The organism is Microbulbifer elongatus, assembly GCF_020524885.1.
In the GTDB taxonomy this organism is placed as follows: domain Bacteria; phylum Pseudomonadota; class Gammaproteobacteria; order Pseudomonadales; family Cellvibrionaceae; genus Microbulbifer; species Microbulbifer elongatus_A.
Genome location: NZ_JAIVKJ010000003.1, coordinates 107,501 through 222,843, shown reverse-complemented (window position 1 = coordinate 222,843; position 115,343 = coordinate 107,501). Strand labels below are relative to the sequence as shown.

Below are 115,343 nucleotides of genomic sequence, written 5' to 3'. Positions count from 1 at the left end.
GCAGGAATTTGGCAATATCATCGTGCGACAGACCGCCGATGGCGGCACGATTCGCGTCGCTGATGTGGCCAATGTGGTGGACGGGTTTGAAGACAATGAAATCCTGGCGACCCTGAACGGGGAGCCGGCGGTGCTGCTGCAGGTAATGAGCACCGAGACCATGGACATTCTCACGGCCTCCGATTCTATCCGTAACTGGATCGCCAAGCGGAATGACACACTGCCTGCCGGGGCCAAGCTCACCCTGTGGACCGACAATGCCGAGGACTTCAAAGGTCGCCTCGAGACCATTGGTTCCTCAGCATTTTTGGGCCTGTTTCTGGTACTCCTGGTACTGGTATTCAGTCTCCGTCCCAAAGTCGCTTTCTGGGTTGCCTTCGGTATTGCCACAGCTTACGCGGGCGCATTTGTCCTGCTGCCTAGCGTGGGTGTATCACTCAACATGCTATCCACCTTCGCGTTTCTGCTGGTGCTCGGAATCGTGGTGGATGACGCGATTGTGGTGGGTGAAAGCATTCATTCGGAATCCCACAACCCGGAGCACGGTCTTGACGAGAAGGGCCGTCTCGGTGCGGCAGTACTCGGTACCCAGCTGGTTGCCAAGCCGGTAATCTTTGCCGTGGTCACCACCATCTTCGCGTTCCTGCCATGGATTTTCATTAGTGGCTCTACCAGCGAATTCACCCGTCATATCACCTGGGTGGTGATTCTCGCGCTGTTGTTTTCGCTGGTCGAATCCCTGTTTATCCTTCCGGCGCACCTGCGCAACCTGAAACCGCGCAACGAATCCGAAAATACTCTTGGCCGTTTTGGCCGCATCCAGAAAGGCATTGCCGACCGCATTGTCTATTTTGCCCAGAAACACTACCGCCGGATCGGCCAGTGGGCGGTGGATCGCCGCTATCTGACCCTGAGTATCTTTATCGCGGTGATGATGATTGGCTTCGGCATGTTCGGTAGCGGCTGGGTGAAAAAAGGCTTTATGCCGGAAATCGAATCCGACGAGGTAATCGTCAACGTGGTTATGCCCGAAGGCGCGCCCTACAGCCGTGCGCTGGAGGTACTGGCACAGCTTCAGGACGCGGAGAAACGTCTCGAGGAAGAAGTGAACCAGCGCACCGAGGGCAAAGGCGTACTGATCGAAAACTGGTATACCCGCTCCCGTCGCGACAGCGTGATGGCCATTGTCAAACTGGCGCCACCGGAACTGCGTGACATGTCTGCCAAGGACGCCGCGCTGCGACTGCGCGAGCTGCTCGGGGATATCCCGGACGCGAAAGAAGTATCGGTGCAGTACTCGTTCAATAATAGCGGCCCCGGTTTCGAACTTTCCATTCGCCACCCCGACCTCGACGTGCTGCGGGCAGCTACGGCGAACCTGGAAGAGAAATTGCGCTCCTACGAAAGCCTGTACGACGTACGCAACAACCTGGAGGGTGCCTCGGAGGAAATCCGTATCGAACTGAAACCCGGTGCGACAAAGCTTGGGCTTACCCTGGCCGATGTAAACCGTCAGGTGCGCCAGGCGTATTTTGGTGAAGAAGTGCAGCGGTTGCCCCGCGCAGGCCAGGACGTGAAGGTCATGGTGCGCTACCCGCTGGAGTCACGCCGCTCCATCGAAAGCCTGAAAGACTTCCGCGTTCGCACCGCCGACGGCCGCGAAGTGCCGCTGCTGGCCGTAGCGGACCTGCACTATGCCCCGGGTATCAAACGCATCCAGCGCTGGAACGGCAACCGCGCAGCACGGGTGATGGCTGACCTGAAGGACGATGTGCGCGGCGAGATCATGAAGGACCTGGATGAAAACTTCTTCCCGAACTGGGAAAAGCGCTACCCGGGTATTGTTCGCGGCGCCGTGGGCCAAGCTGAAGGTGAAAAGCGTTTTATCCAGGAAGTACTCGGTTTGTACATCATGGCCTTCTTCGGTATGTACAGTCTGCTGGCAATCGCCTTCCGCAGCTACTCACAACCGATCCTGATTCTGATCGCCATCCCCTTTGCCTTCGTCGGTGCAATCTTTGGCCACGCGGTAACGGGCATGACCATGGCGATCTTCAGCTACTTTGGCATTGCCGCAGCGGCGGGTGTGGTGGTTAACGACAACCTGGTATTGATGGATCACTGCAACCGCCTGCGGGCAAAAGGTATAGAGCCTTTGAAAGCCGTGGTCGAAGCTGGCGTTGCACGCTTCCGCCCCATCCTCCTGACCACCGTAACCACCATTGTGGGGCTGCTGCCAATGATGATGGAGCGGAGCATTCAGGCCGCATTCCTTCAGCCGATTGTCGTCGCGCTGGCTTTCGGGGTGCTGATTGCGTTTTTTGTAACCCTGCTGCTGGTTCCGGCGCTATACAGTATCGGGGTTGATATCCGTAATCTCGCTGCCCGCACAGTGTCTGGAGCGAAGAAAGGCCTTGGCAGCGAAGCTGAGCCGGTAGTGCAGCCAAGCCAGGTCAATTAACAATACCGACCCTACAAACAAACTGCGCAAACAAAAAAAGGTCCGGACTCATGTCCGGACCTTTTTTATTGAAAGGTGTTTTTCAAAAACACGAATACGTCAAAAGTTAGCAGTGGTGTTTTTGAAAACCTCACCATCTTTCATCACAAACTGGACCCGCTCCAATACGGAAATATCTTCCAAGGGATTACCTGGCACCGCCACAAGATCTGCGATCTTGCCGGGTTCAATGCTGCCCAGTTCACCCTGCTTACCCAGCAGCTGTGCTGCATTGATGGTGGATGCCTGCAATGCCTGCAGGGGCGTCATACCAAATGTCACCATGCGGGAAAATTGCCTCGCATTCTGGCCGTGGGGATAAACTGCCGCATCAGAGCCAAACACCATTTTCACACCCGCCTCGACCGCCTCGCGGAAACTTTCGCGTTGCTTGCCACCGACGCGACGCTCCTTTTCCAGGCTTTCCGGCAGAATGCCCGCCTTCTCTCCCTCGGATAGGATGTACTCGGTTACATAGATATCCATGGACAAAACGGTTCCGTGTTTTTTCGCCAGCCGAATGGTCTCTTTATCCAGAAAACTCGCATGCTCCACAGAGTCAACGCCCGCACGGATCGCGGCCTTGATCCCCTCGGTCCCGTGGGCATGGGCCGCCACAATCGCGCCGCGGTTGTGAGCCTCAGTAACCGCAGCCTGCATTTCCTCTAACGCCAGCTGCTGAGCCCCAGGTTCTGTCCCCTTGGACATAACACCACCAGTGGCACACAACTTGATCAGGTCTGCACCGTATTTGAAATTGTTGCGCACTTTGGCGCGCACTCCCCAGGGGCCATCGGCAACGCCATCCCCGGCGACTTCGTACTCCGCGGGTAACAGGTTGTTGTCGCAGTGCCCACCGGTGATCCCGATTGCGGGCCCGGAAACAAACAGCCGCGGGCCGGGGATATCCCCGTCGTTGATCGCGTCTCTCAATGCGACATCCGCGTACCCGCCCGCACCAAGGTTGCGCATGGTGGTGAAACCGGAGTCCAGGGAAATACGTGCGTTTTTCGCACCGGTCAGCGCGGAGCGGACGGTGGAAACCGCCAGTCCACGGTAGCCGTGATTATCCGCATCGCCCGTGAGATGCACATGCATATCCATCAGTCCCGGGATCAGAGTAGCCCCGGGAAGCCGGATTGCATCATCAGGGACGTCACCATTGGCTGTGACCGATGTAATCCGGTTCCCGTCTACGGCGATTACCGGTGCGTCAATCACCTTGCCCGATGCCACATCGATCATCCGATCCGCAGTGATGTGCGTGACGGCGAGGGTATGTGTTGAAATCAGGCCTAAACACAAGGCAGATCGACAGATATAAGCTTTTAAAGACATGCTTGCCCCAAGATAGGTTTATTGAAAAATAGGTTTATTGAAAGATACGTTTATTGAATGTTTGTAATTCGGGTTTTACCCCGATTTAAACGGAGTGTCACCTGTGCGGTTATAGCAACCGCTGCAATTTCCTCGCCACAAAGTTATTAGCCGACGCCAGCTATACTGTTTAGAATCCGCGCCCTTTCCACTAGCGCAGCAACCTCAAAGTGCCCTCGCTAGCCCTCCAGAATATGCGGTCACAGCGGTATCCATGACTCACCAATCCCCTGCCACGGCTTCAGCCACGTCCCCCACGCCATCAGCACTTGCCCTGCTGCCCCTACTGCTATTTCTCTCACTATTTGTAGGTGCAGGCCTTTGGTATCAGGCCCAGGGCACAGACATGGCGTTTTATCAGGTCTCCGCCCCGGTGGCGATTCTGCCGGCAATCGCGCTGGGGATCCTGCTGGCACAAGGGTCGCTGAGCCGACGTATCGACACTTTTATTCACGGTGTTGGTGACCCGACCATCATCACCATGGTGCTGATCTACCTGCTCGCCGGTGCATTCGCAAGTGTTGCCAAGGCCGTCGGCGGTGTGGATGCCACGGTGAATATCGGTTTGAGCGTAATTCCCCCGACACTTGTCCTGCCCGGGTTGTTTCTGATCACCGCATTTGTCGCCACCGCCATGGGCACGTCCATGGGTACTATCGCCGCTATCGCCCCTATCGCGGTAGGCGTCAGCGATGCGACGGAACTGTCGATGCTACTTACCATCGGCACCGTGGTGGGCGGGGCCATGTTTGGCGACAACCTGTCCATCATTTCCGATACGACCATCGCCGCCACCCGTACCCAGGGGGTAAAAATGCGGGACAAGTTCCGCATGAACCTGCTAATCGCCCTGCCCGCAGCCATGATCGCATTAATCTGGCTATATTTTGCCGGCACCACCGCACAGGTTACCGCGCCTGGTGACTACGAGATGATAAGGGTGCTGCCCTATATTCTGGTGCTGGTCCTGGCGGTCAGCGGCGTGAATGTACTGCTGGTGCTATTTATCGGGATTATTCTGGCCGGCGCGATCGGCTTGGGGTTGCAGTCAGGCTATTCCATCGCGTCCTTTTCCAAAGACATTTATGCCGGCTACACGGGCATGCAGGAGATTCTGATTTTGTCGCTGATGATCGGTGGGCTAGGTGCCTTGATGCGCGCCGGTGGCGGACTTGCCTGGCTGGGCCAAAAAATCGATCAGGTCAGCCGGTTCGGCAGCCGCGGAAAACCCGGTCGCAAAACCGGTGAGCTGGGAATCAGTACCGCCGTGGCGCTGACGAATGTCTGCACCGCGAACAATACCGTTGCTATTTTACTGACGGGCCAGCTGGCCAAAGACATGGCCGAACGTTACGGCGTCGACCCCCGTCGCAGCGCCAGCCTGCTGGATATCTACTCCTGCACGGTGCAGGGATTACTGCCTTATGGCGCGCAGGTTTTACTCGCATCGTCCCTGGCAAAAGTTTCACCACTCGCCCTGGCAGGGAGCATTCACTATTGCTGGTTACTGGGAATCAGCGCGCTCATTTCCATTGTCACCGGACTCTACAGCGGAAAACAAAGGCAGGGTAAAGCCAAACTACAGTACCGCTAATCCGCAAATGGGGCTGCTCACTGGCGCAACGCAGTGATTGGGATAGCGAAAGTGGGATGAGGCGAGAATTAGAAAAACCGGGGGCACCAGGGCCCCCGAAGCCAATTCAAACAAAGAGGAAACCAGAATTGGAATACAAGGTGAACTGCCTCCAACCGCCACGAAAGGTCCCGAAGCGGTCGAGACAATGATTCGCAGCGCAGGACACTCGCTCTCTCGAAAAAACGAATAATCACAAACTCCGCGAATAAACGGAATATATTATTCCTAAAAAGACAAATCAACCCTCTTCGGGAAAGCGTGGCAAATTTATTGGGTTCGCTATCTAACTTTGCTGCCGCAGTACTTTTACGGCCTGGCGGCTGCGTTCGAAGAGCTCGTTGGCTTGATTGTCTTTTTGCGAGATAAGAATAAACAGAAGATCCGTGATCATAAATTGTGCAGTTCGCGCGAGAATGGAGGAACTGCGTGCCTCTGACTCATTGGCAACACAGTACAGGCTGAAGGTGCTCAACTCGGTCAACGGGTTTCGGGTAAAGCGCGTCAGCGTCAATACATCGGCCCCCTGAGCCGCACCGGCCTGCGCAACCCGCACCACCTCCTGAGTAACGCCGGACTCAGAAATAGCAAATACCAGGTCTCCCGGCCCCAAAGTCGCCGCATTGGCCACCTGCACATGGGTGTCGCTCTCGATCAAAACCGATTTCCCCAGCTTCATCAGCTTGTAGGCAACGTCTCGCGCGACCAATGACGAGGCCCCTACCCCGAACAGTAAAATACGCTTGGCGTTGCGCAGTGCATCTGCTGACTGGACCAATGACTGTTCAGAGTTCGCCATTACCGTTTCGTTCAGGGCAATGTTTTTCCGGCTGATCAACTTCTGGGCGACCGTCGCCAGGTCGTCATCGGATGCAATGTCGCCATGAATCGCCTGCGGTAGCATGGCGGAACGCGCCACGGACTCACTCAGCGATAACTTGAAGTCAGAGTACCCCCGATAGCCAAGCTTCTGGCTGAACTTCACCACGCTCGACTGCGAAACGCCAACCTGCTCGGCCAGTGACTTGGAAGAGTGCGAGCGCACTATTTCCACGTTCTCCAGAAGAAAGTCGGCAATCCGCCGCTCGTGGTTTGACATCGAGTCGCGCATAGCGCGGATTTTAGCCAGGGATCCCATAACTGCGGCCTTTTTTGACGTAGCGAGTTTCAATGCGAGAAAAGTGAAAAGCGCCCTCAAACCGGGCCCATGATCGAACGCTTGGAATAGCAATCAGGTTAACACTATCGGTGCCACCGATGGAAAATGCTTTGCACCTCATAAGAATAAATGATAACAATTGTGCAGAATAACTGGAATAAATAATTATCCAGCACCGAAAGCGGCTGGGGAATCAATTGGGTGTTAACGGATGGAACTGCAGTTTACCGGCTTGGACTGGGGAATTTTCGCGCTTTACCTGGCAATTTTGGTCGTATCCGCGTGGTTCTTCAGCCAAAGCCGCTCAAAAGATAGCCGCGACTACTTTCTCGCGCATAACAGCATGCCGATGTGGATGGTCGCCATTTCCACCCTCGCCACCACCCAGTCCGCGGCCACTTTCCTCGGCGGACCCGACCTGGGATACCGCGGAGATCTCACCTATCTGTTCACTAATGTGGGCGCGATCATCGCCGCCATCATTGTTGCGCGGCTATTGATTCCCCGCTTTTACTCCAGCCGCGTAACCACCGTTTATGAATTACTGCAATCTCGCTACGGCGGAAAAGCAAAGCGTCGAGCAGGAAGTATCTATCTTCTCGGCCGTGTCTTTGCCAGTGGTGCTCGCCTGTACATGGCCGCAATCGCGGTGTCGATGATCCTGTTTAACGACATCGCCGCCGACCATGTTATCACCGCCGTGGTGCTGCTGACCGCCGCAGGTTTGCTGCAAACACTGATCGGTGGCGTGCGCTCGGTGATCCAGAGCGATGTGATCCAGTGCATGGTATATGTCAGTGCGGCCCTTGCAGTTGTGGCGGTATTACTCGCGCAGATTCCCGCCGATATGGGGCAAATTCTGTCCGCACTGAGTACACCACAAGATGGCGGCACTTCCAAACTCGCACTGGTGGATACCAGCTGGAATCTCAGCGACCCATTCAACTTGTGGGCAACACTCACAGGCTTCGTGCTGCTGAACATCGCCGCTTTCGGCCTCGATCAGGACGTGACCCAGCGTATTCTCACCTGTAAAACGGCCCGTGATGGCGCGCGTGCAGTGCTCTATTCCGTGATGATGGTGGTGCCGGTAATGGCCGTTTTTATGGGCATCGGGCTGCTGCTGCATATCTTTTACCAGAATCCGCAATTGATGGCCGGAGCCGCCGTATCCGAACCAACAGGTGGGGATATCACTGTTTTCATGCACTACGTCCTGCATGAAATGCCTGCAGGCCTCCGTGGCCTCGTCACTATCGGCGTTATCGCAGCTGCGCTTTCTACCCTGAATTCCAGCCTGAATTCCATGGCCAGTGTTCTCACCGAGGATATTTACCGGCACTGGTTGCGGGAGCGCAACATCAACAAGTCCGACGCCCACTTTGTGCGTGCAGGACGCTGGGGCATGGCGATCGTGGCCAGTGCACTGGGCGGCATGGCAATCCTGTGCTTTTTCTGGCAGCAGATCAGCGATCTGCCCTTGATTACGTTTGCACTGTCGGTAATGGTCTTCGCCTACTCCGGCTTGCTGGGTGTATTTTTCACCGCACTGTTTACCGCTCGCGGAAATGCCCGGAGTGTGGGCTGGGCCCTGGCAATGGGATTCCTCGTCACTCTGTTGCAGCAACCCTGGATGATCACCATGCTCACGGGGAACGAGCAGCCCCTGGTAATTGCATTCCCCTGGCAGCTTTGCCTCGGCACCCTGGTTTCATTCGCCGTGTGTAACCTCGGCAAGCCGATCCCCGAAGAAGCAACACAGGAACTGGCGAAAGCGAGGGCCGAAAACCCGACTGACTCCAAACAAATTCAACCCGATGCTGGCTAAGGAATAGCAAGGCAGGCAAATGATGAGTGCATATTTTCTAGGGATAGACGGTGGTGGCACCAAGACACTGGCACGGCTGGAGAGCCCGGATGGCAATGCCATCACGTTGAAATCCGGTGCCAGTTCCCTCACTCAGGATCTGGACGGTGCCATCAACAATATCGTTGGGATCACACGACAAATCCTCGCACGACGGAATATCCAGCCAAATTGTGTGCACCTGGCTTGCGGTGTGGCGGGAGCCGGGAACCCGAGCTCCGCCAAACAGCTGCAGCAGCGCCTGAGTGCGCTGGGGTTTCTGAATGTAGAGATCACCTCCGATGCCCGGACTTCGCTGCTGGGCGCAGGTGCCGGCACCCCCATAGTCATGGTCGCGATCGGTACCGGCTCCGTCGCCATGCGTCTCGGAAGAGATGGAAGGATTCGCCAATTTGGTGGCTGGGGGCTCGCAGTGGGCGACGAAGGCAGTGGTGCCGCCATCGGCAAAAGCCTGGTACGCGCACTGTTGTGGGAACTGGATAGTTACGGTCAGGCAAAGAGCGCACTGTGCCAGCAAATCATGCGCGAAGTGGGTGAGGATCGCTCTCGCATTCTTCCCTGGCTGCAGCACGCAGGATCAAGAGAGTATGCGGCACTGGCCCCGACCGTGTTTTCGCACCTTCCCAATTGCCATATTGCCCGGGAAATAATCGCGAAAACCGCCGCTGAGGTAGACCGTTTAATCGAGATGGCAAGCGATGGCGACGCCCTGCCCCTGGCGATTCTCGGAGGCCTTGCGGACAAACTGGGGCCGCATTTGCACCCCGATCACCAGCAACGACAAATACCACCGCTGGGCACCGCCCTGGATGGTGCCTGCATGCTGGCAAGGCAGTCGGCCACGCAGCCCAGCCTCTCGGAGCCTTAAAAAGCCACTCCGAGGCACCTAGCCTCTATTACCTGGCCCCTATAAGAAGTTGCATAACAAAACAACGCTATACCACATTGCGGCGAAGACACTGGAGTCCAATCAAGCCATGAACAAACAACTTATCAATGAGCTGGCCACCTTAGCCAGTGAGGCTCGCAATCCAGACACGCTGGATATCGACCTGTTATCCAGTGAAGAAATTCTGCAAAAAATAAACGCCGCAGACAGAGAAGTACCCGAAGCCGTGAGTCAGGAACTGCCACATATCGCTCGCGCGGTGGACGCTATTGCCGAGGCATTCAAAGTCGGCGCCCGCCTGATCTATATGGGCGCGGGGACCAGTGGCCGACTGGGAATTCTGGATGCCGTAGAGTGCCCGCCCACGTATGGTGTGAGTGAGGATATGGTGGTGGCGTTAATCGCCGGTGGCGAAGAAGCGGTTTACCGGGCACAAGAAGGAGCCGAAGACAGCTTTACCCTCGGCGGGGAAGACTTGCGCGGTATCAATCTCAGCAAGGATGACGTAGTCGTGGGGATTGCAGCAAGCGGACGCACACCTTATGTGATCGGCGGCCTGCGATACGCCCGCGCGCTGGGCTGCACCACCGTTGCGCTGTCGTGCAATAAAACCGCGGCCATCGCCGCTGAGGCGGAAATCGCCATCCTCCCGGAAGTCGGCCCGGAAATTCTCACCGGCTCCACCCGCATGAAAGCCGGCACCGCGCAGAAGCTGGTACTGAACATGCTGACGACCGCCAGTATGATCCGCATCGGCAAGAGCTTCTACAACCTGATGGTCGATGTGAAAGCAACCAACGAAAAACTGGTGAGCCGCACACGTCGTATTGTTATGGAGGCCACCGGAGTAGACCTTGAGGAGGCCGATCGCGTCTTAAGCAAATGCGATCACAACGCCAAGCTCGCCATTATGATGATTCTAAGTGGTCTGGAACGAGGGCCAGCCGAGACCGCCCTGTCTCAGGCCAGCGGATTCCTGCGGCGGGCCATCGAAAATGTGCGCCAGACCAAAGCCAGCCAAAGCGTCTCGAGTGTTGTGCAGACCGACGAAGAACTGGCAGTATAGTCCGGCAACCAATTTTACCGGCACGACATTCCGGTGGTCGCTTCACGAACAATAATATCCGGCAGGGAATCGCTTGATCACATTACGAAATCTCACCAGACATTACGGTGATGGCGATGTGCGCGTCACCGCGCTTGCCGGTGTGTCGCTCGATATAGAACGTAATGAGTTTGTTGCGATCATGGGCGCCTCCGGCTCGGGCAAGTCGACCCTGATGAACATTCTCGGCTGTCTCGATCAGCAGAGTAGTGGTGATTACCTGCTGGATGGACGCGCCATTGGCAGCTTCAGTGACGATGACCTATCGTCACTGCGCAATCAACATATCGGGTTTATCTTCCAGACCTTCCACCTACTACCGCGGCTCAGTGCCATGCGCAATGTGATGCTGCCCCTGCGTTACGGTCAGGTGGACGAGGTGATCGCAAAAGAGCGCGCCCGCACCATGCTGGAACGTGTTGGACTGGGACACCGCCTTGAACACAAGCCATTTGAAATGTCTGGAGGTCAGCGCCAGAGGGTTGCCATAGCCCGTGCACTGATCAATAACCCCAAGGTAATTTTCGCCGACGAGCCCACCGGCAACCTCGATAGTAAAACGTCCCTCGAAATTCTCGAGCTGCTCAAGGAACTCCACCGCGAGGGCCAGACCATCGTCATGGTCACCCACGAAGCGGAAATCGCCGAGCACGCACAGCGGGTTATCCGTATGAGCGACGGCGTCGTGGTGGAGGATTCACGATGCACCGTCTGACCCACACCCTACTCCCCTTGGCCGCCGCTTTTTGCATGGTGTCAGCGACAGTGCTAGCCAATAGCAGCCCGCTGCTTCTTTCCGGCGAAGTCCGTGCCCGCAACAGCCAACAGTTCATCGCCCCCATGACTGACAACTGGCGTGTGGAGCTACAGTGGTTGATGCCGGAGGGTCAGGTAGCAAATCCTGGCGATATCGTCGCGGTATTTGATGGCGCTGCCCTGCAGGGGCAGATCAACAGCGAGAACGTCGCGTTGATTACCGCAGAAGAGAAACTCCAGCAGGAGACCAGCAAGCATGCGCAAACGGTACTCGAGGCGGAATACGCGCTGGAGCGCGAGCAGCTGCTGCTGGAGAAAGCACAGATCGATGCAGGTATACCGCGCCAGTATCTGAGCCAGTTCGAACACGAGTCCTACCAGGTCAAGGTTATCGAGGCTAAAGCCAGCGTCGAGAAAGCCGCCGAGACACTGGCGCAGGCAAAGCTCGCGCGGGATGTCGCGCTGCGTAAACAACGTATTCAGATCGAGCGCTCCAAAGACCGAGTGTCTTTGTTGGAGCAGCGCCTCGCGGCCATGAGCCTGCAAGCAGAACGGAAAGGCCCGGTTATTTACGGCAAGCATCCCTGGAATGGTGAGCGGGTATTTGTGGGCATGACCGCGCAACCTTCGTGGGTAATCGCAGAAATTCCTTCCCTGCAGGACCTCTACATAGAATCCTGGCTACACGAGGTAGATGCGGATCGAGTGCAACCAGAGATGCGCGGACAGCTTGTTTTCGATGCGTACCAGCGACATCCACTCAAAGTTAGCCTCAGTCATATCGCCACACAGCCCCAGAAATTGCACGACTGGGGTCCGGGACTGTTCTATCAGATGGAATTCACTCTCGATCAACCCGCACCGTTTCAACTGTTACCGGGGATGGGCGCTCGTATTGAACTGGAGTCTCCAGAATGATTTCCAGCGCACATGCACTAATTCTATTCCCCTGCTCACGCCGGTTACTGCTGTCCGCAATGGTGGCATTGATTGCGGTTGGTTGCGCAGATTCCTCGCCACAGGCCACCGCTCCTGCTTCGGGGCAGCGCACCGCAGCGCTCACGATCACCGGCGAGCTTGAGGCCAGTCGCGCAGTCAAAGTGGCACCACCGTCAATTACCCGTATGTGGAATTACAACATCAAGACGATGGTCGCGGAGAACACCCATGTGGCCGAAGGTGATCTTGTGGTTGCCTTTGATGACAAACCGGTACGTGACAACCTTCGAGACAAGCAGGCAGAGCTACAGCAAGCGCGCAGCGAGCTGGAAAATGTCCAGCTGCAAGAGAGTCGCACCCAGCGGGATGATACGCTGGCGGTTGAGGAAAAACGCGCTGAGTTTGAAAAGGCACGGCGCAAGGCGGAAATCCTCGACCAGTCCATGTCACGCAATGAGCGTCGTAAAGCGCAAATTGATTTTAAAGTGGCTGAAAATGATCTTGCTCTTGCCCGCGCCTTGGCAAAACTACATCGCAAGACCGGTGCCCTGAACATTTCACTCGCCGAGCGCAAGGTGGAGCGGCTGGAGCAGGAAACTCAGGCACTGCAGGCGGAAGTCGACAAGCTCAAGGTCCACGCCAGTATCGCCGGCCTGGTGCAATACATCCCCAACTGGGAGGGAGAAAAACCCTCCGAAGGTGACTCCATTCGATTCGGCCAACCGGTGCTGGAAATATCCGATCTCAGTCAGATGCAACTACGCGCGCAAATTGACGAAGCGGACAAAACACGCTTCGCTCAAGGTGTAGCGGTCGACGTCGTCCTGGATGGCATTGCAGGCAACAGCCTTGTCGGTACCGTCGCCGAACTCGGGATCGTAGTGCGCGACCGTGCCCGCGGGGATCGCCGCAGAGTAATCGACATGCTGGTTACCGTTGAGACTGATGGAGAGACACTGAGACCAGGGATGACTGCGGCCATCAACCTCCCGGACAGTCTTGTAGCAGAGCGGGATGAAACCACGCAGAATCCGGCACTCGCGGAGGCAAGCCAGTGACTCCACGTTTAGGATCCCCGATTATTACACAACTCATGCTGGCCGCCCTTGCGATGACCGTGGGTGTTCATACCGGCTGCAGTAAACCCGCGCAGTCACAGCTGCTACACACGGTGTCGGTAAGAGAGCAGGCGGTTTTTGTGCCTGCCCATGGCGAGCTTGAAGCGACCCAGTCTACCGTCATCACTGCGCCCGTCTCCGGCCCGCCCAAATTTATCGCCTGGCTCGCGCCAGAGTTCTCCAGGGTAAAGAAGGGCGAGGTAATCGTGCGGTTTGGCGGTGAGCGTATGCAGGTAGACAAGCGCGAGGCCGAGGGTGAACTGGCATTATCACTGCAGGACCTGCGCGAGAAGAAAGGCGCACTGGATTCCGATCAGAACAAGGTGCTGCAAGATATTCAGCAAGTGGCAGCTGAAAAAGGCTTTGCCGAGCGTTTTACCGTAGATGATGAGCGCATCAAGTCTCGCCTGGAGATTCTCGACGACCAGTTGGACACCCGCTACCTCGGTGAAAAGCTGGATTTCCTCAGTTGGCAAAAAGGCCGTTTTGTGGAGACCGCCAAGGGCGAAATCGATGTGCTCTCCAGTCAGGAAAGCAAGCACCGGGAAAAACTACAGCGGCTGAACGAAGGGTTATCCGCGCTGGAAATCCAGGCCCCCCACGACGGGCTCCTGACCTACGAAGCGAACTGGCGCGGCGATAAACCCCAAGTAGGGACGCAAATCTGGCCGGGCCGCAAGGTCGGCGACCTGCCGGATATTCGCCAAATGCAGGCCCGCCTGTACGTCGCCGATCGCGAAGCCACCGGCCTGTCCGCCGGGCAACCCGCTACGCTATGGCTGGATTCGCTGCCGGAACAGCATTTCGAGGCAACCGTCGCGGAAGTGAGCCAAGCCCCCTCCACAATCGAACGCGGTAACCCACTGAAGTACTACGAGGTTTTACTGCAACTCGCTGAGCAGCAACCGGCACTCTTCAAACTTGGCCGCAGTGTCAGCGCACGTATTCAGGTGAGTTCAGCCGCGAAACGGCTCGAAATACCCGCTCAAAGCCTGTTCCAGGATCGCATCGGCAACTTCGTGCAGCGCTTTAGTGATGGTGAATTCCGCCGACAGGCAGTCACGGTAGGCACTCGCACATCGACACACGTAGAAATTACCGATGGGCTCTCCAGTGGTGATCAGATTGCACTGTTTGAGGTGAATACCACACTGGCGCCATAAACAGAGCCCGGAGCGGGCCCTAGAAAGGTGACCAGGGCCACACAGATTCCCACATCGCAACACGCGCAACATTCAATCAGCACAGCGAAAACCATGCGAACTACGACAGAACCTGCCCGCGCCATATCCTCAATGGCAGGGAAGCATCACCTCTCCGTACTGCGAAGTGATCTGCGCGCATTACTGGTCACGTTTCGCGAAGCGCTCGCCGAGCTCTCCCAGCACAAACTGCGCACGCTGTTGACCCTGCTAGGTATGATTTTTGGTGTGGGTGCCGTTATCGCCATGCTGAATATCGGCAAGGGTGCGGAGCAGGAAGCCCTGAGAATGATCGAAACCATGGGGCTGAATAACCTCATCGTCAAAAGCACAGACCTAGACAATGAGGACCTGTACGAGCAACGCAAGCAGACCAGCGGTCTCAGCCTGCGGGATGCTGAAGCCGCCCTTAGCACCCTGCCCTTCATAAAATCAGTAGCCGCACAGCGGGCCATTGATACCTACGCCGTATTCAGCGCTACCGGTAAAAGTACCGCGACTGCCACCGGGGTGACCCCGGAATATTTTCAATTGACGCCATTCCAGCTCGCCGGAGGCAGGCTGTTCGAAGATCAGGACACACAGAATCTTACTCAGGTGGCAGTACTAGGCGAAGAAGTCGCTCGACAACTATTCCCCGCGGGTAATGCCCTCGGTAACCAGATCAAAATTAACCACCTCTGGTTCGAAGTCGTCGGTGTTCTGGATTCGCCATTTGTTCAGGATTCCAATTTCGAGGGGGTGCAACTGGGCAGCGAGCGCGAGCAGATATTTATCCCCTTCGCTACAGCAACCCAGCGCTTTTCCCAAAAGAAACTGGCACCGGAAGTTACTGAACTCAAGTTCGAACTCATACCGGAAAGCGATGCACAACAGGCTGCCCGGGCCATCGCACATCTTCTCGACCGGCGGCACAATAATGTCGACGATTATGAGCTAGTCGTACCAGCAGCACTGATGGCACAGAAAATGGAAACCCAGACCATCTTCAATATCGTCATGTCTTGTGTCGCCGGCATCTCACTGCTGGTGGGCGGAATCGGCATCATGAATATCATGCTGGCAACCGTACTGGAACGCACCCGAGAGATCGGCCTGCTGCGTGCCGTAGGCGCAACGCAAAAGGACATCCGAAACCAGTACTTGGTCGAAAGTTTCACTATTGCCATTCTGGGCGGCCTGCTGGGCATTATCTTCGGCGTGATCCTGTCAGAGATCATTGCGCTTTATGCCGGCTGGGCGATTTCCTGGTCGCTGCAGGCCATACTGCTGTCATTCACTGTGTGCGCAGTGATTGGGCTTTTGTTTGGGGTTTATCCCGCGGTGAAGGCATCGCGCCTCAATCCAATTGAGGCGCTGCAAAGTGATTAGAGTGAATTCAGCTGCTCAGGATAATGTCTTACTTCCGGACAAACGGGGTTGAACCACCACCCTGGTGGAGCGTGAAATGATCTTTATCTGTGACCTCTAATACGATACCCGCGGGAGCGAACTCAAATTCACTGGCGGAACTGGCCGTCAGTGGAAACTTGCTTTGCCCAGTTGCCTGGCCAAACAACTGCCCCTCTTCAACAAAAAGCGCTATCTCCAAAGGCATATAGTCACTGCGATAAAGTCCAGAGATTTCCTCGGCAAGTGCAGCAGTTTGCTCGACGCTCGGAGCCAGTGTGAAATTCGGAATCTTAATGGGATCACCATAGGCTGCTGCCAGCAGCGCAATATTGATATCGTTATTGCTCACTCGGCTACCATTAGAGAAGACTGCAAATGCCACGTCGCCGTCGGGGAAATAACCCGCTACTGATGCATACTCGTCAATCTTGCCATTGTGCCCATAGCCCTTCCGCTCGTAATACGGAAACTCAAGGATTCCGGCGCCCAATTTCCCCTCTAGAGGCATAAGAACCTTGAGTGATGATTCGCCCAGGACATTGCCCCGCATGAGCGAGCGAAAATAGCTTGCCACTTCACTGGGTGTGGACACCATGGCTCCAGCGCCGCCAGGAACAGATGGGTCCGTGTAGGGTGCGGTTTCCCAGGCACCCTGCCAGCGGTACGAAGGAAAGAGAGAGGAATGTATTTTTCCTTGGCTTTCGCTACCTCGGTCAACGGGGTAAAACGTGAAAGCCATGTCCAGAGGTGCCGCAATGCGCTCTTGCAACATCACTGAGAACGGCTTGCCGGTAACCTCTTCGGCAATCATTCCCAGCAGCATATAGCCAGTGTTGCTGTACTTCTGTTGATCACCTGGCTCGAATTCTTTCGATAAAGATTCCAGTAACGCTAGCCGGCGCGCCTTATCCATAGACTCCGTATAATACGAAAAGTAATCTTCCCGATCGGTAAAGTTTTCCAAGCCGTTGCGATGAGTTAGCAAATACTCGATGGTAATTTTGGGAGCGTTCGCTATACCCGGGTACCAGCGATCGACCGTGTCTTGGAGAGAGATTTTGCCCTCTTCCACCAGCTGCATGACCAATGTGCTGGTGAAGGACTTGGTGATGGAACCAATATGATAAACCGGATGCTGCGGTTCACCCTGTACAGCTTCTGTTGTATCCGGTGCCTGTAGAGTACGCTGGTAAACGACTTCGCCGCCCACCATCAAAACGACAGACCCCAACCAGCGCTGATGTTGCTCGAGCGCATCGAAATAGCTGTCGAGCTGCTCGGTTTGTACATCAAGGGATGACTTTGATTCCAATGTTTCACTCAAAGTCGTCGCACTATCCGCAACGGAAACATCTGTCGAAGATTCTGAACCCGGTGGCGAGCAACCACCAAACAATAACGCGCTGGTCACCAGGAAACCGGCACTCACCGAACGTATTGACCGATGCGGTAGCCTGTTGAAAACGGATTCCCCATTCAAACTAGACATAATGTATTTCCCTGTCCTTTCATTGTCCTTTCATTGTCCCTTCAACGTCAAAACCGGAGCAGCGAACGCTACCCCGGTGTAGAAATGTACAATGATTTTATGGTAAACCGTTACTCAAAGATATGAATCCAAAGGTCATCTCCGGTGCCATTGTCATTGATCGCATACTCAAACGCGTCTTTCGGGTAGCGCTGCCCCTCCCCGGACACACTGGTGTCGTAGCTGCCCCATTTCTGCAGGTTCCAGCGTCCAAACGGGTCATTCACAGTGTAGTACTCGCCGTCGAACCCAGTCACCACCATGATGTGCCCGGGTTGGGTAAACCAGCCGTGGATAATCGTGGGGATTCCCTGTGATGCCAGACTGCGAAGTTCGGCAATAGTGCCGTTTTCCTTCCCTACATTGCGAATCGGACTACCCGCTTCTTGCGCGAGGGTATTAAACCCATTTTTCAATGCTGCCACTGTTTGCAGCACGCCATTGAAGCGCTCATAGATATAGTCCGGAGAGCGACCGTTATCGTCGGGGTCTGTAATACCAAAATAGTCGGTGATCATGGCCAGAGAAGTGACAGAGCAGGTGCCATACGGATCGTAGTTGTTATTAAGCTGATTCCAGTAGGGGATGGATACCTGTTGCGGCGGTGGCGGCGGGTCACCGGCGCCGTCTAACCGATCGGTGAGGTCGTTGTTACCAGCACTGCAATTGCCGGGCGTAAAGTTTGTGCGCGCCCAGTTCACATTTCCCCAATCGCTCCACACCGCCTGGGGTACAGAGCCGCCCGGCACACGCCAGATACTGGTGTTGGGGCCTGCGGCAGACATAAAGGCCTCGATCTGTGCCGGCGTGATCTGGTCGTATTCGGTGGAGACGATATGCCAAATGGGCTTCTGTGCCCCCAGCTGGCGATACTCGCAATCACCGACTTCAATCCAGTACGCGGGGTCTGCCATATAACTGGAGCCCCAGACCTCCACATAGGTTTGCGGCATATGGAAGTCCACGTACTGATCAATGATCCCCACATTCATACCCTGATCAGCCGGGTTGCCCCAGGTCGTCGCACCAATAGCAAAGCTGCTATCCGCGAATCCGGCCCCCTGCGCTTCTGTGCGCGCATCGGTGAATGCCTGGAACAGGTTGTGTAACGCCGTGGTGGTGTTATTGAACTCCACTTCCACATCGGAAACAAAACCCACATAACCATGCTGCGCCGCATAATAGAGCGCGTCCGCCTGCGCGGTGTAATTATTCGGATAGTTATACGCCCAGGCCCAGGGCTCTATGCCGCGGCTCTTATAGATGTTCGTGGTGGCAGACGAACAGGCATCCGCAAATAAATTACAGTTCTGGGTACCGTCAGCGATTTTGATAAAAATACGCTTTACCCCCAGCGCTGCCAATTCATCTGCCAACTGGGTATGGGTACGATTAAGCCCCTGCTCATCGATATACCACAACCAGGCACCAAACTTGTTGGTCAGCACACCGGGAGGCTGCTGATTCATCTCATCCTTTACCGAAAGGTAGAAACTGGCAGACCAGCGATTGGTAAAGCAGGCGGTGCCGCCGTTCAGGCTCTGGCATGCGCCAACTTCCGCTTGGGAGAAATTTCCATAGACATTGTTTTCTGCACCGGATACCTGCTCAAAGCAATGATTGCCATACGTTGTAGAGCGCACAGAGCCTACCGGGCAGTCAGCAGTGCCGCGCAGGTTCTGTGCAAAGGAGCGCGACCAGCGCAATACCTGAATATCGGTACCCTGCACCGGGTAGATGTAGGTATTGGTGCAGGCGCTCCCCCCACCGTAACTGACACAGCCATCCACCATCTGCCCGGTGAAAGGACCAAATACATCCACTTCATTGGCACAGAAGTCGAGTTCGGGGTCAAAACTGCTACTGTCGGGACATAACGCAGCCGCCTGCATTGACCCCAGGGCCAAGACAGGAAGCAAGAGTAATTTTCGCAAGGACATGTGATTACCTGTTAAACATTATTGTTAGACGGGGTAATGCACTCTCAAGAAATCGAATGAGGAAATCGCATCACAACTCCATAACACCGCCTGGGAATATCCCCGACCAGTTGGCTGCTATCGGTCAGGGCTATAGCGGGGTAAGAAAGTGCGAAGTTTCCGGGAACCCGGGGATGTAATGTGACGAAGTGCTCAGGAAGCCGGTAGTGCATCCGCCAGAATTTCTAGCCAATGACGCACCGGCTTTTCCGTTCCGCCTTGCAAATGAAGCTGACAACCGATATTCGCGGTGACAATGGTTTCCGGATTGCTCGCCTGCAGGTGCTGCAGTTTTTCGTTGCGCAGACGCTTGGACATACCGGGTTGCAAGATCGAGTAAGTGCCTGCGGAGCCGCAGCATAGATGACTGTCGACCACCGGCGGCAGCGTCACCCCCAGCTTGGCCAGGAGCGCTTCCACACGTCCGGGAAGCGCCTGCCCATGTTGCAGCGTACAGGGGCAATGGAATACCAGTTTTTGCGCTTGCAGCGAATTGCCAAAGTCAGGCAAAGATTCGCTAAATACTGCCTCCAGTAGCTCTACCGGGTCACGCATCAACGAGACCAGGGTCTCTGCTTTTTGTCGATACTCTACGTCGTCTGCGAGTAAGTGCGGGTAGTCTTTCAGGTGAACGCCGCACCCGGACGCCGTGGAGACAATGGCGCGCAGCGGCGCACTCTCGCCCTGCTGGCGCTCATAAAGCCGCCACCATGCATCGATATTGCTGCGCGCCAGGTCCCGCGCCTGCTCTTCGCCACTGGTATGAAAACTCGCGGCACCACAGCAGCTGGCCACAGCGCTCGTGCATACCGGTACGTCGCAGTGCCGCAATATTGTTTTCAGCGCAGCATCGGTCTCCGGCCGCAGTGAGGGCTGCACACAACCGCGCACGAGCAGCACCATGCCGGCCTGGAGGACTGAGGGTGTGCCAGTGGCAGTCAGCACGGGAGTTGATGTATGCACCGCAGGTTTTTGTGGCGGATAGTACACTCGCTTGATCCGCGCCGGCAGCAATGCAGAGAACCATCGGCCCAAGCAGATTAGGCCCGAGAAGAGTCCTCGGGTCACCAGCAGGTTGCGCAGTCCCCAGCGCACTAGTTTTTGCCCAGGACCTCGGGGAGCGAGGCGCTCACTGGTGCTGCGACCGATCGCCACCAGCTTGTGATACTCCACTCCGGACGGACAGGTGGTCTCGCAACTGAGGCAGGTCACGCAACGATCCAGGTGCATGCGCGTGGCCGCTGTCGCCGTGCCCTGCTCCAGCATCTCCTTGATCAGGTAGATGCGCCCACGGGGACTGTCCAGCTCGTTACCGCCCTGCAAATAGGTAGGGCAAGTGGCAGTACAAAATCCGCAGTGCACACAGGCATTCAGCACCTGCTCCGCACGCTGCTTTTCACGCCCTTCCAGAAGCCCTTCTATAAGATTGACCTGCATTAACGGCCCGCCCCCGTATACTCTCGTCCCGTTTCGCCTTCACTGGTGCAAAACCGCGAATGGAATAGCCCCGGATTGAACAGCCCCCGCGGATCGAGCGCGTTGCGCAGGGCGCGGTGCCAGCCGGGCGCGTCGACCTGAGATGGAACAGCTGGCCCACGCAAAACCTGCACAAACCCACCCAGGCGGGCGGCCTCACGAGAGAGAGCATGATGATCACCCTCGCGCACCCAGACCCGCGCACCTTCCCATTCAACAAGCGCCTGCCCTGCACCCACAGGTAGTTCTGCGTACCGGGGCAAATGCACACACGCGAGCCGCTCACTGCAAAAAAATGGCAGCTGCAAATTCGCCAGAGCTGACCAGTCGAAACCAGTAATGTCTCCACCCAATTGCGCGAGCAAGTCCTGCACGGCAACGGCGCGACCACTGATACGCAAGTACAGCCGCCCATCCAGATAACAGGTTCCGGAAATCAACGGGCGCAAGGAGCGCGTGCGCTGCCACCACTGCGACAATGCGCCCGCATTCACACTGAAGCTGACCGAAGCCGTGTCCTCAACACGGGGCTGCAAACGCAAGGTCACATCCAGAATCGCACCCAGGGTACCCAGTGCACCCACTTGCAGGCGTGCCAGGTCATAGCCCGCCACGTTTTTCATCACCTGCCCGCCAAAGTTAATAATTTCGCCGCGCCCATTGATCAACCGGCAGCCCAGTACGCTGTCACGCAGAGACATACCAAATGCACGCCCGGGTCCATCCCAGCCGGTGGCGATGGCGCCGCCAAGAGTGCTCTGTGTAGTAGGCTGCGGCATTTCTGCGGCAAAACTCTGATTATGCTGCGCAAGTAACACTTCCAGTTCACTCAGTGGCGTACCGGCGCGGGCGCGCAAGGTAAGCTCTTCTGGCTGGTAATCGACGACACCGCGGTGTTCGCCAAGCGCGAGGGAGAGATCAGCGGGCAACCCGAATGCAACACGGCTGCCATTGCCACCGATAGCGAGGTGTGGTTGCTCCGCACCACGGGCGGTATAGAGCTCCTGCACCCGCGCCGCGAAATGCTCGGAACAGTCGTTACCCAAAGAGGCATGATCCATAGAAAAATGTGTCACTTCAGCCACCGCTCTGCCTGAGCGCCCGATATTCCTGGCAGCGTGCGAGGGTGGGAATCTGTTTATCGGGGTTTAACAATTCGAAGGGGTCCAGGTTGCGCTTGATGGCTCGAAACTGTTCCAGTTCGGCATCACTGAACTGCACCGCCATCTGGTTGATTTTTTCAAGCCCGACACCGTGCTCGCCGGTGATGGTGCCACCCACGGCGATACAATATTCAAGGATATCCGCCGCGAGTTTCTCGGTACGCTCCAGGGCATCCGGTTCAATGCCATCGAACATGATGATCGGATGAAGGTTACCGTCACCGGCATGGAACACGTTGGCAACACGCAGGCTATATTTTTCGGCAAAGCGCGCGGTCGCTTCCAGTACCTCGCCAATCCGGTGCCTGGGAACAGTCCCATCGATACAGTAGTAGTCCGGGCTGAGGCGGCCAATGGCCGGGAACGCACTCTTGCGCCCTTTCCACCAGCGCGCCCTCTGCAGCTCATCCGCCGCACGCCGCACCTGCGCGGCACCGGATTCGCTCAGCACCTGTTCGACAACCGCCAGCTCCGCCTGAACCTCCAGTGGGTGTCCGTCAAGATCGATCAGCACAATTGCTGCGGCTTCCAGGTTATAGCCTGCGTGGCAGAACGCTTCGGTGGCGGAGATGGCGAGCTTGTCCATCATCTCCAGGGCGGCGGGAATCACCCCTGCCCGCACAATGGCGGATACCGCGTCTGCAGCTGTGCGCACACAATCAAAATCCGCCATAAGCGTGCGTGTCTGTTCCGGCACCGGCGTCAGTTTCACTGTCACTTCGGTAATGACACCCAGGCCACCTTCACTGCCGTGCACTAGCGCCAGCAAATCGTACCCTGGCTGGCTCAGGCAATCGCCACCGAGAGTCAGCACCTCGCCGATATTGTCGGCAGTGGCCGACACCAGCCGTACCGAAAGTACATTTTGCACGGTGACGCCATATTTAAGACAGTGCACACCGCCGGCGTTTTCTGCCACATTTCCGCCAATGGAGCAGGCAATCTGGGAAGATGGGTCCGGCGCGTAATACAGTCCGTGGGGGGCGGCGGCAGTGGAAATCTGCTGGTTGATCACACCGGGTTGCACCCGCGCGGTCATTGCCTGCGGATCCAGGTCGAGGATCCTGTTCATAGGGGCAGTGACCAGCAGCAAGCCACGCGCGATGGGCTTGGCGCCAGCGGAAAGACCGGTACCAGCGCCACGGGATACGAGCGGCACGCCAAACTCATGACACAGGCGGACCGCCGCGACCACATCCTGCTCGCTATGGGCAAGCGCCACCGCGAGGGGGGCTTCACAGTAGACCGGCAAGGCATCACATTCGAATGGCGCCGTGTCCTCGCGCTTGACCATGAGGCGTTCACCTGGAAACACCCTGCCAAGCGCTGAAAGAAACGCCTGACTGGAAGATTCAGAAACCTGACTCACGTCAATCACCTTCTTCGTGAAGAAATAAATGTGGCCTCAGACGGCCAATCAAACCTTCCAGATAATTCGGCGACGGTACATCTGCCACATAACCAGATAAAACACCGCCAGGCTGCTCACCGCAAATGCCAACGAGCCACCGTAGCTACCAAAGACTGGCTGGAACACAGTATGGAACAACCACCCCTTCAATGTGGTGTCTCCCACTGGCAACATAATCAGCAGTCGCCCGACCAAACCGGCCAGCATAAACAGGGCAATAGCGTTTACGCCAAATACCAGCAGCGGTGCGAGAGCACGGCGGCGTTCCCGAATATCAACCAGATAGTAAAGCCCGGCCAGTAACAGCGCAGATACACCCGCGGTCACCAGAACAAAACTCGGCGACCAGAGCGCCTTGTTGATCGGCACCAGCGGATGGAGAACCTGACCTGCGATCAACATTGCGCCCCCGCCAATCGCCCAGTTACGGCACAAACGCAGCTGTGCTTTTGGCTCCTCTCCCGAGCTTTTCCAGGCAAGGCCTGCCAACACACCCAGCAGACACGTAGAAACCGCTGAAACAGTCGTCAGTACCCCTTCAGGGTCAAACGCAAAGGGCGATGCACTGCGGTAATACAAATGATCGACACCGAGGAGCCACTGATCGAGCCACGCAGAAAAATGGTTGCCAAATACCAGTTGCCCCTGAAAGGTTTCTCCCGCGGCGTTCTGGTAGGGCACGAACAACATCAGTAGCCAGGGCACCAGACTACAAAGAATGGTCGCCACGACCAGCCCGCGCACCGGGAGCCAGCGCACCAAATAACAGCAGAGTATGTAGACCAGCGCGATGCGCTGCAGCACTCCCATCCAGCGGATTCCCTCTAAACGGTCTGCTACCCAGTTGTAGGAATCATCGCGAAAATTGTAGAAAAAAACGGCAAGAAACAGCCCCAGTGCAAAGAGCTTGAGCGCCCTGCTCCACTGCACCCAGCCAACCACTGGAAACGGCTTGTGACGACCGCAGGAAAGCACCATGGATAAACCCACCACAAACAGAAACAGCGGGAAGATAACATCGGTCGGCGTCCAGCCGTGCCACTCCGCATGGGCCATGGGCGCGTAGACATAGGACCAGCTACCGGGATTATTCACCAGGACCATCGCCGCGATGGCTAACCCACGCAGCAGGTCTACCGACATCAATCTACCGCTGGGCACCTGCTGCAGAATATCGTTGATATGACTTTGCACCATGCGCTTTCCCATCAGTCAATCCTCGCAATTAATACTCGCCGTTAATGCTCGGGGTACAGCAGGTATGGTTGCCGCTGTTCGCGGAATGTAGCCAGGTCCGTCTGCCAGGAGGAGCGTATCTCTTCGGCACTGGTCCCGGCCATGATGGCTTTACGCAGCCGATCCGTGCCCGCGAGCTTGTCGAAAAAACTGGCGCGGGAAAAAAAGGCCTCGGGCGACTCGCCGGTACGCCTGGACCAGGAAAGTAAAGGCTGCAGTGTAAAGCGCGTGTCGAGCCGCACATTGCGCAAATCATCGCCAGTTAGCGGTGTACCCTTGTGCTTCGGATTTTCACTGGCTCCGGGTACCGGCTGTGGCGTAAAGGAAAAGCGACCAGCACTATCCGCCGGGTGCCCCAGAGCCTGAAACGGGAATTCGGTTCCGCGGCCAACGCTCACCGTCGTACCCTCAAACAGCCCCAGCGACGGGTACAGTCGAATGGACAGATCGTTGGGCAAGTTCGGGGACGGACGCACCGGCAGGCTGTAGGCCATGCTCTTGCGATAATCCCCCACAGGGATGACAGTCAGCGCACATTGCGCATTGCCTTCAAGCCATCCTTCGCCGTTGATCATCTGCGCCAGCTCGCCCACGGTCATGCCGTGCACCAGGGGAATGGGGTGCATACCCACAAAGCTCTGGAATTTTTCCTCAAGCAATGGCCCGTCAACGTAATCACCGTTTGGGTTTGGACGATCCAGCACCATTAGCGGCACATCGTGATCGGCGCACGCCTGCATCAGATAGTGCAGCGAGCTGATATAGGTGTAAAAGCGCACCCCTACGTCCTGGATATCAAACACCAACCAATCCAGGTCCGCGAGATTTTCAGCGCTCGGTGAATAATTACCCCCGTAGAGGGAAACGATGGGCAGCCCGCTGGGGCCATCAATCCCATCGTCGACCTTGCCGCCGTTTTCCACATCGCCACGCACACCGTGCTCGAGTGCGAAGATTTTCTGCAGGCCCACTTGCCGCTCGCGCAAAAAGTCGATCAGGTGCGACTCGCCGACGCGGGAAGTCTGGTTCACCACCAGTCCCACATTCTGATCCCGCAGCAAGGGAAGATACTGCTCGGGCTGCTCTGCACCTGTTCGCAGCGTCGATGGGACGGGGACACCGTCTTTTACAGACGCTCTCGCCACCGGCACATTAAAATAGCTCTCCGGGTAGGGTTCCGGTTTAAAGGTATAGTGCCACCACTCCTGCGTATAATTGACAAACCCTTCTGCCGACATCGCTTCGCGCAGGCGCAGGCGATTCGCTCGAGCGGCGGCATCTTCCAGCGGATACTCCGTCGCCGAGCGCTCATCCATAAAATCAAACCCGGTGCCCATGTCCAGCGCCTCGCCACTATCCATACGGTAGAGGGTTAGATCTACGGTAGCACCGCGGCTGTGTCCGGAGCGCTCGGCTATATAGCCACGCTCGAACATCTGGGACTTTTCTTCACGGGGATAGAAATCGGCTTTGGTGCTGTGATCTTCGGGTGCGGCCGCCCAGCGAACAAAATGATTAACGGCCTGTTGCGGGCGGTAACAGTCAAACAACTCGAGGCCAAGACCGTCTTGCGCCAGGCGGCCAGCGACTTTTTCAAGTGCCCGGGCCGCCGCGGGAGCCAGCAGGCATAGATTATCCCGGTAGCCATCCAACGGTTCACCGACCAGGTTGTCCGCCGTCACATAACGCATGGCGACCTTAATGTTGGCGGGACTACTGCCATCCCCCACAGCAACAAACTTCGGCTCGAAAGAGGTTTCAGCAACGATTTCTGGTAGCTTGGTACCTTCATCCTGTGACTGCGATGCAGTGAGTGCGACACCGCCGATAACCAGAATGCCTGCCACAGCAAGCAATGCGCCCTGCTTCCACTCAAATTTCATACTACCTCCCGCGATTGTCCGACGGGCGCCGCGACAGAATCCTGCGACGGCGCGGTATTTTTCGATGTGAATAATTCCTGATATTCCGCCTTCGCCCCAGCCGCCTCACTCTCAGTCAGCACGCGCAGCGCGGGAGTACCCTCTACGCGACGCAGCCCATGCATTTCCAGATCTGTGCGCTCAGTGGTGAAGGCAATGATCGCATCCAGAATCTCGGCCGTGATTTCCTGCCCGGGCACCAGCAAGGGGATACCCGGGGGATATGGAACAACCTCGTCGCAGGCAACACGACCGAGCAACTCAGTGCGCCCCCTGCCGTCCCAGACAAGCTTTTCACCGCGGGCAAAATACGCCGTGCGCGGCAAAGCAACGATCGCGCTCAAGTCCGGCAAGTCTTGCCCGCGCACAAGTTCCTCATCACGATGAGAAGTGGTAACAGCGCGGACGCGCGCTGTACGGGCGTCGTCCGACAGCCGGCGCAGAGCTTGTTTCAGTCGCAGCACCTTGCTTTCGGTAGTGCCAATGGTGACGAGAAATGACAGGGTATTGTGGGTGTTCTTTTCTACCTGGATCCCAAAGTCCGTAAAGAGCTTCGCCTGTGCATTCGGCGCACTCACACCGGCGCATCCAACATCGATGGTGACCTTTGTCGGGTCGAGTCGAATTCCATCTTGTGCCAATTCCGGGCCACAAAGGTCCTCCGCATTCAGGCTGCGAAACACCGTATTCTCATCGACAAACTGGCGAATTTCCCCGGCAAAACCCAGTGTGCGATCGAGAACCTGGTAGCCCTCGATACTCATCTGCTTACGCGCTACATCCAGGCTCGCAATCATGCCGTACTGGGGGCTGGTGGAGGTGTGCATATTGATATCTTCACGGAATCCCGCCGCGTCGAATACCTCACTTGCCTCTCTGACCGCACTCGCCTCATCTGAGCGCGCCGACTGCCAGGAAAAATCTCCCACATGAATCATGCTCGCCTGGGAAAAGGCCGACAGTATTTTATGTGTGGACTGGGTTACAAAGTCAGCCCCGCATTCCAGTGCCGTCGGGCGCAGCTCGGGATGGAATCGGCCATGGGCATACCAGGCTTCATCAATCAGAACACACAGGCCGGCCTCGTGTGCGTAGTCGATGATGGGGCGCAAATCGTAGCGCAAACCGTCATAGGTGCATGAGGTAAGTACCAGCAAGCGGGCACCGGGATTGGCATCGATGGCGGTAAAGATTTCCCGCTGCGGCACCGGGCCATAAATACCGTAATGCTGGTTGACCGCAGACTCCAGGTAAACCGGGATGGCACCACTCATGATCATCGCGTGGTGCACCGACTTGTGGCAGTTGCGGTCCACAATCACCCGGTCGCCACTGCGTAGCAGATGTTGCAGCACGATTTTATTTGAGGTGGAAGTGCCGTTGGTAACGAAGTAACTCTGGTGCGCACCAAAGGCTTTCGCCGTAAGTTGTTGAGCCTGGCGAATCACACTGATCGGGTCCATCAGCGAATCCAGCATTTTCACGCTGACCGAGAGATCGGTATTAAAGATGTGCTCGCCCATAAAGCGATAGAAATCGGCAATCCAGGGGCTGGTGCTGAGGCTGTCGCCACTGGAGTGACCCGGTGTATGCCAGGAATCCCGAGCCGCGTACACATATTCGCGCAGCGCATCGGCAAAAGGCGTGGCGATTCGCTCCAGCAGAATACGCCGCAAAGTACGGTACACAACACCGTAGTTGGATTCGCCACGGGAGATAACGCATTCGAAGCCCTCACCTGAGGCTTCATCGGCACCAGTCAGCAATACACAGTCGATTTCAGCCCTGTGCCGGCGTACCCGCATTAGGGTTGCTACCAGTCCGTCTTCGCTGAAGCCCGCATCGTCCACCACCAGAATCTGCACCGCACCGCGCGCGAGCGCCGGCTCCAGTGCTTTTTCATTGGCGTGTGTGAACGCCAATGCGATTGGTGCATCAGTATCGTGCTCGGCGAGCGGTGTCAGCTCCTCAATCCAGCGCGCGGCAAACTCTGCGTCACTGGTGAACAGCACTATCTCACAGGGGTTGTTTTTCATTGTGGTTCCCTTAATTCCCTACCTTTAAACCCCTGCATTTTCGATTACGCATGGTCAGCCAAACGGCTTACAGCATCAGGTAGCCGAGTGCAATAAATCCAAATGCACTGACCACCCCCGCGCGCAGTGCATAGGGTATTTGCGTTCGCACATGCTCTATGTGCTCTGTGCCCGAAGCGAGAGATGACACGATTGTGGTATCGGATATGGGTGAACTGTGGTCACCAAAAATACCGCCGGAGAGCACCGCCGCTACAAACAGCGTTGGATCTGCGCCAAGAGCACTGGCAACCGGAATGGCGATCGGCAGCATGATGGAGAAGGTTCCCCAGCTGGAACCCACGGAAAAGGCAATCACTGCAGACACCAGGAAAATCACCACCGGCAGCAGGCCAATTGGAATGGCGTCGCCCACCAGCCCCGCGACATACTGCCCGGTGCCAAGGGTTTTGGAGATGGCACCGAGGGCGAGCGCCAACACCAGAATAATCGCCAGTGGCAACATGCGCCCGGCCCCCTCCATCCAGGTGTGGCTGAGTTCATCCAGTGACATACTGCGCTGCAATAAAACCATAACCGATATCGTGGTCAATGCGGTCAGCGAGGCCCAGAGTACGGAAGTAGAGCCAGAGCCCTCAAAAATCTTGCCATCACCAGTGATCCAGAGACACACAGGCATCGCCAGAATCAGTACCGCGACCGGCAAAAACATATTGATCGCGCGCGGCTTGATATGGCTCTTTTCCCCGGTGCTCTCACTGATGTCGATACCATCCAGCTCGCCGCCATTGGTGCGCGCCTGTGCCTGGGCCATGGGGCCGGGATTATAGTCACGCGCAATCGTGTAAGCTGTCAGCGCCACCGCGGCTATGGCGTAAAGATTCAACGGAATCGTCGCCAGCAGAACTTTCAATGGGTCATCGACACCAAGACCGTCCAGCAGGCCCAGATTGAATGCACCCCAGGCATTTAGCGGGATCAACATACAGATCGGCGCAGAGGTGGAATCAATAATGTACGCAAGTTTTTCTCGCGCCACCCGGAACCGGTCGAACAGGGGCCGCGAAACGGTGCCCGCCACCAGCACCGTAATATTGGACTCGATAAAGATGACAATACCCACCAGCCACGCCATCCATTGTGCGCGCTTACCATTGGTAACCCAGCGACTACGCTCCAGAAAGCGCACAAAACCACTCACAGCACCAGAGCGCTCCAGTGTAATAATGAAAGCCCCGATCACCAGGGTAAAGGTTACTACCTTCGCATCGCCCGGGTTTGCCAGCACCGCCAGCACCCCATCCAATGCCTGCGCCAATGACGGGAAAAAGCCATCGTGATTGAGCAGGAAAAAGCCTAACCATATCCCCGCGAACAGGGCCAGATAGACCTGGCGCGTCAGGAGTGCCAGGCCGATGGCAATAAATGGGGGGAGCAGCGTTAGCCAGGAGAGTTCAGTCATAAGTGAAAATACTATTCTTATATTTTTGGTTGCTTGGCTGCTAACTACAGATAACGGTTGATAGTTCCCTGCATGCTATCAGCTGGCGGCGATTGAGAAATGGTGGCAGTTATCGTTGAGACCGATAGCTGCCAAAAATCTTCCTTTATATTATCCGTGCGGTCAGGATACCACTGCGTCGCGCAACACCAGCGTACCTGCATCGCCGTCGAGTTCAGCCATCGCCCCCACAGGCACGGTGGTCTGGTCTTTCACATGACCAATCATCAGTCCACGCACCACCGGCACCCCGAGATCCGCGGTGCGTTCACGCAGCACATGCTCCATACTGAACGTGTTGCCGCTGGAATCCGCATCGGTAAATTTGCCAAAAACGATTCCGGCCACCTGCTGCAGCTTTCCCGCTAACCACAGTTGCGTCAGCATGCGGTCAACGCGATACGGTGCCTCGCTCACATCTTCCAGGAACAGGATTTTGCCGCGATAATCCGGCTCAAACGGCGTGCCCACCAGCGTTGCCATCAGGGACAGGTTGCCGCCGATCAACCGGCCGCGAGCACGGCCACCGGCAAAACGGGTAATGCGATTGCGGTTTTCCACCCGGCCGGGCGCGGTCTCAAAGGGCGGTGGAGCCCCCAGCGGAACCGGGCGCTCCCCATGCACCAACACTTTCTGGTATTCCGCCAGGGTGTAGTCGGTAAAGTTCTGTGCAGCAATGGGGCCGTGAAAAGTCACGACGCCGCTGCGATGGTAGATCGCATTCAACAACGCAGTGATGTCGCTGTAGCCCAGCAGTACTTTCGGATTATTTCTGATCAACTGGTAATCGAGCATCGGCAGAATGCGCGGCGTGCCGTAGCCACCGCGCAGACAAAAAACGGCGTCCACGTCTTTATCTGCAAACATGCGGTTAAAATCTTCTGCCCGTGCCGCATCAGGACCCGCCAGGTACTGCGTGCGACGATAAAGATGCTTACCCTCCTTTACTTTGAACCCCAGAGAGCGCACCACGTCACCGGCAAAACGGATGTCTTCATCTTCCCAGGCGTTGCTCGCGGGCGTTACCAACCCTACTGTCATGCCTTTTTCTAGCCGCTTGGGCAGCAGAAGCCCGCCCTCTTCCGCAACACCCTGCCCGCTGTATCCGGCAGTTGCAAGCGGCTGGCTAGATGCACTTGCCGCTACAGCACCAAGCAGCGGTGCAGACATCAGGGATTGAATCAGGGTACGACGATGCATGGAGGGCTCCCGGGGTGTCATTCAAAAAAGTAATTATTATTTGTCGTCAGAGGTCGTCGCGAGGTTCGCACGCACAACCGGTTCCACTACCGCCACTTTCTCAAAGCGGAGATCGTGAAAATCATAACTGAAATCGGTACCACGCGACTTTGCCTGCATGGTGAGAAACACTTTGCCGTTCTCGCTGCGATCAGCAATCAACCAGGCATCCGCATTCAAGCTTCGGTCATCCCAGTGCAGAGCCCAGACTCCATCGCTGGCAGCAGTCAACGTTCCGGTGAGACGCGGCGACTTGAGCGCGCCCCAGCGCAATGTGTCGCCCTCGAGGAATATTTCCATTTCACCAAACCAGGGATCGCGGTAGCGCCCGATCAGCGCCTGATCAGACACCTCGGTAAAGCCCACTGGCGACGCCAGCTCTTCCGGCATCACCGCCTCGGCGGGAGTCCCGTAAAGATCCTGGAAATACGCCAGCCAATCACGTTCGGGCGCTCCCAGATAGGGCTTTAGCAGCCCATAAATCAATGCCTGGCGCGCAGCACCTGCACTGCGATTCATCAACACGACCAGCGCCAGGTCTTCCTCCGGCACGACCGCCGCCCAGGCATACATGCCGGACAGGGAGCCGGTATGGTGGATGACTTTCTTACCGTGCATATCCTGAATCCGCCAGCCAAGGGCATAGGCGTAAAAGTGACCGCCATCGCGCTCGGCACGCGTACTGGAAAAAGGCATCAGGGTTTCAGGTCGCCACAGACGGTCACGGGTATCAGTACTGAACAGTGACTCACCGCTTTCCAGTGTGCCGCCGCGCAACAGCACCTGCAGCCAGCTCAGCATGTCCGCCACACTACAATGCATACCGCCAGCCGCCGCCAACACGATTGGTTCATACCCCGCCAGATTGGGCGTATCCACGACCAGTCCCGCCTCCTCCAAGCGGTGTGGATCCGCCAGATTATCCCGGGCATCGACCGGCACCGGTCCCGCATAGCAATCGTGCATGCCCATAGGTGCAAGCAATCGCTGCTCGATAAATTCTTCGTAAGACAGCCCGGAGACGGTGGCAATCAATTCGCCGGCAACGATATAGAGAAGATTGTCGTAGGCGTAGTCTGCGCGAAAGCTGCGGGTAATCGGCAAATGCGCGAGCCCATTCAATACGTCAGTACGGGTGTAGCTATTGGGCTGCGGCCACAACATCAGGTCACCTGCACCCGGCCCCAGACCGGAGCGGTGTGTGAGCAGGTCGACGACCCGGAACTCCTCACTAATCCAGGGATCTTGCAGGCGAAACTCAGGGAGGTATTCCACCACGCGCCCGTCCCAGGCCAGCTTGCCCTCTTCCACCAAAACCCCGAGCGCTGCTGTGGTGAACGCCTTGGTGGTGGATGCCAGCTTGAACAGTGTCTGGCTGTCGACCGCCCTCGGCGCCTCTACATTGGTCACCCCGAATCCGCGCATCAGCACTGGCTCACCGCGGTGCCAGATAGCAACCGCCGCACCGGGCACCTGCTCTTCTGCAAGTACACGCTCTACGTAGGTCTCGGCATCGGCACTACTGAGCGGTTGCCGCTCGCAGCCGGTCAGTGCGCCCAGGCCCAGGACGAAGCTGAGCACACAGGAAATCGGGGTAGCGGTAGCGATCGATCGACCCATGGGATTCTATTCTCCTAGTTGCCTCTTTAAGCTGCGCCAATTGAATGCGGTATCCTCAGGGCGGCTTCGGCGCAGCGAGACAGCATCGTACTTGTTACAGTCATATGCGGTCTTGACGCAGCGCACGCATCAGAATAATTTATCAACCATGGATTTTCATGTAAATAATAATTTATTCCGACGCTAATTATCTTTTGGCGTGGACAGGAATCACTCAGGAGGAACTCCGTGGCACACTTTGCGGCTCGCACACTGATCGTCGGGGCATTTTTCGCCCAAGCCCTGGCAACTACCCCTGCCCTGGCTACAGAGAGCGCACTCCAGGCCATTCAGGCAGAAGTGGACCGAGGCAACTACCAACAGGCCAAACTGGAAATCCGCGCAATGCAGCAGAAATCACCGGAAAGCCCGGAGAGTAATACACTCGCATTTGAAGCCGAACGCATGCGCCGTATTCAAATGGAGTTCACCCTAAAGCCGGAAGACTTGCTCGCATCCATACAGCGCTATATCCCTGACGCGACGGATAAAGATATCGAGCAATGGGATCAGGCCGGCCTGCTGGAATCCAAAGTCATCAATGGTGAACGCCGCTTCTTTAACAAGACCGCCTACAACCTGGTGCATATCTCCGATGCCGCTGCCGCGCGTACTGCGGACTATCGCCGCTTTACCGACAAGGCCCCACTGTATCGCCTGCACCCGCACCACGAGATGGTGGTGGACGCGCACCGGAATGATCAAGGTCCGCTGCGCCAGCGCCTTTCTATTACCTATACACTGACGGTCGATGCCGATGCCGTTCCCGCCGGTGAAACCGTACGGGCCTGGATCCCATTCCCCCATGAGCTTCCCGGGCGCCAGGAAAACGTACAGCTGATCGAAAGCCAGCCGGCCAAACACCAGCTGGCCCCGAAAACCGCACCGCAGCGCACCATTTATTTTGAGCAGACAGCACAAGCCGGTAAACCTACTGAATTTTCCGTGGAATACGCGTTTGACAGCCTGTCGCGCTATTTCGACATTGCTGCGGATAAAGTGCAGCCGGTAACCGAAGCCGCGCTGGCACCTTATCTCGCGCAGCGCGCGCCCCACATTCAGTTCACCCCCGAGCTGCAGGCACTCTCCAAGCGCATTGTCGGCGACGAAACCAATCCTTATCGCATTGCGCAGAAGCTGTTCGCGTACGTAGACCAGATCCCGTGGGCGGGCGCCCGCGAGTACTCCACCATTCGAAACATCAGCCAGTACGCCGCCCATGCGGGGCATGCCGACTGCGGACAGCAGACACTGCTGCTGGTCACCCTGATGCGCATGAACGGTATCCCCGCACGCTGGCAGTCGGGCTGGGAGTTTTCGCCGGAAAGCTTTGACACCATGCACGACTGGGGAGAATTTTACCTGGCCCCCTACGGCTGGATGCCCATGGATGTGACCCACGGCGTGCTGGAAAGTGAAGACGAAGCGCTGCGATGGTTCTACCTCGGCGGGCTCGACAGCTACCGCCTGATCTTCAATACGGATTACAGCAGCCCGTTCGAGCCCGCCAAACAGCACTTCCGCTCAGAAACCGTCGACAGCCAGCGCGGCGAAGTCGAATGGCGCGGTGGAAACCTGTATTTCGACCAGTGGGATTACGAAATGCAGTGGCAGGCGATAGCGCCATTAAAAGCACCGCTACAGAACGCCGCCAATTGATCGCGCAAAGACTTACAGCCAACAAAAAGGCCGCCTGAGGAATCTCGGCGGCCTTTTTAATGCCCTTTTCACTCGCGTTCATAAGCGAGACGCTACTAAGGAGTACTCTCCAGCAACCCGCTGACCAGCCCCTCGATCACATGTAGCTGCGCAGAACGGAACAGCAGGCGCTGCAACGCATCATCGTCTTCTGACGGCACCACGTACAGGCGAATATCCGAGTGGATGCTGGCGGCATTGTAGTTGTAGCGCGTCAAACTCAGCACTTTCACCCCGTGCTCCCGCGCACGGTTTGCTACATCGACCAGGGACTCTTCGCCACCAAAATCACACAGAATACAAAGCAGGTCTTCGTCGCGCAGGGAGTCGGCAATGCGATGCTGTAACTGCCCACCCTCGTCGAAAACGGCCCAGCACCCCAGCTCCAACAATTGATGGGTGAGATAACGGGCAACAGAAACCGAACCCGGGCAGGCGGAAATCTGGATACAACGGGCCGAGCGTATCGCATCGATCGCTGCGGTGAGCTGCTCCGACTCATTGATGCTGACGGTGTTTTCCAACACTTCCAGCTTCTTCTGCCCAAGCGCGCTCAGAGGACTATCAGAGCGCGCAAAGTGCCGCGCCTGCTCCTCGTCGCTCGCCATGCCCGCACCTGCGTAGGACTCGTACACAGCAAGCTTGAGGCTCGGATAACCCCGGTAGCCCAGCTTCTGCGAAAATTTCACCACACTGGACTGGCTGACACCCACCGCGTCAGCCAATTGCGATGAGGAGTAATCCCGCAACAACTGGGTATTTTCCAGAATAAAGTCAGCGAGCTTACGCTCGTTGACCGACATCTGGTCGCGCATCGCGCGCATTTTCAATAGACAGGTCATGGGGTGCTATACCACTCCGCTTCTCGCTGGCGATCACGCCAGCAATTGCAGGCCCTCGATTTTCTCGATACCGAGGCCCGGGGTTTCGTTCAGAATGATATCCGCATCCTTGTAGGAAGCGCCACCGACTACGGGGTCAAATTTACACAGGGACGGCACATCCAGGTCCAGCTTGGACACTACCGGCGCCTTCGCCGCCGCCATATGGGCCGCCGCAGAAACACCAATACTGGTTTCGAGCATACAGCCCACCATGCACTCCACATCGTGCAAATCTGCGATATCGGCGATCTTCAGCGCATTGGATATACCACCCGTCTTCATCAGTTTGATGTTGATGATGTCTGCCGCGCGCTGGTCGATAACCTGCATCACCTCCCGCGGGCCGAACACACTTTCATCCGCCATGATCGGTGTCCTGACGCGCTCGGCGATATAGCGCATGCCTTCCAGGTTATTCGCTTTGACCGGCTGCTCCACCAACTCCAGCAGCACACCAGCCTCTTCCAGGCCACGAATGGCCAGCACCGCCTGCTTCGGGCTCCAGCCCTGGTTGGCGTCCAGACGCAGCAGTGCACGCCCTTTTACCGCCGCGTACACCGCTTTGATCCGCTCGATATCCAGCCCAATGTCTTTACCCACTTTGAGCTTCAGAATCTCGAAGCCGCGCTCTACAGCACTCTCCGCGTCAGCTACCATTTTCTCGATGTAATCAACACTGATGGTGATATCCGTCGTCAGACTGTTTTCACCCCCACCGAGAATACGGTACAGCGGTGTTTTGTAGCTCTGCGCAAACAAGTCAAACAGTGCAATCTCCACTGCCGCCTTGGCGCTGGTATTGTTGATCATCGCCCCCTGGATCTGGCGGGTAAGGCGGTTGAGATCCGCCACGTCGCGCTCCAGAAGCAGCGGCGTAAATACAGTGCGCACGGCCTCGATTACGGAGCCGTGGGTATCACCGGTGATCACCGCGGTGGCCGGAGCGTTGCCGTAACCGATATGGCCGGTATCAGTCTCCAACATCACCACCACGTCCTCTACTGCTTCTACGGTTCTCAAAGCAGTCTTGAACGGGGTTACCAGAGGAACCCGCAGCATGCCGAGCTTTACGTCTACGATTTTCATGGCGACACCAATCAGATAATGGTTTTTATGGCATAGATGCCATCGATATAACTTTTGTCTTTACTGAGCCGCATTGGACTCAAGGGGGTAACGGAAACGCCTGACAAGGTGCCCCGATACAACGATTCGTCGCTCTGGTAGTAGCTGAGCCCTGTGACATCGTGAATCACATAGGGTTCGCCATCCACCTCGCCGATATACATCATTACGTGACCAGGAATGTAAATAAGATCGCCAACCTGCAGCGAAGCGATTGCCTCGGCGCGCGCCGCGTGATCCTCCGGTGCGAATCGCTTGGTCGGCGCAAAATCGCTTTTACCCTGCTGGCCCGAATTGCGTGGCATCAGGATACCGAATGACTTGTATACCTCACCGACAAATCCGGTGCAGTCTCGCCCGTTGTAGTCGTGCCCCCAGCCGTAACGCTCACCGAGGAACTTGAATGCCTGCTGCAACACCAGTGATGGCCGGTACTCAAGCAGTCCGGTCGTCACATCCTGCGCGCGGCCAATTAGCGTGGGCTCGAATTCCAGCTCCCCTTCGGCATTGCGCACCGGCAATGCCACGATATGGCTGGCATGTGGGTTCTGACCATTAACGTTGTGCCCCACCTCTGCGGCGCTCAGCAGAGGCAGCGACGTGCCCATATCGAGAACGACTTCGGAAGTGCGCGGATCCACCGGGTTGTAATTGGTGCGAACCTTGGCCCCGGTAACCGTCAAACGAGGTGATTGGCGGTGCCACTGATTGATTGCAGCGCGCTCGCCCATGGCCACCACCCGCTTGGGCAGCCAGGCCGCGTAGTGGTAGTTCACGGCGAACCACCATTCACCGTCGGCGCTCTCATGCAAAATGGCCAGGCGCTGGCCGGGGAATACTCCGGTTTCCTGGAAACGGTCCAGATCCATATCACCGGGATTCTTCAAAACACGCGTATCCGTGGGGTAGCTGCGCATACTTCCACGGGACACCACCAAGCCCCAGCGTACCGGGACCTGATCAGGAATTACTGAGCGCTGCACATTGGCATCCAGGACCGCGTAGTCTTCCTCGGAAAAAAGCGAACCGTCAACACGGTAGCGTGGAGAGGAGGCGGGGCGACTCACCTGGTCGACCAACTTGGTTACCTGCTGCCCGGGAAGAGTGCCAGGGAGTTGATCCAGGTTATTGAGGTTTGAGTCAATGTCGAAGCTTTTCGTATTTAAAGACTGTATTTCTTCGGTATTAAACCGAAGCGAATCGTCTACCAACCTTTGCTGCCAAAAGTTAGGACGCAACATGTGTTCGCGCAGCTGGGGGACATCAGTCTCAAACTCTATTAGAGACGCATTTTGAGGGGCGCCAACATTCGCCTCTTTAGACGCATCAAGTCGGGAGCTGTCCGACTCGGCACAGCCCGCTAGAAGCACGCAGAGCACACCCGCACTACAGGTGCGCAGAAAGATTTTGGTTTCGGCTACTCGGCCCAATTCAAGATTCATGTCAAACCAGCATCAGTTATTGTTCTTTGAACCCTTTCCATTCTAAAGCAAAAGCGACATTGATTACGAATAAATTATTCACAAAACTCAAAGGAAGCAAATTTTATATCCAAGGCGAGATCAGACAAAAAAATATTGCAGACTTAAAGAAAAAAGCCCCGGCAAAGCCGGGGCAAGTACATACGATCTAGGAGAGTTATTGGTGACCTTCTCTCACTTAGAAGTCAACAGAGGCTGATAACCGAACACTGCGGCGCGGCTGGAAAGAGGTTGGCGAAAGGAAATCATCCCTGTTAGTCGCCATGCTGGTGCGAAGAATTTCGTCTACATCCGTTACCGCCTGGCTATTGAGCACATTGAATACGTCAGCACGCAGATTCATGTTGGTATTGCCGAGATCCAGTCGATAGGCAACACCAAGGTCAAGAGAACTGACCACATCTGTCTCACCGAACTGCCCCTTATTCAGGCGCTCAAATTCACGCTCCGCGTTAGAGTCGCCGTCGATACAGTTCGCCACGCAAACATAGTTAAACTCATAGCTTTCACTATTAGTAAACGGGTTACCCTGCGCGCGAGCATTGATAGGACGACCAGAGGATGCACGGAAGGTTGCCGACACAGAGAAGTCTTCGGTAAACGCATACTCGCCCCACAGCTTGAGTGAGTGAGTACGATCATTAGGAAGACGACCATAGTTACCCAGCAGGTAGGCTACGTCATCACCCGCCTCCGTCCAGCCTGGGATATCGTTGCCGGTATCGGAGTTCACCCCACCCTCGTAGTTACCGTAGGAGCGCGACCAGGTGTAGGAGCCATTGGCACTCCACTTGTCGGCAAATTTACGGTCAATCACCAGCTCAATCGCATTGTACTTGCGTTCCACCTCTGGGCCGCCCAGCGGGTTACCATCAAGGCCCGGCATTTGATTTTCACCCAAGTCCACAGTGAACTGCCTCACCTGACCATCATCACACATCCGCGTCAGAGTCAGCTCCTGGCCGGGGTTGCCAAACACCCAATCATTAGAGTCGCCCGGTCCGAAGCGTCCAAAGCGTCCACATCCCGGGATATCAACCGCGATTTTCATATCTTCGATAGCGTTATGGAATCGACGATGAATACCTCGAACACCTACTTTCCAGTTTTCCGCGAAAAGTTTTTCGTAACCAAGAATCAGTTCATCCTGATAACTGGACTCGAGATCATTGTCCACCTCAGCTTCCGGGTTGGCCACTCCGGCATCCGGGCTGCCCACCTGGTAGATCTCCCCAATCTGATCCCCGAGGATAGGGGTAACATTTGTATAGCCCGATGCAGTCGTGCTGTATTCCAAATCTACCAACTCATGATAAGTACGGACATCCAACTGGCCACCAGCCGAACGGGCCGCCATGCCGTTGGCGAGCGGGAAGTAGTATCTGCCGAGGTTAGCAAACGCCTTGGAAGTACCATCGCCGCTGACATCCCATGCAACGCCGAAGCGAGGAGAAATCATGCCGTCCACTTTAAGGAAGCTTTTGCCACCAGAGTCTGATGTATCAAACTCGTCGTAGCGAATACCCATAGTGGCCGTCACATCGTCGGTCACGCTCCAGATATCTTCCACATAGAATGCAGAAGTATCGGTTTCAAACTCACCAACTGTGTCACGTGTCCGAGCAGTAACAAGTACATCTCCTTGCACTATACCGCCATTCTTAGAGTCACCGGGGGTAAAATCTTCAAGCGTGTAATAGACACCATTAGGTCCGGTGGTCAATCGATTCATCCGGGTTACGCGCACTTCATCGTCCATGCCGAACCGCAGCAGGTGATCACCCAGCGTATATTCCATATCCAGGCGGAAAGCGTCCCGACTATTAAAACGGCCATCATTATAGGAGCTTGTGGTACACCCAATATGAGCCTCCACGCCAGAGCGATCGTCGTACACCCGGTTACACTCGAGGCTATTAGTGTTCGAAGTAAGATATTTCCCCTCGCTTTCACCGTACATGGCTTTCACGAGGAAATTATCGGTAATTTGGCCGGTATAGCTCGCCAAAAAATTCTGACCACCGCGCTCAACGAAAGTGGTTTGATCGTACTCTCCAGCGTCAAAGTAGTCGGTTTCCGCCTCGCGCTCATCGGAAAATGCGATGAATTCCACGGAGTGATCGTCGCTGATCAACCAGTCCAGCTTACCACCCCAAAAAGCACTGTCGTCAGCAGTCTCCCAGGTTAAATCACTGAACAACGACCGGCCGTCGCTGCTGTTATCGCGCGGTTCGTAGATCGCATAGAAAAACAGCTTATCCTTGATAATCGGGCCGCTGGCGTACATGCTGGCGCTCAAGCTATCGCTGCTGCTATTTTTATTACTAGATACGAGTTCACCCTGAGCGTTATACCCGTCGGTCCCGGAGCCACGAAGTCCGTCAGGGGTAAAATAGGTATTGCCGCCAAACTTGAACTCATTGGTACCGGATTTTACGACCGCATTGGTCACACCGCCGGTGGTGCGGCCGAACTCCACAGAGTAACCGCCGGTTTTTACCTGAACCTGCTCCAGGAAAGAAAACGGCACGGCACCAGCGCCCACACCGGTCTCAACGTCACTCACGTTCAAGCCGTTAATAAAGACGGCGTTCTCTCCTACTGACGACCCCCCAAAGGAAACACCACCGAAAGCAGTGCCAGACACGGTTCCGGGAGCCAGCAGCGCAACGGAGTTCAGGCTTCGACCAACCGGAAGTACCTCGAGGTCAGCCGCGTTGAAGGTAACACCAGACTCGGAGCTGGTTGTATCAATCTGGAGCCTGCCGCGCTGACCAATCACAGTAACTTCTTCAAGCGCGCCCTGCTGGCCAACTTCGGTTGCGGTGCCAATATTGACTCGCACATCATTGGCGACCACGAGAGTCTCACCGTCCACCTCAGCAGTAATCTGGTAATTACCAATTGGCAGGCGCGAAAAACGGTAACGTCCTTCGGCGTCGACTTGCGCGGTGCGCGTCAGGCCATTCTCCTTGTTGCGGATGGTAACCTTGACACCGCTGCTCACTTCACTTTCTGCGAGCACACCAATAACTGAACCGTCGCTATTTGCGGCTATAGCCTCAGGCACGGTCAGTGAGGAAACCCCCACCACAGCCCCAACCGCGATTGCTAGCATTTGCTTGTGAAACGGGTTTAGCCCGTTCGCTTTGCGTGTACGCATGAGAGATCTCCTCGATAGTTATTTTGTTCATCCCCTGCCGGGAAACAATCTTTACGATTTCCGCTTCCCCATCAGCGCCGCCGGTGGTGCCTAGTTATTGGTTCTCTGTCGATAGCTCCTATCGGTCAAACCGATAAAATATATCTCTAGCACTCAACGCGAGGAATAAGATATTCCAAGGCCATTCTGCGAAAAAAATTCTCCATGCGCGAGAGGAAAATCATAAAAAATTCAATAAAATTTCTTCAAATGGTTAAATAGACAGCTTAGTCATGACGATTGACGTAAAACTCAACTGAAGAACGTGCAGCTCCGAGAGGCAAGTCGAGCGAAATTCGATCAGAAGGAATAAATAGAATAGATCGGGCGCAGACTGAGAGATGACCTGCGCGCCACAACTGGGGAATAAAAAGATAGCAACTGGAATAATCAGCCCGCCGCAAGGCGCTTCAGATAATCGCGGTGCGACTCGAAGCGCGCCACATTACCGCCGCAAAAAGACCGCACATCGCAAAGTAATTTTTTTGACTCAGCCTTATTGCCGGTACTCACTTCGGGAAAGCGACCCATACCGGCCAAAAGACAGTACCAGCTCGCGTGTGAATACACTCTGTCCGCCTCCGCCAATTTCAAATGTCCCGGGAAATCCTCACCGCGATCCCAACACGCCAGCAATTGCTGTAGCCGCTCGGGTACAACAATGCCCTCACGTGCTGCGCGCCAGTAATCCGTATCGTTACGTGTATTAAGCAGGTAGTGCCCGGCCACGTAGTCCAATACCCCACCGAACATCGCGTTGATCTTCTGGTTAAATGCAATGCTCTTGCTCCCGGCCCCAGCGCCGGGGTTGACGGGGTCGAACGACTGCGCGAATTGTTCAATAGTGAACTGCACCAGCATCAGTGCCGTTGCCTCCAGCGGCTCAATAAAACCCTGCGAGAGGCCCACACCAAGGCAGTTTGCAGACCAGTGCTGCTCAACCCGACCTACCCGCATCTTCAGATGCCTACATGGAATATCATCCGGAGCACCCGTGCGGGCCCGCAGCTCCTGCTCCGCTGCTTCCGGGCTGATGTATGCATCGCTATAGACATACCCGAACCCTGTGCGACTCTGTAGGGGTATATTCCACATCCAGCCGTTGGTTAATGCCTCTGAAATCGTTTCTGACTTCAACAGGCCATGCCCCTCTCCCGGCATCTGTAAAGCGACGGCAGCATTGTTGAGTAGCGTCTCTTCGTAGGATACAAATTCGTAATTCGGCAATTCAGACAGAAGACCGCTGCGAAAGCCCGTACAGTCGATGAAAAAGTCCGCAGAGAGGCATTCCCCATTCACGGTCTTCAAAGTCTCGATCACCATTTCGCCGTGCGCTCTTTCACTCAGGCCAACCTTCTCTACGGTCGCCTCGTAATATTCGACACCGGCCTTCAACGCCCTGGCTTTGAGAAACTTGCCGAGCAGACCGGCGTCGAAGTGATAGGCGTAATCCAGCTCAAAAGGCAACGGTCGCCTGGGGATCGGCGCCATGCCGGCCTGTGACAGATAGGGAGCATGAAAGAAGTCATCCGGCAGTGCCTCAGCGGGCTTCCCGCAGCGCCGCTGGTCCGCCTGCGAAAAAAACTCCGCACCGGTCTCGCGATCCAATGGGGAGAAAAAGGGATGATAGTATGACGTATACCCTTCAACCGCAGACCACCCAGGGAAGCGAATCCCACATTTATAGGTGGCATCGCAAGCTGGCATCCATTCACTTTCGGGAATATCAAGCGTGCGGAACAGGGATTTCAGATAGGGCGTGCTCCCCTCGCCCACGCCAATGGTGGCGATTTCACGGGATTCCACGAGGGATATTTTGACCGGCAGGTCCTGCCATTTGCGCGCAAGCAGATTCGCAGCCATCCATCCCGCAGTTCCACCCCCGACAATCAATACCGAAAACTTGTCATCCACGAATGCCACCAAAAAACTGCCAATACCTAAAATCCCACAATTCGCCAGCCAGTTCCCCCTCCGTGTCTTCAGTGGCAGAATAGCGTTAGCGAAAACGTTCGAATAATTTTAATAATTTCATTACAACACTGAATTGCAGTCGCGACAATCCAGTGTTTGCAGCGCTGTAGGGTATTCAGATGAAATCAATAAGAAACGTGGTGGTTGTCGGCGGCGGCACCGCCGGATGGCTCGCCGCCGCCAGTCTGGCTCGCCACCTATCTCCCCTTGAGAACCAGGAATACTCTGTAACGCTGGTGGAGTCGCCAGACACGCCTACAATTGGTGTCGGCGAAGGAACCTGGCCCACCATGCGCAACACCCTCCGCAACCTGGGGATTGATGAGTTTGAATTTATCCGCGCGTGCGACGCGTCCTTCAAACAGGGTACTCGATTCGTCAACTGGCACACAGCGGACTCCGACGGGCAGGACTCCAGTTACTTTCATTCCTTCGAGCTGCCAAGGGGTATGTGGCCAATACCCCCCGGCCCTTACTGGCATCATCTGCAGGATGAACTGGATCTCCCTTACGCGGAAGCTATTTCACCCCAGCCTGCGGCCTGCCAGCAGTTTCTTGCCCCCAAGTCACTGAATACGCCACAGTATGAAGCAGTACTCAACTACGCCTACCACCTCGATGCGGGGAAATTTGCCACCTTCCTGAAGGGCCACGCCTGTGAAAAGCTTGGCGTAACCCACCTACTTGCCCATATTGACTCCACGGAACTTACAGACGATGGATTTATTGAGTCGATAACGACTAAGGAAGGTGATTGTATCTATGGTGACTTGTTCATCGACTGTAGTGGGTTCACCAGTCTCCTGCTTGAAAAGACCTACCATATTCCATTTCGCAGCGTAGCCGACACCTTGCTGGTCAACAAAGCCGTGGCCCTGCAGGTGCCCTATACCAGCGCCGATACACCGATTAACAGCCCCACACTATCGACGGCGCAATCAGCGGGCTGGATTTGGGATATCGGGCTACAGAGCCGCAGGGGCACCGGTTATGTTTATAGTGGAAACCACACGACGCCGGAGAAAGCAGAGCAAACGCTGCGTGAATACGCCCGCACCAAGCTCCTTGAACCTAACACCGGACGATCAGGTCAGGTCAGCTCCGGCATCGCCGATCAATTAGAGGCCCGCCACATTGACCTGCGCCTGGGTTACCGCGAGAAAGTGTTCCACAAGAATTGCGTCGGCATGGGGTTATCCGCTGCGTTCCTTGAGCCATTGGAAGCAAGCGCCATTTTTCTTATTGAGTCGTCGTGCAACATGCTCACTGAACTATTTCCCCAGCATACAGGGCAGCTTGCCGCGCTTGAGAAAAAATACAACGAGGTGTTTACACAGCGCTGGCATCGCGTTGTCGACTTCATTAAGTTGCACTATTACCTTTCACGCAGGACAGACAGCGATTTCTGGCGGGACAATCGGGAAGAATCAACACTGCCAGAGACACTGAAAAACCAACTGGAATTCTGGAAAAACTACCCCCCAAGCCGGTTTGATATGCCCAGCGCTCTGGAGCCCTTCGTGCGCGAGAGCTACGAGTTTATTCTGTACGGCATGGAGTATCATGCTGACTACCAATGGGGCGCGGGCCAATTGCCACACCTTGAGCAGGCGCGTGAGAACTTTCAGCGTATAGCGAAACTGCGCGGAGAAATTGCCGATTTATTACCGACGAACCGTGCACTCTTGAGGCAGATTCAGAGTACTCACTAGATAAAAAAAAAGAAACCGGCCAATGGCCGGTTTCTTTTTGTCGTCGCAAAATGCGAATCAAGCGTTTAGAACTTAACCGCAGCGTTTACGAACCAACGAGTACCACCGTCATTGATCAGCTGGAAGATACCATCCCAACTATCAGAGGAGTTTTTGGTCCTGTACAGCTCACCAGTCAGGTTGACACCCTGCAGGCTCAGTGTCACGTTTTCAGTGACTTCTGCAGAGAATGCAACATCCAGAGAAGTGAATGCCTCGGTCTCGGACGCGGCGCCAATACGGAAACCATTGAAAAACTCGCCTCGGTGATTCGCCATGAGGCGCGCACTGTAGCGATCGTTTTCCCAGTAGGTGGTTACATTCCACATGTTATCCGAATTACCCGGCAGATTCAGACCTTCCTCACCAGCATCGTCGGTTACTTCCGCATCGGTGAATGTATAGTTCGCGCTAACACCGAAGCCATAGGCTAGCTGAGACTGTATCTGCAACTCGACCCCCTGCAGCTTAGCTTTACCACCGTTGCGTTGACGACTTACGATGACGTCGCGAACACCTTTTTCTCCAGTCAACTCGTCTACGATAATTTCCAAGCTCTCAGATTTGGAATCGGAGAACAAGAACGAATCGATATCCTTGCGGAAATAGGTCGCGCTCGCCAGTGCGCCTTCGGCGAAGTACCACTCCACACCAAGGTCATACTGATTGGCCAGCCAGGGATCCAGGAACGGGTTACCCGCAGAGCCAGTCAGAGTGGCACTATTGTAGCTAAAGGTGTTGCGCAGGTCCTGGAAGTTCGGCAAGGACATCACACGCGCTGCTGCGTAGCGAAGAAGCAGGTCATCGTTCAGATTGTAGGTGATGTTCAGACTGGGCAGGAACTCGGCGTAGTCGTTCTTAACCGGTACAGCGTAGTCCCAAACGTCGACGGTTTCGCCCATGTCATCCAGCACTGTGGCTTTCTGGTTGGCAATGGACTCCAAGTCGTAGTCAACATAGCGTACACCATAGTTACCGCTCAGCGGGCCCATCTCGAATTCAGCCATGGCGTAAAGCGCCAGCTTGTTTTCCTGGATTTCATAGAACTCCGCTAGATCCTCACCAGCGCGAGTTTTACCAGGGGTAAGAGAATCCGACAGAGAGCGGATGCCATCCAAGTCCAGAGTCGGCAGGCAAGTGAGAGTGTTACTCTTAGCGGTGCGCTCGTACAGGCCGCACCCGGTATTAACCGGCAGGTCTGCATAGGTATCGCCAACCTGCGCCAACACATTCGGGTCGGTGCTTAAGCTGTACTTGTGGTACTCGTTGTTGTGGTCCTGGTACTTGATACCGGTCTTGAGACTTGTGAGAGGCCCCCCATCTTGTATGGGCAATGTAAGATCAAACTGGGCGTAGGTCTCCTCGTCATCACTCACATAATTAACCGGTGCATTAAGGATTTCCAGCGGATAGTTACCCGGGTCGGATGGATCGAAGTTCTGGAAGTCGACACCCAGCTTATTGCCGGTCAGATCGAGGGTCAGCACTTCATCACCGGTGAGTCCGGCCACAGCCATATTGGCCGCGTTGATCTTGCCATAGTAGCCGTAGACAATGTTGTTACCAGTGGCTTCAGTCCTGCCGATCTGCGCGTGTAGCTCAAACTTATCGGTGGTATACGTGGTGTCGATGTCGAACACATTGGCCTTAGGATTGGTGTTACGGAAGAAAGAATCCGGACCAAACCAGTAATCGTCTCCAGGTTCGCCGGAAACGTTGCCGAGGATTGAATCGTGCTTGAGCACACCCAACCCAGCTGGGAATTGCTGGGACGCAGTGACATTGGAAATGTCATCGGTACGGCCCGGCACTACCAGGTAGTTGGAGTTGACGTTGTCTGCAGAAAGCTCGAAGTCGAGATAGTTGGCAACGATTTCCAGCTCCTCGGTCGGACGGTATTGCGCGGTCAGGTTGTATGACTGGCGCTCCCGCTCCTGCTGGAAGATCGCGTGGCCCGCACCCCAAGTGGCATTAGTGAAGTCGGTGCCAGGCTCAACTTTATCGCTGACACCCGCACCGTAGTAGTTCTCCATAGCATCGTAGGTAGTGAATCGCTCCTGAACGGACGCAGTCATCAATACGCCAAATTTCTCGTCGTCAGTCTTCCAACTATAGAGGCCGGAATATGCTGGATCCCAGCGCTCGGCATTCTCTGTGTACTGGTGTTCCATGGAAGCGCGCACGGTATGGGCATCCAGGTCGAGCGGGCGTGCAGTCTTAATATTGATGATGCCACCGACTGAGCCATCCGGCAGGTCCGCACGTGGTGACTTGTACACCTCAAGAGATGAAACCAGCTCTGCGGCGAGCATGTCGGAGCGGAAGCCTCGAGTCGGGCGATAGCCTTCGAACCACTGCGCGGAAGAAATCGTCTGCCCGTTTAGGTAGGTCAGGCTCAGCGCCGGATCCAGGCCCCGGATACTCACGCCGTCAGACTCACCAAAGCGGCGCTCGATACCCACGCCAGGAATACGCATCAAGGCATCACCGATATTCTTATCGGGAAATTTACCAATGTCTTCGGCACTGATGCTGTCCATTACCATAGTGGCAAAGCGCTTGTTGTCGACGCTCTTTTCCAATGCCGCTTTGAAGCCAACTACTTGGATTTCTTCCAGAGATGCGGCCTTTTCTTTTTCCTTATCCTGCTTTTCGACGTCTTGTGCGAACGCCAGCGGTGCAGTAACTCCGGCCAGCGCAAGCGCTACACCATGTGCAAGCAGGTTCATACGGAAGTTATTGGATTTCATAGTATTTTCCGTGTTTTCGTTTATCAGATTTATGCTTATCAGCTTCCCTTCGCCCCACCTGACCAAACTGACATCGCTGTCATTTTTTAATCCGGACGGGATCAGATACCTCACATCCAGCGGCTCCCTAACCGAAGAGCACGGCACAAGACTACTTAGAAAATTCCAAAAAAACCACACATATGGAATTTTTTATTTGTACAATCGCAAAACTGAGCAGGCCATAGGCGCCAAAAGCGACTCAAAAGAATATTAATGCGCCACAAGGAATAACTTATGCTGGGTTTTTGCAGGCTGGAAATGATGCGATAAAGCCCGCGACCTATCGCTCAAACCGATTGGCGGTGATTCGCCAGCGGCAGAAAATTGCGTACTATCTGGTGATAGCAACCTAGTAATCAACCGCAAGCAAATAACCAATAACTATCCGGTATGAAATCAACAAAGCCTCAGCCCAGCCGACTCCTGCATATGGCAAGCCTGCTGTTTGTCGCCATGATGGGTGCATCGATTCTTACCCTGCTGCCCTTATGGGTCGGCGCATTAACCGATCAGGGTATATTCACCGGACAACAAATCGGCTGGCTTGCCTCAGCGGATGTTATTGGAATTTTCCTGAGTTCCGCCTCCGCCATCTTCTGGGTGCGCAAGCTTCCCTGGCAGCCGATGGCTCTCCTCGGCCTTGCCTTGTTTACTGTGGCAAACCTTGCCAGCTTGGGGGTAGAGAAATTTGCCCCACTAATGGCAATACGTATTCTCGCAGGGCTTGGTTGTGGGTCGGCATACGCCATCGCCCTTGCGGGACTCGGAGACCAGCGCAACCCTCAACTCGCTTTTGGCCTGATGGTTACCGCCCAGGTCGCTTTCGGTACCATCGGCTTCTTTGCCGTTCCGCGCATTATGGGCGAGGCGGATATCAGTGGATTCTTCCACTACCTGAATGGCTGGCTGGCAATCACTATCGCGCTATGCTTTATCGCCTTCCCTTGCTCGCAAAAAGCGACCGATACGAATGAAAGCGTATTTGCAACAATGCTTTCTGGCCCCGCATTGCTCGTGTTTGCCACTACCGTGGTGTATTACTGTGGTGTGTCCGCCGTCTGGGCTTATCTGGAGCGCATCGGCATAAACCTTGGGCTAGGCAGTGCAGAAGTTGGCGATCTTCTGGGTATCGGCTTTGCAATCAGTGGACTGGGGTCGCTCGCCACGCCCTGGCTCAGTGGCTATGTGGGACGTGCAGCTACGCTGACTATCGCGATGACTGCCCAGGTTATTACCATGGCGGTACTCATTGGCGAGTACACACTCGATGCTTACTTGCTGTATGCCACCACCTCGATTGTGTTCCAGTTCTTCTGGAGTTTCTCCCTGCCCTTGTTGATGGATCAGTTCAATCGTGTAGACGATACCGGGCGTTTTATCGTGTTGTGCGCCAGCGCATTCAAAGTGGGCGAGATCGCAGGTCCGCCGTTGGCTGCGGCCCTGATCTCCGAAGGTAATTACTCCGCTGTACTTTGGCTCGGTATCGGCTGCATGGCTATTACATTACTGATGGCACTCACTACTGAGCGTCGCCGGGCGGCAACAGTTCCAGTAATGGCGACGGTATGAAGACCCAGACTCGGCGAGCAAATTCCTGGGCGAAACCTTTCTGGGTTCCAGCGCTACTGGTCACCGCTTTGAGTGGGTACCAGGTGCACGCTCTCACGGTGCCCGCCCCCTTTCAGAGACTGACACAAACAGATCTCGGCCTCGGACACTACCGTACGGCCAATGGTATGCCGGCAGAAAACTACTGGCAGCAGCAGGTAGACTACCGAATCACCGCGCAGCTCGACCCGGCTTACCACCAGATCACTGCCAGTGCAGAAGTGACTTACCACAACAACTCTCCCGATGCGCTGCAGTTTCTGTTCTTTGCGCTGGACCACAACGCCCTCAAACCCGATTCCGCCGCGGCCTTCAACCTGCGGGCCAATGATGATGAACGCAGTCGTGAGCTTGCCGAAGCGCGATCGGATGCCATCGGGTTTAAGATTCAGTCGATCACGGATGCTTCAGGAAAATCTCTGGACTGGCGTATTCGCGATACCCACCTGCAAGTCGTACTATCCCAACCACTGGGTCCCGACGCACGTCAGTCGATTGAGATCAACTGGACGCTGCCGCTTTCAGATAAGGTGGCCACCGGTGCGCGAAGCGGATTTGAAATGCTGAAGGATGGTGCACCGATTTATGTGGCAGCGCAGTGGTTCCCCCGCGCCGTCGCCTACACAGATTATGCAGGCTGGCAACTCAAGCCATTTCTTCAGCAGGGGGAGTTCTCCAGCGAGTTTGGCGATTACCAGGTAGCCATCTCCGTCCCTGCCAACTATGTTGTCGCGGCGAGTGGCGCGCTTCAGAATGCGCGAGAAATACTGAGCCGGGATCAATTGGCGCACTGGAAAGGCAGTGGTGACTCACCAACTCACATCGTCGACGCGGTACAGGCGCAGAGCCATCGCAAAGCTGCGCCACAGAGGCTTGTCGAATGGAAGTTCTCTGGCAATGATTTGCGTGATTTTGCCTTCAGTGCCTCCCCGGCATTTCTCTGGCAGGTAAAGACCGACAAGCGCGGGCGCAGACTGCAGCAGTTTTACCCTCATGAGGCCGCCCCACTCTGGGAGAAGTTTGGCCTTGCGGCCATCGATCATACCCTGGCCGTATTCGATAACGCCCTGTTCCCCCTGCAATCTGAGAGCGTCAGCATTGTTAACGCCGCCGGCTTCGGAATGGAATACCCGGGGCTTGCCACCATCGCTACCCGGCCAGAGCGCCACGAATCCACAAAGGAGCAGCCGGCCTGGGATCGGCTCACCAAGTACGATTTTATCGGCACCGTTATTCACGAGGTCGGGCACAACTATGTGCCGATGCGCATCAATACCGACGAGCGGGAATGGGCATGGCTGGATGAGGGGTTGGTCAGCTTTATCGAGTACCGCGCGGAGCACAGCTGGGAAGCAAACTTCGATGTCATTTATGGGGAGCCGCGTTCAATCGCCGGCTATACGGCCAGTGACCTCGCCCAGCCGATCATGAGTAGCGCGGACTCCCTGCATAAAAAAATCGACAACGCCTACAACAAGACCGCGAGCATGCTCAACACACTCCGCCACCTGGTTCTGGGTGCGGAAGTGTTCGATCCTGCGCTGCAACACTTTGCTCGCAACTGGCAGGGCAAGCGACCCACGCCGGGGGATTTCTTCCGCGCGGTGGAGACAGCGGCGGGCACCGACTTGAGCTGGTTCTGGCATAGCTGGTTTTATCAGGACCACGCCATTGACCTGGCTATGGGAGAAATTCGACTCGACGACATGAGCCTGGCTGTGACCCCCGCCGACTCGGTAGAGCCCGCACCCCTGGCGCACACCGCGGGCGGAATGCGGGAGTTCGTGGTGGACCGCTCTCCCCATCTGGCGGATGTGTATACCAAAAACGGAGTTACTCCCGAATTGAACACTTCTCAAGGTTCAGGGCGCAGCAACCAAGGTGCGGTTAAAAAGCAACGCTGGTACACCCTGGAAATTGTCAATCATGAGCAAGGCGTACTGCCGGTTCCACTGGAGCTGGCGTTAACCGACGGCAGTCAACACAGGCTTCAAGTCCCCGCTCAAGCCTGGATGCGCGCCAAGAATGGCACCCTATCACTGCAACTCCCACTGTCACACCCACTTGCCCGTGTGTGTATCGATCCATTGTGGCTGACGCCGGATACCCAAAGAAATAACAACTGCGTGGAAGTGCAAGCACCATGAACAAAACTTTTTATTCAATGTGTCTGTCGGCCTTACTGCCCCTTGCCGGCTGTAGCGAAAACAATACCTCCGCCGGGCACGATGCTCCTCTGAATCCCCTTCCGGCGGCTGTGGTAAAAACACCCGATGCATCTTCCATCGCGCCCCCTGTTTCCTCCCCTGCTCTCATCGGTGAAAGACTCGTCGCCGAGGCCATGCCCTGGGAGAATCAGGAATTCAGGGTCGGCAAGGCCGAACAATGCATGAACTGGACACGGGAAATTCTCGTTGCGGCCTGCGGTGAGCACTTCGCCACCCTGGAAACACAGAACCCGTGGGACAAACACTTGCTGGGGCCGGATGACAAACTGCTACCAGAGCATGTGGACTCTCTGGCTGCCGATGAGTTTGGTCAGAAAATCACTGCCATCGACGCGCTTCAACCCGGCGACCTGGTGTTCCTGAAAAACACCTATGGCGACTGGGCCGAGGGTGTACTGACCCATGTGGGCATCGCCCTGGGTGACGGCCGCTATATCCACCGCATGACCTCAAATGACGGTCTGGTGAAAATCAATGCGATTCCCGCGGAAGATTTCGACTCTGGTATTCGATTAAAGGACTCCCTATGTCACACACAATAATGCATGTATTGCGGCGTGCGGCCCTGCTCGCCTCTGCGATAACCGCCACAGCGCTCACCGCAAGTTGCTCGAGCACCAGTGCCGGCCTCAACCACGGAAGTGACAACTACAATATCGAAGTCGTCGAGTCGCAAAATGCCAGCGAGCGGGTACGATTTCTGGTGATGCATTTCACCGCCATCGACTTTGACACCTCGCTGCGTGTATTGACCCAGCCCAGCTCTGCGCCAGTAAGCTCACACTATCTGGTTCCGGAAAGCGACGACCCCAGCTATCCCCATGATGACCTTCGGGTATACCAGCTGGTGGACGAAACCCGCCGGGCCTGGCATGCGGGCCCAAGTCTCTGGGAAGACCGCAGCCAGCTGAACGACCACTCCATCGGTATCGAGATCGTCAACAAGAGCCATTGCCACCCTCCGGCAGAATCGACACCGGGGGTAGAGGCGGAAGCCGTGTGCTTCTTCCCCGACTTTGATCCCAAACAAGTGGAACTGGTCATCGCCCTCTCAAAGGATATTCTGGCGCGATATCCGGATATTACGCCAACGCGTGTCATCGGCCACGGAGATATCATCCCGCATTATAAAATCGACCCCGGCCCAAAGTTTCCCTGGCAGCAACTCGCGGAAGCCGGTATCGGTGCGTGGTATGACGATGTAGCGGTAAAGCGTCACCTGGATTTCCTGAACGGCAATACCACCAGTGACCGCGAAAGCGTGCGCCTGAGATTTGCCCAGTGGTTGAATGATTATGGTTACGGCATCAACCCGGAAACAGCAACCGATGATGAGATCACGCTCTACACTCGTGCTTTCCAGTATCACTTCCGCCCCTGGAAAGTTGACGGAGAGGTCGATAACCACAGCCGCGCAATCTTGCTTGCGCTGCTAGAAAAGTATTTTCCGCAGAAACTCAGCGGCTACCCCGATATCAATCAGGCGGTACTGGCAGTAAAGGATTCCTGAGATTTCTTTGGCATAGCTCCCCTCTGCGCAAGCAGGGGGGAGGCTAGCGCCCGCAGGCCTTCATACAGGGACAGACTGCGTACTAAAGGCAAGCCATCTTCGGTGGCAATCGCGCAGCCGGTCACCCCATCCACCATGCCCACCGAGGCCAGCGCTTCAAGACAAACCGGCAAGTCAAATTCATCCAACAGCGGTCGCCGAATACATGTTGAAGCCAGTGCGAGCAAGCCGTAGGCACCCCAGTTGGACACATCCGCAATCACCAGCTCGTCCGTAATAGCCGTGGCACAGGACACCGGTAGACCCTGAAGCTGCACGCGCAAGCGTCCCATACCCAGCTCATTACCACCATCTGCAATCGCCAACGTGGGGCAGCCAGTCAGAGTGAGCAATTTCTCCCAGGGAAGGGTAGCGTCATCAATGACATCGAAACGCATATTGCGATAGTGGCCATCGACATTCGCCCCTGGCACCTCGATAAAGATGATCAGCGTCGGATCGAATGACTCTACAAACTGCAACAGTCGAGTGTCGAAATGTTCCCGATCCAGTGGATATATCGAGTGGGCAAGTGCCTTCCCATCCTTCACGGCAGACGGCAATGCCTCTGCAAGTGTCTCTGCATATTCGCGAACACCCAATAGGGCCACCTCAGATCCCATCGCTCGCAGACTATGCGCAATGGCGATAGCACCGGCGGGGCCATCAGTCTCATAATGTTCCCCCACAGGAAAACCGCTGACGATGGCCACACGCTGCCGGTGCTGGAGTAATTTCTGAGCGGCGGTAAGCAGGTATCCCCTGTACCCACTATTGCGGATCGTTTCCATTCCTCGCACATTTCCCGCCACCAAAAGACTTTCTATCTGGGCAGCCACATGTACGGTATCAGGTCGACGAAAAAGGTTTAAAGAGTAGCTCGCCATTTATACGCACTCCTGTGCGGAAAAAAACTGTGTATGAAGCAGGGACTCTTGCTGGGATTCCGCGCGATCGCCAAGAACAAACCGCACATGTGTTTCCGGACGCGCCTGTGCAAGCCGGTCCAGATCCACGCGGTATACGTGGCCCAATTTTGGGTAGCCGCCAATCGTCTGGCAATCAGGCATCAATACGATTGGCAACCCATTGGGCGGCACCTGGATAGCCCCTGGGGACACGGCTTCAGACGTCATATTTTCCGGCGTAACACTTAGTGCCCTGCCCTGCATCCGCACACCCATACGATCAGACTCGGGCGCCACACGAAAAATGCTGGCAAAGAATTGACGCCTGCTTTGTGCGGAGAACTGCGAAAACTGGTTGGATGGAACCACGCGCAACTCTATCGCCTCACCGTAAGCTCGTTGGAATTTTTGTGGCACAAAGCGCTGCGAAAACGGGAAGAACGCCCTCTGTGAAACCTGTAGGCAATCTCCAGCCTCGAGTGGCCTACCATCACCGTAAAGGCCACCAAGTCTATCCCCCATACTCGTGGCACAACTGCCACAAACCATCGGTGCCTTTACACCACCGCGCAGCGCCAGATAGGCACGCAGGCCCCGACTTGTAAATGAGCACGCCAAAATCGCACCCGCTGGTGCCTGGTGCGAACACCAGTTTCTCAAGGGGCGGCCATTCAGCGTCCAGTGCATATCTGCACCGGTCAACGCGAACTGCGTGGATTCGCGGAAACGCAGACGGAAATTGCCCAGACACACCTCAACAACCGGTGCATCGCCGAGATTGCCCAGCAAGCGATTGGCCCAGCCCGCCGCATGCCGGTCGGCCGCACCGCTGACACCGATGCCCAGATGTTGCGCACCAACTCGCCCCTGATCCTGGATCAGCGCGAGAGGTCCCGGGTTCACCACTTCCGCCGATACCTCATTCATGCAATCGCCCTCCTTTGTCGAGAAACGCTTGCCGTGATATCGGCTGGAACTGGACAACGTCGCCAACCCCAAGCAACACTTTGGGCTCCCCGCTTGGACAGGAAAACAGAGTCGTGGGGCAACGCCCGATAATATTCCAGCCACCGGGACTGGCCGACGGATAAATAGCAGCCTGGGTGCCGGCAATGGCGACGGCGCCAGCAGGCACCCGCTTTCGCGGCACTTCCAGACGCGGAACCCGAAGGCGTGCCGGGGTCTCACCCATAAACGCAAAGCCGGGCCGAAACCCCAGCGCATACACTCGATAGCGCTGCGTACTGTGCGTTGCGATTATCTGCTCGGCGGTCAAACCTGAAACCTGCGCGACCCGCGCCATATCCATGGCGGCATCCTGGCCGTAATAAACCGGGAGCACATGTACCTTGCCAACCGAAGTCCCCGACTCATCGGCGGGATCGCCGGTAACTGTCGGCATAGTTTCGGTGTCGAGGCGATCTGCGATACCCCGAACCAAACGGCGCACACTGTAAAAATCGCTGCGCAATACATCGAAATACAGGGTGACACTGCAGTAGGACGGGACAAGATCCTGCAGGTGATGCGCCATCACTTCCCGTGCCTGAGCACAAAACGAGACCACACGAGCGAGCGCTTGGTCGCCAGGCTGATCGGCCAGGTAAACGGTAATCGCGTTATCGCCGGATTCCACTAGGCGAAACATGGTCGCTCCGTTTACCGCCAATCCAGTGCGCGAATATCGGTTACCGATTCCAGCTCGGAATTCGATCGGTCCGTGATCAGCATATGCCCGGGGGCGTGAGTAATGCAGAAATCCAGATTGGCATTGCGTAATGCCTCGATGGCGGTCACCCCACACGCCCAAAAGGCAAGTATTTCATCTGGATAAGTGGCGACGGCCTCACCATATTCAGGTGTAGTTATGTCTGTAATACCCAGTACGTTGGGATCGCCCGCGTAAACCGGCGCGCCATGCACCAGTGGGTAGCACCCGGATATGTCACAGGCTATCTCTAACGCCTCCCCCAAAAAAGGGCGCATGCTTACAACCAGATTGCCATGAAAGCGACCGGCGGGCTCACAGGCCCTTTGTGTCTTGTACATGGGTACGTTTCGGCCTTCGACAATATTGCGCACCTCAAGACCGGCGCCGATCAACGCCTCTTCAAAGGAGAACGAACAGCCGAGTGCGAAGGTCACCAGATCATCCCGCCAGACATCGCAGATATCGGTTACCTCCTGTGCTTCGTCCCCGGCACGATGTATGAGGTATCGGGGCACATCGGTACGGATGTCAATCCCCTCGCCTAGTGCCGGCAACAAGTACTGGCCGGGATCGGCGCGGTACAATAATGCACAGGCGCGATTGTTGCGTGCACAAAACTCCGCAAACTCTTCAGCGTGCTGCGCTGGCACCATCGCAATATTGGCCTGTACGTAACCTGCGGCCAGCCCCGAAGTGGGCCCACAAAATCGACCAGCACGAATTTCCGATCGAATCACCCGCGAACACTGCTTGATCATGCATTCACGACCTGTAAATTCAGCGGCCGATTGTCCGCATCGATAAACATGCCCCGCTCCGATTCTATTCCAAGACCAAACTGCAGCAGGCGGCCGTCGGCATACGGATGTCCGACCAGTTGCACACCGGTGGGTACGCCGTTATCCGCTAAACCGCTGGGTAATGAAAGCACCGGGCAGCGACTCAAGGTATTGAATGGATAGGTCATAAACCATCCCTTCACTGGATCCACCTCTACCCCGTCAACCTCCAGTGAATCACGGCTGTAATCAAAATCTGCGGGCACCCGGGTGCTGCAAACCGTGGGACACAGCAGAAAATCGTAAGCCTGGAAAACCTCCTCCAGTGACTGCCACATGTGTTGCGCATAATCATTGGCCTCCAGAATGCGCTGTGGTGAGGCTGCCGAGGATAAAGAAAAGTAGTGCTTCACATAGCTGGTCAATTGATCGCGATATTCGGCGTGATCGTACTTTTCGCGCAGCATATGCCCCATTTGTGCGCCCTGGTGAATCTGGGCCGTGCGGATACACCGTGCATCCCAGTCAAGAGAAACCAGTTCCACCTCCGCGCCCATATCGCGAAGCGACTGCGCGTAAGCAAGCGTGTTACGACGCACATCGTCATCCAGTGGGAAAAAGCCCAGATCCAGCGACAATCCGATTTTCACTCCGCGCAAACACATGGGTATGGATGCCACAGTCTCCTTTGCCATCTGCGACATAAGGTCAACCGGGTGGGGGCCCGAAATCAGGTTGTACAGCAACACCATGTCGCGCACGCTGCGCGTCAGCATGCCGTGGTGCACGTAGGGATCAACGTTATAAGGAGGAATTTCGGGGATACGCCCGTGCGAGGCCTTCAGGCCGACCAACCCGCACTGGGAGGCAGGGATTCGCACCGAACCGCCCATATCCGTGCCATTGGCGATTGTGCAAAGGCCCGCGGCCAATGCAGCGGCAGAACCGCCCGAGGAGCCGCCCGGCGTGATATCGGTATTCCAGGGATTACGTGTCACACCCCACAGGTCTGACCAGGTGTAGGAGGCAACGGAGAACTCTGGCGTGGTAGTACGGGCATGGAAAATAGATCCCGCGGCCAGAAGACGCTCGGGCACAGGGTCGGTAACGTCCGCCACATTGTTCTTCAGCAAGCGCGATCCGTTGGTCGTCACCTCGCCGCGGATATAGGTTTCATCCTTGATCGCGGTAATCACACCTTCCAGAGGGCGCGCCACATTGCGCATGTATGCCTGCTCTGCTTCGCGGGCCTGCTGCTGGGCACGCTCGAACATGCATTGGGTAAACGGATTTATCTCACCACCGATTTGCTCGTAGCGCTCAATGTGTGCCTGCAGTACTTGCACCGGGGAAATCTCCCGGCTCTTATAGCGCTGGAGCACCTCACAGGCATCGAGATAACACAAATCCATTTCCATGGCGCACCTGTTATTTTTCTAACTTCGATACCCGCAAGTGTGAAGATTTATGCGATAACCATTAAATGACTAACCAAAGGTAAAACCGATAGAAGCGCCGAGGCATTTATCAGTCTCAGCCTTCCTCGTTGGTCGACGCGTTGCGCGCGTGTAGCTTGATCGGCGCCGTGACCGTCACCGGCAATTGTCCGGCGACTTCATCCGGGCTGATCAGCGCATTGGCGAGCGCAAGGTAAATTAGGCCTTCCAGTTTTTGATCGGGACCGATATAGGCCTTGTAATCGAAACTTGCCAGGTGGACGTCAGCCAGCGTCTCGAACAGTGAAGCCTCATAGGGAGACCGCATACTGATAAACACCGTCTTGGCACCGCGCGCATTGGCGGCCTGCAGCAACTGGCGGTAAATATCGTAAAGCGCATCCTGGTCGGTAATCTGCGCCTGTATTTTGGGCAGGTCTTCCATGCCGCCGAGCTCCACCGCACTTTCCGCCGGGACAATGCTCGCCACTATCACTGTGTCCGCAGCAGAATCAGTGACTTCAACCGAAGCCTGTTGCGGCACTAATACAGTAACCTCCACTTCACTTACCTGTGCCAGTGCAATACGGAAGGCCTCACCAACCGCCTGATTTGGCGTTACTACCTGGACATGCCTGGTTTCGGCGTCGATTACCGGCAGTGCCGATGGCTGCGGAGCATAAATATTGGTGAGTGCCGCATTAGCCAGCGCAGCCGCCAAGGTGCGATGCTCCGGCTTCGCCAGCACCGCTTTCGCAGTGCGCAATGCCTCACCCTCTTCCAACTGCCCCCACGCCTCATCGATGTAACGCTGCTTCAGGCTTTTTACTCGCGCCACTGACGTATCCAGCTCATCGAGCGACAGCTCCCCAACCTCCACCGCGACAACAACCCGATCAATCAGACTACCGAGTTGGCCCAGGTCTTCCGGATAACGAATCTTGATAGGCATCAGTGCAATATCCGCGCCGGCAGCGAAGGTCTTCACCACTGCCTCCTCAGGCGTAAAGTAATCGCTGATACCGGCCATATTCAGGGAGTCCGTAACAATCACCCCCTCATACCCCATCTCTTCTCGCAGGATGCCAGAGAGAATCCTGTGCGAAAGCGTAGCTGGGGCGAGCATCTGCTCACCGGAGCTGGAGGTCAACATGGTGGTATCCAGGGACGGATACTGGATGTGCGCGGTCATGGTCAGTGCTGGCTGAGCGTTCTGAATCACCTGCCGGAAGGGCAACAGGTCAATTGCCTGGGCCTGCTCCAGTGATCGCTCCACTCTCGGCAGCCCGGTGTGGCTATCCACACTGGTATCCCCGTGTCCGGGAAAATGTTTGACGGTCGCGGCGACGCCTCGACGCTGGAACGCGGCGACACTCGCGGACCCGAGATCCGCCACTACCTCGGGTGTCTCACTGTAAGAGCGGACGTTAATAACCGGGTTCTCCGGATTGCTATTTACATCCAGCGTCGGCGCAAAGTTCACATTGAAACCGAGCGCCTGCAACTGCTCCGCCATCACCTCGGCGGTGGCACTGGCGAAGCGATCGCCCTCCCGTGCATAGGTAGCGCCAATCGCCATATTCCCGGCAAACGCAGCAGCCTCGTCCCGCGGCAACCGGTTTACACGGCCACCCTCCTGGTCAATACCAATCAACAGTGGCAATCCACTGCGCGACTGTGCCGCTGCGCCCTGCAATGCGCGGTTAAGCTTTACGATTTGCGCGCTGTGCTCGAGGTTGTCGGCAAACAGGATAATGCCACCTAGGTCGGTGTCGCGGATCATGGCGGCCAATTCCGGAGCGAGCTCCGTAACCGGCTGATCACAGTGTCGATTACCCTCTTTCCCCGCCGCTGGTCGCTGTTGATCCGGGCAGAAATAGCGGATATCCAGCATCAACTTTTGCGCTACCTTCTGCCGCAAATCCAGTGGATCACGCGCGGCGGATTCCGCCGATGGGCCCGAATCACTACACGAGGCAACAACAGAGGCGAGTGTCACCACGGAACAAAGCTTTACGGCCCGGGACAGAGAGCGTCTTAGCAGCATAATAAATAACCAATCATTGTTTTTAGCGCCCATAGGAATAATTTATTCTTCACATTTGGCGACGCAGTGCAATAGAAAATTCGCAAAAATAAAAAAGGGGGCACAAGTGCCCCCAAGATTCCACAAGATGACGATCAAGTTAGAGGTCGTACGAGAGGCTCAAGCCAATTGTGCGCGGGGTAGTAGTGAACATACGGCGACCCAGTGCCGTATCTCGTTGAGTCGACACCAAGGGATCATTATTCAACAAGTTATCAACCCAAAGTCCCGCGGAGAAATTATCAAACTGAATCCCTGCATTCATATTGAACAAAGAGTAGGACGACCTGGCCCACGCAGTTATTGGGGTGACTACCACCTCATCGCTGCCCTCTTCAACGACATACTCAGTATCGCCGCGATCGATATTAGTAGCACCCACATACCGGCCACGAAGAGAAGCCCACACCGGGTAGCCCGCCAACTCACCACTAAAGTTCACACCCAAATTATGCTTCCATTTAGGTGATCCACCTAGAAGATCTCCATCGGTCCAAGTGCGGCAAGCATAGTCGGTTGGCTCGCTTCCCTCTGTATAGAGACAATGCGTAGAGGTTTCACTAAAACGACCTTCGGTAGTCGCAGTTGCATAGGTGATAGACCAGTTATCATTTAGATAGTAGCGTGAGGACAGTTCCCAACCTTCGGTCATGGCATCCGGGCCATTCTCGGTACCATTGATCGGGAAACCAAACTCAACTGCTTGGGAGCGTGGAACCTGAGGATCATTCCAATGAATCTGATAAATATTCGTCTGCAAGTAGAGCTGACGATCAAAGAAGTACCCTTTTAATCCAAGTTCATAGTTATCGATTGAGTCCGGCTCAAATGAAAGCGATTGGTCGGCGATTTCGTAATCGCCGTAATCTCGGAAATTGTTACGCCCACCACGACGGAACCCCTGAGAGAAAGTGGCATACGCAAGTACATCTTCAGAAACATCGTAAGATGCGTTTAACTTGAAAAAGGACTTGCCATCCTCTCCACCCTTAGACTTGAGATCCTGATCAGGAAGAGCACCAGTATAATCCAGGATTACCGCGTTTCGCTCATCTTCATAGTTAAAGTAACGAATGCCGGCAGTGAGCATAAGCTTGTCTGTAACCTGATAGCCAAACTCACCAAACAAAGCCTCTTCGGTGTAGGTGTTAGTGTAATCTTCTTCGTAGCCCATATCGGAAAAGCGACCAACCGTTTTCCAACCGAGAACCTCGTCAATCGTCGGAACAAATTCGATGAAGGAAACTTTAGACTTCTGCTCGGTAGCATAGACACCAACAATCCACTCGTAGCTATCGTTTGGAGCTGACACCAATCGAGTCTCGTGACTTAAGCCAGAATAGGTATTGTCAAAGGTAATGTAAGCAGATTTATCGGTATCATACTCATCAAAACCTGCCCACCAGTAATAAGCATATCCCTGACTCGCATAGTCTGCCTGGCCGACACTACTATCTTCAAACTTTGATGTGCTTGACGTCAGGGTAGCGAAGCCCATATCCAAATTGAGATCAATAACATCCAGCGAAAAATCCTTATCAGCAAACTCTTCATACGGCGAAATCAGCGTGCGGTCATTCACAGCATAGGGAGTGGAAAATGAGGGAGTGTAGCAATCGACCGTATCATCATCGCAATCCCACTCGGGATAAGCCACCGAGATTGGCTGACGGTTGGCACCTCGGGTTCCATGCGCCAACTGATCTTGCATCATATGCGTGTACTGGATATCAAACGTATCACTGGGCGCCCACAGTGCGGAAACCTTGCCAGTGGTCACTTCCTGCCAGTTATCATCTTTATATAAATTCTGGCCTGTGTTGGGGTTGCCCACATAAGCCAGATCACCAGTTCGCCAGGGAGGGTTGGAGATGCGGTCAATCCAGCCGGCTTCATCTAAGTATGCAGCTGAAGCGCGAACCGCAAAGGTGTCACTCAGTGGAACGTTGACGACGAAGTCTGTATCAGAGCTAATACCACCGCCGTCAACTTGATAAGCAGCAGTATTTAGTTTGAATTCGGTTTCTTCCAAATTGGGATCGTTAGTGATGTAGCGTACGGTGCCCCCAAGGCTCCCTGCACCATAGAGCGTCCCCTGTGGCCCAAGCAGCGTTTCTACCCGCGCAATATCTTTAATCCGAAAACCCAGCTTTGGCAGGGGCGTTTCATCGATATAGTAGGCCAGCGTAGTTTTGATGAACTGCTCCAGGTTATTTGCGCTAGAGGAAGAAACGTTCAAGCCTCGAACGGTCACGGAATCAGCAAAGCGCGCACCGCTGTCCGGCGCACTAAGCTCAACACTTTCCTGGATCAGACGTTTTACATCGGTAATATTTTGCTGGCGCAGAGCTTCGCCAGAGACTGCAGTGATATTGATCGGAATATCTTTAGCTGAGGATTCGCGCTTTGTGGCGGTGACGATGACCTCTTCATAGCGCGCGTCCCGCTCAGCGCATGCCTCAGAAATGACTCCCTTCTGTACTTCTTCACTACACTTTACACTCATACCGTCTGCGGCAAATGCCAAAGACACCGGAAATGCAGAGGCCGCAATAACCAGACTCAGATGTGATTTATTGAATGGCAACATACCCTAGATCCTTATTATTTAATGAAGACTTTGTTCGTGGGCGCGCGAACTCATCCACCCTGCAATCAGGATCTCTTTAGCCGGCAAGAATTGGAAAATATCAACCATCGGTGATATCGATAGTTAAAGGGAATATAAAATCAATTGGCGGATAAAACATCGCCAGACGCCCAAATGCCCTTCGCGCGTGCATTTTCTACACTCCTCGCCCAAGGCCGCCCCAACCTGGTGCGCAAGACATCCAGAATAAGTCGAGCCTCTAGCAGATGCTACGCAGATAAAATCGGGATAATCTGCGAAAACGCGCCCCAGAAAGCACAAAATCCAATTCTTCAGCAATGTAGAATGAGTGCTCGCCAACACCCCACTGGTTAAATCCGGCCAAACAACTGGTTAGTAAAAGACGACAAAGCGAAACTGATCCGGCACTGCTTTACAGGAAAGTGCGCTCTGCTAAAGTCCCATTCATAGGTTACACCGATAGAAGGTATTACCGGAACAGAGGCTATGACGAGTTAATGTTCGTCACTGTACACATGGGTAGAAGTGGCGCTTGGAGCGCCCCCACATCACGCCTGGTGACAAACTGTGACATACAGGCGCACCCACCCTTTTAGCCCCGGCTATACCATGTCAGAACAATAATGAGTAAAACCTTCAGGGTAAGTTATGGAATCGCGCTTTTTTATTGCCCCGGAACAGTTGGAAGCTTTTGAGGCAGCTGCGCGCAGCGGCTCATTTTCTGCCGCTGCGCGGTCATTAGGCAAAGCCCAATCCACCATTTCCGGGCTGATCAGCAACCTGGAAATTGACACGGGTTTGACACTGTTTGACCGCTCTGGCCGCGAGCCCAAGCTGACAGCAAAGGGGCGTTCACTGTTGCATGATGTACGCTCATTGCTCAATTCCTATTCGCGCTTTGAAGCCAAAAGCCGCAGTCTCAATGCCGGACTGGAAGAGTCCCTCACTATCGCGGTAGATGAATCCGCCATCGAGCTCAAGTCGCTTACCCGGAGCCTGGAATCCTTTTATGCAGAATTTGGCACCGTAGCCGTGTCGTTACTGCATGCTTCAGGCGATAGCGCGGCGACGCTTGTCCGGGAAGGCAAGGCGGATATTGGAATCGTACTGAGCCAGAGCGACTATCCAGAGGATTTTGATTTTCGCGGTGTTGGTAACTGTTCCTTTGTGATGGTCGCGGGCAAGGACCATCCACTAACGACACTGAACGCGGTCAGTATCCAGGACCTGCACAACCATTTGCACCTGCGCGTCAGCGCAAGCAGCGACCCGGCATCCATGCCCGAGAATGATCTCAGTGATCGCATCTGGTACCTCGAAAGCTACTCGCTATTTATGACCATGATTACCGCCGGATTGGGCTGGGCATTTGCACCGCTGCATATTGCCCGCCCGTATATCGATAACGGTACGATCACAGTGCTGAATACAGATTTTCAATTGACCCCCTACCCCTACTGCACCGACCTAATCTGGTCCCGCAGAAAAACCCTGGGGCCTGCGGGGCAGAAGTTGATCGATGAAGTTTCCAAAGTCCTTTCCGGAGAGAAAGCCACCCGTGAGCCCGCCTAGCGGGCTCAGGCTATTTACTGTATCCGGTATCGGAATCAGGCAATCAATTGCCTTGCACTGGGCAGTAGTCCCTCTTTGCGCAGATCGTGATAAGTATGTTCGATTGCCGCGCCCAGCTTCTCCACCACAAAATCCACTTCATCGCGACACATGGTAAGTGGAGGGGACATGACATTCAGGTGAACGATCGGACGTACTATCAGTCCATTCTGCTCCGCGCGATCCGAGATCCATTTGCCAATGTTCAGTTCTTCCGGCAGTAGCTGCCTGGTCGACTTGTCCGCGACATTCTCCACGCACATCATGAATCGCTTGCCACGCACGTCGCCTACCAAGGGTAAATCGCGCAGGGTTTGCAAGCGCTGCTCAAAGTAAGCCCCCACTTCAACGACCCGTTCAAGCAGGTTCTCCCGCTCGATGATCTCGATATTCTTGAGAGCCGCCGCGCAAGCGACTGGATGTCCGGAATAGGTATAACCGCTGGCAAAGTAGCGATCGGCGTCGCCGGTGGAAATGACCTCGTAGATTCGGTCAGAAAACAAGGTCGCACCCAAAGGCTGGTAACCAGAGGTGAGTCCTTTGGCACAGGTGATGATGTCGGGCTGTACGTCGAACAACTCTTTTGAGGCGAACCAGTGCCCCACTCGCCCAAACGCGGTGACCACCTCATCGGCCACAAACAAAATGTCGTTATCCTGGCACAGCTCCCAGATGCGGCGGTTGTAGCCCTCCGGAGGAACAATCACTCCCCCGGAGCCAAGAATGGGCTCGGCAAAAAACGCCGCAATCTTGTCAGCTCCCAGCTCGGCTATCTTCTGCTTGCACTCCTCTACCAGGAAGTCACAGAACGCCTGCTCGTCCATTCCTTTTGGCGCGCGGTATGAATTTGGGCAGCCCAGGTGATGAATGGAATCCTGGATATAGTCAAACTCAGGAATCTTGTCGCCGGACTTTCCCGTAATTGACATGGCCGCATAGGTGCTACCGTGATAGCCGCCCTTGCGCGCCAGGATGTGTTTCTTTTGTGGCTTGCCACGGCAGTTCTGATAGAAGTGCACCAGGCGGAAGGCGGTGTCGATTGCGGTGGAGCCACCGCAACTGTAGAACACGCGATTGATGTCTCCAGGTGCCAGCTCCGCCAGTTTCTTTGCCAGCTGAGCGGCAGGCACGTTGGAGATATCTACGAAGGGATTGGCATAGGCCATCTCGCGAACCTGCTCGGCAATGGCCTCCGCCATTTCCTCACGGCCGAGGCCGATATTGGTACACCAAAGACCTCCCACCGCATCAAAGTAGGATTTGCCCTGCTCATCCCACACCCGCGCACCCTTGGCGCGGGCCATCATCAAAGACCCCTCCTCCTGAAAAGAATCAAAGTGGGTCCAGGGGTGCATCCAGTGGCGCTTGTCCGCCCGCCAGTTTTTGCTGCTCATCGCTTAGCTCAATCTCAACCAATTTGGAGGGCCGCCGCAAATTGGCGGTAGTTGAGTACAGTCTAAAGAGCACAGCGTTTAAGAACAGTTTGCAACTATCGTCAGCGCCGATAGTTGTGATTTGCAGTCACCGGTTACAGGCTCGGCAGCTTCCATTGCGCTTTGAGTACATGGTATTGCGCCGTGGGTAGGGCGACATACACTGGTTGATGCTCGGCGTTGAGCCATGCGAGCAACGCGTCCATCTGTGGTTCCGCCATGGCCGTACATCCTGCGGTGGGACTGCCAGGTGCCTTCCACAGATGCACGAAGATACAACTACCTGCTTTCGGCACATTAGCCGGGTTGTGCGCGACAAAGATGCCTTTCTTGTACTGCTGATCACCGTAGTGGATATCCCGGCGCATTCCTTCCGAAGAGCCCTCCACGGCCTTGTCTCCGACAATGTCTGCATCCACCGTCTGGTTGTACAGCGGCGATGCGGGTACATCGATGCAGTAGTGCGATGCGCGCATGGGTTGGTAATTTAGTCCGGTCTTCAAGGTATCCGGATAGCCAAATGCATCCGACAAACTGAAAATACCCGCCGGCGCCTTACCATCGCCCTCGCGTTTTTGCGGATCAGACTGGCTAACTACAGAGTTGGGATGTAGCCCGATGCCCCAGGCAAGGCCGGTGCGCCCCAAGTTGACCGAAACCGGCTCAAATACAGGAATCCAAACACCCTCACGGCGAGTATATGTATATAGCTTTCCGGTGGTCGCGCCCCAGTCATCGGTGACCGTCAACAGCAACTGGGCGCTACCTTGTGGTATCTGGGCTGAAGCGCCCACCATCCACAGTGTCGCGAGCAAAAACAACGATAACTGTTTAGCCACAGTATCCCTCCTATTCAGAGTGCGATTAACATTGTCTGTTTAACAAACCCATAACTTCCCAGCAGGCGCCAAGTGTGTGGTAGTCACACTTGCCACCGGCAATGCTTTTTTCATCGGAGTACTTAAGGTTGTTCCTGTCCAGCAGCCGATACCAGGCGCCATGGGTATGATCGACAAAATGCGCCCAGCTATACGCCCAGATTTTGTCATACCACTGCCAGTACTGTCCCTCGCCCGTGGCCTCGGCAAGCAGGGCTGCAGCGGCGAACGATTCTGCCTGCACCCAGAAATATTTGTCGTCATCACAGATAACTCCGTCAGGCGAGTGCCCGTACACGATACCGCCAAGCTCGCTGTCCCAACAGACTTCCAGCGCGCGGTCGAAAAGGCCACGCGCGCGCTCGATCATCCACTCCTCCGGGCGCGCCTGGTACAGTAATAAAAGTAGTTTGGCCCATTCGGTCTGGTGGCCGGGCTGGAAACCCCAGGGACGATACAGGTTCTTAGGATCGTCTCGGTTGTAGTTCCAGTCAATCTCCAGATCCTTGGTGTAGTGCTCCCAGATCAACCCGTCTGCCTTGTCCGCCAGAGTAACGGCTACGGTCTGCGCCAGGGTATAGGCACGGTCGAGGAACACAGGATCTTCGGTCGCTGCGTATGCCGCCAACAGCGCTTCACAGCAATGCATATTCGCATTCTGGCCACGGTAGTTGGAGACGGCCCGCCAATCCGGTGTCGCTTCGTCCGCATAGAGTGCCGATTGAGGTTTCCAGAAGTTTTCGTTGAGCAAACCCCAGGTTGCGTACAAATGTGAGCGCGCGTCACCAATACCCGTTTCGACGCAAGTGGCAAATGCCAGTATCACGAACCCCAGGCCGTAGCAGTGATTGGTCTGATCTACTGGCTGGTTATCCTGCAAGACCCAGTTGTAACCGCGGCGCCCGGCGTCCCAGTGATGATTCAGCAGGTATTCAAGGCCAGCTTCTGCCAGCGCCTTGTACTCCACTTGCTCAGACTCACTGCTGGCATTTTGAAAAGCCTTACAGTAGTTGAAGATCATCCGGGTGGTGCTTACCAGATGTTTGTGACCAGGATTGAAAACACTGCCATCATCACGGTAGTTCTGGTGCAAACCGCCGAGCTCGAAGTCCCTCACATTGGGACGGTAGAATGCGAGGATGCTGTCGACGTGTTGCTGTAAAAATTTTGGGTCGCGGAAATCGGTCATTGTTGACTCCCCGGTAACCTTTCCTAGTTGGTAGATTAAGTGGCAGCGGCACTCACCAACTGCCCCCGCAACATTCATTGTGTCTTTTTGAGAAATACGCTGAGGCTTTCCTGCGTTGGCAATGCCACAAAGGCACCTCGGTGGGACACCGCGTGGGCACCGCAGGCGCAGGCAAACTCCAGTGCGCGTTCATGAGCACCGGAATCCAGCCACTGCGCAAGCGAATCCGGAGTTACGCCTGCCGCCGCCATTTGATAAAGGAAACCACCGATAAACCCATCGCCACCGGCGGTGGTATCCACGGCGCGCACGGCCGGTGGGCGCACGCCTCCCCAGGTGGATCTCGTTGCCCACTGCACAGGCTGATCCCCATCGGTAACCAGCACTAGCTGTGGGCGCTTTCGCAATTGGCGGGCGATGAACCCACCCGTTTCTGCGTTTTCATCAGCGGCCAAGTACTCCAGCTCCTCGATGCTGAGCTTGACGATGTCGGCCTCGGCAACAACCTGGTTCACCCGCTCTCGATTTGCTTCACCAGCCGGCCACAGGTTATGCCGCAGGTTCACATCAAAGCTCACCAGCCAGCCGGCCTTCTGTGCCTGGACGATAGCCGTCGCGGTCGTATCAGCGATGGCTTCTTCTGTCAGGCTGTTAGAACAGATATGGAGAATGCCGGGACCATTGAATAGCAGGGAGTCAAAATGGTCGGCACGAAACAACAGGTCAGCCGCTGGTGGCCGATAGAATTCAAAACTTCGCTCGCCGCAGTCATCAAGAGAGACAAAGGCGAGCGCCGTTTTTGCTTCGGATGTAAAGCGCACATAGTCGGTTTTTACCCCCTCTTCGACCAGTGCATTATTGAGAAAGTGACCAAAAGCATCCTCCCCTAACATACCAGCGAAGTGCGCATCACCGCCGAGCTTGGCTACTGCAACCGCCGCATTGGCCGGTGCCCCTCCGGCAAACTTGGTAAATTGCTCGGGACCATCCGCTGCGCTTACTCCGGAAACCCGGTTGGACAGCATGTCTACCAGCGCTTCACCAAAACAGACGACTTTCACGTTTCTTCCCTCTTATACTTTGGGATATGGGCCGCGACACAGCTCGCGATATCAAATCTTATTATTTTGAGCTTTAGCAATTACAGGTCCTCAGGAAATCTCACCGGATACTGTAAGTAGGAGGTACGAATCACGTCCCGGTAGTTTTCCAGCCCCTCGTAGAAGAAGAATACTTCACCCAGTAATCCCGCCTCGCGATTGGCCGCCAACATGCCCTCCATCATTTTCTGTGATGGCATGGTGTCGCCGACCTTGATCAGTACGCCCGGCGCAAACCCCATGCGCTGTGAAGCGGGCACGTAGGCTAGCGTATCGCGCAGCGTCTGCCGGTAACTATCGAGTTGATGGCGATATACCTGAGGGATGAGCAAGTCTACCGATCCCTGTTCAACCCACTGCGGCCAGTCTTGCAGATACTGTTCTCGAGACCAGGGAAAAACAGATGGCGAGAAAGACACAATAACATTTGGTTTCACCGCCTTAACTGCCTTATACAGATCTTCCGCATACTCAGTGAGTCTGTTGGCACGCCACTGAATCCACGGGGCATCTTTACTGTCTGAAGGAGCAACACGTCCAGTTTCCGAGTGGTAGGCCGCTACAACAGCAGGGTTGTAGCCGCCTTCGGATGGCAATGCCGGTAAGCGGTCGTCCCCCTGCACGCCATCGATCTCGTAGTTGCGCACCACTTCGATAACCAGGGAAGTCATGAATGCCTGCACCTCGGGATCCAGTGCATTCAGCCATTCAAAGCCATTCTTGGAAACCAACCCGCCGTTTACATCCAGAGACGCCCACTCGGGCTTACGCTTCACCAGGTCACGACCCTGTGCGCCATGAGAGGCGGCAAAGCCGAACTCAAACCAGGCGAACACCTTGATATTCCGCTGGTGCGCCGCGTCGATCAGTTCCTGCAGCGGGTCTCGCCCGTTCTGCTCGGGATCCAGCGCTGGCTCCATGGCCACGCCAGTAAACTCACGCATAACCTGCGATGGATACAGGGTGTGGCCCTTGTTCCAGGTAACCACAAAAATACTATTGATACCCAGTTCCGCACAAAGCTCTACCGCGCGCTCGATTCCCTCTCGGGTGTAAAGTGCATCGCTGGCCACGTTCGTTAACCACACCCCACGGACGGCCTGTGGCAGCCTGCCACGCGCCTCACTTGCGGACTCTTTTAGGGGAGATACATTCGGAAGCGGCGCCTGTGCTGCACAAAATGAGGAGCAAGTGAGCCAAAAAAACAGTATCCATCGCAGCTTCAACGTTTTCATGTTATGCGACTTCCTTGACCTTACCGGATTTTAATGGCGATACGGTGATGCCATTCCCGTCAAACAGGTAAACATCTTCCGAAGAAAATTTCAGTCCCACTATGTCACCGATGCGTGGCAAAGAGAGTGCCTGCGTCTGGACGCACACATCTTGCCCGGCCAGCGTGCAGTAGACGAAGCTTACGGAACCCAGTTGCTCGACGCCGCGCACCTCTGCGTTTAGTGGCCCCTGATCATCCAGCGCCAAATGCTCCGGGCGCAGCCCCAAAGTGATGACATCTTCCGTTGAAGAGAGGCCGCCACGAATAGGAGCTTCTACCTCTGTGTCTCCCAGCAGCAATACCACCCTATCTTCAGTGCGCCGGTTAAGTGTCGCGGACAGAAAGTTCATTTTCGGTGAACCGATAAAACCCGCCACAAACTGATTAACCGGATTGGCGTATAGCGCCATTGGAGCCCCTACCTGTTCGATACGGCCATCACGCAGCACAACGATACGGTCTGCCAGGGTCATGGCTTCGGTCTGATCGTGGGTAACGTAAATCATGGTGGCACCGAGCCGACGATGCAGATCAGCGATTTCGGTGCGCATTTTCACCCGCAATTCCGCATCGAGGTTGGAAAGCGGCTCATCGAACAGGAAAACATCAGGATCCTGCACAAGGGCACGACCTATCGCCACACGCTGGCACTGGCCGCCGGACAGAGCGCCGGGCTTGCGCTTGAGATAGGGCTGCAGTTGCAATACTTCACTGGCGCGAGCAACTTTCTGGAGAATCTCCTGCTTGGGAACACCGCGCATGCGCATGCCGAAACTTAGGTTTTGCTCTGCAGTCATGTGTGGATAAAGCGCATACGACTGGAACACCATTGCCACCTGGCGCTGGCTGGGCGCCAGTCCAGTCACGTCACGGCCACCAATATGCACCTGCCCTTCGCTCACCGATTCCAGGCCGGCAATCATTCGCAGCAGGGTCGATTTCCCACAGCCCGATGGCCCGACAAACACCACAAACTCTCCCGGCTGTACCTGCAAATCCACACCATGAATCGTCTGGGTACTGCCGAATCGCTTTTTGACGGCGGTCAGTTGTAAGTCTGCCATGGGCAACCTCTGAAATACGTTTCGTTATTTTTTCTCAATCATGCGACCTGAATCACACGGCCTGTTTCACGCTCTGTTTAGCGGTTGGTTTCGTTATGGATTTCACTCGGTCAGGGTCATCGGGCCAGTGCAGGGGTATACCGTGATCTTCCACAAATTGCTGGAACGTCCGCGTACGTGATTCCGCCTCAAAAATAGCCACAGGCGCTGCGCCGGTCTGTAAACAGTGCGCGGCCAGCAAACCTGCCACCTCACCGACCAGCCACTCAATGGGGTGTACCCGCGTAGCGGCATTGACCAGGTGCGTAACACTGATGTTTTTGCATGCCGGTAGCAGGTTGTCCGCATCGGCCGGTATAAAAATGCCCAGGGGCAGCTCAAAGGGGCGCACCGCAGCATTGGTACCCATACCCGAAACACAGGTGGGATGAATATCCATGTTGTACAAGCCGATACCCACGCTGTTGGCAAACCTCGCCGGGCACCAGGTTTCTGCGCTACCTTGTTGCAGGATGATGTCATCCTGGGTCAGCGTCTGCAGACCTACAATACGACGGGACTCCCGTACATAGACCTGCTGAGCAAAGCCATCGTCAGTGCCCAGCACGTCCGTGGCCAGTGCCAATTCTGGAAACCCAGCGCCCTCTTCCCCGAGACAGTCTCGCGGAGCCTCGGTCTGCAACCAGTGCACAAAGCACCGGGTAAGCGCTTTAGCCGCTAATGCGACCTCCTGCTCGTTTTTGTCCTGCCCATCCAGAAGCGGATGCAGTGCGTAATCATTTTGTGCCCAGTTGATCAGGCTCACATCACTCGCCAGGTCACCGCGCCAGTTTTGCGCAGCGACGATTCGGCGGTAGCGCCATAAATCCAGGGTATGCTCGTTGAAATTGCCCTGTATAGCGGCAGCGCAGAAGAATGGCAGGCGAATCGAACTGAATTGCTCGTGCCCCGGGAGATAATCGGAAAACAGCGGGTAGGCGTACTTTGGCAGGATATACGCTCGCCAAAAGTCGTACTCCACAGGCTTTGGTATAGGCGCCACCGGCGAAGCATGACGGCGCAACGCGCAGACAAAGGTCACTGGCTGCTGGTCGTCGCGAGAGGTACTCTCCGGCGCTTGCGGTTCTGCAAACTCCGTATGGGATTCCTTACCAAGGCGGTAAGGGAGCTCCGCTAACGCGAGCAATTCACCGGTATCCGTGCCGTCGAGAAAATAGTCAGCATGCACTTCGGAGATAATGTTCCGACCATCCACATCGGCCAGTGTTACCGACTGAAGTTTCCTTCCGTCACGCTTCGCCTTGATGGGACCTTGATGTTCCAGCAGCGTCAGTACACCGCTGACCAAATAAGGTTGCAGCAATTCACGGAAATAGCGCTCGGCAACCGCGGGCTCGAAACACAACCGGCTAACCCAGCCATCTCCCGGATTACAGCCCTCCGTCATGGTGGAGTTTTCGACAAAGCCCCGCTGTGCGCGGTAGTGTGCTCGGATTGCCTCGCGGAATACACGGTAGCTCGCCGATGCGCCAAAAGTTTCAATGTAGGAGTGCTCATCCGGTGGCACTGCCTGACTTGTCATCTGCCCGCCAATCCATGGAAATTCGCTGGTGATCACGGTCTTCACGCCAGCCCGGCACAACTGCCACGCAGCCATGACGCCACCGAGGCTTGCACCAATCACGGCGGCCTGCGTTTGCAGCACCACTTTACCCCCACTCATGCAAATCTCTCCTGCGGCTCAGACAGGCTCGGTAAGTCAACGGTAGTGCGCAAACCAATTTCGAAGCTTCGCTGCCATGGGAAATACACGCTATGTAGCTGAACAGCATCAAAACCTTGCCGCTCCAGCCACTCGGTCGCGGAAGTGAAATACACTTCGTTCAGAGCGGTAACATCCCCGTCCGGGAGATCACGCGCCTTTTGCGTTGCTCGCAGCGACTGGCGTAAACGTGACTGGTAGAGGTAGTCGTCCAGCAGGCGAGTCACCAGCAAGTGCTGATTGTGCGCTTTCCCTTCGTCAGATGCCGGTGTGCGAAGGCTCGCGCACAGCTGGGCGACCAGACTGCCAATACTGTTGCTGGCAGTATTCCAGCCGGCGTATGCTCGCAGCGCACTGATGCCTGCCCCTGCTTGCTGTTCAAGAACAGCCATTAGCTCCGGGTCGCCGCCATTGGCATAGGCGAGATCCAACAGGGCAAGAGGTTTCTGCCGCTCTTTCAGGTCGGTTACCAGCTGCACCACCCAGTCGTGATCCAACCCCAGATCCTCTTCAAGGGGATACTGCATCGCCCAGTCGCCCTGGATGACGCCGCGACAATGTATCGCAATCACCACATCCGCTTCCGACTCACGATCGACCAGTTGCGCACCAGCCGCATCAATCTGGCAGCGGATTGACTCCATTACCGGGCGGTCTTCATAACGGGCAACCATTTTCGCCAGTGCCCCGGTGTGATGTGGTCGCAAGGCGATACGCAGCGGTGTAACTTCATCCGAATGCTGCTGGTCGAGTAGCTGCAGCTGGTGGACCAGCAGGGTATAGATCACTTCATCCGCACCTGGGTAAACCAGTACTGCCTTATCCAGCTTCCTGTCATCTACCAACTGTTGCAGCTGACGTCGCTCCGCTATGTTGAAACCGTATTCCGCAGTGTCATCCTGTGGCAATACGAGACGGTCGACAATGCCCTCCTCCACCAGCGCAAGGATGTCTTTTGTGATAGAGAAATTACGTGCACGGGTTTCAAGATAATCCCGCTGGATATGTCCAGGGATACGGTTCTTTGCCCACTCCGCGCGCTCGCGGTCTTGTTCGTTGCCGGTACAGGCGAAGCGGTCGCTGTAAAAGGACCAGTTCCAGATATCGGTACCATGTTCCGCCCAGTACAACTTTTCCTCTTCGTTTTCATTGTTGTTGGACATGCGCATAGTGGCGCAGAAGGCATAGAGCGGTTTATCCGGATAGCGCTGCTTAAGCTCTTTCAGAAGGTCGAGTCGCGCGCGCAAGGATTCTGTCGAGTCATCGATAAAACGGCTGGGCACCAGGCCCCCGTAAACCAGCATATCCAGGGAAAAGAGGAATCCATCAACATCTGCGGCATTGCCTGAAACCCATTCAGCCAGACGATCGCGATCTGCCTCCTCGCGAAAGTGGCCGAGAGCCTCCACTGATGGACACAACAATTCGCAATCGGCAATACCGGCCACAAACTGGACCTGCTCGCGAGTCACCGGTCGCCCGTCAACCGGCAGTGCCAGAATTTTGAACCTGGGTTTAATCTGCGACATGGCCTGCCTCCGCCTCTAAATTTGTGGTTGGCAAGCCGCCCAGAGGAAAAACAAAAGTGGCGATCTGATGCGGTTTGACAAGTGCGGCAGACGCGGCTGTAGCCGAAGAGCGCTGACCAGACAACTCGACGCGTTCGAAGTCATCACAATTAAACTTGGCGGCCACTTCGATAGACGACGGATTCCATACACGCAGCTCCAGCGCTGGAACGCCCTCCCTCATCACCCGGCGCAAACTGCTTACCTGTAACGTCGGGTTGGCCATCTGCAGTTGCGGCATCGGTCCGACACCAACGCCGCGCAGCAGCGATATCGGCTTGCGCCAACATTCAGCGCGATTCAGCAGTGAATCTGGCTGCGGCTGGCGCAGGCTAAATGCAAAGTGAAACCGATGCGTCCGCAGGCATTGCGCCTCGGGAGTGGCAAGATCCGGACCTGCCCCCAGGCCACGGGTTTTCAAATCCCGGCGGGAGAGCCAGCCTACACTGCGAATCAGGGTAATACCCAGGCGATCTTCATGGCCTGCGCGTACGATCTCCGCCTCTTGCAGGCCGTAATGGATAAACCCAACGGGACCGGCGCTGACCGCAGAATAGCTGGGGAATACCGCTACCGGAGACTCCTGTTGCCCACTTACCGGAGAGTCGTCTCTGTAAATCGCTTCGCGCTCGATCCAATGGAATGCGCTATCCGCGCCGGAGCTCGCAACACGTGTACCCAACGACAACTGCAGGCGCAGGCGCTGATCACAGGCACGGTTATCCCAGTCAAGCTGCGCATCAATATATTCGTCGTCCGGCAACAGATACAGCTGTAATACGCCGTGACTTTCCACCCGGTCGCAAGTTGGATTACGCTGTTCATCCAGGCCTGCAGGTTGTTCCAGGGTCAGTTTCAGCTCGAGAGTTCTCAGTGCATGCGCACTGTCAACGGACAAGGATGACATTGCGCGGGCAGAAGTTATTTTTGCGCTGAAGCGATGAGTGCCCACGGGGGAGAAGTTGTAGGTATCGCCACCATCGGCCTCGCTCACCAGTGATAGCGCATCGCGATACCGGTATCCGTTATGCTTGTCTTCGATGACCAGTTGATTACCGTCCACCCACAACCGGTAATGGCTGTTTTCGATGGCTGCCGGTGCTTCTGCTGCCGCTGTATGATCACTGCCACCTTCAATGCCGGTTATCGCGCACCCAAGCAAACCGCTTCCCGCCAAATCTGCCTTGATGGCCAGGGTATATCGATGGCCACCGGTCATATCCGGGAAGTCGTCGATGGGGGACTGGAATTCTTCGCATGCCGTACGAGAAACCAGTATCGATGGCAGCCTTTCACCAATCATCGTTTCCACAATAAGCTCATCGAAAGGTTCGCCGCTCAGGAACAGGTTCACCAGCTGCCAACCGGAACGACCTTTCGGCGAAGGATTAAACAGCGTAAAGAGACTGTCATCGGCGAAAGGACTCGGAGCCTCGCCATCACGGTGTAAAGAGACCCGGTCGTTGCGCATTCCGAGCGCGTGCTGCGCCTGCTGTGTCAGTGCGTCGAGCCGCTGATGCAACTGGGTGAAACGCACTTCCATTTCCCGGTGCACCTCGTCGACGCTGCACCCACAAATGGAGTCGTGGGCATGCTGCTCGATCAGTAGCTTCCAGGTCTGCTCGAGGTAGTGTTGCGGGTAGTTCCCGGCCTGGTGCATTGCCGGTGAGGCCAGTGCCAACAGCGGCTCAACCATGCCCGTCAGCCGATCCTCCAACAATTGATTCTGTTGCTTTAGATACTGGCGGGTAGAGAGCACGTCCGGAAGCACAAAGGCGGTTTGATTTTCCCGCAGCTCTCCGCTAATTGTTGGCAAGGCTTCCAGAGAGTGCCCGGACTGCATGCTGCGAATGTACGCTTCCAAGCTGCGCTGGGTCAGCCGAAAGTCTCCCTGCTGCGCGTTGTATGCCTCGATTTTCTGCTGCAGGTTTTCCACCGTCAGCAGGTGATCTCCGCCCTGGGTCAGCAGTAGCTCGCCGCCGCCACTGCGATTGACGACCTTCGCGAGGTACGTATTGAGCGCACCGCGCCAGTCGGCGGTGTTGAAGGGATGCTGGTAGTAACCTTCGGTCAGAAATACCGTGAACACGCCGCTGCCGTCTGGCGCATACCATGTAACCTCAGACTGAGGTGCGTCGATACCGCGCCAGGCGACCGCATTATCGATACCAAACCCGCGCAGTATCTGAGGCATCTGGGCAATATGGCCGAAGGTGTCGGGCAGATAACCCACACGCTGACAGCGGCCATGTTGCGCCGCGCGGGCCATGCCCAACTCCAGGTTGCGCACCAGCGATTCGCCAGCACACAGGAATTCATCTGCCATGATGTACCAGGGGCCGATAACAATACGCCCAGACTGCACATGGGAGCGCACACGCTCGACCAGTTCCGGCTCCGCATTTGCATAGAAATCCTCGATGGCGGACACCTGCCCATCGAAAAGGAAACTTTGCAACTCACCGTTGTCCAACTGCTCCACCACCTGCTCCATCACGCGCAGCAAGCGCGCAAGAAACGCTTGGTGTGGGTAATACCACTCCCTGTCCCAGTGGGTCTGTACGACAACCGCGACATCTTTACTCATGGGTCGGCTTCCACTCTTATCCTTTTACCGCGCCACGCATGGCACCTTCGATAAAGTATTTTTGACTGAACAAGAACACCGCCAGAATCGGCAGGATCGAGAACACAGCACCGGCCGCCACCAGGCGCCAGTCCATGGAAAAGGTATTCGCCAGGCGATTCACACCCAGCGGTAGTGTGTAATAGGAAGGGTCATCCAAAATGATGAGCGGCCACAGAAAGTCTCCCCACACTGCAATAAAACTGAACACCGCCAGTGTCGCCAGTGACGGTTTCACTAATGGAACCAGCAGGTACCACCAGATTTGAACCCGATTCAGCCCCTCAAGTAGCGCTGATTCTTCCAGGGCCTTCGGGATGCCGAGAAACGCCTGGCGCATAAGGAATACACCGAATGCAGTGCACGCATGCGGCAACACCAGTCCCAGATACGAATTCTGAAGGCCGAGGGAAATAGCGATGCTGTATACGGGAATCATCAACAGCTGGAAAGGAATCATCATGGAGCTAAGCAGCACCACAAAAATCAGGTTTTTGCCACGGAACTCCATCCGCGCCAGGGGGTAAGCGGCAAGGGAGGCGAACACCAGGTTCGCCGTGACCGAAAGCAGCGCAACCAATACACTGTTTTTCAGGTAAAGCATAAATGGCTGGGTTTCCAGAACACGCCCGAAGTTCTCCAGGGTCGGCTGTTCCGGTAGCAGCGATGGTGGATAGGCGAAGATATTTTCACTGCCGGACTTGAGCGCGGTGGAGAGCAACCACAGAAATGGGCCCATGGTGAGGAGTGCCACACAGAGCAGACCAAAATACCGCAGGACGATGGCGAGCGGAGAAGCTTTCATCGGTCTTTCCTCAGCAGGAAAAGATTAACCAGCGATAACACCAGTGTGAGCAAAAACAACACCACACCAGCGGCTGCGGCATAGCCCATTTCGAATTCCTCGAACGCACTCTGGTAAATGAAGTACACCAGTGTCTTGGTGCTATCCAGGGGGCCGCCCTGGGTCATGACATAGACCTCTTCAAATACTTTCATTGCGGCAATGGAGGACATTACCGCAACAACCGCGATCGACGGTTTCAGTAGCGGAATAGTGATAAACAGGGTCTGCCGCCACTTTGAGACCCCCTCCACATCCGCCGCCTCATACAGGTGGCGGGGAATTGACTGGAGGCCGGCAAGGTAGATAACCATGTAGTAGCCAAGGCCAGTCCAAACTGTAACGGCCATCACCGAAAACAGCGCATTGGCAGGGTCGGTGAGGAAGGCCACCGGGTTATCAGTAATGCCGCTGCTCAGCAGAAAATAGTTGAGAATGCCCTGTTCTTCATACACCCATTTCCAGATCAGGCCGGTAACGACCAGGGAGGTAATTACCGGCAGATAGAAAACAGCGCGAAACAGCTTGATACCTGGCAGAGAGCGGTTTACCAGCAACGCGAGGAAAATCGGCGCGATCACCAGCACCGGAACCACCACCAGCAAATACAGCAGGGTGTTTTTCAGGCTGTTCCAGAAAAATGGATCCTGCAGTAGCATGCGGTAGTTGTCCGCACCGACAAATTGGGACTCGGTGATCATGTTGTAGTCAGTGAGACTCGCCATAATGGCGTGCAACATGGGATACAACACAAAAGCGCCAATGATTGCGCAGGCCGGTAGAAGGAAAAGATAGGGTACCAGGGCATTCAGGACTGAGCTGCTCTGCAGAACACGTCGGATCCGCAAGTTATGCCGGAAGCGCGATAAGGCGCCCTCCCCTGCCGAATCAGGGGCCAGCATACTTTCACCGCTGCTGTTACTGGTCTGCATTCGCCACCACTCCCGATACCAACTTTGTTTTTATCAGTGCTCCGGCGCCATACACGCCTGCATCGTTGTGCAACTTCGCTGGCCGCACCTCCAGGGGCAGCCCGCGCTGGTCAAGCTTTTCAATCATGCGCAGCCACCAGTGCTCCCGAGCCTCAGACAGGCCACCCCCAACCAGTACCACATCGGGGTCTAAGCCCCAGTAAAGCTGCTCCAGCGCCATTACCAGAAACTCACAAAAACGATCGAGCCCCCGTAGTGCCTGCGCATCTCCAGCCGCTGCATACTTCACCACGTCGCGCCCATCTGCGAAGTTACGCCCACCCACTTCACGGCTGGCAACATTCGCCAGGCCTGTCCCCGAAACCAACTGCTCCAGGCTCAAGATTCGGCCTCGTTCCCATGGACTGGGTATTGGCATACGCCCAAAGTGGCCGGCAACCATGTGGGCGCCCGGAACAATCTTTCCCTGTTCCGCCATGGCGCCACCCAGGCCAGTGCCCAGTGTCAGCATTGCAGTACGCGCTTTCACCAAGTCGGGGCTGACACTCAACTCGCCAAGCAGCGCGCACTTCACATCGTTTTCTATGCTGACGGGAAAACCAAAGCGATCGCCCACCCAATCGGCAAGCCGCGTACCACACCAGCCGGGAATGGCATCGGTGGCGTCCACAATGACCCCGACATGCGCGTCAACTACTCCTGCGGTGGATACGCCGATACCAGCAACATGCTCTTTGACATTTGATTCCGAGCACCAGTCGATACACTGGGCAATAGCGCCTTCAAGTGCATCCAGAGCCCGCTGCTTACCGGCGCTCGCGTCGCTGGGGACCTGCGTATTGAACAGGGGACGGAGCGAAGCATCAAAAACTACTGCGCAGATTTTTGTGCCGCCCAGGTCCGCTCCAACATAGAGTGGTTTTTGGATATTCATCTTCTCAGTCCACTACCCCTCGCGACCGGCCTTCCCTCTCCTGCTCAGCACGGGCTTTTCGCTTGCTGGCCTGCAGGAACAAAGCCCATGTATCACTGGTACGCGCCAACGCCTGCTCTGCGGTCAGCTCACCGACCATTGCAGACTGCAGGTTGAAAACAAAACTGGTCTTGAGTTTGCTGTACTTGGGTAAAGGCGGGACAAGCACATCACCACTCAGTACCTGCTGCGCTGAAATTGCACGCGCACGATCCACAACGGAGGGATTCTCCGGCAATGAAAAAAATGGGTCCTGATAGCTTACTGCCGTAGACGGCAGCAGTGGGATCCGCCGTGCCAATGCCATCTGATTCTCGTGGTTGGTGACAAAGGTAGCGAAGTCAAAAGCCGCCGACTTGTGGGCTGACATGACCGGAACCGCCAGATTCATTACCGCCACATTATTTTTGCTCTGCGGATGCTTTAACTGTGGCGCCACTTCTACGTTCGCAAAGAGTTCCGGAGCGTTGGTACGAATGGTCTGAAGGAACTGCATACCTGTGGTAATCAGGGCCACCTGCCCGGACTGGAACAGGTCCACAGCCTTGTGGTGGCCCTCTGTCAGAACATTTTTGGGTATCAGCCCCTGTTGATACATATCGCGATTGAAACGGAAGAAAGCAAGCCCCCGCTCATTATCGAACCCGACCGAGCCGTCTTCTGCCACTAACTCAACGCCGGTTGCGGCAAGATTTTCCAGCGGTCGACTGCCATCCATTGCGGGAAAATAGGCATACTTGTCGAGCTTTTGCCGCAGCACCTTTGATGTAGACAGCAATTCCGAAAAGCTCGCCGGCACACTCACTCCAGCGCGCTCTAAAAGCGCACGGTTATAAATGGTGACGGTGGTAGAGAGGTACCAGGGTATGGCGAAGGCCTCACCCTCAAAGCGATTGGCATTCCAGATGTTAGGCAGGTAGGCGTCGACCTGTTGCCGGGAAAGGTAACGCTCGGGATTCGCGAGTGCGCCGAACTCCGCCAGCTTCGCCGCGAACTGCGGATTCAGGTTGACCACATCCGGTGCAGTGCCCGCCGCCACCGAGGCCAACATCTTTTTTTCCATTTCCTTCCACGGCACATCTACCCACTTCACCTGCACCTCGGGGTGCAAGCGCTCAAACTCCGCGATCAGACCGTTAACGTAGTCGTCGTGAAACGGTGACAACTGCATGGTCCAGAACTGGATCCGGGTAGTACTGGCCGCCGCACTGAAACCGCTCCCCAGCAGCGCGAGAGCCGAGGCCAGAACCAGCATCCAGGATTTGATTTTCATTATTAGACTTCCGTTAGCATTGGTACGACTGTAGCGAAGAAAGTTTTTCAAATCAAACCATTTGGTATACTATTGAGCCGCTATACACGACAAATTCGCACCAAGTGGAAGTGCTAGTCGTTTACTTATGGAAAGGTCAGCCAATGGCAATGACGCGTAAACAACAGCGCCTGCACCAGCAGTTGCTCGATATCATTGATCAACTCCCGCCCGGCGCTAGGCTGCAGGGGGAAAGGGAGTTAGCGGAACTTACCGAGGTCTCACGAGACACGCTCCGTCGCGCACTCAAGAATCTCGAAGAGCAAAAACGCATTGAGATCCGCCAGGGGGCAGGCATCTTTGTGCTTGCCAAACCCCTGGCAAACCAACTCAAGCTCATGTCGTTTAGCGAAGAGATGCAGCAGCTGGGGCTCACCCCCTCAAACAAGCTATTGTTCAACGATGTAGTGAAGGCAGACGTGAAACTGGCCAGTAAGATGAACCTTGCTCCCGGAGCGGAGCTCTTCCTGGTTCGCCGATTGCGCCTGGCGGATGGCTGCCCAGTGGCGATAGAACGCGTGTATCTGCCGAAGGCGATTTTTCCCGAACTGGCTATACAGGAACTTCATACAAGCTCCCTGTATGACCTTCTTCACCGCCAGTACGAAATCGTGGTGGACCAGGCCAGGCAGCAGATCAGTGCCACCGTGGTCGACGAAGAAGAAGCGGACCTGCTACAGATGCCAACGTTCAGCCCGGCACTCCTTGCTGAGCGCACCGTTTACGATGACCAGGGCCGCATTATCGAGCTTGCAAAAAGCCTCTACCGCGCCGATCGCTATCGCTTTAACGTGCTGGTACAGCGCAACGGTACCCGCCTGGCCACGGTGTACGAGTCATGACAGGTACAGTAAATCCCGAACTTGAATCCATTGATCGCAGGCTTTCGAGCGGGCTGATTGTCTCGTGTCAACCGGTGGACCACGGACCCATGGACGATGATGAAATCGTCGTCCGCCTCGCCAGAGCCGCGCTGGCTGGCGGCGCGGACGGGCTTCGTATCGAGGGAGCAAGTCGACTGGCCAAAGTTCGCAACGCGCTTCCCGGTGCATTGATCATCGGCATCGTAAAAAGAGACCTGGTGGATAGCCCTGTGCGCATCACCCCATTACCGGAAGATGTGCGGGCACTGGCAGAAGCCGGCGCAGACATTATTGCGGTGGACTGCACAGAACGAGCGCGCCCGGTAGCGGCCGGGGATCTGATTGCGCAGATCAATCAGCTGGGAAAGATTGCCATGGGCGACTGCAGCACATTGGCCGATGCGACACAGGCTTATGCCGCGGGTGCCGCAATTGTTGGCACCACCCTTTCAGGCTATACCGGAGGCCCGGTACCCGCAGAGCCAGACCTCGAACTGCTGCGCACCCTGTGCGCACGCTTTCCCCGCGTGATGGCCGAGGGCCGTTTTAACTCCCCGTCCCACTGTGCCGAAGCGCGCAATATCGGCGCCTGGGCCGTAACCGTGGGTACCGCCATCACCCGAACCGAGGTCGTTGCCGAATGGTTTGCGACCGCAATGCAGTCCTGCAAGACCGAGGCGAGGCTGGCCATACAGCAACCCGCAGCACTCTGAACAAGGCAGCTCCAACCTTCAGCGCCCCCCCTATTCCTCACTGGTTACAACGTTCAGCGTGCGACCCGAATGGCCAACACCACTGGCACGGCACGCTGCTGATCGAGAACCGCCAGCCCTTCGACATACATGGCCGATGAACCGCCGCCGTCCAGGTTCATCGCCTCCACACACTCCAGCGCCTGCAACTTTTGCGGCAGCGCATCAAGGCGGGCGCCTTCGCTCACATACAAAATCACCTTGTCGTCCGCGGTAATACAAATGGCGGTGCGTGGACGCACATCGTTGAGCTCAATACCGGAACCCCAAAAGATTTCCTCGTCATAGGTGATCGCGGCGAGACCATTCTTCAGCAGGCGCGGTCCACCACCGATGGCCCACCGAGGGTTGATCTCGCTACCGGACGTGTCCGGAGGTGGAACCAGCGCTGCTACCTGGTTGCGCCGGTACGGCATTGGCTCGGTAAATGCGCGCAGCCCACCAGCATGATCAACCCCTACCCAACCAATCTCCGCCTGGCCACCGTCACTCATCCAGAAGGCGCTGCGCAGCACCGGGTAAAGCTGGTTGTTACGGGTAACCGCGGAGATATTATCGGCAAGGCGCTCCCCCGCCGCGACTACCAGTGACAGCGGCATGTCGGAATGGAAATACCCACCGTTGACCACCGCCGCGGTGTCAGTCTGCTGCCCCCAATCTGCCATTAGGGCAGAGGTTTGTTCGAGGCGCGGAGTGAGCAGCTTGTGTGCATCCGACACAGAGAGTGACAGGTAATGGCCGCCGTCCCCGGTACTCGCAAACGTGACACGCGACGGCAGCGGTCCAGCCCGCTTCGATGAACCAATGTCGCCCGAGCTTCGCGCACCATCACAGCCGGCAAGCAGACCCACTGCGAATGACAGCAATACCACACAAAGCCGCAATTGAACCTGCAACATACGAAGTTCTCCCAATTATTCGTGTCATGCCGGCGATAATGACAAGCTTTAGGCCATCGACCAAAAACCTACCCATCGGCCACTCCAATGGCAAAAACCTCTCGAGGCCCAAATACCCCAACGAGCAATTGGCTCAATTGCAAACAACCCCCAAAACAAGACCAATTGCACCAGTTTTATACCGCCTCCCTGCCAGCCATGCCTCAAAAGCTGATTGCACGCTGCATTTGCACATCACACCGGATAGTCCAGCTCGCGTAGCTTTGGTATCCTATCGTGCTTGCAAAAAGCGCCCGCAATGGGTGCAGTCCGGTCCGCAGTGCCGACAAAGCAGATCAAATAAGCCACTGATTTATAAAGATTTTCTCAATCATGCCCACCCCCACAGCCAGCAAAGAAAAGAAGCCTGAACACACACCGATGATGGTGCAGTACCTCAAGATCAAGGCCGAGCACCCCCAGGAGCTGGTGTTTTACCGCATGGGCGACTTCTATGAGCTGTTCTACGATGACGCCAAGCGCGCTGCGGAGCTGCTGGATGTAACCCTGACCGCGCGCGGCAAATCCGGCGGGCAGCCGATTCCCATGGCCGGGATCCCCTATCATGCGGCGGAAGGCTATCTGGCGCGATTGATCAAGGCCGGTGTATCCGTGGCGATCGCTGAGCAGATTGGAGACCCTGCGACTTCCAAGGGCCCGGTAGAGCGAAAAGTCGTACGCATCGTCACCCCTGGGACGGTTACCGACGAGGCACTGCTAAATGAGCGCAGGGACAACCTGCTGGCAGCGACCGTACTGGTGGGCGAGAAGTTTGGCCTGGCCCTGCTGGACGTGGGAACCGGACACTTCGCGGTGCAGGAAGTGGAAACCCTGGAAGCGCTGGCGGAACAGGTACAGCGCTACAGCCCGACCGAACTGCTGGTTTCCGAAGATCTCACTCTGCCCGTTGAAATCGAGCGCCGCCCGGGCATACGCCGCCGCGCGCCCTGGGAATTCGACCTGGAAAGCGCACTGCGCCTGCTGAACCGTCAGTTCGGCACCATGGACCTGGAAGCCTTCGGCTGCAGCCATATGCATGCGGCGCTCTGCGCAGCGGGCTGCCTACTGCAGTACGCCCGTGACACCCAGCGCACCGAGCTGCCCCATATCCGCACCCTGCGCACCGAACGCCGTGAAGACACCGTGGCGCTGGACCCCGCCAGCCGCCGTAACCTGGAAATCGACATCAACCTGAACGGTGGCGACGACAATACCCTGCTCTCCGTTTTTGATGCTTGTAAGACCGCTATGGGCAGCCGCCTGCTGCGTCGCTGGCTGAACAATCCGCTGCGCAACCTGCACACACTACAGCAGCGCCAGCAAGCGATCACCGCGCTGATCGGGGACTACCGCTTTGAACCACTGCGGGAAGCACTGAAGCCCATCGGTGATATGGAGCGCATCCTCGGCCGTCTGGCACTGCGCTCCGCGCGCCCGCGGGACCTGTCCCGCCTTGGGATGTCCCTATCTCAATTTCCCGAGTTGCAGCGTCAGCTGTCAGAAACCGACGCCAGCCTGCTGACACAACTCAGCCAGGAAATGGGTGAGTGGCCGCAAACCGTGGAGCTATTGCAACGTGCAATCGTCGAAAACCCACCCGTGGTACTGCGCGATGGCGGCGTGATTGCAGAGGGATTTGACGAGGAATTGGACGAGCTGCGCGGTATCAGTGAAAACGCCGGCGACTATTTAGTGCAACTGGAAGTGCGCGAGAAGGAGCGCACCGGTATCCCTACCCTGAAGGTCGGTTACAACCGGGTGCACGGTTACTTTATTGAGATCAGCCGCGGTCAAAGCGACAAGGCCCCGGTGGACTACATCCGCCGTCAAACCCTGAAAAACGCCGAGCGTTTTATTACCCCCGAGCTGAAAGAATTCGAAGACAAGGCGCTCTCGGCCAAGAGCCGCGCCCTCGCCCGGGAAAAATTCCTGTACGAGGAACTACTCACCACCCTGAACGAATCGCTTGCGGAACTGCAAACCGCCGCAGCCGCGGTTTCCCAGCTAGACGTGCTCGCCAATATGGCCGAGCGAGCCGACCAGCTGCGCCTGACCCAGCCGGAGCTGTCCGAGCAGCCGGGTATCCACGTGGAAGGCGGCCGTCACCCGGTGGTGGAGCAGGTGCTGGACGCCCCGTTTGTTGCCAACGATATCGAGCTGCACGACAGCCGCCGCATGCTGGTCATTACCGGACCGAATATGGGTGGTAAATCTACCTATATGCGACAGACCGCACTAATTGCCCTGCTCGCCCACTGCGGCAGTTTTGTACCCGCCGACAGCGCGCGTATTGGTGTGCTGGACCGTATCTTTACGCGTATCGGCAGTGCTGACGACCTTGCCGGTGGCCGCTCCACCTTTATGGTGGAGATGACCGAGACCGCCAATATTCTGCGCAATGCCAGCGAACACAGCCTGATCCTGATGGACGAAATCGGCCGTGGTACCAGCACCTATGACGGCCTCTCCCTGGCCTGGGCCTGCGCACATTTTCTCGCCGACAAGGTGCGCGCCTTTACCCTGTTCGCCACCCACTATTTCGAGCTAACTGAACTGCCCCAGCAGTGCCCGGATGCAGCCAATATCCACCTGAATGCCACCGAGCACGGGGATTCCATCGTGTTCCTGCACCGCATTCAGGAAGGGCCTGCATCCAAGAGTTATGGCCTTCAGGTAGCGAAGCTCGCGGGTATTCCACAGGAAGTACTGGAGGAAGCCAAGGCTCGCCTCGCTGCTCTGGAAGCGGGGCATACCACCCGCGACTCGGGTCCGGGCGTTCAGGCCAGCACTGAGTCAGAACTCAAACCCGAACTGGCACCGCAGCCTGTCGTCACGCCAGCACCCGCCGCACCAACCAAGCCGGCAGCACCCGCCCAAGTGGACCTGTTCGGCAGCGCGCCGCACCCGGCAGTTGAGGCCCTCGAAACCCTCGATCCGGACGATATGACCCCGCGCCAGGCTCTGGAACAGCTCTACGCCCTGCGCAAACTGTTATAAGCACCCAACGAATTCGACTCAAAAGCCACTACAATTCGCGCCAGTTATTGCTAAAATCCGCAACTTCCAAGAATAAGGTTCGGTTCCGGCATGCGGAGCCGGCCAAGTAGCGGCAACGCATCAGCATTATCGAGGGACAAGCATGACATTCGTAATTGGGGAAAACTGCATCAAGTGCAAATACACCGACTGTGTGGAAGTTTGCCCGGTAGACTGCTTCTACGAAGGCCCCAACTTCCTGGTGATCCACCCGGACGAGTGCATCGACTGCGCCCTGTGTGAGCCAGAGTGCCCGGCCAACGCCATCTTTTCAGAAGATGAAGTGCCTGATGATCAGCAGGAATATATCGAGCTGAACGCTGAGCTGTCCGAGGTGTGGCCCAATATCACCGAAAAGAAAGACCCGCTGCCGGATGCGGAAGAGTGGGATGGCAAGACAGGCAAGTTGGAATTGCTGGAGCGCTAAGTAATTCCGATCTTGTGCCGATTGCGAAAAGCCGTCATTCAGACGGCTTTTTTATGTCCGCAAGATTGTTCATGGATGAAAGCGCTCAATCGGACGGCAGAGAAAGAAATGCAGCCGTCCGACTCAATTCACATGCAAGCCCTGCCGCGGCCAGAGCTTCGATGATTTCCGCATCACTTGCGCCAGCCATCCTCGCTGCGTCGGTTACCTCGCCACTGTGGTCGTAAGGGTTATTATTCTGATGACGCGCCACTTCCAACAAGGCGTGATCTTTCGGCTCATAGTGCGCATGATCCGGGTTCGTGCGAATCCGCAGCACTTCATGAGGATCGACTCCCAGCTTCTCCAGTGCCTTGCTATGCAACGCAATCCCGTAGTCACTGTGTTCATCCGCGGCCACCATCAGACCAATCCCCTCCTTCAATTTTGGCGAGAGATTTCCGGTCAACATTACGTGCTGGTACCTGTTCCACAACGAGGCCAGAATCGTTGGATTGTTGCCAATGGCCCGGAAAATCGCCGGCACCATGCCCAATGTAATCCGGATGTCATCGAGCACTTCCGCTACTCGCGGGTCGGAATGTGAGTCCACCAGAGGAATGTGACTCATGGTACACCTCCATTACTGACAATAACTGAGAGACCGTCAAAAGTTCATCACTACAGGCGTGGCCTGGCGCCAAATACTGGATATAATCACAGCATGCGCAAAATCATCCACTGTGACTGTGACTGCTTCTACGCGTCGGTAGAAATGCGAGACGACCCGAACTTACGGGGGCGTCCTGTCGCCGTGGGCGGTTCCAGTGACCGCAGGGGGGTAATCTCCACCTGCAATTACGAAGCGCGCAGCTTTGGCGTTCGCTCGGCCATGCCGACCTCTCACGCCAAAAAGCTCTGCCCTGACCTGATTGTAGTGCCGGGCAACATGAAAAAATATCGAGAAGTGAGCGCGCAGATCCGGGAAATCTTCCTTAGCTTCACTGACATAATAGAACCTTTATCTCTTGACGAGGCGTATCTGGACGTCACCGATAGCCCACACTGCAACGGAAGCGCAACGTTAATCGCCCAGGAGATCCGTACCCGGGTCCACAAGGAACTGGGGATCACAATCTCTGCTGGCGTCGCGCCGAACAAGTTCCTGGCAAAGATCGCCAGCGACTGGCAGAAGCCCGACGGGCTTACGGTGATTCACCCGAATGCGGTAGAAGACTTTGTGCTGCGCCTGCCAGTCAAAAAGATCCACGGCGTGGGTCGGGTCACCGCAGAAAAAATGCACCGCGCAGGTATCCATACGTGCAGCGATTTACGCCGATTTTCCCTGGTTGAACTGGCGCAAAAGTACGGTAAATTCGGCAATCGGCTTTACCACCTTTGTCGTGGCGTTGATGACAGGCCAGTCAGTGGCGATGGCTCGCGCAAAAGTGTGAGTGTCGAACACACGTTTAGCGAAGACCTGAAAAATCTCGAGGACTGGCAGGAGCAAATGACGAGCCTTTACGGGCGACTGCAGGAACGCATAGAGAAACTGGGCGACCGCTACGAAATCAGCGCAGCAATCGTCAAAGTAAAGTATGCAGACTTTACCCAATCCACCCAGGAGCGGGGCAGCCGAGCGGCCCGCATCAGCGAGTTCAAACAACTGTTACAACAGTGTTGGGAAAAGCGCAGTGAGCCCATCCGACTGCTTGGTGTCGGTGTCAAACTCAGGGATTTACGCGCCGAATTAGGCCCGGAACAATTGCCGCTGCCGTTTCGCGGGCAGCGCCCAGCCACCACCTGAAATTGCTCACTTTTCAGACTACTGCAACGCCGCACTGGTCTGCCGGACTCAGTTAGCCCGACTAAATTTACGCCAAGTACTGCGTATTTTTTCTCTCGGAACCTTTCCGCTAGCCGATGGTCCTGCAGTCGCGGGCTATACTCCCAACACGGTCTAGAAAGCAGTTTCAATCACTCTATGAAGCGTGTACTACCCAGTGCCCTGGTGGGCTGGTTCCTCGGATATGCACGGGGACTCAAGCACCCACAATTATTCAAATGGCTCTGTGCGCTGTTTCTGATTGACCTCTTCATTCCCGATCTCATCCCCTTTGTGGATGAGATCTTGCTCGGACTGGCCACCCTCTTCCTGGCAGCCTGGAAAAAAAGCAGTAACTCCAGTGCGGTCGATGATACAAGGAAAGAAAAGGTAGTCAGCGGCACAGCAGAGAAAATGACCGGCGCAGATGAGACGCCGGAATCCCAGCGAAAACAAGGTTTACACTGAGTCAAGATGTGGTATTTGCCTACCAGCAGTAACAGGCAAAATAACGTTAACAGACAGTTTACTCGATTTCCGAAGTACTCCTGATATGGCCAGTGAAGGCCCCAGTTGGATTGGTGAGAGCCAAGACAAGTGACAGGAGATGTGCAGCCGGGTAAGTGACATTGGGAAGTATGGCCAAGGAGGCGAATCCCATGTTTGCGGACAAGTTGTGCAATCTCAGTGACGAAGATCTGGTTACCCAGTATTACGACACTCGAAATCACAAGCTATTCCAGGAAATATACCAGCGCTACAAAGATGAACTGTTTCGCTACTGCGCGCAGATGAATCCGCAACGCTGCATCCCCCTGATGGAATCCCTGTGGACCGCATTTTTGGATGCTCCCCCGCGGCTACATCAGCACCGGTTAAAAAACTGGCTATACATACGAGCTAACAAGCTGCTGCGCAAGCCAGCAACTGCCGAGGAAGATACGCATCGTGAAACGTCAAAAAATGGTAACGACGGCCTGATTGAGGCTTTGGAAACGTCGGAAGTACTGAGAGCCATTCAGCAGCTCCCTGACCGCGACAGAAATATATTCCTGTTATTCACCGAGTGTGGTCTTTCACTAGCCACAGCCGCAGATATCGAGCGTATTCCACTGTCCCTGTGCCGCAAGCTTTTGCAGCAGAGCAGAGAGAAGATCGAGCTCGCCGTTCATGGCAGCGCGCGCAGACCGTGGAAAACTGCCGCCACTCTGGCTCACGAAGCAGCAGTGCGGGCCAAACAGGCAGAAGAACAGGCAACAGAGCAGACGGGCAGCACGAAGGCTAAACCCAAGAAATCCAGTCCGATTTTTCCGTGGGAGAAATCCCCGAATACCGCAGCAGCATCCGCTACTGCCAACCGTTCTGTTGAGGTAGCTTGAACATGAACAGTAATCACTGGGAGTCGTCCTATCGCCAGGCCGTGGGTCAGCTTCAGGTCCCGGCGCCACTGGACGAAAAACTGCTCTCAAGTGCCCGAGCCATCAAACCCACCCGCAAGGAAAGCAACCAGACGGGGCGCTTGCTGTCAAAGGTAGCTTCCGGGTTCAGTGCTGTTGCCGTCGCCATCGTACTGTTGCATCCGGCGCAGTACCTCGGCGCCACACCGGAACAAATCAGCCCCCAGAATAACAGTCGCGAACTGGGGCTTGAGCGACACCGCATCAACAGAGGAAAGCAAGCGCTGAAAACCGACGCATGGCACACCCTGCGCACTGAAGTAAGCGCGGGGAACTATATGCAACTCTGCGCCCATTGGCGTCGACAGCAGCGTTCGGTGGCTGAGGAAGCGCTGCCAGCGGATCTCGCCCATAAGGCACGTCAGCACTGCCGCATCCTTCCCTGAGAACATATGGACAACAAAAAGGGAGTGGTACCGAACCGGCTACCACTCCCTTTTCATTTGAGTAACGCTCTTCGCTGAACGAGCATCAGCTCTGATTCATCGTCAGAACCACTTTGCCTCGTGCGCGACGCTCACCAATCATGGTGAATGCCTGCAGGAAGTCTTCGAGAGGGTAGACCTCCGTAGTCAATGGTTGCAGGCGCCCTTTCTGCACAAACTCAAGCAACTCGCTGAAGTTTTGCATATTGCCCTTGGGGTCCCGCGCGGCCCAGCCGCCCCAATAAATCCCAAGAATATCGCCCGCTTTCAGTAGCGGCAGGTTCAATGGCAGTTTCGGAATATCGCCTGCGGCAAAGCCGATCACCAGATAGCGCCCACCCCACGCAATGGAGCGATACGCCTGCTCGGTGAATTTTCCCCCGACCGGATCGTAAATCACATCCGCGCCCTTGCCATCGGTCAATTCGCGGATTCGGTCCTTGAGGTTTTCCGTGCTGTAGTTGATGGTTTCATCGGCCCCAAGATCGCGACAGAAAGCGAGCTTTTCATCGGTGGACGCACAAGCGATCACCCGCGCCCCCATCAACTTACCCAGCTGAATAGCGGTTACCCCTACTCCACCGGCAGCGCCAAGCACCACCAGCGTCTCTCCCTCATTCAGCCGCGCACGTTGTTTGAACGCATAGTAAGAGGTGGCATAAGTGATACAGAAACCCGCCGCCTGCGGGAAATCCAGCTCCGCAGGCATCGGCATCAACAGCTTGTAATCCACGTTTACCAATTCGGCAAACGCCGCGAGGCCGGGCATGGCAATCACACGGTCCCCTACGCTATAGCCTTTCACGGCATCGCCTACTTCACGAATGATACCGGCGCACTCGCCACCGGCGACAAAAGGTAGCTCCGGCTTCACCTGGTACTTGCCCTGTACCATCAAGCCGTCGGGAAAGTTCACTCCGGCAGCGTGTACCTCAAGGCGCACCTCGTTGGGTTTCAGTGCCGGCAATTCCCAGTCCTGGACTTTAAGGTTTTCCACCGGGCCAAAGGCCTCGCAGACCAGTGCTCGCATTTCTTTCTCCCGATTGTTTTTTGTTTTTATCAACGGCTACGCCACTTCGAATAGACCAGCTGCACCCATGCCACCGCCCACACACATAGTAACCACCACGTATCTGACCCCGCGACGTTTACCCTCCAGCAGAGCGTGCCCAACCATACGCGCACCGCTCATGCCATACGGATGACCGATGGAGATGGCACCGCCGTTAACGTTGAGCTTTTCGTTGTCGATGCCAAGCTTGTCGCGACAGTACAGTACCTGTACTGCAAATGCTTCGTTCAGCTCCCACAAGCCGATATCGTCCATGGAAAGACCAGTGCGATCCAGCAGCTTGGGAATGGCAACTACCGGCCCGATGCCCATTTCATCGGGCTCACAACCAGCCACAGCCATACCGCGATAAACACCCAGCGGATTCAGATTGCGCTGCTCCGCCAGCTTGCTGTCCATCAGCACCATGGCCACGGCGCCGTCGGAGAGCTGGGAAGCGTTGCCTGCGGTAATCACACCGTTGTCGCGGACGGGTTTCAGGCCGCGCAAACCATCAATGGTGGTAGACGGGCGATTGCCTTCATCCAGAGAGAGGGTGACCTCCTCCTCCGATTGCTCACCGGTCTCCTTGTTCACCACGATCTTGCGTGTGGTAACCGGGATAATTTCACCGGCAAACAATCCGGCTTTTTGGGCCGCCGCTGTACGCATCTGGGATTGCAGTGCATATTCGTCCTGCAATTCACGGCTGATGCCATAGCGTTTGGCTACGACTTCCGCGGTATCTATCATCGGCATATACATCGCCGGGTGCATCTCCAGCAGGGCCGGGTCTGCGGCGCGGAAATTGTTCATATGCTGGTTCTGTACCAGAGAGATGGATTCCATCCCCCCGGCCACCGTCACCGGCGCACCGTCGTGCACAATCTGCTTGGCCGCCGTGGCTACCGCCATCAAACCGGAGGAGCACTGGCGATCGATAGTCATGCCCGCCACGGTAGTCGGCAAGCCTGCACGCAAGGCTACCTGACGGGCAACGTTCTGGCCCGTACTACCTTGCTGCAGGGCGACACCAAATACACAGTCATCCACTTCCGAATGTTCGATACCGGCACGCTCCACAGCAGCGCGCACCGCGTAAGCACCGAGGCTGGCACCTTCCAGGTTGTTAAAGGCACCGCGGTAGGCTTTGCCGATCGGCGTGCGCGCAGTGGAAACAATAACTGCTTCTTTCATCTTGTTTCTCCAAGTTCCTTTTGTTCAGCCGAGCTTGACGCCCAAGCCCTGGGCCGCCTTCTGGATAAATTTCACAGTCTGGTTCAGGCCGCCCACAAGCTCCTGCTGACCGGCTTCGTCGGCAATGGCATCCAGATTGGCCAGTACGTTTTCCGCTGTCTGCTGCTCTGGCGACAGGTAAATGCCTTCGGTCTCCACAATACGCGCCTTGGCAAAGCCCCCGGCACCCGCACAGAGAATAAAGCGGTTGGGCGCATCATCGGCCACCAATGCAATAAGCCCAGCGGTCACCGACTCCGGCGTTAACAATTCCAGCGCTTTGGGGTCGGGGATAATGTCCTCCGTCATACGGGTCGCCGCAGTCGGAGACAGGCAATTCACCTTGATACCGTATTTTTCGCCTTCGAGGTGCAGGGTGTTCATCAGGCCCACCACGCCGGTCTTGGCCGCGCCATAGTTGGACTGGCCGAAATTGCCGTAAAGGCCGGAAGAAGACGTTGTCATGACTATGCGACCGTAATTCTGCTCGCGCATGATTTCCCATACTGCCTTGGTGCAGTTCACGGTGCCCATCAAATGTACATCGACCACCAACTTGAAGTCGTCCATGGGTGCCTTGGCGAAGGATTTGTCACGTAGAATGCCGGCGTTGTTCACCAGTATATCCACGCGTCCCCAGCGCTCGGCGGCGGTCTTTACCATGTCATGCACCTGCTGGTAGTCGGTGACGTTGGCGCCATTGGCCATTGCTTCACCACCGGCCGCTTCAATTTCTGCCACCACAGATTCCGCTGCCGTCAGGGAACTGCCTGAGCCGTCGCGCGCACCGCCCAGGTCGTTGACCACGACCTTGGCACCACGACGCGCCAATTCCAGTGCATGAGATCGGCCTAGGCCATTGCCGGCACCGGTGACAATGGCCACCTTGCCCTCGAAGGAAATAGTCATGGTTCTCTCCGTTAACGCTTGCTATCTAGGGAAGTTATTTAATAGAAATCAAATGAACTGCATCACCAGCCACTCAGCGATCAGCGCCGGTTTCTCCTGGCCTTCAATTTCAATGGTTACTTCCAGCTTCAGTTGAAATTGACCTGGGTTTTTCTCGATCACGTCCAGCACCTTGGCGTGGGGGCGAACGCGCTGGTTTACTTTGACTGGGCTAATAAAACGCACCTTATCCAGACCATAGTTCACACCCATTTTTACGCCTTCCATCACGACTTCCAGCTGCTCAGCAAAATGGGACAGCAAAGAAAGCGTAAGGAAACCGTGGGCGATGGTACTGCCGAAAGGAGACTTGGCCGCGGCTTCCGGATCCACATGAATAAACTGGTGGTCCAGGGTGCAATCAGCAAATGCACTGATGCGCTCCTGATCGATCAGGAGCCAGTCGGATGCCCGGGCTTCACTGCCTATGGCCGCTTTATAATCGGTAGGGGAAATCAGGATTGGCATGGGAGCTCCTTCTCAGATTACGATCTGAGGTTAATTTTCCGAAAATCAGTAGGCTGATACACCGCCATCTACTGCCAGTGTTTGTCCGGTAACGTAAGTAAGCGCCGGCGAACACAGCATCAACATGGCACTGACCACCTCCTCCGGTTTACCAAGCCGTTTCATCGGGCAACCGGCAGCAAAGATCGCATGTATCTGCTCAACGGTGGCGCCTTCGGGCGCTTCGATATCGGTGATCATTGGCGTGAGGGTGTAAAAGGGGCAGATCGCATTGACCCGTACATTGTGACGGGCGTACTCGACTGCGGCCGTGCGGGTCAAGCCGACCACCGAGTGCTTGGCGGCCGAATAGGGTGAGGCTTTGGGAGCACCGCCGACCCCAGCCATGGAGCTTACATTCAGAATTACACCGCTGCCCTGATTACGCATCACCTTAAGCTGGTGCTTCATTCCAAAGAAAACGCCTTTGACGTTTACCCGGTGCTGCAGGTCAAAGGTCTCCTCGTCGACCTCTTCAAAATACTGCATCGGTGGCGCGATCCCGGCATTGTTGATCGCAATATCCAGGCTACCAAAGTTTTCCCTCGCCAACGCAACCATGGCGGCACAATCGGTTTCTGACGACACATCGCACGCGACCGCCTGGACTTCTACACCTTCGGCTGTGAGTTTCTCCACTACCGACTCAAGTCCTTCCTCGTTGATGTCACCGAGCACCAGACGCGCGCCGCGACGGCCAAGTTCCTCGGCGATCAGAGCGCCGAACCCACTGGCGGCGCCGGTGATCAGAGCAACCTTGCCGGTAAAGTCCAGCATCGGATCGCGCTGGGAATGATCATTGATCGACTGCACCATGATCACAGCCCCCCACAAGACGTCAAGCCACCGTCAACGACAACACACTCGCCGTTGGTGTAGCTGCCCGCATCGGAAACCAGGTACAAAACCGTACCGGCCATTTCTTCCGGTTCGGCGTGGCGGTGCATGGGAATGTGGCTGATCGCGGTGTTGTAAATTTCCTCATGGCTGAACAGGGCGCCGGCAAACTTGGTTTTGGTCAGCCCCGGCAGTAAGGCGTTGACACGAATATTGAACTGCGCACATTCCTTGGCAAAAGCCTTGGTCATATTCACCACCGCGGCCTTCGTTATGGAATAAATGCCCTGCCCTGCACCCGGGTGCAATGCATTGATGGACGCGGTATTGACGATGCAGCCACCGCCGGATTCCCGCATCAGCTTGCCGGCTTCCACAGACATGAAAAAATAGCCGCGGATATTCACCGCCACCGTCTTTTCGAAGGCACCGAGGTCGGTGTCGAGAATATGACCGAAGTACGGATTGGTCGCTGCGTTGTTTACCAGGATATCCAGCTTGCCGTATTGGGCGCGGATGTGGGCAAATACCTGTTCAATATCTTCCATGTTGCCGATATGACAAGGCAGCGCTTCCGCCTTGCCACCGGCTTCGTTGATCCCATTTGCTACTGCCTGGCAGCCATCGATTTTTCGGCTGGAAACCAGAACATGGGCGCCCTGTTCCGCCAGCAACTTCGCAATCGCTTCACCAATACCGCGGCTGGCCCCGGTTACCAGAGCAATTTTTCCGTCCAGATCAAACAGCTTGGTCGCCATACTTTTCTCCCAACAGTCGTTGTAACTTTCGTTTGTTTTCGTTTTCGGACTTAACCCTCGGTTTCGATCACATCCAGCGCCATCATTGCCAGAGGTTCAACCAGGGCACCGAGCCTGGCGGCATTCTTGCTCGACGCATTGCCATCGTGAGCACGCTTGGCAACCCCCTGGATAATGGCGGCAAGACGGAAGAAACTGAACCCGAGATAGAAGGCCCAATTACTGATCCGATCAATACCCATACGCTCGCAGTAGCGCGCTACATAGTCCTTCTCAGAAGGAATACCAAGGCTTTTACGATCCACGTTCATCAGGCCAGATATATTGCCGCTGTCCGCGGGCATACGCAGCTGCATACACTGGTAGGCCAGATCCGCAAACGGGTGCCCGAGTGTAGAGAGCTCCCAGTCCAGCACGGCAATCGCCCGCGATTCCCTGGGGTGAAACATGATGTTGTCGAGACGGTAATCACCGTGCACCAGAGAAATGCGACCGTCGTCTTCCGGTAAATGGTCACCCAACCACTGAATCAGCTTATCCATAGCAGGAATACTGTGTAGCTCTGAGGCCCGGTATTGCCCCTGCCAGCGACCAAACTGGCGCTCGAAGTAATTGCCCGGCCGCCCGTAATCCCCAAGCCCCGCGGCTTCAACATCGATACTGTGCAACGCGGCCAGCACCCGGTTCATTTCCTCATAGAACGCACTGCGCTGAGCATTATTGAGTTCAGGAAGTGCCGCGTCCCAGAAAATGCGGCCTTCGCAGTACTCCATCAAATAGAACATGGAGCCAATGACGTCGCGGTCTTCACACAGGTGCAGCACCTTTGGCACAGGTACTTCGCTGCCCGCCAGCGCCCGCATCACGCGGAATTCGCGATCCACCGCATGGGCGGACTTCAGCAGCTTGCCGGGCGGTTGCCGGCGCAACACGTAAGTGCCAGCACCAGTCTGCAATTTGAAGGTAGGGTTGGACTGACCTCCGGAAAACTTGCTGGCGGAAATGGGGCCGGTAAAACCCGGCAGTTTCTGTTTCAGGTATTCCTGAAGCCGATCAGTATCCAGCTGATCTACGGAAGCCTGGGACGATTTCGACCTGGATTCTACTTCTGACATTCAGCCCTCCTCGCCCGCAAGCGCTGCGTATGCAGCAGCGAGATTGCGCCCCAGCTGCATCATATGCACCTGATCAGGCCCATCGGCCAGGCGGATGGTGCGCGCATAACTGTAAGCCCGCGCCAGGTGGAAATCCTGGCCGAGGCCTGCGGCACCGTGAATCTGGATAGCGCGGTCAATTACATTGCAGGCCATTTGCGGAGCCACCACCTTGATCATGGCGATCAGATCCCGCGCAGCCTTGTTACCGAGGCGATCCATCTGATCCGCGGCTTTCAGGGTGAGCAGACGCGCCTGCTCAATTTCACACGCGGACTTTGCAATGTCTTCGCGCACAGATCCCTGCTTGATCATGGGGCGCCCGAACACCACCCGGCGTTCCGCGCGCACCGACATCATTTCCAGCGCGCGCTGGGCCTGTCCGATAAGACGCATACAGTGGTGAATACGACCTGGGCCAAGACGCCCCTGAGCGATTTCAAATCCACGCCCCTCCCCCAGAATCAGGTTTTCTTTCGGCACACGCACATTTTCGAAAACGATTTCCGCGTGGCCTTCTGGTGCATCGTCGTAACCGAACACGGTCATCGGACGGATGACTTTAACTCCCGGAGTATTCATCGGTACGAGAATCTGGGACTGCTGGCGGTAGCGATCTTCACTTTCCGGTGCAGTTTTTCCCATCACGATCATAATTTCGCAGCGCTTGTTCATGGCGCCACTGATATAGAACTTGTGGCCGTTGATCACGTAGTCGTCACCATCGCGCACAATTTCGGTTTCGATATTGGTAGCATCGCTGGAGGCGACCTTGGGCTCGGTCATGGCGAAGGCAGAGCGGATGTCCCCTTCCAGCAGCGGTTTCAGCCAGCGCTGCTTCTGCTCTTCCGATCCATATTGTGCAAGCACTTCCATATTGCCGGTGTCCGGCGCACTGCAGTTAAAGACCTCAGAGGAAAATCCTACCCGCCCCATTTCCTCGGCCAGGGGTGCGTATTCAAGGTTCGTCAGACCCGCACCCCACTGGTTGTCCGGTAGAAACAGGTTCCACAGGCCCGCGTCTTTTGCCTTGCGTTTCAGAGCCTCCATGACGGGCGGCTCGCCCCAGGGGTCCTGCTCTAGTTGCTCGTAATAGGTCTGCTCTGCGGGAATGACTTCTTCTGTCATAAACGCCCTCAGACGTTGCAGCAGCCCCTGTACTTTTTCGGAATATTCAAAATTCATTGACGACTCTTTCTCGTTATTTTCTGCGGTGTTAATCGCCCGGTCAGCTATAGGTAATAAACTGGCGGCGCAGCCTGTTATCCAGATGAGGCACATGGTTGAAACTGTGCAGCGTCAAGCCACTGCGACCGGCAAAGAAATGGCTGACGGCGGTGTTTTTTATCTGCATGTTCAACTGAGTGACACTGTGCGTGGGCGCGCCCAGTACCTGCCGTACCATCATCGCGATGGCTCCGCCGGAGCTCACCACCAGGGTTTTGCCTCCGCGCGCGCCGGCGGCAAGCACACCGAGAACTTCCTCAATCCGCTGTTCGAACTGCTGCCAGCTCTCCGTCCCGTCGATCTCACCGCTGGACCAGGCATGCATGGCCAGTTTCAGAAACCGGTAGTAGTCGGCACGCTCGGCACCGGGTGCTGGTGCGGATGCCGGCTCCTTTTCCCCGTATGCCTGCATAACTTTCTTGAAGTCGAACTCGTTCAGTTGCGGTAACTCTTCCACCCGGTGCCGGTCCAGGCCGAGCCCTTCGCAGATACCTTCGGCGGTTTCCCGGTGTCGCTGCAGATCACCGCTGACAATGTGGTCGAACTGGTGTCCGTCCTCACCCCAGTGTTCCCCGAGCCAGCGCGCCTGCTGCCAGCCGAGCTCCGAAAGCTTGTCGTAGTTGTCACTACCAAATGACGCCTGACCGTGGCGTACAACAAAAATTTCTGGCACTGCCTCTCTCCCCCTGGTTGGCACAGTAAACGATGAGTTAGCGCTTTCGAATTACGTCCCGGGTTATTCACCCAAAACTGCTGGGGGATAAAACTAGCGATTCCGCTTGGATCATCAAAGTTTATTATGTAAATATCCCATTATTCACAGTAGTGATGATGAGTGGTGATTTTGGGGCGGCACAAATGGCTGTGAGAATCCCGGGGAGGCGCTGACCGTGCAACTGCAGCAAATCGATATGAACCTGTTTCCGGTGCTGGATGCGATCTATGCCACCCGTAACCTCACCCGCGCGGCTGAACGGCTGCATATCACCCAGCCGGCGGTGAGCAACGCGCTGGCGCGATTGCGCAGGGCGCTGGATGACCAGCTGTTCATCCGTACCCCGAGCGGCATGAGTCCCACCCCGCTGACCGAACGCATCATGCCGCGGGTTCAGCAGGCGCTGTCGCTACTGGGCAGCAGTGTGACTGAGCACCATCAGTTCGAGCCTGCCACGGCGCAGAAGACCCTGCGAGTATCCATGAACGACATGGCAGAAACGCTGGTCCTGCCCCAGCTACTGGAGCACCTGCAGCGGGTAGCCTCGGGGATCAGCGTGGAATCCTGGTATGTACCGCGTGACCAGCTGGCAAAAGAGCTGGCCGCCAACAGCCTGGATTTCGCGCTGGACGTGCCGATGATTTCCGCCACCCAGCTGAACCAACACCGCCTCTCCGCAGACCGCTACCAGTGCATGCTGCGCCCGGACCACCCGCTGGCAGGGGAAACCAGCCTGACGCTGGAGCAGTATCTGGATCTGGAGCATATCCATGTCTCAAGTCGCCGCAGCGGCCCCGGTATTGCCGATATGGCCCTCAACAAACTTGGGCGCCGACGCAAGGTGAAACTGCGAGTTCAGCACTACCGGGTCGCGCCCTTGGTGGTCCTCAAAACGGACCTGGCGCTGACGGTGCCGGTCAGCCTCGCCCGCCAGTATCCCGCGCGTTGTTTCGAACTACCCTTCCAGATACCGCAGATGGACTGGCACCTGTTATGGCACCGCAGTCAGGACGAAGATGGCGCGCACACCTGGCTACGACAGCAGATCATTTCACTCTTTGGATAAGGATTCGGTCGGATTGGTCAATGTCAGCAGGTTGCGAGGCTTGCTATCCTTGAGTCATATCTATGCAACTTTTTGCATATGCCATATCTAAAAGTGACAATATAGGCCCCGTCGACACACAAGAGTCGGACAAAAAGAGAATGACCACCATGACAAACGCCTACCCCAACCTGCTGGCGCCCCTGGACCTGGGCTTCACCACTCTGAAGAACCGCGTTCTGATGGGTTCCATGCATACCAACCTGGAAGAGCACCCCGGTGGTTTTGACCGCCTGGCAGCCTTCTACCGTGAGCGCGCCCGCGGTGGTGTGGGCTTGATCGTCACCGGCGGTATCGCACCCAATGAGGAAGGCGGGGTATTCCAGGGCTCGTCAAAAATGACCACCGCGGAAGAAGCTTCCGAGCACCGCGCGATCACCGACGCGGTGCACAGCGAAGGCGGCAAAATTTGCATGCAGATCCTGCACGCGGGCCGCTATGCGTATAACCCCAACCTGGTTGCGCCCTCCGCTATTCAGGCACCGATCAATCCCTTCACCCCAAAAGCTTTGAGCGACCAGGAAGTCGAGCAACAAATCGACGACTACGTGCGCTGTGCCACCCTGGCGAAAGAAGCGGGCTACGATGGTGTGGAGGTGATGGGGTCCGAAGGCTACTTCATCAACCAGTTTATTGTTGCCCGCACCAACCACCGGGACGACCGCTGGGGCGGGAGCTTTGAAAACCGCACCCGATTGCCTCTTGAAATCGTGCGTCGTATTCGCGAGGCCGTCGGCGAGGACTTCATCATTATCTATCGCCTGTCCATGCTGGATCTGGTGGAGGGCGGCAGCGACTTTGACGAGGTGGTTGCCCTCGGTCAGGCAATCGAAAAGGCCGGAGCCAACATCATCAACACCGGTATCGGCTGGCACGAAGCGCGTGTTCCCACCATCGCCACCAGCGTGCCGCGGGCGGCGTTTGCGGATATCACCGCCAAGGTAAAACAGCACCTTACAGTGCCGGTGGTCACCAGCAACCGCATCAATATGCCGCAGGTAGGTGAGGACGTGCTGTCCGCAGGCAAGGCCGATATGGTTTCCATGGCGCGCCCCTTCCTCGCGGATGCAGAATTCGTCAACAAGGCCGCTGAAAACCGGGCGGATGAAATCAATACCTGTATCGGCTGCAACCAGGCCTGCCTGGACCATACCTTTGAATTGAAGCTGACCTCCTGCCTGGTAAACCCCCGCGCATGCCACGAAACCGAGCTGAACTACCTGCCGGTGGAAAGCGCGAAAAAAATCGCTGTTGTGGGCGCAGGCCCCGCGGGACTCGCCGCATCTACCGTGGCCGCAGAGCGGGGTCACCAGGTCACCCTGTTCGAGGCTCGCGACAAGGTAGGTGGACAGTTCAATATTGCCAAACAGATCCCTGGCAAGGCGGAATTTGAAGAAACCCTGCGTTACTTCACGCGCAAGCTGGAACTGACCGGTGTGGAGGTACGTTTGAACACAGTCGCCACGGAAGACAACCTGGCAGAGTTTGATGAAGTCATCATCGCCACCGGCATCTCCCCGCGCCAGCCACCCATTGAGGGTATCGAACACGCCAAAGTGCTCACTTATCTCGATGTACTGAGAGACAAAAAACCCGTGGGCAAGAACGTTGCCATTATCGGCGCCGGCGGTATCGGCTTCGATGTGGCGGAGTACCTGACCCACAGTGAGGATCACGCCAACGAACTGATCGCCAGTAACAAGGAAGAGTTCTTTGAAGAATGGGGCGTGGATATCAAGCTCGAACACCGCGCCGGCCTCAAGCCGCAACAGCCGGTAACAAGCCCCCGACAAATCTTCCTGCTGCAGCGCAAAACCTCCAAAGTGGGCGCGGGTCTGGGCAAAACCACCGGCTGGATCCACCGCACCAGCCTCAAGCACCGTCAGGTGCAGAATCTGGCCGGCGTAACCTATGAAAAAATTGACGATCAGGGCCTGCATATTCGTCTGGGAGACGAACAGAAGGTGCTGGAAGTCGACAACGTAATCATCTGCGCCGGTCAGGAACCATTGCGCGCGCTGCATGATCAGTTGCAGGCTCGAGGCCAAACCAGCCACCTGATTGGTGGGGCGTTTGAGGCCGCAGAGCTGGATGCCAAGCGCGCCATCGACCAGGGCTCGCGCCTGGCGGCGACCCTGTAATCCCGCCGATAAAAATTTGTTTCCTTGCTTGTGATCACGGGCGGCTCACCAAGAGCCGCCCGTGGCGCAGATTTTACGGGCCTTCAGCCATTTTTTCGCCGCTGCCAACCCGGCAGAAATTCGTCGCCGAACTATACTTGTAGCTACGGATTCGTCTGCCAGGGAAGTGCGCCGATCCGACTATTCCAATGCCAAAACGCGCATAAAACCCGCCTTCCCTGCTCGTCAAAATAACGACCGACAGGAAAGTAGAAGCGCCATGGCCACCTCCAATCCACTGTCTGATCTGTTTTCTCGCGCACGCCCTGTCGTAATAGGAAAACTGCAAAACCTGACGCCTCCCTACACCCTGTTTTTTTCCGTCAGCGACGGCAAACAGCGGGCAAAGGTATGCCATGCAAGTGGACAAGACCTGAACTCCCTGTGGCTCAAACTAACCAATCAGTCACGAAAATTACTGAACAGTGCGAAAATGCAAGGCCATTGGCTACGGATCGACTGGGTAACTGACAGCGAGCCCATGACTTGGGCAACATTGCTCGACCGGTTTAAAAACACCAAGCGTGGATATTTCCGCTACGGCCTAGCCCTCGACCGCCAACGCAAGGTTGCCTTCCTGGAACAGGAGCTGAATGGCAATGCCATGCTCTATGGCGGCAACAAGATTGCTCACGTTGTGATCAACGAGAGCAAATTTCGCGATTACACCGATCGTCGATTTGGCCCCAAGACATCGTTAAATTTTAACGATGAAGGCACTGTAGATGTCCTCCACACGGAAGGACTTTTCCTCGACAGAAAAACTAGCCCACAGCCACTCTACGGGCCGGGGCGGAATGCAGGGCGTCGTGTCATCGAAGAACTGGATGAACCGACAGCCTTCCACTTGGTAGACACAAGCAGCCGCTACCTGGCGTCCCAGGTACTGAAAAATGGCCGCTTTGAGTACGGGTGGCATTGCTGCTTCGACCGCGCCATTGGCACCTACAATACCCTGCGTCACGCCAGCTCCACCTACGCCATGATCGAAGGCTGGGAAGTAACCCGGGACGAGTCCACCAAACGCGCTATCGACCGGGCGCTTTCACACCTGACTGAAAATCTGATCAAGAGGGCACGGCTCCCCTCCGGTAAGGAAGCAGCTTTCCTAGTAGAGGCCAACGGCGAAATAAAACTCGGAGGTAACGCGGTCTGCCTGTTGGCACTGGTGAAATATTGCGAGCTAACCGGTAGTGAACACTACGGGGAATTGATGGAAAAGCTGGCACTGGGTATTCGGTACATGCAAAACCGAGCCAACGGAAAATTTGTGCACGTTTTACAGTACCCGGAACTCACACTCAAGGAGGAGTTCCGCATTATCTACTACGACGGTGAAGCGGCTTTCGGCCTAATGCGGCTGTATGGATTTACTAAGGACGAGCGTTGGCTGAATATTGTCGAGAAGGCCTTCGAGTATTTTATTGCCAATAACCACTGGCAGGCCCACGACCACTGGCTGAGCTACTGTGTCAACGAGCTGACCCTTTATCGGCCCGAAGCGCGCTACTACCAGTTTGGCATCCAGAACGTAGTCGGGCACCTGGATTTTATTATCGAACGTATCACCACCTTTCCCACCCTACTGGAATTGATGATGGCTGCGGAGCGTATGGTAACTCGCCTGCGCCAGGAGACAGCCTTTTCATACCTGCTGGAGCAGTTGGATCTGCCCAAATTCTATCGTGCGCTGCACACACGAGCCATGTATCTGTTAAATGGCTACTTCTGGCCTGAATACGCCATGTACTTTCAGAACCCCGAAAAAATTGTCGGAAGCTTTTACATTCGCCATCACGCCTTTCGTGTGCGTATTGACGATGTAGAGCACTACCTTTCTGGATTTGTGGCCTACAGGAAATATCTCTCAGAAAGTAGAGTGAAAACCTCGCCGAAAAAAATCGAAAAAATATTAGAGGCTGAAAATAAAACAAAGGAAATAATGTTTGCCAAAGTAAAAAATTTCCACGTTGACATAAAACAATTACAACAGCAATTTGCAAATCAAATATCCAGAGAGCCGTCAACCCCCTACCGGGATAACAATATTGAATATGTTGGCTGGGCCGTTACCAGCAGAGATGGATCATTAACCGATGGGATTAAGCGCATATCCAAAAAGGAGAAAAACAACAAACGCGGAACAGAGGAAACCAACATCTGTAACGGTTACCTCAATGAGGTGATGCAATCACTAAAAAGTAAAGATATCCAGCCATACCGGGCAAGAATTATGCAACTGAAAAGCAATGGCGAAGAAATGCCATTTCATACGGATGCAAAGGAAGAAACGTGGAGGCTACATATCCCCATCAACACCAATTCAGAATCATATTTTGAGTGGCGCCGAGAAGATGGAAGCATAGAAAGTGTACACTTACCTGCGGATGGGTCCGCGTGGTTAGTTAGGGTAGATCTGGAACACAGGGCAACTAACTTGGACCCAAAAAATACAAATCGAGTTCACCTACTCATGGGGCTAAATAAGCTACCTCAGCTCGAGCAGATTCAACCTATCTTATTGGTTAACAGAAAAGAAACTGCCGAGACACCATGATCTATCGAAAACTGAAATTACGAGTGTGTAAAACTTATGATTCAGCTAAGACAAAAGTGAATTCATCCTCCCTCTATCTAGAGCGCTTTAAACTTTGTTGATATTGTTTACACACAGAAATATCTGTACACGATTTACCCGGGTGCGCGCTCAAAAGCAAACCATTGACGCGACGTAACTGCTTATTTTTCACCCGCTTTCCAGCAGATCTGTCCACGAGATGAACAAGTACTAGATCGTACTCCGGAAACACATAGAGGCGTTGCCCTCCGTTTCCTGCCGCATAATATCCATAATCCTTCACTTGCCATGTATAACCATATCCAAACCGGGGATTACTTTTATCCCATGCATGGGATACGCTGGTACTTTCGGCGATCCAACGCTTAGAAACAACAGTATCTCCCAACCACTTCCCGCCCCTCAAGTAGAGTAGACCCACTCTCGCCAGGTCGAGAGCTGACATCTTGAACAGATAGGCAGGATGCTGTGATTTATCGCGTTCATATCGATACTCGGTATCCTCTAACGAAAATGATTCCATTCCGACGGCATCGGCAACTCTCGCCTTAAAAGCCTCAAAAAAATCCTGCGAACTGCTCAGCTTGAATACTGTTACCAGTGTATTGAAGTCCCAGTTGTTGTAAAACCATTCTTCGCCAGGCCTCGCGGAGCCACGAACGGGCCGTTCCTCACGCATTCTCCGAGTCTCAAATGCAGCAGCGTGATAAACACCTGAGCGTGATGTTAGCAAATCCTTGACCGACGCCGTCTTCTCTGAATCGGTCAGAGGTGGGCTATCATCTACATCCAAATCTCTGAGAATTTGGCCAACTGTTAGCCGGCCTCCATCAATTTCCGTACCTATCATGAGGCTCATCAAACTTTTTCTTACCGAATAGAGCTGATACTTCTTATCTATTTCTCCAAAGCTGTAGATAACGACACCCCGATATACTATTACCGCAGCACCGGTGCCCATTTGGGAATGCATCTTCCTGATCTCTGCCAAGTGAACATCACTCCATTTAGCAATTTCAGGATCATGCAGCTGATACCAGCGCTTTCCGGGATAATAGTATTTCGAGTCATCATAATTTACTAATGACTCAGTCACTGAGCCCGCTTCTGAACCCACTGCTGAACTCGTAAAAATTGCCATCGAAATGAGTGCAAAAAGCAGACCAGCAAAAATTAGTATCGCCATACGACTCGGATTCAATCGATCAGACCTCTAATAATCAACTGTAGAGAAAAATTATGTCTGCGAAAAACATATACGAAGGGGAAGACACGGATTCTATTCCGACAAGCTGTTCATATAAATCTATCAAAAATGCATGCGACGTATCACCGAATCAACAACAAGACTGCTTACATCAATCGGTTCACCAAAATCAGGATACTGGTGACCACTAAGACCTGGACGCGTGTTTGCTTCCACGACGATGTAGTTTTCCTCTGTTGGCCTAGCAGCATGATCCCTTGCCAAAATATCTACCCCGCAAATGTCCAGCCCAGGAATAGCCAGCGCGATCGATTCGGCAACCTGCATCATTTCAGGGTGTACCTGATTGGTTATGTTTTGTGCATCACCACCAGTTGAAATCCCTGCCTTCCAATCTAATAAAACCCTCTCCCCACGCCGCGGTACACTATCAAGCCCAAAACCCAGGCCAGCCAGTAGGTTCTTTCGGTGCTCATCGATTATTGCTTCGGTATTGCGCCGGCTGGGATTAAGCCTCAATAGTAATTTGTTGCGTTTGTCATTGAGCTCCTGTATTGAACTCACCCCATCACCGGTCACAGATGGCGGTATCCTAGAATGTACCGCGACACACTTTCCGTCAATCACGCAGTACCTTGCTTCGACGCCATTCTCAAAGCACTTTTCCACCAAGACCTGTGAGTGTGTGGACGCGACGGCAGATCGCCACGCATCATCAAAGTTCTTTGGCGTAACACCAACTGCTACGCCCTGCCCCTTATTTCCGTCAGCCGGCTTTAGTACTGCAACTCCCAGCTCTTTCACCATTTCTAGCGCGGCGGAACGGTCTTGCGAGCTGAATGCAGCACCCACCGCGGTATTTACACCAATTCGCTCAAACAAAGACCTCGCAACCCGCTTGTCCTTAAGTATCCTGTAGGCAAGAAGAGAAGTATTTGTAGTTTCCGTCTCGAGCAAGTGACAGTATCTCCCCTTGTACTCAACTTGGAGAACACGCCCAATTCGTTTAACTGAACATCCCTTGCTCTTAAAGATCTTTCGAAAAAGTTGGTTTTGTGTAAGATATTCACTTCCTGAAAAATCGTTTCTTGTTAGCTCAGACATATGAATTCACCTTTTCAACTACGCTTCGCGTACCCGCCTTCCAATGTAAACGTATTGTAAAAAACAGTGTCGAACTCGAGTTAGATATGTTTAATCACGTGCTTGTGATAACCCTCAATCAATTTAGGTTAAGTTGATCGCAAAGAAATAACCGTATTGATCCTTCGAAAAAAATATATCTGCCAGTTCCTGATCATGGGCGGCATCCAAGATGTAACGGATTACTGATTGAAACTGATTTTCGGTAACAAAATCGGGTAAATAGTTCGTCTTTAGGTTGTTCGATTGTATTGGGTATAGCTTGAGCAGAATCCTTTCGTCTCGCTCTCTCGGTAAACATAACTGGGAAATTAGTCCAAATGGAAGAACATCACTTCTCGAAAAACGTCCCGGAGAGTTAAAAACAAAGTTTCCGAGACTGTAACAAACCCAAACACCACGACAACGAGAGACCTGCTGCAAGGCATGAGATCCATGACCTAAAATCAAGTTAGCGCCGGCCTCGACAATTTTTAGGGCGATCCGCCGCTGCTTGTCTTTAACGTGCGCATAGTTACTCCCCCAATGGGGAAACGCCACTATAAATGCCTGTGGAAATTGCGCTCTAAGCGCACTTATCTGGTCATATGCTTGTTGAGCTGACCAGCAGTTCACACCAGGGCTTTTATCAGTCGCGTAATAGCCCCATTCAACATGATTGGCTCTATACTCAAAGCCAGAAACAAATATGATGTGTTCAAAACGTGAGCCATTGTCTGGGTATATATGTTGTACCGCCAGTGCCTCTTCTGAGCTTCTTCCGGCCCCAAAGCGGCCGATACCAGCACCATCAAGGTACTCCATTGTGTCGATCAGGCCATGCTCACCGAAATCCATAGCATGGTTATTTGAGAGGCATACTGAATCTACAGAAAGCTCGCCAAGTACTTTTATCGCTTCATTCGGATCAGTCCAATCCAAATAGGGTTTTATCCCAGACAAACAAGAATCCCTGCTTTGTGTAATGCTAACTTCCAGATTTAAGACACGATAATTTGAATTCGAGAACATGCTTCGAAAATTTTCAAAGCTATATGCATGCCCATTCTCTGCAAGAATATTCCGCTTACCTCTCTGTGATTGACGCTCTTGATAGCTATCCCCGGGATTTGTATCGCCACAAATAGTTATCACATATTTGTCACAGAATCGCCCGTCGTCACCAGAACCAAGCTCCGACTTATATCGAAGCTTTTCTCCTGCAACTCTCGGCAAATCGGCCAACCCCAATTGCGCTAGTCGAATATGACTAGGGAATAATCTGGTACCAATTAGCTGTAACTGACCAGAAACGCAAAGGCCATAATCTAGAGACCTGACTCCACTCGCATCCAAAATATCGAGCAGCACTCCGGCAGACTTCATCAGCTTTTGTTTTATATCACTTGATTCAATTCTTCGCGCTACCGCCCTTAAAGATGCACTGCTTTCCTGCCTTTCTTGAACAATCTTGTAGCACGCAACCGGTTCGGAACCCACAGCAAAAACTCGATAGTGACCCTCAAACTTGACATAGGGCTCCATGACCAGAGGCTCTTTCCAGTCGCCCGAAAAATATGACTTTGCGAATTCCAGAAAAGCATCAATAGTCTCTACTATGGGGCGTCGAGAGTAGCGTCGTTTCGTTGGGTGTTTGAGTACCCAAGGAAAACGCATGCCAAGATTTTCGTGTCGCAATGAATGGAGCGCTTCAATGGAGGGGCAGATTAGCAAGTCTCCAGAGATCCCAGCCTCTACCAAATCAAGAGTAGAGCCGAGCACACCACCTATGCTTACACCACCAGGGTACTCCCCTGCCGACGGGCATCCCCCGTGCTGCAAGGCGCGCATGAGAAGTTTCGATTCGAGGGATTCGTCAAGGCAAAACGCAATACTCGCCTTCGTATCTAGGCGCTCGTTTGCGTGTACATGTAGACGACGATCTTTCGAGCAGTAGTAGTACCACACCCTCTCGGGACGTACCCAAACAGTACGCTCATACGAGTCCAGGAGCTGCGACACGTAGTCGGCTGTCTTGGCATCGAACTTACTCGCGGCAACTAGCGCAACAGCCTGATCCATCAGCGGCCACCTCCATTCCCTAAAATATGCTTCCGTAACAGCCAACTCTAGAACTCTATTGGCTTGCCGCAGGGGCCTCTTGAGATACCTTCCGACCATTTCCAACGGAGAGAAACTTCCCCACCAAACAACTTTCTACCCTATTAATCCGGATTCAACGCCAGGTCTTTTTCAAAGACAGACTGTGACTCACCCGACACTAATCTCGCGTAGTGTAAAAACGACGAGATGTTATGCTGAATGTAGTCAATTCTTACTTCCCTATCCCTTCGATCACCGCCACCCCGTACGAAACCGCCATCCTCCAGGGAAAACTGCAATTGCTCGACCAGATTTGCCTCTACACGTTTTCTCGCTGCTCCGGCAAGTTCAGTATTTTGGGCGCTCCCATGATCCATTCTCAGAAAGGCGAGTAAACCTTCAGAGCGACAGGCCGTCGGTGTACTGCGACTCCATCCAATATACTTAGGATCAACAATTATCTCATGAGCAATTTTGGCAGCATGATCATAAATGTGTGGGGAATTATCGTGGCGCTGGAGCTTCTCCAATGAATACAACATCCAATGAGAGTGCTCCTTGACCCCATAATCTTGCTTGGCCAATTCGATCTCAACCGACCTTACCTGCTGCAAAATTTTGCTGTCTCCTGTTATCTCGTAACAAGAAATCAATGCCAGTAAAGCTTCACCCACATAATACTCGGAACGGAACGTCGAAATTTTTCCAGACCTGTAATATCGCTTGTGTACGAAGTCTCCATACTCACCTCTTTGATCAAGCATAAAGTGACAGAGCCTTTCTGCTACAGCGAGCAAAAAGCTATCATCCGTCAGCTTATAGACTTCTAGTAATGCAAGTGCTGACAACGCATTTCCGCCAAGCTTTATCTTGTTTTCCTCGCAAATACATGCGCCACGTACATGCCGGTAAAATCGAAGATAGTCGTTCAGCAAAAACGCGGTGGCTCGCTCCACCGCGGAAAGTAATAGCGGATCTCGAGTCGTCCCAAAGACGTCCAGCATTGCCCAGATTGTTCCGGCGTGGCGAAGGACGTTGTAGCCGGTCTGGTCTTTATCAGACTCCGAGTCGTAACGGTACCGGAAACGTCCATCCTTCCGTGTAAGCGCTGCCAAACGCAATGCACCAGATTGCGCAACAGAGAGCGCGTCAAAGCTGACAGTCATGAAAAGTACCACCTAAATGCATTGAAACTTCAGCGCTTCGGCTCGACAAGCGAGAGAATTACACTGGTGCGATCATCTGGATTAGGCAACCCTGCTGGATTGAACCAGCGATCGAGCAAAAGATACGGCCCTTTATCACCGTCCATCACCGCACCAACATTTTGCCAGCGGGTTTTCTGTCGTCCGTCACGATCAGAATAGGTTCCAAGTGGTATTTCTACATCATACATTTTCCTAGCCATAGATCACTCCTTGTGACTAAATTAGGCCGTTTTTCAAATCAATCTATCAGAGAAGATTCGCCACACCTGACGATCACTCAGCGTTCTCGTAGCGCCTCTCCCGCCTGGTTAATTGGCTTCACCAGATAGTCAAAAATTGTTTTTGAACCGGTTTTCACATCCACCGTAGCCACCATGCCCGGCACAATGGGAAATTCCTTGCCGGCCTGGTTTATGAGGGCATGGGAATCAGTCAAAATCATTACGTGGTAGTAATATTCGTTGGGGTTGATTTCATCTTTTATGGTATCCGGAGAGATAATGGTTACCTTGCCATCCAGACCACCGTACACCGAATAGTCATATGCGGTAATTTTGACTTTTGCCTTTTGCCCGGGGTGTATGTAAGCGATATCTCGCGGAGATATTTTCGCCTCTATCAGCAGACGGTCATCCAGTGGAACTATTTCCATCAAGCGGCCATTGGGCGGGATCACACCGCCAATGGTGGTGACTGAAATATCCTTAACGATACCGCGCACTGGCGACTTAAGTGTTAACCGGGTCAGGGAATCGGCACGCCCCTCAATAATCGAGGTAAGCGCTTCCACTTCTGCGCTCACGCCTGCCAATTCCTCACGCGCGCGCACCATGTATTCGGACCGCATCTCTTTTATTTTTAGTTCCAACTCAGACTTTTGGCGACTGAGACGCAATACTTCTACATTACTGGCTGCACCCGAGCTCACTAACTCCCTGGTAATATTCAATTCACGCTGTACTAACTCCAGCGCTTCTTGCACACTGCTAACATTGTCCAGGAGACCCTTCTGGCGCGTTTGGTAGAGTTGACGCTCTTTTGCGATCAAGTCTTTGTGTGCATGTAGCTCTTTCGGGAACTTCAGCTCCGAGCCATTGACCTCAGCGCTTAGGCGAGCGGAGCTGGCCAGCGCCGCCCGGTAGCGCGCTTCGCTTTCCTCAACATTCGACCGGACCTTTGTCGGGTCCAGTTGAGCCAGAACCTCACCCTGCTTGACAATATCGCCCTCCTTTACCCGGAGCTCTGCGAGGATCCCGCCCTCAAGGGATTGGATAACCTGTGCGCGTGAAGTTGGAATAACCTTGCCGCTACCTCTTGACACTTCATCCACTTTGGCAAAATACGACCACGTCATGAGGCACGCCAGCAATACAAAAAATACCCAGATAACCCGCGAAGACTTGGTCAGGCGGGCGTCATCAAATTCCTCACTGAAGTGCGCACCGGCATTTTGAAAATCCGCCTCTAGAATCGCGACGCTGCTGGCGCTATGCTCACGATCACTAATGCGACTGATCGCCGTAGAGGCAGATTCATCTTCAGTTGTCGTTGATAGCTGATTCACATCCCTGGCTTGCCAGGGCAGTCGGAACTTTTTCATCAGGTCACCTTCTCGGTACTACGCGCGGCGCGTCCAGAAGCCTGTGCAAGTTGCTCCAGGGCAATGGCTTTTGGCGCATCGAGCACTATTCCACCATTCTCCACTACGAGAATTCGATCCACGAGCTTCAGCGTACTACTGCGATGGGTAGCGAGAACGAGCGTGCGATTAGCCACCCATTTTTGTAGTTTCGCGATAAACCGCTTTTCTGTCACGTCGTCGAGGGAAGCGGTAGGTTCATCCAGTAGAACGACACTCGGATCACGAATAAAGAGGCGCGCCAGTAGCAGAGATTGACGTTGCCCTCCCGATAGCCCCAGACCACCCTCAAGCACCATATGATCCAGCCCTTTGGATAGCTTGCGGATAAATTCCAGCGCACCCGACATATCCAACGCAGCGATAATTTCCCGATCCGTGGCACCCGGCGCACCGAGCGTGACGTTTTCCCGTAACGTCCCATGGAACAGGCTCGAATTCTGTGTAAGCAGCCCGATATCACGCCGGGTGTCCGCTGGGTCGATATGCGCCAGATTCACACCTTCCAGGTGTATCTCTCCGCTGCTTGCCTCCAGAACTCCGGAAAGCCCCTGCAGCAGCGTCGATTTCCCTGCGCCATTACGGCCCAGTATCGCGATTTTCTCGCCAGCCCGGATTTCAAGATTGGCTACTGTAAGCGCGGGCAATGCACATTCACCGCCATATTTGAACACCGCCTGATTCAACGAGTAATTCCCTGGGATATTTGCCATGTGGACTCGTTTGGTGCCCGGAGGATGGTCCACAGGTGACTGCATAATTTTGTCCAGCCCCTTAAGCGCAAACTTGGCTTGTTGCCAACGGCTCAACACCTGCGTGATCTGTGACATGGGTGCCATCATTCGGGAACCGAGAATGGAAGCCGCCACCAGGGAACCAGTTGTCATGTCACCGGACATCACCATCGGCGCGCCAAGTAAAACGATGACGGCAAACACGGATGACTGTACATTGTGCGTCCAGGTCGTCAGCTTCCCGACAAGATGACGTAACTTGAGATTTGCTTCGGAAGTTACGGCGTTGTAGTGATTCCACTGCTGCTGAAACCGCTGCTCTGCCTGTAGTGCCTTAATATCCTCCATTCCCTGAATGGTCTCCACCAGCATTGCATTGCGCAAAGAGGATTCACGTATGGATTCCCCAGCCAGCCTGGCGAGCTTTCCCTGCGCCAGTAGTCCGGGAATCAAAAGGAGTGCCAGCGCCGCCAGTGGCACCAATGCGAGCGGGCCGGCCACATACCACATAACACCCAGGAACAGGAAAAAGAATGGCATGTCTGCCATTGCCAGAATGGTGGTGGAGGTCACCATTTCCCGCACGCGCTCCAGTTCCCTAATCTGTGAGATGAATGCACCAGTGGATTTAGGCTTGGCGCTATTGCGCAAACGCACCGCATGACCGTACACCAGATCCGAGACCCGGATATCCGCGCGCTTGCCCAAGAGGTCGGTAATTCTGGCCCGCTTCACCCGCATGATGAAATCGAACAGTACCGCAATCATCACGCCACTGAAGAGGACATACAGTGTTGGGGTAGATTCTGCAGGAATAACACGGTCATAAACCTGCTTGGAAAAGAGGATCCCAGCGAGTGCCAGCACATTGGCAACCGTGGTAGCGACCATTACGTGGCTATAGGGCTTAAGGTCGCGCAGAATAATTGAACGGAACCAATGTTTTTCCGTGGGCTTGATATAGTCATCGACTCTGACATCGGCTACATTGTGCGACGGTCTAAGCACGACAACCGATACGACCTGTTGCGCTAGGTCCTCCGACTTAACGGAGCTCGTCGCCCCCTCATCGCCACTGAACGCTACAGCGGCCTGGCCTTTGCCATCGACGGCTTGGACAACCCCCACCTGTCCGCCCCGCAACTGTACCACCAGCGGTAAACGCCACGGAGAAAGCATACTGAGATTGAAGTCGGTAAACCGCGCAACCAGACCTGCCTGCCGCGCCATACTCCTGACTACAGCCTCGACGTTATCGTCTGCCCCCCACTGGGAAGCGATTCGCACATTCTCCGCCGAAAACTCCAGTCGATAATGTTTTGCTACTGCCAATACGGCGGCAAGCCAGGGAGCAAAATCTGCTTTCAGTTCCTGCGAGTCACCCATAATTTTCAACTCCATTTGCTATGGGCCAGGAAACGATGAATACATGATTCACCGCAACCATCAAGGCAATACTTCTACTCCCTGAATGGGACGGCCATCCAGATTGAACGCACTGCGCATTTCACCTACCGTGTACAGGCAGTCCACGTGCAGACTATAAAGATCAAAGCGTGTATTGTTTTTTTCCGTTCTCGCTTGATTCAGTTCCTCTTCCGAGTTGAGGAGTTCCACAAGTGTCCGGGTACCCAGGGAGGAGTACTGCTTTCGATATAGATTGCGGGTTTCTGAGATTGCACTCAGCCGCGCATCAAGGATAGAGATGTTACGTTGCAGTCCGATACTCTGGCTTTGCGCAATCCTCAAGTCTCGCGCGACCGTAAGCCGGGCACTATCTTTCGCCGCATCGGCCGAGCGCATAGCAAAGCTCGCGGCCTCTTTACTGGCAGAGATACGTCCACCCTGATAAAT

General features: G+C 55.2%; 85 protein-coding genes and 2 pseudogenes (2 of these 87 running past the window's edge). 28 read left to right on the top strand and 59 right to left on the bottom strand.

Annotated features, from left to right (window positions below):
• Positions 1-2,461 carry the 3' portion of an efflux RND transporter permease subunit gene (locus tag LC059_RS12945; RefSeq protein WP_226704291.1) on the top strand. It extends 701 nt beyond the left edge of the window, so 2,461 of the gene's 3,162 nt are visible here — the last part of the coding sequence; its start codon lies off the left edge, out of view; its stop codon occupies positions 2,459-2,461.
• 99 nt (positions 2,462-2,560) lie between these two features.
• On the opposite strand, the gene LC059_RS12940 is transcribed toward LC059_RS12945, so the two are convergent.
• Complete coding sequence (locus LC059_RS12940) at positions 2,561-3,838, bottom strand: metal-dependent hydrolase family protein (protein ID WP_226704290.1); 1,278 nt, start codon at positions 3,836-3,838, stop codon at positions 2,561-2,563.
• 253 nt (positions 3,839-4,091) lie between these two features.
• On the opposite strand from LC059_RS12940, the gene LC059_RS12935 reads away from it, so the two are divergent.
• A complete protein-coding gene (locus tag LC059_RS12935; RefSeq protein WP_226704289.1) occupies positions 4,092-5,471 on the top strand; it encodes a Na+/H+ antiporter NhaC family protein in 1,380 nt (459 codons plus the stop codon).
• Positions 5,472-5,796: 325 nt separating this feature from the next.
• Here LC059_RS12935 and LC059_RS12930 read toward each other — a convergent pair whose 3' ends face one another.
• Positions 5,797-6,648, bottom strand: a complete 852-nt coding sequence (locus LC059_RS12930; RefSeq protein ID WP_226704288.1) for an SIS domain-containing protein — start codon at positions 6,646-6,648, stop codon at positions 5,797-5,799.
• Positions 6,649-6,880: 232 nt separating this feature from the next.
• Here LC059_RS12930 and LC059_RS12925 point away from each other — a divergent pair, with 232 nt between their 5' ends.
• The 8 genes from LC059_RS12925 to LC059_RS12890 all read left to right on the top strand — a co-directional run bounded on the left by LC059_RS12925 (position 6,881) and on the right by LC059_RS12890 (position 15,916).
• A complete protein-coding gene (locus tag LC059_RS12925) occupies positions 6,881-8,497 on the top strand; it encodes a sodium:solute symporter (RefSeq protein ID WP_226704287.1) in 1,617 nt (538 codons plus the stop codon).
• A 19-nt stretch (positions 8,498-8,516) separates the two neighbouring features.
• Positions 8,517-9,404 (top strand): BadF/BadG/BcrA/BcrD ATPase family protein, encoded by an 888-nt coding sequence (locus LC059_RS12920; protein ID WP_226704286.1) that lies wholly within the window; start codon positions 8,517-8,519, stop codon positions 9,402-9,404.
• A 109-nt stretch (positions 9,405-9,513) separates the two neighbouring features.
• Positions 9,514-10,491 carry an N-acetylmuramic acid 6-phosphate etherase gene (gene murQ / locus LC059_RS12915; protein ID WP_226704285.1) on the top strand — a complete coding sequence of 326 codons (978 nt, stop codon included), beginning with the start codon at positions 9,514-9,516 and terminating at the stop codon, positions 10,489-10,491.
• A gap of 73 nt (positions 10,492-10,564) precedes the next feature.
• Positions 10,565-11,245: an ABC transporter ATP-binding protein gene (locus LC059_RS12910; RefSeq protein ID WP_226704284.1), complete on the top strand. Its 681-nt coding sequence runs from the start codon at positions 10,565-10,567 to the stop codon at positions 11,243-11,245.
• On the top strand, positions 11,233-12,204 hold the full coding sequence (locus tag LC059_RS12905; protein WP_226704283.1) for an HlyD family secretion protein: 972 nt from the start codon (positions 11,233-11,235) through the stop codon (positions 12,202-12,204). Before LC059_RS12910 ends, LC059_RS12905 begins: the two co-directional genes overlap by 13 nt.
• On the top strand, positions 12,201-13,283 hold the full coding sequence (locus LC059_RS12900; RefSeq protein ID WP_226704282.1) for an HlyD family secretion protein: 1,083 nt from the start codon (positions 12,201-12,203) through the stop codon (positions 13,281-13,283). The genes LC059_RS12905 and LC059_RS12900 overlap by 4 nt, the downstream gene beginning before the upstream one ends.
• Complete coding sequence (locus tag LC059_RS12895) at positions 13,280-14,506, top strand: efflux RND transporter periplasmic adaptor subunit (protein ID WP_226704281.1); 1,227 nt, start codon at positions 13,280-13,282, stop codon at positions 14,504-14,506. The genes LC059_RS12900 and LC059_RS12895 overlap by 4 nt, the downstream gene beginning before the upstream one ends.
• A gap of 93 nt (positions 14,507-14,599) precedes the next feature.
• A complete protein-coding gene (locus LC059_RS12890) occupies positions 14,600-15,916 on the top strand; it encodes an ABC transporter permease (protein WP_226704280.1) in 1,317 nt (438 codons plus the stop codon).
• 28 nt (positions 15,917-15,944) lie between these two features.
• On the opposite strand, the gene LC059_RS12885 is transcribed toward LC059_RS12890, so the two are convergent.
• The 11 genes from LC059_RS12885 to LC059_RS12835 all read right to left on the bottom strand — a co-directional run bounded on the left by LC059_RS12885 (position 15,945) and on the right by LC059_RS12835 (position 33,048).
• Positions 15,945-17,426: a serine hydrolase domain-containing protein gene (locus tag LC059_RS12885; RefSeq protein WP_226704279.1), complete on the bottom strand. Its 1,482-nt coding sequence runs from the start codon at positions 17,424-17,426 to the stop codon at positions 15,945-15,947.
• Between the two features lie 110 nt (positions 17,427-17,536).
• Complete coding sequence (locus LC059_RS12880) at positions 17,537-19,405, bottom strand: C39 family peptidase (protein WP_226704278.1); 1,869 nt, start codon at positions 19,403-19,405, stop codon at positions 17,537-17,539.
• Between the two features lie 192 nt (positions 19,406-19,597).
• Complete coding sequence (glcF, locus tag LC059_RS12875) at positions 19,598-20,881, bottom strand: glycolate oxidase subunit GlcF (protein WP_226704277.1); 1,284 nt, start codon at positions 20,879-20,881, stop codon at positions 19,598-19,600.
• The gene (locus LC059_RS12870) at positions 20,881-21,981 is read right to left on the bottom strand and encodes an FAD-binding protein (protein ID WP_226704276.1); all 1,101 of its coding nucleotides are present in this window, start codon (positions 21,979-21,981) and stop codon (positions 20,881-20,883) included. Before LC059_RS12870 ends, glcF begins: the two co-directional genes overlap by 1 nt.
• 16 nt (positions 21,982-21,997) lie before the next feature.
• On the bottom strand, positions 21,998-23,377 hold the full coding sequence (locus tag LC059_RS12865) for an FAD-linked oxidase C-terminal domain-containing protein (RefSeq protein WP_226704275.1): 1,380 nt from the start codon (positions 23,375-23,377) through the stop codon (positions 21,998-22,000).
• Between the two features lie 123 nt (positions 23,378-23,500).
• On the bottom strand, positions 23,501-24,703 hold the full coding sequence (locus LC059_RS12860; protein WP_226704274.1) for an acyltransferase family protein: 1,203 nt from the start codon (positions 24,701-24,703) through the stop codon (positions 23,501-23,503).
• A 29-nt stretch (positions 24,704-24,732) separates the two neighbouring features.
• Positions 24,733-26,613 carry an exo-beta-N-acetylmuramidase NamZ domain-containing protein gene (locus LC059_RS12855; protein ID WP_226704273.1) on the bottom strand — a complete coding sequence of 627 codons (1,881 nt, stop codon included), beginning with the start codon at positions 26,611-26,613 and terminating at the stop codon, positions 24,733-24,735.
• Positions 26,610-28,688 carry an aminotransferase class I/II-fold pyridoxal phosphate-dependent enzyme gene (locus tag LC059_RS12850; RefSeq protein ID WP_226704272.1) on the bottom strand — a complete coding sequence of 693 codons (2,079 nt, stop codon included), beginning with the start codon at positions 28,686-28,688 and terminating at the stop codon, positions 26,610-26,612. The genes LC059_RS12855 and LC059_RS12850 overlap by 4 nt, the downstream gene beginning before the upstream one ends.
• A 67-nt stretch (positions 28,689-28,755) precedes the next feature.
• Positions 28,756-30,150, bottom strand: a complete 1,395-nt coding sequence (locus LC059_RS12845) for a Na+/H+ antiporter NhaC family protein (RefSeq protein WP_226704271.1) — start codon at positions 30,148-30,150, stop codon at positions 28,756-28,758.
• A gap of 162 nt (positions 30,151-30,312) precedes the next feature.
• On the bottom strand, positions 30,313-31,389 hold the full coding sequence (locus LC059_RS12840; protein WP_226704270.1) for a S66 peptidase family protein: 1,077 nt from the start codon (positions 31,387-31,389) through the stop codon (positions 30,313-30,315).
• 36 nt (positions 31,390-31,425) lie between these two features.
• Positions 31,426-33,048 carry a serine hydrolase gene (locus LC059_RS12835; RefSeq protein WP_226704269.1) on the bottom strand — a complete coding sequence of 541 codons (1,623 nt, stop codon included), beginning with the start codon at positions 33,046-33,048 and terminating at the stop codon, positions 31,426-31,428.
• 228 nt (positions 33,049-33,276) lie between these two features.
• Here LC059_RS12835 and LC059_RS12830 point away from each other — a divergent pair, with 228 nt between their 5' ends.
• On the top strand, positions 33,277-34,746 hold the full coding sequence (locus LC059_RS12830; protein ID WP_226704268.1) for a transglutaminase-like domain-containing protein: 1,470 nt from the start codon (positions 33,277-33,279) through the stop codon (positions 34,744-34,746).
• A gap of 95 nt (positions 34,747-34,841) precedes the next feature.
• Here the strand turns inward: LC059_RS12830 and LC059_RS12825 are convergent, their stop codons facing one another.
• The 6 genes and pseudogenes from LC059_RS12825 to LC059_RS12805 all read right to left on the bottom strand — a co-directional run bounded on the left by LC059_RS12825 (position 34,842) and on the right by LC059_RS12805 (position 43,391).
• Entirely contained in the window at positions 34,842-35,627 is a 786-nt protein-coding gene (locus tag LC059_RS12825; protein WP_226704267.1) for a MurR/RpiR family transcriptional regulator, read from the bottom strand.
• 33 nt (positions 35,628-35,660) lie between these two features.
• Positions 35,661-36,755 (bottom strand): dipeptide epimerase, encoded by a 1,095-nt coding sequence (locus LC059_RS12820; protein ID WP_226704266.1) that lies wholly within the window; start codon positions 36,753-36,755, stop codon positions 35,661-35,663.
• Between the two features lie 11 nt (positions 36,756-36,766).
• Positions 36,767-37,174 (bottom strand): annotated as a pseudogene (locus tag LC059_RS18135) (NlpC/P60 family protein); the annotation flags it as partial.
• Positions 37,175-37,552: 378 nt separating this feature from the next.
• Positions 37,553-37,711, bottom strand: a pseudogene (locus LC059_RS18130) (SH3 domain-containing protein); the annotation flags it as partial.
• A 742-nt stretch (positions 37,712-38,453) separates the two neighbouring features.
• On the bottom strand, positions 38,454-41,438 hold the full coding sequence (locus LC059_RS12810; RefSeq protein WP_226704264.1) for a TonB-dependent receptor: 2,985 nt from the start codon (positions 41,436-41,438) through the stop codon (positions 38,454-38,456).
• A gap of 429 nt (positions 41,439-41,867) precedes the next feature.
• Positions 41,868-43,391 (bottom strand): tryptophan halogenase family protein, encoded by a 1,524-nt coding sequence (locus LC059_RS12805; protein ID WP_226704263.1) that lies wholly within the window; start codon positions 43,389-43,391, stop codon positions 41,868-41,870.
• Positions 43,392-43,570: 179 nt separating this feature from the next.
• Here LC059_RS12805 and LC059_RS12800 point away from each other — a divergent pair, with 179 nt between their 5' ends.
• Positions 43,571-45,163, top strand: a complete 1,593-nt coding sequence (locus LC059_RS12800) for a tryptophan halogenase family protein (protein ID WP_226704262.1) — start codon at positions 43,571-43,573, stop codon at positions 45,161-45,163.
• A gap of 65 nt (positions 45,164-45,228) precedes the next feature.
• Here LC059_RS12800 and LC059_RS12795 read toward each other — a convergent pair whose 3' ends face one another.
• A complete protein-coding gene (locus LC059_RS12795) occupies positions 45,229-47,952 on the bottom strand; it encodes a TonB-dependent receptor (RefSeq protein ID WP_226704261.1) in 2,724 nt (907 codons plus the stop codon).
• Between the two features lie 432 nt (positions 47,953-48,384).
• Between LC059_RS12795 and LC059_RS12790 the strand changes: the two genes are divergently transcribed.
• Genes LC059_RS12790 through LC059_RS12775 form a run of 4 tightly spaced genes read left to right on the top strand, consistent with a single transcriptional unit; the run spans position 48,385 to position 53,340 of the window.
• Positions 48,385-49,563 (top strand): MFS transporter, encoded by a 1,179-nt coding sequence (locus LC059_RS12790; RefSeq protein WP_226704260.1) that lies wholly within the window; start codon positions 48,385-48,387, stop codon positions 49,561-49,563.
• Positions 49,560-51,749, top strand: coding sequence for a M1 family metallopeptidase (locus LC059_RS12785; protein ID WP_226704259.1), 2,190 nt, complete (start codon positions 49,560-49,562; stop codon positions 51,747-51,749). The genes LC059_RS12790 and LC059_RS12785 overlap by 4 nt, the downstream gene beginning before the upstream one ends.
• Positions 51,746-52,372, top strand: a complete 627-nt coding sequence (locus tag LC059_RS12780; RefSeq protein ID WP_226704258.1) for an NlpC/P60 family protein — start codon at positions 51,746-51,748, stop codon at positions 52,370-52,372. Before LC059_RS12785 ends, LC059_RS12780 begins: the two co-directional genes overlap by 4 nt.
• Complete coding sequence (locus tag LC059_RS12775; RefSeq protein ID WP_226704257.1) at positions 52,357-53,340, top strand: N-acetylmuramoyl-L-alanine amidase; 984 nt, start codon at positions 52,357-52,359, stop codon at positions 53,338-53,340. Before LC059_RS12780 ends, LC059_RS12775 begins: the two co-directional genes overlap by 16 nt.
• On the opposite strand, the gene LC059_RS12770 is transcribed toward LC059_RS12775, so the two are convergent.
• From LC059_RS12770 to LC059_RS12740, 7 genes are all read right to left on the bottom strand, one after another.
• Positions 53,310-54,170 (bottom strand): glutamate cyclase domain-containing protein, encoded by an 861-nt coding sequence (locus LC059_RS12770; protein WP_226704256.1) that lies wholly within the window; start codon positions 54,168-54,170, stop codon positions 53,310-53,312. The two genes, LC059_RS12775 and LC059_RS12770, sit on opposite strands and share 31 nt — an antisense overlap.
• A gap of 96 nt (positions 54,171-54,266) precedes the next feature.
• Positions 54,267-55,214: a biotin-dependent carboxyltransferase family protein gene (locus tag LC059_RS12765; RefSeq protein ID WP_226704255.1), complete on the bottom strand. Its 948-nt coding sequence runs from the start codon at positions 55,212-55,214 to the stop codon at positions 54,267-54,269.
• Positions 55,207-55,935, bottom strand: coding sequence for a 5-oxoprolinase subunit B family protein (locus LC059_RS12760; RefSeq protein ID WP_226704254.1), 729 nt, complete (start codon positions 55,933-55,935; stop codon positions 55,207-55,209). Before LC059_RS12760 ends, LC059_RS12765 begins: the two co-directional genes overlap by 8 nt.
• Positions 55,936-55,946: 11 nt before the next feature.
• Entirely contained in the window at positions 55,947-56,756 is an 810-nt protein-coding gene (locus tag LC059_RS12755; protein WP_226704253.1) for a putative hydro-lyase, read from the bottom strand.
• Entirely contained in the window at positions 56,753-58,195 is a 1,443-nt protein-coding gene (locus LC059_RS12750) for an amidase (protein WP_226704252.1), read from the bottom strand. The genes LC059_RS12755 and LC059_RS12750 overlap by 4 nt, the downstream gene beginning before the upstream one ends.
• Before the next feature lie 115 nt (positions 58,196-58,310).
• Positions 58,311-60,260 carry a glycoside hydrolase family 3 N-terminal domain-containing protein gene (locus LC059_RS12745; protein ID WP_226704251.1) on the bottom strand — a complete coding sequence of 650 codons (1,950 nt, stop codon included), beginning with the start codon at positions 60,258-60,260 and terminating at the stop codon, positions 58,311-58,313.
• A gap of 139 nt (positions 60,261-60,399) precedes the next feature.
• Positions 60,400-62,889, bottom strand: a complete 2,490-nt coding sequence (locus LC059_RS12740) for a TonB-dependent receptor (RefSeq protein WP_226704250.1) — start codon at positions 62,887-62,889, stop codon at positions 60,400-60,402.
• A 669-nt stretch (positions 62,890-63,558) separates the two neighbouring features.
• On the opposite strand from LC059_RS12740, the gene LC059_RS12735 reads away from it, so the two are divergent.
• Complete coding sequence (locus LC059_RS12735; RefSeq protein WP_226704249.1) at positions 63,559-64,482, top strand: LysR family transcriptional regulator; 924 nt, start codon at positions 63,559-63,561, stop codon at positions 64,480-64,482.
• A 35-nt stretch (positions 64,483-64,517) separates the two neighbouring features.
• Here LC059_RS12735 and LC059_RS12730 read toward each other — a convergent pair whose 3' ends face one another.
• From LC059_RS12730 to LC059_RS12670, 13 genes are all read right to left on the bottom strand, one after another.
• The gene (locus LC059_RS12730) at positions 64,518-65,915 is read right to left on the bottom strand and encodes an aminotransferase (protein ID WP_226704248.1); all 1,398 of its coding nucleotides are present in this window, start codon (positions 65,913-65,915) and stop codon (positions 64,518-64,520) included.
• A 134-nt stretch (positions 65,916-66,049) separates the two neighbouring features.
• Complete coding sequence (locus LC059_RS12725) at positions 66,050-66,793, bottom strand: L,D-transpeptidase family protein (protein WP_226704247.1); 744 nt, start codon at positions 66,791-66,793, stop codon at positions 66,050-66,052.
• Between the two features lie 25 nt (positions 66,794-66,818).
• A complete protein-coding gene (locus LC059_RS12720) occupies positions 66,819-68,021 on the bottom strand; it encodes an AGE family epimerase/isomerase (protein WP_226704246.1) in 1,203 nt (400 codons plus the stop codon).
• 74 nt (positions 68,022-68,095) lie between these two features.
• Positions 68,096-69,082, bottom strand: a complete 987-nt coding sequence (locus LC059_RS12715) for a carbohydrate kinase family protein (RefSeq protein ID WP_226704245.1) — start codon at positions 69,080-69,082, stop codon at positions 68,096-68,098.
• Positions 69,083-69,162: 80 nt separating this feature from the next.
• Positions 69,163-70,356 (bottom strand): glycoside hydrolase family 10 protein, encoded by a 1,194-nt coding sequence (locus LC059_RS12710; protein ID WP_226704244.1) that lies wholly within the window; start codon positions 70,354-70,356, stop codon positions 69,163-69,165.
• A gap of 1 nt (position 70,357) precedes the next feature.
• Positions 70,358-71,461 (bottom strand): ABC transporter ATP-binding protein, encoded by a 1,104-nt coding sequence (locus LC059_RS12705; protein ID WP_226704243.1) that lies wholly within the window; start codon positions 71,459-71,461, stop codon positions 70,358-70,360.
• A gap of 52 nt (positions 71,462-71,513) precedes the next feature.
• Positions 71,514-73,184: an FAD-dependent oxidoreductase gene (locus LC059_RS12700; protein WP_226704242.1), complete on the bottom strand. Its 1,671-nt coding sequence runs from the start codon at positions 73,182-73,184 to the stop codon at positions 71,514-71,516.
• Positions 73,181-74,752, bottom strand: a complete 1,572-nt coding sequence (locus tag LC059_RS12695) for a DUF4127 family protein (protein WP_226704241.1) — start codon at positions 74,750-74,752, stop codon at positions 73,181-73,183. Before LC059_RS12695 ends, LC059_RS12700 begins: the two co-directional genes overlap by 4 nt.
• Positions 74,739-77,378, bottom strand: coding sequence for a hypothetical protein (locus LC059_RS12690; protein WP_226704240.1), 2,640 nt, complete (start codon positions 77,376-77,378; stop codon positions 74,739-74,741). Before LC059_RS12690 ends, LC059_RS12695 begins: the two co-directional genes overlap by 14 nt.
• A 16-nt stretch (positions 77,379-77,394) precedes the next feature.
• A complete protein-coding gene (locus LC059_RS12685) occupies positions 77,395-78,222 on the bottom strand; it encodes a carbohydrate ABC transporter permease (protein WP_226704239.1) in 828 nt (275 codons plus the stop codon).
• Complete coding sequence (locus LC059_RS12680) at positions 78,219-79,193, bottom strand: carbohydrate ABC transporter permease (RefSeq protein ID WP_226704238.1); 975 nt, start codon at positions 79,191-79,193, stop codon at positions 78,219-78,221. Before LC059_RS12680 ends, LC059_RS12685 begins: the two co-directional genes overlap by 4 nt.
• Complete coding sequence (locus tag LC059_RS12675) at positions 79,180-80,127, bottom strand: ROK family protein (protein ID WP_226704237.1); 948 nt, start codon at positions 80,125-80,127, stop codon at positions 79,180-79,182. Before LC059_RS12675 ends, LC059_RS12680 begins: the two co-directional genes overlap by 14 nt.
• 4 nt (positions 80,128-80,131) lie before the next feature.
• Entirely contained in the window at positions 80,132-81,439 is a 1,308-nt protein-coding gene (locus LC059_RS12670; protein WP_226704236.1) for an ABC transporter substrate-binding protein, read from the bottom strand.
• Positions 81,440-81,582: 143 nt separating this feature from the next.
• Here LC059_RS12670 and LC059_RS12665 point away from each other — a divergent pair, with 143 nt between their 5' ends.
• Both LC059_RS12665 and LC059_RS12660 read left to right on the top strand, forming a co-directional pair.
• Positions 81,583-82,320, top strand: a complete 738-nt coding sequence (locus LC059_RS12665) for a GntR family transcriptional regulator (protein ID WP_226704235.1) — start codon at positions 81,583-81,585, stop codon at positions 82,318-82,320.
• Positions 82,317-83,054, top strand: a complete 738-nt coding sequence (locus LC059_RS12660) for an N-acetylmannosamine-6-phosphate 2-epimerase (protein ID WP_226704234.1) — start codon at positions 82,317-82,319, stop codon at positions 83,052-83,054. The genes LC059_RS12665 and LC059_RS12660 overlap by 4 nt, the downstream gene beginning before the upstream one ends.
• 53 nt (positions 83,055-83,107) lie before the next feature.
• Here LC059_RS12660 and LC059_RS12655 read toward each other — a convergent pair whose 3' ends face one another.
• Complete coding sequence (locus LC059_RS12655; RefSeq protein WP_226704233.1) at positions 83,108-83,992, bottom strand: phosphodiester glycosidase family protein; 885 nt, start codon at positions 83,990-83,992, stop codon at positions 83,108-83,110.
• 372 nt (positions 83,993-84,364) lie between these two features.
• Between LC059_RS12655 and mutS the strand changes: the two genes are divergently transcribed.
• Positions 84,365-87,028 (top strand): DNA mismatch repair protein MutS, encoded by a 2,664-nt coding sequence (mutS, locus tag LC059_RS12650; RefSeq protein ID WP_226704232.1) that lies wholly within the window; start codon positions 84,365-84,367, stop codon positions 87,026-87,028.
• Positions 87,029-87,170: 142 nt separating this feature from the next.
• Complete coding sequence (fdxA, locus tag LC059_RS12645) at positions 87,171-87,494, top strand: ferredoxin FdxA (protein ID WP_161858105.1); 324 nt, start codon at positions 87,171-87,173, stop codon at positions 87,492-87,494.
• An 85-nt stretch (positions 87,495-87,579) separates the two neighbouring features.
• Here the strand turns inward: fdxA and LC059_RS12640 are convergent, their stop codons facing one another.
• Positions 87,580-88,104, bottom strand: coding sequence for a carboxymuconolactone decarboxylase family protein (locus LC059_RS12640; protein ID WP_226704231.1), 525 nt, complete (start codon positions 88,102-88,104; stop codon positions 87,580-87,582).
• Positions 88,105-88,197: 93 nt separating this feature from the next.
• Here LC059_RS12640 and dinB point away from each other — a divergent pair, with 93 nt between their 5' ends.
• The 4 genes from dinB (at position 88,198) to LC059_RS12620 (ending at position 91,141) form a co-directional block, all read left to right on the top strand.
• A complete protein-coding gene (gene dinB, locus LC059_RS12635; protein WP_226704230.1) occupies positions 88,198-89,280 on the top strand; it encodes a DNA polymerase IV in 1,083 nt (360 codons plus the stop codon).
• 177 nt (positions 89,281-89,457) lie between these two features.
• Positions 89,458-89,766, top strand: a complete 309-nt coding sequence (locus LC059_RS12630; RefSeq protein WP_226704229.1) for a DUF6116 family protein — start codon at positions 89,458-89,460, stop codon at positions 89,764-89,766.
• Positions 89,767-89,921: 155 nt separating this feature from the next.
• The gene (locus LC059_RS12625) at positions 89,922-90,677 is read left to right on the top strand and encodes an RNA polymerase sigma factor (RefSeq protein ID WP_226704228.1); all 756 of its coding nucleotides are present in this window, start codon (positions 89,922-89,924) and stop codon (positions 90,675-90,677) included.
• 2 nt (positions 90,678-90,679) lie between these two features.
• The gene (locus LC059_RS12620; RefSeq protein ID WP_226704227.1) at positions 90,680-91,141 is read left to right on the top strand and encodes a hypothetical protein; all 462 of its coding nucleotides are present in this window, start codon (positions 90,680-90,682) and stop codon (positions 91,139-91,141) included.
• An 85-nt stretch (positions 91,142-91,226) separates the two neighbouring features.
• Here the strand turns inward: LC059_RS12620 and LC059_RS12615 are convergent, their stop codons facing one another.
• The 9 genes from LC059_RS12615 to LC059_RS12575 are packed head-to-tail and all read right to left on the bottom strand — an operon-like array spanning position 91,227 to position 99,571.
• Entirely contained in the window at positions 91,227-92,210 is a 984-nt protein-coding gene (locus tag LC059_RS12615) for an NADPH:quinone oxidoreductase family protein (RefSeq protein ID WP_226704226.1), read from the bottom strand.
• A 36-nt stretch (positions 92,211-92,246) separates the two neighbouring features.
• Positions 92,247-93,428, bottom strand: coding sequence for an acetyl-CoA C-acyltransferase (locus tag LC059_RS12610; protein WP_226704225.1), 1,182 nt, complete (start codon positions 93,426-93,428; stop codon positions 92,247-92,249).
• A 24-nt stretch (positions 93,429-93,452) separates the two neighbouring features.
• Positions 93,453-94,376 carry an SDR family NAD(P)-dependent oxidoreductase gene (locus LC059_RS12605; protein WP_226704224.1) on the bottom strand — a complete coding sequence of 308 codons (924 nt, stop codon included), beginning with the start codon at positions 94,374-94,376 and terminating at the stop codon, positions 93,453-93,455.
• A 48-nt stretch (positions 94,377-94,424) separates the two neighbouring features.
• Positions 94,425-94,883: a MaoC family dehydratase gene (locus LC059_RS12600; protein WP_226704223.1), complete on the bottom strand. Its 459-nt coding sequence runs from the start codon at positions 94,881-94,883 to the stop codon at positions 94,425-94,427.
• Positions 94,884-94,928: 45 nt separating this feature from the next.
• Positions 94,929-95,738, bottom strand: a complete 810-nt coding sequence (locus LC059_RS12595; RefSeq protein ID WP_226704222.1) for an SDR family NAD(P)-dependent oxidoreductase — start codon at positions 95,736-95,738, stop codon at positions 94,929-94,931.
• Between the two features lie 2 nt (positions 95,739-95,740).
• Positions 95,741-96,517, bottom strand: coding sequence for an SDR family oxidoreductase (locus LC059_RS12590; protein WP_226704221.1), 777 nt, complete (start codon positions 96,515-96,517; stop codon positions 95,741-95,743).
• Between the two features lie 50 nt (positions 96,518-96,567).
• The gene (locus LC059_RS12585; protein WP_226704220.1) at positions 96,568-97,632 is read right to left on the bottom strand and encodes a phosphotransferase; all 1,065 of its coding nucleotides are present in this window, start codon (positions 97,630-97,632) and stop codon (positions 96,568-96,570) included.
• Positions 97,633-98,856: an acyl-CoA dehydrogenase family protein gene (locus tag LC059_RS12580; RefSeq protein ID WP_226704219.1), complete on the bottom strand. Its 1,224-nt coding sequence runs from the start codon at positions 98,854-98,856 to the stop codon at positions 97,633-97,635.
• A 43-nt stretch (positions 98,857-98,899) separates the two neighbouring features.
• Positions 98,900-99,571: a histidine phosphatase family protein gene (locus LC059_RS12575; RefSeq protein WP_226704218.1), complete on the bottom strand. Its 672-nt coding sequence runs from the start codon at positions 99,569-99,571 to the stop codon at positions 98,900-98,902.
• A gap of 217 nt (positions 99,572-99,788) precedes the next feature.
• Between LC059_RS12575 and LC059_RS12570 the strand changes: the two genes are divergently transcribed.
• From LC059_RS12570 to LC059_RS12560, 3 genes are all read left to right on the top strand, one after another.
• Positions 99,789-100,679: a LysR family transcriptional regulator gene (locus LC059_RS12570; RefSeq protein WP_226704217.1), complete on the top strand. Its 891-nt coding sequence runs from the start codon at positions 99,789-99,791 to the stop codon at positions 100,677-100,679.
• Between the two features lie 149 nt (positions 100,680-100,828).
• A complete protein-coding gene (locus LC059_RS12565; protein ID WP_226704579.1) occupies positions 100,829-102,859 on the top strand; it encodes an NADPH-dependent 2,4-dienoyl-CoA reductase in 2,031 nt (676 codons plus the stop codon).
• Between the two features lie 61 nt (positions 102,860-102,920).
• A complete protein-coding gene (locus LC059_RS12560; RefSeq protein ID WP_226704216.1) occupies positions 102,921-105,455 on the top strand; it encodes a hypothetical protein in 2,535 nt (844 codons plus the stop codon).
• Positions 105,456-105,528: 73 nt separating this feature from the next.
• Here LC059_RS12560 and LC059_RS12555 read toward each other — a convergent pair whose 3' ends face one another.
• The 8 genes from LC059_RS12555 to LC059_RS12520 all read right to left on the bottom strand — a co-directional run.
• The gene (locus LC059_RS12555) at positions 105,529-106,662 is read right to left on the bottom strand and encodes a serine hydrolase domain-containing protein (protein WP_226704215.1); all 1,134 of its coding nucleotides are present in this window, start codon (positions 106,660-106,662) and stop codon (positions 105,529-105,531) included.
• A 123-nt stretch (positions 106,663-106,785) separates the two neighbouring features.
• Positions 106,786-107,787 (bottom strand): hypothetical protein, encoded by a 1,002-nt coding sequence (locus tag LC059_RS12550; protein WP_226704214.1) that lies wholly within the window; start codon positions 107,785-107,787, stop codon positions 106,786-106,788.
• 123 nt (positions 107,788-107,910) lie between these two features.
• The gene (locus LC059_RS12545; protein ID WP_226704213.1) at positions 107,911-109,656 is read right to left on the bottom strand and encodes a CapA family protein; all 1,746 of its coding nucleotides are present in this window, start codon (positions 109,654-109,656) and stop codon (positions 107,911-107,913) included.
• Positions 109,657-110,030: 374 nt separating this feature from the next.
• Positions 110,031-111,074, bottom strand: a complete 1,044-nt coding sequence (locus tag LC059_RS12540) for a hypothetical protein (RefSeq protein ID WP_226704212.1) — start codon at positions 111,072-111,074, stop codon at positions 110,031-110,033.
• A gap of 29 nt (positions 111,075-111,103) precedes the next feature.
• Positions 111,104-111,316 (bottom strand): hypothetical protein, encoded by a 213-nt coding sequence (locus tag LC059_RS12535; RefSeq protein ID WP_226704211.1) that lies wholly within the window; start codon positions 111,314-111,316, stop codon positions 111,104-111,106.
• Between the two features lie 77 nt (positions 111,317-111,393).
• Positions 111,394-112,716: an HlyD family efflux transporter periplasmic adaptor subunit gene (locus tag LC059_RS12530; RefSeq protein ID WP_226704210.1), complete on the bottom strand. Its 1,323-nt coding sequence runs from the start codon at positions 112,714-112,716 to the stop codon at positions 111,394-111,396.
• Positions 112,716-114,875 (bottom strand): type I secretion system permease/ATPase, encoded by a 2,160-nt coding sequence (locus LC059_RS12525; RefSeq protein ID WP_226704209.1) that lies wholly within the window; start codon positions 114,873-114,875, stop codon positions 112,716-112,718. Before LC059_RS12525 ends, LC059_RS12530 begins: the two co-directional genes overlap by 1 nt.
• Positions 114,876-114,935: 60 nt before the next feature.
• Positions 114,936-115,343 carry the final stretch of a TolC family outer membrane protein gene (locus LC059_RS12520; protein WP_226704208.1) on the bottom strand. Its footprint extends 1,047 nt past the window's final position, so the window shows 408 of its 1,455 coding nt (coding positions 1,048-1,455); its start codon lies off the right edge, out of view; it ends in the stop codon at positions 114,936-114,938.

Excerpts from the sequence above, each read along its gene's own strand:
- LC059_RS12740 (WP_226704250.1), bottom strand. The coding sequence starts at position 62,889 with ATGTTGCCATTCAATAAATCACATCTGAGTCTGGTTATTGCGGCCTCT.
- LC059_RS12720 (WP_226704246.1), bottom strand. The coding sequence starts at position 68,021 with ATGACCGATTTCCGCGACCCAAAATTTTTACAGCAACACGTCGACAGC.
- LC059_RS12940 (WP_226704290.1), bottom strand. The coding sequence starts at position 3,838 with ATGTCTTTAAAAGCTTATATCTGTCGATCTGCCTTGTGTTTAGGCCTG.
- LC059_RS12640 (WP_226704231.1), bottom strand. The coding sequence starts at position 88,104 with ATGAGTCACATTCCTCTGGTGGACTCACATTCCGACCCGCGAGTAGCG.
- LC059_RS12605 (WP_226704224.1), bottom strand. The coding sequence starts at position 94,376 with ATGACTATTTCCTTCGAGGGCAAGGTGGCCATTGTCACCGGTGCCGGC.
- LC059_RS12540 (WP_226704212.1), bottom strand. The coding sequence starts at position 111,074 with ATGACTGTCAGCTTTGACGCGCTCTCTGTTGCGCAATCTGGTGCATTG.
- LC059_RS12595 (WP_226704222.1), bottom strand. The coding sequence starts at position 95,738 with ATGGTGCAGTCGATCAATGATCATTCCCAGCGCGATCCGATGCTGGAC.
- LC059_RS12730 (WP_226704248.1), bottom strand. The coding sequence starts at position 65,915 with ATGAGCAGCAAAAACTGGCGGGCGGACAAGCGCCACTGGATGCACCCC.
- LC059_RS12885 (WP_226704279.1), bottom strand. The coding sequence starts at position 17,426 with ATGTCTAGTTTGAATGGGGAATCCGTTTTCAACAGGCTACCGCATCGG.
- LC059_RS12535 (WP_226704211.1), bottom strand. The coding sequence starts at position 111,316 with ATGGCTAGGAAAATGTATGATGTAGAAATACCACTTGGAACCTATTCT.
- LC059_RS12790 (WP_226704260.1), top strand. The coding sequence starts at position 48,385 with ATGAAATCAACAAAGCCTCAGCCCAGCCGACTCCTGCATATGGCAAGC.
- LC059_RS12755 (WP_226704253.1), bottom strand. The coding sequence starts at position 56,756 with ATGATCAAGCAGTGTTCGCGGGTGATTCGATCGGAAATTCGTGCTGGT.
- glcF (WP_226704277.1), bottom strand. The coding sequence starts at position 20,881 with ATGCAGGTCAATCTTATAGAAGGGCTTCTGGAAGGGCGTGAAAAGCAG.
- LC059_RS12700 (WP_226704242.1), bottom strand. The coding sequence starts at position 73,184 with ATGAGTGGGGGTAAAGTGGTGCTGCAAACGCAGGCCGCCGTGATTGGT.
- LC059_RS12620 (WP_226704227.1), top strand. The coding sequence starts at position 90,680 with ATGAACAGTAATCACTGGGAGTCGTCCTATCGCCAGGCCGTGGGTCAG.
- LC059_RS12855 (WP_226704273.1), bottom strand. The coding sequence starts at position 26,613 with ATGAAATTTGAGTGGAAGCAGGGCGCATTGCTTGCTGTGGCAGGCATT.
- LC059_RS12530 (WP_226704210.1), bottom strand. The coding sequence starts at position 112,716 with ATGAAAAAGTTCCGACTGCCCTGGCAAGCCAGGGATGTGAATCAGCTA.
- LC059_RS12920 (WP_226704286.1), top strand. The coding sequence starts at position 8,517 with ATGATGAGTGCATATTTTCTAGGGATAGACGGTGGTGGCACCAAGACA.
- LC059_RS12660 (WP_226704234.1), top strand. The coding sequence starts at position 82,317 with ATGACAGGTACAGTAAATCCCGAACTTGAATCCATTGATCGCAGGCTT.
- mutS (WP_226704232.1), top strand. The coding sequence starts at position 84,365 with ATGCCCACCCCCACAGCCAGCAAAGAAAAGAAGCCTGAACACACACCG.
- LC059_RS12795 (WP_226704261.1), bottom strand. The coding sequence starts at position 47,952 with ATGAAATCCAATAACTTCCGTATGAACCTGCTTGCACATGGTGTAGCG.
- LC059_RS12655 (WP_226704233.1), bottom strand. The coding sequence starts at position 83,992 with ATGTTGCAGGTTCAATTGCGGCTTTGTGTGGTATTGCTGTCATTCGCA.
- LC059_RS12525 (WP_226704209.1), bottom strand. The coding sequence starts at position 114,875 with ATGGGTGACTCGCAGGAACTGAAAGCAGATTTTGCTCCCTGGCTTGCC.
- LC059_RS12780 (WP_226704258.1), top strand. The coding sequence starts at position 51,746 with ATGAACAAAACTTTTTATTCAATGTGTCTGTCGGCCTTACTGCCCCTT.
- LC059_RS12865 (WP_226704275.1), bottom strand. The coding sequence starts at position 23,377 with ATGGTCAAGCGCGAGGACACGGCGCCATTCGAATGTGATGCCTTGCCG.
- LC059_RS12840 (WP_226704270.1), bottom strand. The coding sequence starts at position 31,389 with ATGCATCGTCGTACCCTGATTCAATCCCTGATGTCTGCACCGCTGCTT.
- LC059_RS12905 (WP_226704283.1), top strand. The coding sequence starts at position 11,233 with ATGCACCGTCTGACCCACACCCTACTCCCCTTGGCCGCCGCTTTTTGC.
- LC059_RS12845 (WP_226704271.1), bottom strand. The coding sequence starts at position 30,150 with ATGACTGAACTCTCCTGGCTAACGCTGCTCCCCCCATTTATTGCCATC.
- LC059_RS12710 (WP_226704244.1), bottom strand. The coding sequence starts at position 70,356 with ATGAAAACGTTGAAGCTGCGATGGATACTGTTTTTTTGGCTCACTTGC.
- LC059_RS12870 (WP_226704276.1), bottom strand. The coding sequence starts at position 21,981 with ATGGATCATGCCTCTTTGGGTAACGACTGTTCCGAGCATTTCGCGGCG.
- LC059_RS12835 (WP_226704269.1), bottom strand. The coding sequence starts at position 33,048 with ATGGGTCGATCGATCGCTACCGCTACCCCGATTTCCTGTGTGCTCAGC.
- LC059_RS12665 (WP_226704235.1), top strand. The coding sequence starts at position 81,583 with ATGGCAATGACGCGTAAACAACAGCGCCTGCACCAGCAGTTGCTCGAT.
- LC059_RS12935 (WP_226704289.1), top strand. The coding sequence starts at position 4,092 with ATGACTCACCAATCCCCTGCCACGGCTTCAGCCACGTCCCCCACGCCA.
- LC059_RS12770 (WP_226704256.1), bottom strand. The coding sequence starts at position 54,170 with ATGGAAACGATCCGCAATAGTGGGTACAGGGGATACCTGCTTACCGCC.
- LC059_RS12555 (WP_226704215.1), bottom strand. The coding sequence starts at position 106,662 with ATGGCGATACTAATTTTTGCTGGTCTGCTTTTTGCACTCATTTCGATG.
- LC059_RS12695 (WP_226704241.1), bottom strand. The coding sequence starts at position 74,752 with ATGTCGCAGATTAAACCCAGGTTCAAAATTCTGGCACTGCCGGTTGAC.
- LC059_RS12860 (WP_226704274.1), bottom strand. The coding sequence starts at position 24,703 with ATGGGAAAGCGCATGGTGCAAAGTCATATCAACGATATTCTGCAGCAG.
- LC059_RS12820 (WP_226704266.1), bottom strand. The coding sequence starts at position 36,755 with ATGAAAATCGTAGACGTAAAGCTCGGCATGCTGCGGGTTCCTCTGGTA.
- LC059_RS12590 (WP_226704221.1), bottom strand. The coding sequence starts at position 96,517 with ATGGCGACCAAGCTGTTTGATCTGGACGGAAAAATTGCTCTGGTAACC.
- LC059_RS12785 (WP_226704259.1), top strand. The coding sequence starts at position 49,560 with ATGAAGACCCAGACTCGGCGAGCAAATTCCTGGGCGAAACCTTTCTGG.
- LC059_RS12890 (WP_226704280.1), top strand. The coding sequence starts at position 14,600 with ATGCGAACTACGACAGAACCTGCCCGCGCCATATCCTCAATGGCAGGG.
- LC059_RS12545 (WP_226704213.1), bottom strand. The coding sequence starts at position 109,656 with ATGCGCGCCTTGCAGCACGGGGGATGCCCGTCGGCAGGGGAGTACCCT.
- LC059_RS12735 (WP_226704249.1), top strand. The coding sequence starts at position 63,559 with ATGGAATCGCGCTTTTTTATTGCCCCGGAACAGTTGGAAGCTTTTGAG.
- LC059_RS12680 (WP_226704238.1), bottom strand. The coding sequence starts at position 79,193 with ATGCAGACCAGTAACAGCAGCGGTGAAAGTATGCTGGCCCCTGATTCG.
- LC059_RS12760 (WP_226704254.1), bottom strand. The coding sequence starts at position 55,935 with ATGTTTCGCCTAGTGGAATCCGGCGATAACGCGATTACCGTTTACCTG.
- LC059_RS12565 (WP_226704579.1), top strand. The coding sequence starts at position 100,829 with ATGACAAACGCCTACCCCAACCTGCTGGCGCCCCTGGACCTGGGCTTC.
- murQ (WP_226704285.1), top strand. The coding sequence starts at position 9,514 with ATGAACAAACAACTTATCAATGAGCTGGCCACCTTAGCCAGTGAGGCT.
- LC059_RS12825 (WP_226704267.1), bottom strand. The coding sequence starts at position 35,627 with ATGACCTGTCTATTGAAAATGCGCGCGATGCGCGACCAGATGTCGGTC.
- LC059_RS12900 (WP_226704282.1), top strand. The coding sequence starts at position 12,201 with ATGATTTCCAGCGCACATGCACTAATTCTATTCCCCTGCTCACGCCGG.
- LC059_RS12775 (WP_226704257.1), top strand. The coding sequence starts at position 52,357 with ATGTCACACACAATAATGCATGTATTGCGGCGTGCGGCCCTGCTCGCC.
- LC059_RS12930 (WP_226704288.1), bottom strand. The coding sequence starts at position 6,648 with ATGGGATCCCTGGCTAAAATCCGCGCTATGCGCGACTCGATGTCAAAC.
- LC059_RS12580 (WP_226704219.1), bottom strand. The coding sequence starts at position 98,856 with ATGAATTTTGAATATTCCGAAAAAGTACAGGGGCTGCTGCAACGTCTG.
- LC059_RS12745 (WP_226704251.1), bottom strand. The coding sequence starts at position 60,260 with ATGCTGCTAAGACGCTCTCTGTCCCGGGCCGTAAAGCTTTGTTCCGTG.
- LC059_RS12675 (WP_226704237.1), bottom strand. The coding sequence starts at position 80,127 with ATGAATATCCAAAAACCACTCTATGTTGGAGCGGACCTGGGCGGCACA.
- LC059_RS12615 (WP_226704226.1), bottom strand. The coding sequence starts at position 92,210 with ATGCGAGCACTGGTCTGCGAGGCCTTTGGCCCGGTGGAAAACCTTAAA.
- LC059_RS12685 (WP_226704239.1), bottom strand. The coding sequence starts at position 78,222 with ATGAAAGCTTCTCCGCTCGCCATCGTCCTGCGGTATTTTGGTCTGCTC.
- LC059_RS12850 (WP_226704272.1), bottom strand. The coding sequence starts at position 28,688 with ATGAAAAACAACCCCTGTGAGATAGTGCTGTTCACCAGTGACGCAGAG.
- LC059_RS12690 (WP_226704240.1), bottom strand. The coding sequence starts at position 77,378 with ATGAGTAAAGATGTCGCGGTTGTCGTACAGACCCACTGGGACAGGGAG.
- LC059_RS12585 (WP_226704220.1), bottom strand. The coding sequence starts at position 97,632 with ATGTCAGAAGTAGAATCCAGGTCGAAATCGTCCCAGGCTTCCGTAGAT.
- LC059_RS12610 (WP_226704225.1), bottom strand. The coding sequence starts at position 93,428 with ATGAAAGAAGCAGTTATTGTTTCCACTGCGCGCACGCCGATCGGCAAA.
- LC059_RS12810 (WP_226704264.1), bottom strand. The coding sequence starts at position 41,438 with ATGCGTACACGCAAAGCGAACGGGCTAAACCCGTTTCACAAGCAAATG.
- fdxA (WP_161858105.1), top strand. The coding sequence starts at position 87,171 with ATGACATTCGTAATTGGGGAAAACTGCATCAAGTGCAAATACACCGAC.
- dinB (WP_226704230.1), top strand. The coding sequence starts at position 88,198 with ATGCGCAAAATCATCCACTGTGACTGTGACTGCTTCTACGCGTCGGTA.
- LC059_RS12630 (WP_226704229.1), top strand. The coding sequence starts at position 89,458 with ATGAAGCGTGTACTACCCAGTGCCCTGGTGGGCTGGTTCCTCGGATAT.
- LC059_RS12705 (WP_226704243.1), bottom strand. The coding sequence starts at position 71,461 with ATGGCAGACTTACAACTGACCGCCGTCAAAAAGCGATTCGGCAGTACC.
- LC059_RS12750 (WP_226704252.1), bottom strand. The coding sequence starts at position 58,195 with ATGGAAATGGATTTGTGTTATCTCGATGCCTGTGAGGTGCTCCAGCGC.
- LC059_RS12550 (WP_226704214.1), bottom strand. The coding sequence starts at position 107,787 with ATGTCTGAGCTAACAAGAAACGATTTTTCAGGAAGTGAATATCTTACA.
- LC059_RS12600 (WP_226704223.1), bottom strand. The coding sequence starts at position 94,883 with ATGCCAATCCTGATTTCCCCTACCGATTATAAAGCGGCCATAGGCAGT.
- LC059_RS12925 (WP_226704287.1), top strand. The coding sequence starts at position 6,881 with ATGGAACTGCAGTTTACCGGCTTGGACTGGGGAATTTTCGCGCTTTAC.
- LC059_RS12880 (WP_226704278.1), bottom strand. The coding sequence starts at position 19,405 with ATGTCCTTGCGAAAATTACTCTTGCTTCCTGTCTTGGCCCTGGGGTCA.
- LC059_RS12670 (WP_226704236.1), bottom strand. The coding sequence starts at position 81,439 with ATGAAAATCAAATCCTGGATGCTGGTTCTGGCCTCGGCTCTCGCGCTG.
- LC059_RS12800 (WP_226704262.1), top strand. The coding sequence starts at position 43,571 with ATGAAATCAATAAGAAACGTGGTGGTTGTCGGCGGCGGCACCGCCGGA.
- LC059_RS12765 (WP_226704255.1), bottom strand. The coding sequence starts at position 55,214 with ATGAATGAGGTATCGGCGGAAGTGGTGAACCCGGGACCTCTCGCGCTG.